General features: G+C 58.2%; 99 protein-coding genes, 1 tRNA gene, 1 rRNA gene, 1 other RNA gene and 1 pseudogene. 75 read left to right on the top strand and 28 right to left on the bottom strand.

All coding sequences use genetic code 11. The features are described 5' to 3' along the window. The first annotated feature begins 11 nt into the window (after positions 1–11). The 13 genes from rrf (at position 12) to ARC85_RS09390 (ending at position 10,629) form a co-directional block, all read left to right on the top strand. A 5S ribosomal RNA gene (rrf, locus tag ARC85_RS09450) occupies positions 12–126 on the top strand. A gap of 116 nt (positions 127–242) precedes the next feature. Next, positions 243–1,793: a 2-isopropylmalate synthase gene (locus ARC85_RS09445; RefSeq protein ID WP_113879807.1), complete on the top strand. Its 1,551-nt coding sequence runs from the start codon at positions 243–245 to the stop codon at positions 1,791–1,793. 30 nt (positions 1,794–1,823) lie between these two features. Next, positions 1,824–2,642, top strand: coding sequence for a hypothetical protein (locus ARC85_RS09440; protein WP_278350333.1), 819 nt, complete (start codon positions 1,824–1,826; stop codon positions 2,640–2,642). After that, the gene (rimI, locus tag ARC85_RS09435; protein ID WP_199452093.1) at positions 2,639–3,121 is read left to right on the top strand and encodes a ribosomal protein S18-alanine N-acetyltransferase; all 483 of its coding nucleotides are present in this window, start codon (positions 2,639–2,641) and stop codon (positions 3,119–3,121) included. Before ARC85_RS09440 ends, rimI begins: the two co-directional genes overlap by 4 nt. A gap of 61 nt (positions 3,122–3,182) precedes the next feature. After that, positions 3,183–4,763, top strand: coding sequence for a peptide chain release factor 3 (gene prfC / locus ARC85_RS09430; protein WP_014420619.1), 1,581 nt, complete (start codon positions 3,183–3,185; stop codon positions 4,761–4,763). Between the two features lie 23 nt (positions 4,764–4,786). Further along, the gene (locus ARC85_RS09425) at positions 4,787–5,578 is read left to right on the top strand and encodes a TatD family hydrolase (RefSeq protein ID WP_153740845.1); all 792 of its coding nucleotides are present in this window, start codon (positions 4,787–4,789) and stop codon (positions 5,576–5,578) included. A gap of 202 nt (positions 5,579–5,780) precedes the next feature. Beyond that, a complete protein-coding gene (gene rplM / locus ARC85_RS09420) occupies positions 5,781–6,209 on the top strand; it encodes a 50S ribosomal protein L13 (RefSeq protein WP_011785931.1) in 429 nt (142 codons plus the stop codon). A gap of 12 nt (positions 6,210–6,221) precedes the next feature. After that, entirely contained in the window at positions 6,222–6,614 is a 393-nt protein-coding gene (gene rpsI / locus ARC85_RS09415; RefSeq protein ID WP_011785930.1) for a 30S ribosomal protein S9, read from the top strand. A gap of 238 nt (positions 6,615–6,852) precedes the next feature. Continuing rightward, positions 6,853–7,446 carry a ubiquinol-cytochrome c reductase iron-sulfur subunit gene (gene petA, locus ARC85_RS09410; protein WP_014420621.1) on the top strand — a complete coding sequence of 198 codons (594 nt, stop codon included), beginning with the start codon at positions 6,853–6,855 and terminating at the stop codon, positions 7,444–7,446. Beyond that, positions 7,446–8,678 carry a cytochrome b gene (locus tag ARC85_RS09405; protein ID WP_014420622.1) on the top strand — a complete coding sequence of 411 codons (1,233 nt, stop codon included), beginning with the start codon at positions 7,446–7,448 and terminating at the stop codon, positions 8,676–8,678. The genes petA and ARC85_RS09405 overlap by 1 nt, the downstream gene beginning before the upstream one ends. After that, positions 8,678–9,433: a cytochrome c1 gene (locus tag ARC85_RS09400; RefSeq protein ID WP_153740846.1), complete on the top strand. Its 756-nt coding sequence runs from the start codon at positions 8,678–8,680 to the stop codon at positions 9,431–9,433. Before ARC85_RS09405 ends, ARC85_RS09400 begins: the two co-directional genes overlap by 1 nt. A gap of 104 nt (positions 9,434–9,537) precedes the next feature. After that, positions 9,538–10,167, top strand: a complete 630-nt coding sequence (locus tag ARC85_RS09395; protein ID WP_011785926.1) for a glutathione S-transferase N-terminal domain-containing protein — start codon at positions 9,538–9,540, stop codon at positions 10,165–10,167. 57 nt (positions 10,168–10,224) lie between these two features. Then, the gene (locus tag ARC85_RS09390) at positions 10,225–10,629 is read left to right on the top strand and encodes a ClpXP protease specificity-enhancing factor (RefSeq protein WP_206769525.1); all 405 of its coding nucleotides are present in this window, start codon (positions 10,225–10,227) and stop codon (positions 10,627–10,629) included. Positions 10,630–10,658: 29 nt separating this feature from the next. Here the strand turns inward: ARC85_RS09390 and ARC85_RS09385 are convergent, their stop codons facing one another. Genes ARC85_RS09385 through ARC85_RS09375 form a run of 3 tightly spaced genes read right to left on the bottom strand, consistent with a single transcriptional unit; the run spans position 10,659 to position 13,490 of the window. Next, positions 10,659–11,249: a D-sedoheptulose-7-phosphate isomerase gene (locus ARC85_RS09385; protein ID WP_011785924.1), complete on the bottom strand. Its 591-nt coding sequence runs from the start codon at positions 11,247–11,249 to the stop codon at positions 10,659–10,661. A gap of 9 nt (positions 11,250–11,258) precedes the next feature. Further along, a complete protein-coding gene (locus ARC85_RS09380; protein WP_286714738.1) occupies positions 11,259–11,630 on the bottom strand; it encodes a YraN family protein in 372 nt (123 codons plus the stop codon). 6 nt (positions 11,631–11,636) lie between these two features. Continuing rightward, positions 11,637–13,490, bottom strand: a complete 1,854-nt coding sequence (locus tag ARC85_RS09375) for a penicillin-binding protein activator (RefSeq protein WP_199452094.1) — start codon at positions 13,488–13,490, stop codon at positions 11,637–11,639. 144 nt (positions 13,491–13,634) lie between these two features. Here ARC85_RS09375 and rsmI point away from each other — a divergent pair, with 144 nt between their 5' ends. The 18 genes and pseudogenes from rsmI (at position 13,635) to lpxC (ending at position 33,296) form a co-directional block, all read left to right on the top strand. Next, positions 13,635–14,498 (top strand): 16S rRNA (cytidine(1402)-2'-O)-methyltransferase, encoded by an 864-nt coding sequence (gene rsmI / locus ARC85_RS09370; protein ID WP_199452095.1) that lies wholly within the window; start codon positions 13,635–13,637, stop codon positions 14,496–14,498. A gap of 38 nt (positions 14,499–14,536) precedes the next feature. Continuing rightward, positions 14,537–14,887: RNase P RNA component class A (gene rnpB / locus ARC85_RS09365), an RNA gene on the top strand. Positions 14,888–15,197: 310 nt separating this feature from the next. Beyond that, entirely contained in the window at positions 15,198–15,650 is a 453-nt protein-coding gene (gene mraZ / locus ARC85_RS09360) for a division/cell wall cluster transcriptional repressor MraZ (RefSeq protein ID WP_022991988.1), read from the top strand. Continuing rightward, positions 15,647–16,606 carry a 16S rRNA (cytosine(1402)-N(4))-methyltransferase RsmH gene (gene rsmH, locus ARC85_RS09355; RefSeq protein WP_183580826.1) on the top strand — a complete coding sequence of 320 codons (960 nt, stop codon included), beginning with the start codon at positions 15,647–15,649 and terminating at the stop codon, positions 16,604–16,606. The genes mraZ and rsmH overlap by 4 nt, the downstream gene beginning before the upstream one ends. Before the next feature lie 26 nt (positions 16,607–16,632). Continuing rightward, the gene (ftsL, locus tag ARC85_RS09350; RefSeq protein ID WP_014420629.1) at positions 16,633–17,037 is read left to right on the top strand and encodes a cell division protein FtsL; all 405 of its coding nucleotides are present in this window, start codon (positions 16,633–16,635) and stop codon (positions 17,035–17,037) included. Positions 17,038–17,067: 30 nt separating this feature from the next. Continuing rightward, complete coding sequence (locus ARC85_RS09345) at positions 17,068–18,810, top strand: peptidoglycan D,D-transpeptidase FtsI family protein (RefSeq protein ID WP_199452096.1); 1,743 nt, start codon at positions 17,068–17,070, stop codon at positions 18,808–18,810. A gap of 3 nt (positions 18,811–18,813) precedes the next feature. After that, positions 18,814–20,298 carry a UDP-N-acetylmuramoyl-L-alanyl-D-glutamate--2,6-diaminopimelate ligase gene (locus ARC85_RS09340; RefSeq protein WP_153740853.1) on the top strand — a complete coding sequence of 495 codons (1,485 nt, stop codon included), beginning with the start codon at positions 18,814–18,816 and terminating at the stop codon, positions 20,296–20,298. Beyond that, positions 20,295–21,692 carry a UDP-N-acetylmuramoyl-tripeptide--D-alanyl-D-alanine ligase gene (locus tag ARC85_RS09335; RefSeq protein WP_153740854.1) on the top strand — a complete coding sequence of 466 codons (1,398 nt, stop codon included), beginning with the start codon at positions 20,295–20,297 and terminating at the stop codon, positions 21,690–21,692. The genes ARC85_RS09340 and ARC85_RS09335 overlap by 4 nt, the downstream gene beginning before the upstream one ends. Then, positions 21,677–22,762: a phospho-N-acetylmuramoyl-pentapeptide-transferase gene (gene mraY, locus ARC85_RS09330; protein ID WP_014420633.1), complete on the top strand. Its 1,086-nt coding sequence runs from the start codon at positions 21,677–21,679 to the stop codon at positions 22,760–22,762. The genes ARC85_RS09335 and mraY overlap by 16 nt, the downstream gene beginning before the upstream one ends. 15 nt (positions 22,763–22,777) lie before the next feature. Further along, the gene (murD, locus tag ARC85_RS09325; RefSeq protein ID WP_153740855.1) at positions 22,778–24,118 is read left to right on the top strand and encodes a UDP-N-acetylmuramoyl-L-alanine--D-glutamate ligase; all 1,341 of its coding nucleotides are present in this window, start codon (positions 22,778–22,780) and stop codon (positions 24,116–24,118) included. Continuing rightward, a complete protein-coding gene (gene ftsW / locus ARC85_RS09320) occupies positions 24,118–25,317 on the top strand; it encodes a putative lipid II flippase FtsW (protein WP_153740856.1) in 1,200 nt (399 codons plus the stop codon). The genes murD and ftsW overlap by 1 nt, the downstream gene beginning before the upstream one ends. Beyond that, positions 25,310–26,401, top strand: coding sequence for an undecaprenyldiphospho-muramoylpentapeptide beta-N-acetylglucosaminyltransferase (murG, locus tag ARC85_RS09315; protein WP_153740857.1), 1,092 nt, complete (start codon positions 25,310–25,312; stop codon positions 26,399–26,401). Before ftsW ends, murG begins: the two co-directional genes overlap by 8 nt. Then, positions 26,394–27,839: a UDP-N-acetylmuramate--L-alanine ligase gene (murC, locus tag ARC85_RS09310; protein ID WP_153740858.1), complete on the top strand. Its 1,446-nt coding sequence runs from the start codon at positions 26,394–26,396 to the stop codon at positions 27,837–27,839. Before murG ends, murC begins: the two co-directional genes overlap by 8 nt. Further along, positions 27,832–28,809 (top strand): D-alanine--D-alanine ligase, encoded by a 978-nt coding sequence (locus tag ARC85_RS09305; protein WP_014420638.1) that lies wholly within the window; start codon positions 27,832–27,834, stop codon positions 28,807–28,809. Before murC ends, ARC85_RS09305 begins: the two co-directional genes overlap by 8 nt. Further along, positions 28,802–29,641 carry a cell division protein FtsQ/DivIB gene (locus ARC85_RS09300; protein ID WP_011785908.1) on the top strand — a complete coding sequence of 280 codons (840 nt, stop codon included), beginning with the start codon at positions 28,802–28,804 and terminating at the stop codon, positions 29,639–29,641. The genes ARC85_RS09305 and ARC85_RS09300 overlap by 8 nt, the downstream gene beginning before the upstream one ends. Positions 29,642–29,677: 36 nt before the next feature. Further along, positions 29,678–30,913, top strand: a complete 1,236-nt coding sequence (gene ftsA, locus ARC85_RS09295) for a cell division protein FtsA (RefSeq protein WP_011785907.1) — start codon at positions 29,678–29,680, stop codon at positions 30,911–30,913. Positions 30,914–31,013: 100 nt separating this feature from the next. Further along, a pseudogene (gene ftsZ / locus ARC85_RS09290) lies at positions 31,014–32,003 on the top strand (cell division protein FtsZ); the annotation flags it as partial. A 378-nt stretch (positions 32,004–32,381) separates the two neighbouring features. Then, positions 32,382–33,296 (top strand): UDP-3-O-acyl-N-acetylglucosamine deacetylase, encoded by a 915-nt coding sequence (gene lpxC / locus ARC85_RS09285; RefSeq protein ID WP_011785905.1) that lies wholly within the window; start codon positions 32,382–32,384, stop codon positions 33,294–33,296. Positions 33,297–33,307: 11 nt separating this feature from the next. On the opposite strand, the gene ARC85_RS09280 is transcribed toward lpxC, so the two are convergent. Beyond that, the gene (locus ARC85_RS09280; RefSeq protein ID WP_286714736.1) at positions 33,308–33,757 is read right to left on the bottom strand and encodes a DUF721 domain-containing protein; all 450 of its coding nucleotides are present in this window, start codon (positions 33,755–33,757) and stop codon (positions 33,308–33,310) included. A gap of 231 nt (positions 33,758–33,988) precedes the next feature. Between ARC85_RS09280 and ARC85_RS09275 the strand changes: the two genes are divergently transcribed. From ARC85_RS09275 to ribA, 6 genes are all read left to right on the top strand, one after another. Continuing rightward, complete coding sequence (locus ARC85_RS09275; RefSeq protein ID WP_487982915.1) at positions 33,989–34,927, top strand: M23 family metallopeptidase; 939 nt, start codon at positions 33,989–33,991, stop codon at positions 34,925–34,927. Between the two features lie 89 nt (positions 34,928–35,016). Continuing rightward, a complete protein-coding gene (gene secA / locus ARC85_RS09270) occupies positions 35,017–37,755 on the top strand; it encodes a preprotein translocase subunit SecA (protein ID WP_286714734.1) in 2,739 nt (912 codons plus the stop codon). A gap of 101 nt (positions 37,756–37,856) precedes the next feature. Next, positions 37,857–39,074 (top strand): bifunctional glutamate N-acetyltransferase/amino-acid acetyltransferase ArgJ, encoded by a 1,218-nt coding sequence (gene argJ, locus ARC85_RS09265; RefSeq protein ID WP_286714733.1) that lies wholly within the window; start codon positions 37,857–37,859, stop codon positions 39,072–39,074. Then, the gene (locus ARC85_RS09260; protein ID WP_113879821.1) at positions 39,055–40,044 is read left to right on the top strand and encodes a Nudix family hydrolase; all 990 of its coding nucleotides are present in this window, start codon (positions 39,055–39,057) and stop codon (positions 40,042–40,044) included. The genes argJ and ARC85_RS09260 overlap by 20 nt, the downstream gene beginning before the upstream one ends. 87 nt (positions 40,045–40,131) lie before the next feature. Then, complete coding sequence (gene moaC / locus ARC85_RS09255) at positions 40,132–40,614, top strand: cyclic pyranopterin monophosphate synthase MoaC (protein ID WP_014420643.1); 483 nt, start codon at positions 40,132–40,134, stop codon at positions 40,612–40,614. A 132-nt stretch (positions 40,615–40,746) separates the two neighbouring features. Beyond that, on the top strand, positions 40,747–41,358 hold the full coding sequence (ribA, locus tag ARC85_RS09250; RefSeq protein WP_014420644.1) for a GTP cyclohydrolase II: 612 nt from the start codon (positions 40,747–40,749) through the stop codon (positions 41,356–41,358). Between the two features lie 43 nt (positions 41,359–41,401). Here ribA and dxs read toward each other — a convergent pair whose 3' ends face one another. From dxs to ARC85_RS09230, 4 genes are all read right to left on the bottom strand, one after another. Further along, positions 41,402–43,333, bottom strand: a complete 1,932-nt coding sequence (gene dxs / locus ARC85_RS09245) for a 1-deoxy-D-xylulose-5-phosphate synthase (RefSeq protein WP_036149266.1) — start codon at positions 43,331–43,333, stop codon at positions 41,402–41,404. Positions 43,334–43,453: 120 nt separating this feature from the next. Next, a complete protein-coding gene (gene ispA, locus ARC85_RS09240) occupies positions 43,454–44,350 on the bottom strand; it encodes a (2E,6E)-farnesyl diphosphate synthase (protein ID WP_113879822.1) in 897 nt (298 codons plus the stop codon). Continuing rightward, on the bottom strand, positions 44,350–44,607 hold the full coding sequence (locus tag ARC85_RS09235; protein ID WP_011785895.1) for an exodeoxyribonuclease VII small subunit: 258 nt from the start codon (positions 44,605–44,607) through the stop codon (positions 44,350–44,352). The genes ispA and ARC85_RS09235 overlap by 1 nt, the downstream gene beginning before the upstream one ends. Before the next feature lie 58 nt (positions 44,608–44,665). Next, positions 44,666–45,439 (bottom strand): NRDE family protein, encoded by a 774-nt coding sequence (locus tag ARC85_RS09230; protein ID WP_022991979.1) that lies wholly within the window; start codon positions 45,437–45,439, stop codon positions 44,666–44,668. A gap of 92 nt (positions 45,440–45,531) precedes the next feature. Between ARC85_RS09230 and ARC85_RS09225 the strand changes: the two genes are divergently transcribed. The 4 genes from ARC85_RS09225 to ARC85_RS09210 are packed head-to-tail and all read left to right on the top strand — an operon-like array spanning position 45,532 to position 48,494. Next, positions 45,532–46,329, top strand: coding sequence for a sulfite exporter TauE/SafE family protein (locus ARC85_RS09225; protein ID WP_011785893.1), 798 nt, complete (start codon positions 45,532–45,534; stop codon positions 46,327–46,329). Positions 46,330–46,339: 10 nt separating this feature from the next. Beyond that, entirely contained in the window at positions 46,340–47,128 is a 789-nt protein-coding gene (gene lgt / locus ARC85_RS09220) for a prolipoprotein diacylglyceryl transferase (protein ID WP_113879823.1), read from the top strand. Beyond that, the gene (locus tag ARC85_RS09215) at positions 47,125–47,964 is read left to right on the top strand and encodes a thymidylate synthase (RefSeq protein ID WP_023008903.1); all 840 of its coding nucleotides are present in this window, start codon (positions 47,125–47,127) and stop codon (positions 47,962–47,964) included. Before lgt ends, ARC85_RS09215 begins: the two co-directional genes overlap by 4 nt. A gap of 14 nt (positions 47,965–47,978) precedes the next feature. Further along, positions 47,979–48,494: a dihydrofolate reductase gene (locus ARC85_RS09210; protein ID WP_014420650.1), complete on the top strand. Its 516-nt coding sequence runs from the start codon at positions 47,979–47,981 to the stop codon at positions 48,492–48,494. Between the two features lie 19 nt (positions 48,495–48,513). Here the strand turns inward: ARC85_RS09210 and ARC85_RS09205 are convergent, their stop codons facing one another. Beyond that, entirely contained in the window at positions 48,514–50,040 is a 1,527-nt protein-coding gene (locus tag ARC85_RS09205) for a DEAD/DEAH box helicase (RefSeq protein WP_022991977.1), read from the bottom strand. Positions 50,041–50,238: 198 nt separating this feature from the next. Here ARC85_RS09205 and ARC85_RS09200 point away from each other — a divergent pair, with 198 nt between their 5' ends. Next, positions 50,239–51,027, top strand: a complete 789-nt coding sequence (locus tag ARC85_RS09200; RefSeq protein WP_113879824.1) for an acyl-CoA thioesterase — start codon at positions 50,239–50,241, stop codon at positions 51,025–51,027. An 18-nt stretch (positions 51,028–51,045) separates the two neighbouring features. Here ARC85_RS09200 and ARC85_RS09195 read toward each other — a convergent pair whose 3' ends face one another. The 3 genes from ARC85_RS09195 to ARC85_RS09185 form a co-directional block, all read right to left on the bottom strand. Beyond that, positions 51,046–51,945, bottom strand: a complete 900-nt coding sequence (locus tag ARC85_RS09195) for a haloalkane dehalogenase (protein ID WP_014420652.1) — start codon at positions 51,943–51,945, stop codon at positions 51,046–51,048. Positions 51,946–52,067: 122 nt separating this feature from the next. Continuing rightward, positions 52,068–52,316 (bottom strand): hypothetical protein, encoded by a 249-nt coding sequence (locus ARC85_RS09190; RefSeq protein WP_011785886.1) that lies wholly within the window; start codon positions 52,314–52,316, stop codon positions 52,068–52,070. 98 nt (positions 52,317–52,414) lie between these two features. Next, positions 52,415–52,765: a hypothetical protein gene (locus tag ARC85_RS09185; RefSeq protein ID WP_014420653.1), complete on the bottom strand. Its 351-nt coding sequence runs from the start codon at positions 52,763–52,765 to the stop codon at positions 52,415–52,417. 130 nt (positions 52,766–52,895) lie between these two features. On the opposite strand from ARC85_RS09185, the gene ARC85_RS09180 reads away from it, so the two are divergent. Continuing rightward, positions 52,896–53,987 carry an AI-2E family transporter gene (locus ARC85_RS09180; protein WP_022991975.1) on the top strand — a complete coding sequence of 364 codons (1,092 nt, stop codon included), beginning with the start codon at positions 52,896–52,898 and terminating at the stop codon, positions 53,985–53,987. 107 nt (positions 53,988–54,094) lie between these two features. Continuing rightward, positions 54,095–54,505: a peptidoglycan-binding domain-containing protein gene (locus ARC85_RS09175; RefSeq protein WP_022991974.1), complete on the top strand. Its 411-nt coding sequence runs from the start codon at positions 54,095–54,097 to the stop codon at positions 54,503–54,505. 68 nt (positions 54,506–54,573) lie between these two features. Here the strand turns inward: ARC85_RS09175 and ilvD are convergent, their stop codons facing one another. Further along, positions 54,574–56,409, bottom strand: coding sequence for a dihydroxy-acid dehydratase (ilvD, locus tag ARC85_RS09170; protein ID WP_023008900.1), 1,836 nt, complete (start codon positions 56,407–56,409; stop codon positions 54,574–54,576). A gap of 153 nt (positions 56,410–56,562) precedes the next feature. On the opposite strand from ilvD, the gene ARC85_RS09165 reads away from it, so the two are divergent. Both ARC85_RS09165 and ARC85_RS09160 read left to right on the top strand, forming a co-directional pair. Next, entirely contained in the window at positions 56,563–57,816 is a 1,254-nt protein-coding gene (locus ARC85_RS09165) for an HDOD domain-containing protein (RefSeq protein ID WP_014420656.1), read from the top strand. Positions 57,817–57,860: 44 nt separating this feature from the next. Further along, positions 57,861–58,442 carry an LON peptidase substrate-binding domain-containing protein gene (locus tag ARC85_RS09160; protein ID WP_014420657.1) on the top strand — a complete coding sequence of 194 codons (582 nt, stop codon included), beginning with the start codon at positions 57,861–57,863 and terminating at the stop codon, positions 58,440–58,442. 3 nt (positions 58,443–58,445) lie between these two features. Here ARC85_RS09160 and ARC85_RS09155 read toward each other — a convergent pair whose 3' ends face one another. From ARC85_RS09155 to ARC85_RS09145, 3 genes are read right to left on the bottom strand one after another with little or no spacing between them, the layout of a single operon-like run. Continuing rightward, entirely contained in the window at positions 58,446–59,897 is a 1,452-nt protein-coding gene (locus ARC85_RS09155) for a bifunctional DedA family/phosphatase PAP2 family protein (protein WP_113879825.1), read from the bottom strand. After that, a complete protein-coding gene (locus tag ARC85_RS09150; RefSeq protein WP_011785878.1) occupies positions 59,894–60,892 on the bottom strand; it encodes a GGDEF domain-containing protein in 999 nt (332 codons plus the stop codon). Before ARC85_RS09150 ends, ARC85_RS09155 begins: the two co-directional genes overlap by 4 nt. Then, positions 60,889–61,911 (bottom strand): GGDEF domain-containing protein, encoded by a 1,023-nt coding sequence (locus ARC85_RS09145; protein ID WP_041656405.1) that lies wholly within the window; start codon positions 61,909–61,911, stop codon positions 60,889–60,891. Before ARC85_RS09145 ends, ARC85_RS09150 begins: the two co-directional genes overlap by 4 nt. Positions 61,912–62,047: 136 nt before the next feature. On the opposite strand from ARC85_RS09145, the gene ARC85_RS09140 reads away from it, so the two are divergent. The 10 genes from ARC85_RS09140 (at position 62,048) to lipB (ending at position 71,096) form a co-directional block, all read left to right on the top strand. Next, positions 62,048–63,304, top strand: coding sequence for a glutamate-5-semialdehyde dehydrogenase (locus tag ARC85_RS09140; RefSeq protein ID WP_011785876.1), 1,257 nt, complete (start codon positions 62,048–62,050; stop codon positions 63,302–63,304). A 4-nt stretch (positions 63,305–63,308) separates the two neighbouring features. Further along, positions 63,309–63,959: a nicotinate-nucleotide adenylyltransferase gene (gene nadD / locus ARC85_RS09135; RefSeq protein ID WP_011785875.1), complete on the top strand. Its 651-nt coding sequence runs from the start codon at positions 63,309–63,311 to the stop codon at positions 63,957–63,959. Positions 63,960–64,052: 93 nt separating this feature from the next. Continuing rightward, positions 64,053–64,403 carry a ribosome silencing factor gene (rsfS, locus tag ARC85_RS09130; RefSeq protein ID WP_011785874.1) on the top strand — a complete coding sequence of 117 codons (351 nt, stop codon included), beginning with the start codon at positions 64,053–64,055 and terminating at the stop codon, positions 64,401–64,403. 2 nt (positions 64,404–64,405) lie between these two features. Next, a complete protein-coding gene (gene rlmH, locus ARC85_RS09125; RefSeq protein WP_113879826.1) occupies positions 64,406–64,876 on the top strand; it encodes a 23S rRNA (pseudouridine(1915)-N(3))-methyltransferase RlmH in 471 nt (156 codons plus the stop codon). An 8-nt stretch (positions 64,877–64,884) separates the two neighbouring features. Further along, positions 64,885–66,783, top strand: a complete 1,899-nt coding sequence (mrdA, locus tag ARC85_RS09120; protein ID WP_023008895.1) for a penicillin-binding protein 2 — start codon at positions 64,885–64,887, stop codon at positions 66,781–66,783. Then, complete coding sequence (gene rodA / locus ARC85_RS09115; RefSeq protein ID WP_113879827.1) at positions 66,783–67,925, top strand: rod shape-determining protein RodA; 1,143 nt, start codon at positions 66,783–66,785, stop codon at positions 67,923–67,925. Before mrdA ends, rodA begins: the two co-directional genes overlap by 1 nt. A gap of 110 nt (positions 67,926–68,035) precedes the next feature. Continuing rightward, the gene (locus tag ARC85_RS09110) at positions 68,036–68,923 is read left to right on the top strand and encodes a septal ring lytic transglycosylase RlpA family protein (RefSeq protein WP_113879828.1); all 888 of its coding nucleotides are present in this window, start codon (positions 68,036–68,038) and stop codon (positions 68,921–68,923) included. 57 nt (positions 68,924–68,980) lie between these two features. Next, entirely contained in the window at positions 68,981–70,144 is a 1,164-nt protein-coding gene (locus tag ARC85_RS09105) for a D-alanyl-D-alanine carboxypeptidase family protein (protein WP_374730291.1), read from the top strand. 32 nt (positions 70,145–70,176) lie between these two features. After that, on the top strand, positions 70,177–70,455 hold the full coding sequence (locus tag ARC85_RS09100) for an HP0495 family protein (protein ID WP_370228928.1): 279 nt from the start codon (positions 70,177–70,179) through the stop codon (positions 70,453–70,455). Positions 70,456–70,457: 2 nt separating this feature from the next. Further along, complete coding sequence (lipB, locus tag ARC85_RS09095; protein WP_113879830.1) at positions 70,458–71,096, top strand: lipoyl(octanoyl) transferase LipB; 639 nt, start codon at positions 70,458–70,460, stop codon at positions 71,094–71,096. Here the strand turns inward: lipB and ARC85_RS09090 are convergent. Then, positions 71,084–72,178: a GGDEF domain-containing protein gene (locus tag ARC85_RS09090; RefSeq protein WP_113879831.1), complete on the bottom strand. Its 1,095-nt coding sequence runs from the start codon at positions 72,176–72,178 to the stop codon at positions 71,084–71,086. The two genes, lipB and ARC85_RS09090, sit on opposite strands and share 13 nt — an antisense overlap. Before the next feature lie 253 nt (positions 72,179–72,431). Between ARC85_RS09090 and ARC85_RS09085 the strand changes: the two genes are divergently transcribed. Further along, on the top strand, positions 72,432–73,838 hold the full coding sequence (locus ARC85_RS09085; RefSeq protein WP_113879832.1) for an ABC1 kinase family protein: 1,407 nt from the start codon (positions 72,432–72,434) through the stop codon (positions 73,836–73,838). On the opposite strand, the gene ARC85_RS09080 is transcribed toward ARC85_RS09085, so the two are convergent. Continuing rightward, on the bottom strand, positions 73,835–74,260 hold the full coding sequence (locus ARC85_RS09080) for a YqaA family protein (RefSeq protein ID WP_014420673.1): 426 nt from the start codon (positions 74,258–74,260) through the stop codon (positions 73,835–73,837). The genes ARC85_RS09085 and ARC85_RS09080 overlap by 4 nt on opposite strands. A gap of 58 nt (positions 74,261–74,318) precedes the next feature. Between ARC85_RS09080 and ARC85_RS09075 the strand changes: the two genes are divergently transcribed. Both ARC85_RS09075 and ARC85_RS09070 read left to right on the top strand, forming a co-directional pair. Beyond that, on the top strand, positions 74,319–76,445 hold the full coding sequence (locus ARC85_RS09075) for a methyl-accepting chemotaxis protein (protein ID WP_113879930.1): 2,127 nt from the start codon (positions 74,319–74,321) through the stop codon (positions 76,443–76,445). A 154-nt stretch (positions 76,446–76,599) separates the two neighbouring features. After that, positions 76,600–76,854: a GrxA family glutaredoxin gene (locus ARC85_RS09070; protein ID WP_011785863.1), complete on the top strand. Its 255-nt coding sequence runs from the start codon at positions 76,600–76,602 to the stop codon at positions 76,852–76,854. A 73-nt stretch (positions 76,855–76,927) separates the two neighbouring features. Here the strand turns inward: ARC85_RS09070 and ARC85_RS09065 are convergent, their stop codons facing one another. Next, complete coding sequence (locus ARC85_RS09065) at positions 76,928–78,190, bottom strand: 6-phosphofructokinase (protein WP_011785862.1); 1,263 nt, start codon at positions 78,188–78,190, stop codon at positions 76,928–76,930. Between the two features lie 144 nt (positions 78,191–78,334). On the opposite strand from ARC85_RS09065, the gene mpl reads away from it, so the two are divergent. The 4 genes from mpl (at position 78,335) to ARC85_RS09045 (ending at position 83,688) form a co-directional block, all read left to right on the top strand. After that, on the top strand, positions 78,335–79,729 hold the full coding sequence (mpl, locus tag ARC85_RS09060) for a UDP-N-acetylmuramate:L-alanyl-gamma-D-glutamyl-meso-diaminopimelate ligase (RefSeq protein WP_113879833.1): 1,395 nt from the start codon (positions 78,335–78,337) through the stop codon (positions 79,727–79,729). After that, on the top strand, positions 79,722–80,345 hold the full coding sequence (locus ARC85_RS09055) for a flavin prenyltransferase UbiX (protein WP_113879834.1): 624 nt from the start codon (positions 79,722–79,724) through the stop codon (positions 80,343–80,345). The genes mpl and ARC85_RS09055 overlap by 8 nt, the downstream gene beginning before the upstream one ends. A gap of 122 nt (positions 80,346–80,467) precedes the next feature. Next, a complete protein-coding gene (locus ARC85_RS09050; RefSeq protein WP_011785859.1) occupies positions 80,468–81,607 on the top strand; it encodes an acyl-CoA dehydrogenase family protein in 1,140 nt (379 codons plus the stop codon). Positions 81,608–81,753: 146 nt separating this feature from the next. Continuing rightward, a complete protein-coding gene (locus tag ARC85_RS09045) occupies positions 81,754–83,688 on the top strand; it encodes a hypothetical protein (RefSeq protein WP_113879931.1) in 1,935 nt (644 codons plus the stop codon). A gap of 149 nt (positions 83,689–83,837) precedes the next feature. Here the strand turns inward: ARC85_RS09045 and ARC85_RS09040 are convergent. After that, positions 83,838–83,924 (bottom strand) — tRNA-Leu (locus ARC85_RS09040). Between the two features lie 273 nt (positions 83,925–84,197). Here ARC85_RS09040 and rnr point away from each other — a divergent pair. The 8 genes from rnr (at position 84,198) to alr (ending at position 92,307) form a co-directional block, all read left to right on the top strand. Further along, positions 84,198–86,645 (top strand): ribonuclease R, encoded by a 2,448-nt coding sequence (gene rnr, locus ARC85_RS09035; protein WP_113879835.1) that lies wholly within the window; start codon positions 84,198–84,200, stop codon positions 86,643–86,645. Between the two features lie 25 nt (positions 86,646–86,670). Then, positions 86,671–87,408 (top strand): 23S rRNA (guanosine(2251)-2'-O)-methyltransferase RlmB, encoded by a 738-nt coding sequence (gene rlmB / locus ARC85_RS09030; RefSeq protein WP_011785850.1) that lies wholly within the window; start codon positions 86,671–86,673, stop codon positions 87,406–87,408. Between the two features lie 245 nt (positions 87,409–87,653). Then, entirely contained in the window at positions 87,654–88,067 is a 414-nt protein-coding gene (gene rpsF, locus ARC85_RS09025) for a 30S ribosomal protein S6 (RefSeq protein ID WP_011785849.1), read from the top strand. Between the two features lie 24 nt (positions 88,068–88,091). Continuing rightward, positions 88,092–88,322 carry a 30S ribosomal protein S18 gene (rpsR, locus tag ARC85_RS09020; RefSeq protein ID WP_011785848.1) on the top strand — a complete coding sequence of 77 codons (231 nt, stop codon included), beginning with the start codon at positions 88,092–88,094 and terminating at the stop codon, positions 88,320–88,322. A gap of 25 nt (positions 88,323–88,347) precedes the next feature. Next, complete coding sequence (locus ARC85_RS09015) at positions 88,348–89,211, top strand: hypothetical protein (RefSeq protein WP_014420682.1); 864 nt, start codon at positions 88,348–88,350, stop codon at positions 89,209–89,211. A 20-nt stretch (positions 89,212–89,231) separates the two neighbouring features. Next, entirely contained in the window at positions 89,232–89,678 is a 447-nt protein-coding gene (gene rplI / locus ARC85_RS09010; protein ID WP_011785846.1) for a 50S ribosomal protein L9, read from the top strand. 149 nt (positions 89,679–89,827) lie between these two features. Beyond that, positions 89,828–91,234 carry a replicative DNA helicase gene (gene dnaB, locus ARC85_RS09005; protein WP_014420683.1) on the top strand — a complete coding sequence of 469 codons (1,407 nt, stop codon included), beginning with the start codon at positions 89,828–89,830 and terminating at the stop codon, positions 91,232–91,234. Next, on the top strand, positions 91,234–92,307 hold the full coding sequence (gene alr / locus ARC85_RS09000) for an alanine racemase (protein WP_022991954.1): 1,074 nt from the start codon (positions 91,234–91,236) through the stop codon (positions 92,305–92,307). Before dnaB ends, alr begins: the two co-directional genes overlap by 1 nt. On the opposite strand, the gene ARC85_RS08995 is transcribed toward alr, so the two are convergent. Then, positions 92,276–92,638 carry a hypothetical protein gene (locus ARC85_RS08995; RefSeq protein ID WP_022991953.1) on the bottom strand — a complete coding sequence of 121 codons (363 nt, stop codon included), beginning with the start codon at positions 92,636–92,638 and terminating at the stop codon, positions 92,276–92,278. The genes alr and ARC85_RS08995 overlap by 32 nt on opposite strands. Positions 92,639–92,807: 169 nt before the next feature. Between ARC85_RS08995 and ARC85_RS08990 the strand changes: the two genes are divergently transcribed. Then, positions 92,808–93,680: an SDR family oxidoreductase gene (locus ARC85_RS08990; protein WP_113879837.1), complete on the top strand. Its 873-nt coding sequence runs from the start codon at positions 92,808–92,810 to the stop codon at positions 93,678–93,680. A 30-nt stretch (positions 93,681–93,710) separates the two neighbouring features. On the opposite strand, the gene fnr is transcribed toward ARC85_RS08990, so the two are convergent. Next, positions 93,711–94,457 carry a fumarate/nitrate reduction transcriptional regulator Fnr gene (gene fnr / locus ARC85_RS08985; RefSeq protein ID WP_011785841.1) on the bottom strand — a complete coding sequence of 249 codons (747 nt, stop codon included), beginning with the start codon at positions 94,455–94,457 and terminating at the stop codon, positions 93,711–93,713. A 267-nt stretch (positions 94,458–94,724) separates the two neighbouring features. After that, positions 94,725–95,648, bottom strand: coding sequence for a ribosome biogenesis GTPase YlqF (ylqF, locus tag ARC85_RS08980; RefSeq protein ID WP_113879838.1), 924 nt, complete (start codon positions 95,646–95,648; stop codon positions 94,725–94,727). 236 nt (positions 95,649–95,884) lie between these two features. On the opposite strand from ylqF, the gene ARC85_RS08975 reads away from it, so the two are divergent. Further along, a complete protein-coding gene (locus ARC85_RS08975) occupies positions 95,885–96,334 on the top strand; it encodes a Spy/CpxP family protein refolding chaperone (RefSeq protein WP_014420689.1) in 450 nt (149 codons plus the stop codon). 62 nt (positions 96,335–96,396) lie between these two features. On the opposite strand, the gene ARC85_RS08970 is transcribed toward ARC85_RS08975, so the two are convergent. The 5 genes from ARC85_RS08970 to ARC85_RS08950 all read right to left on the bottom strand — a co-directional run bounded on the left by ARC85_RS08970 (position 96,397) and on the right by ARC85_RS08950 (position 103,921). Further along, a complete protein-coding gene (locus ARC85_RS08970; protein WP_113879839.1) occupies positions 96,397–98,874 on the bottom strand; it encodes an efflux RND transporter permease subunit in 2,478 nt (825 codons plus the stop codon). 48 nt (positions 98,875–98,922) lie between these two features. Next, positions 98,923–100,143 carry a methyl-accepting chemotaxis protein gene (locus ARC85_RS08965; protein ID WP_014420691.1) on the bottom strand — a complete coding sequence of 407 codons (1,221 nt, stop codon included), beginning with the start codon at positions 100,141–100,143 and terminating at the stop codon, positions 98,923–98,925. 9 nt (positions 100,144–100,152) lie between these two features. Further along, the gene (lipA, locus tag ARC85_RS08960; protein ID WP_011785836.1) at positions 100,153–101,199 is read right to left on the bottom strand and encodes a lipoyl synthase; all 1,047 of its coding nucleotides are present in this window, start codon (positions 101,197–101,199) and stop codon (positions 100,153–100,155) included. A 130-nt stretch (positions 101,200–101,329) separates the two neighbouring features. Continuing rightward, on the bottom strand, positions 101,330–102,607 hold the full coding sequence (locus ARC85_RS08955; RefSeq protein WP_141067997.1) for an O-acetylhomoserine aminocarboxypropyltransferase/cysteine synthase family protein: 1,278 nt from the start codon (positions 102,605–102,607) through the stop codon (positions 101,330–101,332). 117 nt (positions 102,608–102,724) lie between these two features. Continuing rightward, positions 102,725–103,921: a serine hydrolase domain-containing protein gene (locus ARC85_RS08950; RefSeq protein ID WP_181800068.1), complete on the bottom strand. Its 1,197-nt coding sequence runs from the start codon at positions 103,919–103,921 to the stop codon at positions 102,725–102,727. A 117-nt stretch (positions 103,922–104,038) separates the two neighbouring features. On the opposite strand from ARC85_RS08950, the gene ARC85_RS08945 reads away from it, so the two are divergent. Together ARC85_RS08945 and ARC85_RS08940 are read left to right on the top strand one after the other, a co-directional pair. After that, entirely contained in the window at positions 104,039–104,740 is a 702-nt protein-coding gene (locus ARC85_RS08945) for a transporter substrate-binding domain-containing protein (RefSeq protein WP_011785833.1), read from the top strand. Positions 104,741–104,837: 97 nt separating this feature from the next. Next, positions 104,838–105,638: a substrate-binding periplasmic protein gene (locus tag ARC85_RS08940; RefSeq protein WP_286714731.1), complete on the top strand. Its 801-nt coding sequence runs from the start codon at positions 104,838–104,840 to the stop codon at positions 105,636–105,638. The last annotated feature ends 303 nt before the right edge of the window (positions 105,639–105,941 follow it).

Below are 105,941 nucleotides of genomic sequence, written 5' to 3'. Positions count from 1 at the left end.
CAACCGTTTTGCCTGACGACCATAGCGGTCTGGAACCACCTGATCCCATCCCGAACTCAGAAGTGAAACAGACCTGCGCCGATGGTAGTGTGGCGTTGCCCATGTGAGAGTAGGTCATCGTCAGGCGCCTAATGCCTAAAAACCCCCGACAGCGAAGCTGCCGGGGGTTTTTTATTTCTGGTTCCGGAGAAGTGATATACTTCACCGAAAATCAAAGCAACGTTTCTGATGGGAGCCCAGCAATGGCCGCAAGCGAACACCTGGTCATTTTCGATACCACTCTGCGCGATGGCGAGCAAAGCCCGGGCGCCACCATGAACAAGGCGGAAAAACTCCGCATTGCCAAGGCGCTCGAGAAGCTTCGCGTAGACGTTATCGAGGCGGGGTTTGCCATTGCCAGCCAGGGCGACTTTGATGCAGTCAAGGCCATTGCCGAGAACATCAAAGAATCCACTGTCTGCAGTCTGGCTCGTGCTTTGGACAAGGATATCGACAGGGCTGCTGAAGCGATCCGCCCTGCCGAACGCTCCCGTATCCATACCTTTATTGCCACCTCGCCCATCCATATGAAGCATAAACTTCAGATGGAGCCAGATGAGGTGGTCGAGCAAGCCGTGCGCGCTGTCAAGCGGGCGCGTAGCCACGTTGATGACGTCGAGTTCTCCTGTGAAGACGCCGGGCGGTCAGAGCTGGATTTTCTTTGTCGCATCATTGAAGCCGCTATCGATGCCGGCGCCCGTACCATCAACATCCCTGATACCGTGGGCTATGCCATTCCTGAACAGTTTGGTGAGACCATCCATCAGTTACTGAACCGTATCCCGAATGCCGACAAGGCCGTGTTTTCAGTCCATTGCCATAACGACCTGGGCCTTGCGGTAGCCAACTCGCTGGCTGCGGTTGCCCACGGTGCCCGTCAGGTCGAATGTACTATCAATGGTCTGGGCGAACGTGCTGGTAACGCAGCGCTGGAAGAAATTGTCATGGCGGTTCGTACCCGCCAGGATCTCTTCAATATTGATACCCGCATAGATACCCAGCATATCGTCCCGGCATCACGTCTGGTGTCCACCATTACCGGGTTTCCTGTTCAACCCAACAAGGCGATCGTCGGTGCCAATGCCTTTGCCCATGAGTCCGGCATCCATCAGGATGGCGTGCTCAAGCATCGTGAAACCTACGAGATCATGCGGGCACAGGACGTAGGCTGGCATACCAATAGCCTGGTTTTAGGTAAGCATTCCGGCCGCAATGCCTTCCGTACGAGACTGCTGGAACTTGGTATCCAGTTTGAAACCGAAGGGGAGCTAAATGAGGCCTTCACGCGCTTCAAGGCGCTGGCCGACCTCAAGCATGAGATCTTTGATGAGGATCTGCAGGCGATTGCCAGCGATACCAAGCAAAAGGAAGAAGAAGGCCGCTTCGGTCTGGTCTGCATGCAGGTCTGTTCTGAAACCGGCGTTGTGCCCAAGGCGCATCTGACCATGACGGTGGATGGTAAAGAACACACGGTAGAGGCTGAGGGCAGCGGTCCTGTAGACGCAACTTTCAAGGCCATTGAATCTCTGGTGGATTCCGGGTGTAACCTGCAGCTGTATTCGGTCAACAATATTACCAGCGGCACTGATGCTCAGGGGGAAGTCACCGTTCGTCTTGAGCGGGGCGGCCGTATTGTGAACGGCGTTGGATCAGATACCGACATCATTATTGCGTCGGCGAAGGCCTACATTGAGGCTCTGAACCTGATTTCCAGTGGCGGTATTCGCCAACATCCCCAGGTGGCTGATGTTTAAAGCGCCCGAAGGATTGCCATGGAGGGATTCGTGATAGGGAATGAGGCGGAGCGGCAGTTCTATCTGGCGGCGGCAGGCATTCGGATGTGGTATGCCCGCGAGAGTTTGCCTGGCGCGGCGCCAAGCCCCGACTTTGATTTCGGAGTGGATGACGAGCCGCAATTCCAGCCCGCGTCGGAGGTGCCTCAGATTGGGCGCAAATCTGAGCCGCTGTCAGGGGACCAGGGGCGGCAGCGCATTGCTCAGCTCCAGAGCCTGATGGGCAACAAGCCTGAATCCGTGCAGAAGGCGGACAGCGCTGGGCAACAGGCCGCGGACCCAGTGAAAGCTCCACCGGCCACCGAGCCTCGGTCTGAAACTCCAGACATGGAGCCAGAGGCTTCCCTGCCGGCCTCGGAGCCAGTAGAAGTGCAGCAGCGGGAGCCAGTGCACCGGGTGTGTCTGACTGCCTGGAAAGGCTCCCGGTTCATGCTCTTGTGCCATATTGCCGAGGACGCCAGTTTTGCCTTGCAGGAAAATCTGGCTCGTAACATATTGCGAAGCATTGGAGAGACCGGGGTGTCTCAATGCAGTGTAGTGCGCTGGCCCTTGTTCAATAACCTGAAAGTGACGCTCAACAGTGAAAGCGATCTTGTCTCAGTCATAGCCTCTGCTTTTGCTGGCGACGCCCCGACAGAAACGCTAATAACGCTGGGGCTTGGCGACGAAACTCAGGCACGGTTGATCGAGCGTGGCCTGGGGCGGGTGCCGGAGATTGCGTTTTCCGGCACGCTCGCATCACTGGCATCAGACCCCTCCCAGAAGCGGCTGCTCTGGCAATCGATTCGGGTTCTCGTACCTGGCCGATGAAAGCATCACAGCCTTTTTTCGACGTGCACAACCAGGATGTCCGGGTACGCCCTCTGGTCGAGGCAGACCTGGCGGCGGTCATGGAGCTGGAGTGTCAGGGACACTCCCATCCGTGGCCGAAATCGACTTTTCTTGACTGTTTTAAGCCGAATTACAGGCTCTGGGCCGCTGAGCGTGGCGATGAGCTGATTGGCTATGCGGTTGTGGCCTATATGGTCGACGAAGCCCATCTGCTGAATATCTGCGTCAGTCCCCGTGTGCGTGGTCAGGGTGTCGGGCGCTGGCTGCTACGGCATCTGATCGCTGTCGCGGTGTCGGATGGTATGGAACAACTGATTCTGGAAGTGCGGGTTAGCAATGATGCCGCCACCCAGCTCTATCTGAGCGAGGGTTTCTCTGAAATCGGCAGAAGGGCCGGCTATTATCCCGATGGCGCTGCACGGGAAGATGCCCTGGTCATGGCGCTGCGGTTCACCTGAGGACGGTATAGGCCGTATAATGCTCGGCTTTCATCCATCTCGATTCAGGTCACCAGAGTTTATGCCTAACCTTTCCCAGGAAGTGGCCAAGCGCCGCACCTTTGCGATCATCTCGCACCCGGATGCCGGTAAGACCACCATCACAGAGAAGGTGCTGTTGTTCGGCCAGGCCCTGCAGAAGGCGGGAACCGTCAAGGGCAAAAAATCCGGACAGCACGCCAAGTCTGACTGGATGGAGATGGAAAAAGAACGGGGTATTTCCGTCACCACGTCGGTGATGCAATTTCCCTATGGTGGAAAGCTGGTCAACCTGCTGGATACACCGGGGCACGAAGATTTCTCCGAGGATACCTATCGGACACTGACCGCCGTCGACTCCTGTCTGATGGTGATTGACAGTGCCAAAGGGGTTGAGGAGCGCACCATCAAGCTGATGGAGGTGACCCGCCTGCGTGACACCCCGATCCTTACCTTTATGAACAAGCTGGACCGGGATACCAGGGACCCCATCGAGTTGATGGACGAAGTGGAAGACGTACTGAAGATTGCCTGTGCGCCGATTACCTGGCCCATCGGTATGGGCAAGGGGTTCAAGGGTGTTTACCACCTGCTGCGGGATGAAGTGATTCTCTATCAGTCAGGCCAGGGGCATACCATTCAGGAAAAACGTGTAGTCAAAGGTCTGGACAACCCGGAGCTGGATGACGCCATCGGCAATTACGCTTCCGATCTTCGTGATGAGATCGAGCTGGTCAAAGGGGCTTCCCACGAATTTGACCAGGAGGCTTTCCTGGCTGGTGAGCTGACCCCGGTGTTTTTCGGAACAGCGCTTGGCAACTTCGGTGTTGATCACATGCTTGATGGTCTGGTGGATTGGGCGCCGGCCCCTCAGCCCCGGGCCACGGATGTGCGCCAGGTGACCCCGACCGAGGATGGCTTTTCCGGCTTTGTCTTCAAGATTCAGGCAAACATGGATCCACAGCACCGGGACCGTATCGCTTTCCTGAGGATCGTGTCAGGTAGTTACAATCAAGGCATGAAAGCTCGGCACGTCCGTATCGGTAAAGATGTTCGGTTCTCTGATGCGCTCACCTTCATGGCTGGTGACCGTGAACATGCGGAAGAAGCGTTTGCCGGTGACATCATTGGCCTGCATAACCACGGCACCATTCAGTTGGGTGATACCTTTACCGCGGGCGAGGACATGAAGTTTACCGGTATCCCGAACTTCGCCCCAGAGCTGTTCCGGCGCATTCGATTGAAAGATCCGCTGAAAGCCAAGCAATTACAGAAGGGCCTGATCCAGCTTTCCGAGGAGGGTGCAGTTCAGGTCTTCCGTCCGCTGAAGAACAACGATCTGATCGTCGGGGCGGTGGGTGTGCTGCAGTTTGATGTAGTTGTCGCCCGCCTGAAAAGTGAATACAAGGTGGAAGCGGTTTACGAGCCCATCAACGTGGCAACTGCCCGTTGGGTAACCTGTTCCGATGAGCGTAAACTGGACGAATTCCAGCGTAAGAATCAGGACAACGTCGCACTGGATGGCGCAGATCGCCTTGCGTACATCGCGCCGACCATGGTGAACCTGAATCTTGCTCAGGAGCGTTATCCGGATATCCAGTTCCACAAGACCCGGGAGCACTGATTCGGCTCCGGGAGGAGGCCGCCATGCAGTTGGTAGATGCTCATTGCCATTTTGATTTCCCGTTTTTTGACGGGCATCGGGAGGCGGTGTTGGCACAGGCGGCCAGCCTTGGAGTTCGCGCGATCGTGATTCCGGGGGTCCGGCGGCAGGACTGGCAGCGTGTGGCGAGCATGGCAGATGCAGAGAAGGGTCTCTGGTACTGTCTGGGTATTCACCCCTGGTTTATTCAGGAGCACGGCGCTGGCGATCTCGCCGAGCTTGAAAGGTTGCTGTCTTCCGCGCCCCAAGCCAGTGTTGGCCTTGGAGAGTGTGGTCTGGACGCCCTCAAAGGCGATCTGTCTGAGCAGGAACCCTGGTTCGAGGCCCAGATTGATATTGCCCAGCGGCTCGGTCTGGCGCTGGTGATTCACTCCGTCAAGAGCCATGATCTGGTGCACAGTAGTCTGAAACGCGCCGGATGGAACGGGCGGGCATTGCTTCACGGCTTCTCGGGCAGTTATCAGCAGGCGCAAAAGCTGGTTGATCTGGGTTGTTACATTGGCGTGGGCGGCGTGATTACCCACGATCGGGCCCGGAAAACCCGGGATACCATTGCCCGGTTACCGGCGGATGCGCTGGTCCTGGAAACCGATGCGCCGGATATGGCGCCGGCCGGAGTGGCGAAAGGGCAGAACTCACCTGTCCACTTGCCGGAGATTTTCGAGGCCCTGGCGGAACTGCGGAGTGAGCCCCGGGAGTCGCTGGCTGAAATACTGTTGGCCAATACCGCGAAGCTCTACCGGAAAGATCCGCTAACTCTGGTTCCACGCCCATAGGGGATTAACGAAACAGCATAGGTCGGGGTTGGCATTCACCAGGGGTTCGAGTATACTTCGCGCCCTGGCTTTTCAAGGCGATGCCATTATCTCAGCCCCGAATGATGGCAGCGCAACATACAGGTATGAACCTCCTCCGGATGCCTTGCATGTACCGGTGGTGGTTTTTAACGTTTCTTATATAGCGTTCAAGGCGGAATCAATGAAGACTCTGAGTGCGAAACCAGAAACAGTAAAACGTGACTGGTACGTTGTAGACGCAGCCGGCAAGACGCTGGGTCGTCTGTCAACCGAAATCGCCCTTCGTCTGCGGGGCAAGCATAAGCCTGAGTATACCCCTCACGTGGACACTGGCGACTACATCATCGTTATCAATGCCAGCCAGGTGAAGGTTACCGGCAAAAAGGCATCGGCTAAAATGTATTACAGCCATACCGGCTTTCCGGGTGGAATCAAATCCATCAATTTCGAGAAGCTGGTTGACAAGGCTCCCGAGCAAGTCATTCAGAAGGCCGTAAAAGGCATGCTTCCGAAGGGCCCGCTTGGCCGCGCCATGTTCAAGAAGCTGAAAGTGTACGCAGGCGCTGAGCATGCTCATGCCGCCCAGCAGCCCAAAGAACTCGACATCTAACGGAAGGCGAATATGTCTGTAGCACAAAATTACGGTACTGGTCGCCGCAAATCATCCACGGCTCGCGTCTTTATCAAGCCGGGTAGCGGTAACATCTCCATCAACGGTCGCACTATCGAAGATTTCTTCGGTCGTGAAACCCTGCGCATGATTGTTCGTCAGCCGCTGGTGGTTGCCGAATCCGAAGATCGTTTCGATATCGCCATTACCGTAAAGGGTGGCGGCATCAGTGGCCAGGCTGGCGCCATTCGCCACGGCCTGACTCGCGCTCTGATGGACTACGACGAAACTCTGCGTCCGGCACTGCGCAAAGCGGGTTACGTAACCCGTGATGCCCGTAAGGTTGAGCGTAAGAAAGTGGGTCTGCGCAAAGCGCGTAAGCGTCCGCAGTACTCCAAGCGTTAATCGACGTTCAGTCGATTTGGAAAAACCCGGTCTTGTGGCCGGGTTTTTTTATATCTGTACTCCGGAAATATTTTTGATCTGGCGCAGGGATAGGCTCGCCTGCCGACCTTTCCGGCTTGTAAGCGGGGGGTAATTTCATTACCATTTCAGCGCTTATATTTTTGGGTTGTGAAGTCCTTTTCGAAGCGCAGTGCCGGTTTTTCCGCGTCTGTGCCTCGCCTGATGGGAGAAAACCATAATGAGTAATGGCGACGTGAGCCAAGGCCGGCGCCGGTTTCTGATCGGTGCTACGTCCGTGGTAGGTGGTGTCGGCGTCGTCGGTGCAGCCGTTCCTTTCGTAGCGTCCTGGAACCCCAGTGCGAAAGCGGAAGCGGCCGGTGCACCGGTAACCGTCAATATCAGCAAAATCGAACCGGGTCAGCAAATCACCGTTGAGTGGCGAGGTAAGCCTGTTTGGATTATCCGCAGAACGGAAGAAATGCTGGCGAATATCGAGAAGCTCAATGACGCAGTGAAGGACCCGATGTCGGAGGCGCCTCAGCAGCCTTCGTATATCCAGGGGCCCTTGCGCGCGATCAAGCCAGAGTTCGGTGTCTATGTGGGGCTCTGTACCCATCTGGGCTGCGTGCCCTCCTACCGGCCAGAGGTTGCGCCGGCTGATCTGGGTGAAAACTGGCTTGGTGGGTTGTTCTGCCCGTGTCACGGTTCCCGCTATGACATGGCCGGTCGGGTTTATGAGGCTCAACCCGCGCCGCTGAACCTTGAGGTTCCGCCGTACCGGTTTGACGATGATGTGACCATGACCATTGGTCTTGATCCGGAGGCCGCGTGATGCAAAAGCTGATTAACTGGGTAGACGAGCGTCTGCCAATCGTTGAGGCCTGGAACAAGCACCTGGCCAAGTATTACGCGCCGAAGAACTTTAACGTCTGGTATTTCTTCGGTTCACTGGCAATGCTGGTGCTGGTCAACCAGCTAGTGACCGGTATCTGGCTGACTATGAGCTACAACCCGTCTGCCGAGGGGGCGTTTGCCTCGGTGGAATACATCATGCGTGATGTGGAGTGGGGTTGGCTGCTGCGATACCTGCACTCGACCGGCGCATCTGCGTTCTTCGTTGTGGTGTATCTGCACATGTTCCGTGGTCTCATGTACGGTTCCTACCAGAAGCCGCGGGAATTGATCTGGATTTTCGGTATGCTGATCTACCTGGTGCTGATGGCAGAAGCCTTCATGGGCTACCTGCTGCCCTGGGGCCAGATGTCATACTGGGGTGCCCAGGTAATCGTTAACCTGTTTGGTGCGATTCCGGTCATCGGTGAAGATCTGTCTCTGTGGATTCGCGGTGACTATCTGATCTCCGGTATCACGCTGAACCGTTTCTTTGCCCTGCACGTGGTTGCTCTGCCAATCGTTCTGCTGGGTCTGGTTGTTCTTCACATCCTGGCGCTGCACGAAGTGGGTTCTAACAACCCCGACGGCATCGACATCAAGAAGAACAAGGATGAAAACGGTATTCCGAAAGACGGTATTCCGTTCCACCCGTATTACACCGTTCACGATCTGCTGGGCGTGGGTGTGTTTTTCTTCATCTTCTTCATCGTTGTCTTCTTCTTCCCGGAGATGGGCGGTCTGTTCCTGGAAAAGCCGAACTTTGAACCGGCCAACGCCCTGAAGACACCAGCGCACATTGCGCCTGTCTGGTACTTCACGCCGTTTTACGCGATGTTGCGGGCGGTGACGGTAGACTTTATGGGGCTGCCGGCGAAGTTCTGGGGTGTTGTGGTCATGGGTGGTGCGATTGCGATTCTGTTCGTGTTGCCGTGGCTTGACAGAAGTCCTGTCCGCTCAATCCGCTACAAGGGCTGGTTGAGCAAGATTGCCTTGGCAATCTTTGCGGTGAGCTTCGTAATCCTTGGCTACCTTGGACTGGTTCCCGCAACAGAAGGTCGCACGACTGTCGCTCAGATTCTGACAGTGTTGTACTTCCTCTACTTCATTCTGATGCCGTTCTACACGCGCATGGAGAACACCAAGCCAGTTCCAGAGAGGGTGACAGGATAATGAAAAAGCTGATTGTTGGTCTTTTCATCGCACTCCTGCCAGCGCTTGGCCTGGCGGCTGGTGCCGCGGTTCCTCTTGATCATATGGAGCCGGATCATACGGACAAGGCGTCGCTGCAGCGCGGTGCTGCCTTGTTTACCAACTACTGCATGGGGTGTCACTCCATGGAGTATGCTCGCTACAAGCGTGTTTCGGATGATCTGGAGATCCCTGTCGAGCTTTACGAGGAAAACCTGATCTTTACTGGTGCCAAGATCGGTGAGCTCATGAAGAACTCCATGAACAAGGATATGGCGGCCGGCTGGTTCGGTGCGCCGCCACCCGATCTTACGCTGGAAACCCGTCTGCGTGGTGAGTCCTGGGTATATTCATACCTGCGGGGCTTCTACAAGGACGATTCCCGGCCACTGGGCGTAAACAACGTGGTGTTCGATAACGTTGGTATGCCTCACATTCTGGTCGAGATGCAGGGTCTGTGCGCCGTGAAGCCGAACATTGGTGTCGGGGCGTCTGTTGAGCCGTTGAGTGGTAACGTCAATAACGCAGACGCTTGCCCGGATTACGCAACGGAAGGCTCGATGTCCGGTGCGGAGTTTGATCGGGCCATGTGGGATCTGACCAACTTCATGTCCTACATGGGCGACCCGGTCAAGGTGGAGCGCGAGCGTCTCGGTATCTTCGTGCTGATCTTTGTGGCGATCTTCTTTGTCTTCGCGTACCTGCTCAACCGCGAGTACTGGAAAGACGTACACTAAGATTTAGGGTATAATCCCGTGTCCTTGATTCCAGCGAGTCTTTAAGGCTCGCTGGATTTTTGCGTTTTGCATTGTTTCGATTTTTAGAATCGTGAGGTAGCTATATGGGCGTTGTGACCAAGCGGTCATCAATGACTTTTTTCTCGGATCCCGCAAGCCACTACAGTCACCGGGTGCGTATTGTCCTGGCTGAGAAAGGTGTCACTGTTGATATCGTGGATGTGGATCCGGACAACCCGCCGGCGGAACTGGCGGATATGAATCCGTACAACGCCCTGCCAACCCTGGTAGATCGGGACCTGGTTCTGTACGAGCCCAACATCATGATGGAGTATCTGGATGAGCGTTTTCCTCATCCGCCGCTGCTGCCGGTTTACCCCGTTGCCCGGGCTAACAGCCGCCTGATGATTCACCGCATCCAGAAAGACTGGTGCGGACTGGTTGATCAGATCCTGGCGCAGCCGGGGGCCAAGGCCAGCGATGCCGCTCGCAAGGAACTCAAGGAAAGCCTTCTGGCCACGGCACCTTTGTTTGCCGAAATGCCGTTCTTCCTGTCGGAAGAGTTCACCATCGTGGACTGTTGTATTGCGCCGATCCTGTGGCGTTTGCCGGCTCTGGGTATTGAGCTGAATGAAAAGCAGGCCAAGCCTTTGCAGAAGTACATGGAGAGCATCTTTGCCAGAGAAGGCTTCAAGGCAAGCCTTTCAGATCTGGAAGAAGATATTCGCAGCTGATTGTCAGCGCCCGTATTTCAGGGCAGGAGTTAAGCAGTGTCTGACATGACTATCGCCATGACATCCAGTCGTCCCTATCTGGTCCGTGCGTTGAACGAATGGATCCTCGATAACGACTGTACCCCGTATATCGTGGTGGATGCCGGCATTCAGGGTGTTCAGGTGCCTACCGAGCACGTTGCCAACGGCCAGATTGTGCTCAATATCAGCCCCGGCGCCGTGCGCGGGCTGGTGATTGGCAATGGTGCGCTGGAATTCAGTGCTCGTTTCGGTGGTGTGCCGATGCAGGTTTTCATACCGTTGCAAGCGGTTATGGCCATCTATGCCAAGGAGAACGGCGAGGGCATGGTGTTTGGCAGTGAGCCAGGCTCTCCCGATCCGGAGGGTGGAGGTGAGCCCAAGTCGTCACGGCGAGCGGAAGACCGCCCGAATGGCAGGCCAACCCTGAAAGTGGTCAAGTAATAAAAAAGCCGGCGATGCCGGCTTTTTTATTAGCCTCCGAAAAGCTTGTGGTCAATCAGGTCGCAGAAGGCGTTGATGATGACCAGCAGCAAGGGCGTGGCCTCGCTTGGCGGCAAATCGTTAAGTGCGATTTCATGGTCTTCAGGGTGCATCAGGGAGGTGATGTCGGATTTTTCCCTGGCGCTCAGCACCACAATCCTCATTTCCCGGTCGTGGGCCGCCTGGATGGCCTGGATCAGGTTTGCCTTGTGGCCATCATCCACGATCACAAACAGAAGGTCGCCGGGTTTGCCTATGGCTCTGACCTGACGAGAGAAGGTGTCGTTGAATCGATTGTCACGGCAGATAGCGGAATAGGTGGTGGCGTCTGCCCCAAGGTTGATTGCCGGTAGGGCCGGGCGGTCCTGGTCAAAGCGGGACAACAATGCCGTGCAGAAATACTGGGCCAGTACATTGGCGTTGCCATTGGCGCAGGTAATGATCTTGCCATCCTGGAGCAGGGCGTCAACAAATGCCTGCGCTACCTGCTCAATGGCGGGACCAGCGGTGCTTGCCGCCTGCGCTGTGTGCTCCATATGGCTGGCGAACCACTGGTTGATTCTCTGTTCGGTGTCGGTCATGGTTTCTGGTCAGTCTGCCTGAATTGCGTTTTTGATCCATTGTATACGGTACTTGCTGGACTGGCCTGGTGTGATGCCGATAACATCGATCCGGCTGACCCGGTCCCAGAGTCCGTGGCGGTGCAGGTAGAATGAGGCTGCACGCACCAGGCGTTGCTGCTTCACCGCGGACACCGAGCTTATCGGGTCCACCAGCGCACCATCAGCGCGGAAGCGAACTTCAAAGAACACCAGTGCTTCGGCATCCATTCCAATAAGGTCGATCTCGCCGCCACGATTGTGCACGTTCCGCTCAATAATCCGGATGCCTCTGCTTTCCAGATACCGCGCGGCGACACCTTCGTAATGCTGTCCGAGTTTTCTGGAGCCTTCCCTGGTCATCGGTTATCAGTTGTTTGCAGTCGGGGCGGGTTCACCTTCCCGGGGTACGGTCGGAGAAAGCAGTTTGGGTGTTCCCCCCTGGAATTGTGCCCAGCGTTGTTCGCGATGAATGCTGCCGTCAGGATCCATGGTCAGAATGCCGGTTTGTCCTTCAATGGCGGCATCTTCAACCTGGCGTAGAAGTGGCAAGCGCTTGCTCAGTTGCCAGGCGTCGGCGCCCATGGCGAAAAGGCGCCCCAGTTGCCCGGTGGTGCCACTCAGATACTGGCGTGATTCTTCCCGCAGGGGATTCGTCTCGGCCAATACCCAGGGGATGTCCGTAAAGAAAACCCGGTCAATATCTCGGTCCCGGCCCGGATTCGGCGTACCCTCGTACACGATGGAAGGTGAGTATACCGGCAGATCGCCGCCATAATAGAAGGCGAACAGTGGCTTGAACTGGCGGGCAACCGTGGGTGCGGCAACCAGCACGATGCCCTCGGCATCCTGGCGGCGGCGGGGTTCAAATTCCACATTCAGGCCAATTGTTCGCTCCACCTGAATGGCGCGCTGGCGGGAGGCGGTAATGCCCAGCAGGTCAGCTGTCACTGAGCGCAGGTTGTCTTCCGGGAAAAAGCGCTCGACGTCGAGCGCTCGCAACCCGAGCTGGTCCATCCTTGTTTGCAGGGCGGTTTCAACCCGGTCTCCCCATTCACCGTGGGGAATCAGTACGAGAACCTGCTCGATGTTCTCGGCATCGAGCCTGTCGGCGATCTGTCGTGCCTCATCTTCGGCAGATAGCCCGAACTGATAAAGGCCGTCCGGAATGCGGGCATCCGGGCCAAGGTAGTTCAGGCCCAGTGCCGGAACCGGCAGCGTGTTCATGTTAGCGAGCTGGGACAGTGCTTCCTTGTCCAGCGGGCCAACAATCAAATCAATGTCGTTATTGGAGAGTTCCTCGTAGAGCTCGGAAAAAGAGCCGGTGGAGGTGTCGATGACCCGAATATCGGTTTTGCTGCGGTCAGTGGTTTCATCCTGATAATAGGCGGCCAGGAAACCGTCGCGAATCGCTTTGCCGGCGCTGGCGAGGGCACCTTGAAGTGGAACCGCCAATGCCAGTTTCTCCGGCCGGCTTGCTGCCAGTTCAGCCAGCAGGGCGAGATCCATGGGGAGTACCTGTGCTGCGGGGTGTCCCGGCCAGTTATTCTGCCATTGCCGGATCAGACGCCCCTGATCATCCAGGCTGGCCCCTTTGGTGCGTAGGCGCAGAGCGAGCTCAAGCCAGCCTTGAACCTCGAATCCGAGGGCGTTGTCGGAGGCGGATTGCAGGGTTGAGCGATTGATGGGCTTGAGCAATTGCCAAATGCGATTGTGCACCTCCTGCGGGGAAGTGCTGGAGTCGGTCTGGCTGAGCAGGATCAACGTCAGTGCCCCGTCCAAAGGTTGTCCGGCCAGCTCATAGGTCCGGGCCTGGAGCATGGCAGCCCGGGACATTAACTCCGCGGGGTAGGCAAGAAAGCTTTCAGGGGTGCTATCTGTGGCGAGTTGCTCAGCCCATTGGCTGTCCTGTAACTCGCTGGCACTGGCCATGGACAGGAGCGAGCGTTGTCTTGCGATGTCCTCCGGAGCATTTTCCAGAACGGGGGCCTGGAGAATGACTCGGGCATCTTCGTGGCGGCCTTGATCCTGGAATCGGCTGGCCACCCTCAATAGATAGCGTTGGCCAACCACCGGATCACGTTCATCGCTGGCCAGTGACAGTGCCTGTTCCGGGCTTTGTGCCATATGTTCGTCGAGATTGACGGTGGCGCAGCCGCCCAGATAGAACAGAACGAGGGTGATCAGGGCCAGAATTGGGCTGTGACGGAAGCGATTTGTCATGGCGGGCTCGGTACTCTCTGAATCGTTGGGCTTGTGGTGCCGCGTTTTAGCTGGCAAGTTTACCAGCTCCCGGCGCATTTCACATGACGGGACAGTCATGGGCCGGAAATAGCGGCGCCGCGGTTCACTTCAGTGGAGTTTATTATGTCCAGTTCTGTAGCAAGCGTTGTCGGTGGTCGGCTTTCAATTGTTGCCACGCCCATCGGTAATCTGGCCGATCTTTCTGATCGTGTCCGGCAGGTGCTCGCTGCGGCGGATCTGGTCGCCGCTGAGGACACCCGTCACAGCTCACGCCTGTTACAGCACCTGGGCCTGAGCAAGCCTTTGCTGGCGCTACACGATCATAATGAGAGGGATCGCGTCGGCAGAATCCTCTCTGCCCTTGCTGAAGGGCAGCAAGTGGCACTGATTTCCGATGCCGGTACCCCATTGATCTCCGATCCCGGGTACATCCTGGTACGTGAAGCCAGAAAGGCGGGCTTTCCGGTTTCCCCTATCCCCGGTCCATGTGCACTGGTTGCGGCATTGTCGGCGGCAGGTTTACCGACGGATCGTTTTCTTTTCGCAGGTTTTTTGCCGGCTAAACGGGCGGGTAGACGTTCAGCGCTCGTGGAATTGCGTGAACAGACTGCCACTCTGGTGTTCTACGAATCCCCCCATCGAATTCTGGACCTGATGCAGGATCTGGTTGATGAGTTTGGCGAGGGCCGGGAGTGTGTGCTCGGTCGGGAGCTGACCAAAACCTTTGAAACTTTCTACAGTGGGACGGTTAAAGAGGTATTGGCGGAGTTGGAGGCCGACCCGCATGGCAGTCGGGGCGAATTCGTGGTGATGGTCCGGGGTAACGATGTCGTGACCGGTTCGTCGCTCGATCTGGATGCCGATAAGCTGTTAAAGCTGCTTGTTGCAGAGATGCCGGTCAAAAAGGCTGCGAAAATCGTCGCGGAAGTCAGCGGCATCGGAAAAAATGAACTGTATCAGCGAGCGCTGCAGTTAAAGGGTGATTAAGCCTTGCATGCCTGCGCGCACGCGGGTATTGTCAGCGCCGAGCTCGCCAGACAGTCGCCGCCGGTTGATCCGGGGGAGGAAAGTCCGGGCTCCGCAGGGCAAGGTGCCAGGTAACGCCTGGGCGGCGTGAGCCGACGGAAAGTGCAACAGAAAGTATACCGCCTAAGCGCTTTCGGGCGCCGGTAAGGTTGAAATGGTGCGGTAAGAGCGCACCGCGTGGCTGGCAACAGTCCACGGCGATGGTAAACCCCACCTGGAGCAAGACCAAATAGGAATCCAATGGCGTGGCCCGCGCTGGATTCGGGTAGGTTGCTTGAGGCCTGTGGTGACGCAGGCCCTAGATGAATGACTGTCCAAGACAGAACCCGGCTTATCGGCGAGCTCGCCTCTTTTCCCGATTATTCGGATGTGATCCGCATCCTTCTCACAAGTTACCTTTTATAGCCAAAAAATCTTAAACCTGAAGTTGGCTATCTAAAGGTGTCTGCAGGTATTTGTTTTTTATCCTTTTCTTTACGTCTTTTTAACGCTTCGTTCCGTTTCTGCTTTGTAACCTCTTGTCGTTAAAGGAACTTTCCTGTGTGTGGTGCCTGTCGCGGCGCTTGCATTGTTATTTGCGTGTTTCTATAGTGTGCGGGAGTGGGAAAAAGTGGTTTTTGGTGGAATTTTGTGGAAATGAAAACCTCGGACTAGACGTTAATGAGCAATTTTCTTGGCAGTCATGCCATCAATATGGACGCGAAGGGTCGCCTGGCGATCCCGACAAAGGTGCGTGAAGAGCTCGCGCAGCTTTGCGGTGGCCGTATTGTATTGACAGCCAACGCCGATGAGGAGAAATGCTTGTTGCTCTACCCCGAGCCGGAATGGGAAGTGCTGCGCCCGAAAATCGAGGCGCTGCCCAACATGAACAAGGCGGCCAAGCGCCTGCAGCGCCTCATTCTGGGTAACGCTGCCCTTATGGAGCTGGATGGGTCCGGCCGGATTCTGGTGCCGCAGACCCTCAGAAATCACGCCAATCTTGAAAAACGGCTGATGTTGGTCGGGCTTGGCAAGAAGTATGAGCTGTGGAGTGAGGAAAGCTGGAATGCTTACCTTGATGCCTCCGCAGCCGACGAGGAAATGCCGCCGGAAATGGAGGCGCTGTCGCTATGAGCGCACGCCAGGACGATCAGGCCAATGAAGGCTATCAGCATCGCTCGGTACTGCTGGATGCAGCGGTCGACTATTTGGTTACAGATGAAAATGGCCGTTTTGTCGACGCCACGTTTGGCCGGGGCGGTCATAGTCGTCTGATTCTCGGCAAGCTCGGTCAGGATGGTCAGCTCCTGGGCATTGATAAGGATCCGGAGGCTATTGCCGTCGCCAGAGAGCTGGCATCTGGGGATTCCCGGTTTCAGTGGTACCACGGCTCGTTCGCCGAACTGGATCTTGCGCTTGAACGTCAAGGTTGGTCACAGGTTGATGGCGTGTTGATGGATCTTGGGGTGTCTTCGCCACAACTGGATGATGCTTCCCGCGGTTTTTCGTTCATGCGGGACGGTCCATTGGATATGAGAATGAACCCGCAGCAGGAGCCGAGTGCGGCCCAGTGGCTGGCCGAGGCTGATGAGCGGGAAATAGCAGATGTGATCTGGCGATACGGCGAGGAGCGGTTTTCTCGCCGTATCGCTCGTCTTGTCGTGGAGCGGCGTCAGGAGCAGCCGATTGAAACCACGCGGCAGCTGGCGGAGTTGGTTGCGGAGGCCGTGCCGAAGAAAGAGAAGCACAAGCACCCTGCCACCCGTGCTTTTCAGGCTATCCGGATTTTTATAAACCGGGAGCTCGAGGACCTGGAAGCCGGTCTGGCCGCGGCAGTTGATCGCCTGGCTCCCGGTGGGCGCCTGGTGGTGATCAGCTTTCACTCTCTGGAGGATCGTCTGGTCAAGCGCTTTATGCGTGATCTGGCGCGGGGGCCAAAGCTGCCGAAGGGGATACCGGTCACGGCGGAGCAGGAAGAATCCGGGTTCCAGCTGATTGGCAAAGCCAGCAAGGCCAATGAGCAGGAAATTACTGAAAACGTCAGGGCTCGCAGCGCGGTCATGCGAGTGCTTGAACGTAAAGCGAATTAATCGAAAACGCAGGGGAGCGCGACGCCATGGGCGCGGTAGCGATTGAGCAACCAGTAAAAACCAACAGGATAAACAAACAGCGGGTTCGCGAGGGTGTTGCGACAGCCGTTCGTTTGTCCCGTCAGGTGTTTGATGCAACACGGGAAAGCCGGGTTCTGGTGACGCTGGTGTTGGTGGCCGTACTGACGCTGTCGTCCATCGGGGTGGTGGTCAGTGCCCATGAGAACCGCGAGCTGTTCAATACGTTGTCGGGTCTGCAGGAGCAGCGCGATGCCTATCAGCGTGAGTGGAGTCAGTTGCTGCTGGAACAGAGTGCTTTGAGCGCTCACGGGCGGGTCGAGAAACTCGCTGCTGAGCGCTTCAACATGGTGGTGCCCGGGCGGCAGGACATTGTACTCGTGCCTTTGATGTCACCGCTGGCAGCGAACTAAAACCAACAATAACCATCCGGGGTAACTGAAGTGTCCGGTCAGGGAACGCACGCAAACAGCTGGAAGCAGAAGCTGGTGGCAGGCTTGAAAGCCTGGCGCTTCGGCTCTGTGCTGGGCGTTTTCCTGCTGGTTGTGGCCGGCATTGGATGGCGGTTGGTGGATCTTCATGTGGTGGATAATGACTTCCTGCGCAAGCAGGGAGATGTCAGAACTATCCGCGTTGAATCTATCGATGCCCATCGAGGCGTGGTGACGGATCGTCATGGCGAGCCTTTGGCCGTCAGTACGCCAGTTCAGACCGTGTGGGCAAATCCTTCCGAAACCGATCCCGAAGATCCGCAACTGGCGGCGCTTGCCCGAATTCTTGGGTTGTCTGAGGGCGCGCTGCGGGAGCGATTGCGCCAGTATGCTGGCCGCGAATTTATTTACCTGCGACGCAAAGTGCAGCCCTCAATGGCGCGTGAAGCGTTGGCTCTAGGTGTCGGTGGTATCTATGCCCGGCAGGAATATCGTCGTTATTACCCCGCGGGAGAAGTCACCGCTCATGTGGTCGGGTTTACTGATATCGACGAGCATGGCCAGGAAGGTATCGAGTTAGCCTATAACAAATGGTTGACCGGTGAGCCGGGCCAGAAGCGGGTGCTCAAGGATAACCGTGGGCGCGTCATCAAAGATCTGATGCTTATCCGCGATGCCCGGCCCGGGAAAGACCTGGAACTGAGTATTGATCTCCGGCTGCAGTATCTGGCCTATCGGGAGCTCAAGGCGGTGGTCGGTGCTCACAAGGCTCGCGGTGGCACGCTGGTGATGCTGGATGTCGACACCGGTGAGGTGCTGGCCATGGTCAATCAAGGTTCCTACAACCCGAATGACCGGTCACAGCTTGCCGCAGAAAACCTGCGCAACAAGGCGATTACAGATCTGTTCGAGCCCGGCTCAACCATGAAGCCGCTGACGATAGCGGCTGCTCTGGAGTCCGGGGAATACACGGTTAACAGCACCATTGATACTTCCCCGGGCTTTCGGAGATTTGGTCGCTTCACAATTCGGGATCATCGCAATTACGGGGTGCTGGATCTAACGGAGATTATTGTCAAGTCCAGCAACGTCGGGGTGAGCAACATCGCAACGGATCTGGGTGGCGATACTCTGAGAAACCTCTATGCCCGCCTGGGCCTCGGCCAGGCAACCGGTATCGGCTTCCCAGGGGAAGCCGTTGGTGTTTTGCCGGCCCCCCCGAAATGGCGGCCGGTAGAAGAGTCCACCTTGTCTTATGGCTACGGCATGAGCGTTAACGCCTTGCAACTGGCACAGGCGTATATGGTTATTGCCAATGGTGGAATTCGTTACCCTCTCAGCCTGATGAGGCAGGAGCAGAGGCCGCAGGGACAACGTGTACTGTCTGAGCAGGTGACAAGGGCCGTGCGAGACATGCTAAAACAGGCGGTTGCCCGTGGTACTGGCAAGCGTGCCCGGCCCGGGCTGTATGCGGCCGGGGGCAAAACCGGGACCGTTCACCTGGTGGGGGCGAACGGGTACGAAGACAGTCAATATAAGGCCATCTTTGCCGGTATGGCACCGATTGATGACCCCAGAATTGTAACCGTTGTGGCCGTGGATGCGCCGCAGGCCGGAGAATATTACGGCGGAGAAGTTGCCGCGCCGGTATTCGCCCGGGTGATGGGTGACGCGCTGCGACTGCTGAATGTGAAGCCTGAACTGGAAGTCAGTGAAACACGCGTTTCGCAAGTGACCTCCGGGGGGAGAGGGTAAGCCATGTGCATCACATCCATCAGCACCTTGCTTCAGGGCATTATTGAGGTGCCATCGGTCTTCGATGTCACTATCCACGGCCTGAAGACGGATAGCCGGAAAGTGCAGTCCGGTGACGCCTTTATTGCGCTGGCCGGGGCCCGAACGCCCGCAGAGCACTATATGGATCAGGCCATCAGCGCCGGTGCCACGGCCATTCTGCTTGAGTCCGAGCAGGAGCGGCAGTGCCATGAGCGCCACGGCGCATTGATTGTGCCCGTGGTTGGTCTGCGCGCCCGTCTGGGCCGAATTGCCGATCGCTTCTTCGAGCATCCGTCGCGCCATCTGAGAGTGATCGGGGTTACCGGCACCAATGGCAAGACGTCGGTGACCCAATACATCTCCCAGTTGTTACGGGAAACCGGCACGCCCTGCGGGCTGCTGGGTACCCTGGGTTATGGCATGCCGGGCAGTATCGAGTCGGCCACGCATACCACGCCGGATGTGGTCCAGGTGAACCGGGTATTGAACCGCATACGCAATGAGGGTGGTCGGGCTGCGGTAATGGAAGTGTCGTCGCACGCTCTGGATCAGGGGCGGGTTGATAACCTGACCATGACCGGTGCGGTGTTCACCAACCTCACGCGTGATCATCTGGATTACCACGGTTCCATGGAGGCCTATGGTGAGGCCAAGGCCAGGCTGTTCCTGCGGGAAGAACTGCACTTCTCAGTGATCAATTTTGACGATCCGTTTGGCCGGCAGCTTTACGGTCAGCTTGAGGGCCAGTGTGACCGTGTTCGTTACAGTCTGCATGAAGCCCAGACGGAACTCTGGTTGAAGGAATTTACGCCCACGGCCTCAGGGTTCCGCGCCAGGGTCGATGGGCAATGGGGTGAGTTTGATCTTGCTGTCCCCCTGTTAGGGAGTTTCAACGCCAGCAATGTTCTGGCGGCCCTGGCTACCGTACTGACGCTTGGCGTACCCGTTGAGCGGGCGGTGTCCATTGTCAGGGAGCTGTCACCGCCCCCTGGGCGTCTTGAACGATTCACCGGCTCAACCGGCAAACATGTGGTGGTGGACTATGCTCACACCCCCGATGCCCTGGCCAATGCGCTTGAAGCATTGCGGCCCCACATCCGGGGCAGGCTGATCTGTGTGTTCGGTTGCGGTGGCGACCGGGACCCCGGCAAGCGGCCGGAAATGGCGAAAGAAGCGGAAAAGCGGGCGGATTACGTCATCGTAACCGACGACAACCCTCGTACCGAGCAGCCTGAACGGATTGTCAGCGACATTTCTGCTGGTTTCACTCAGGCTGGTCGCTGGCAGGTGATTCACGACCGCGCTCAGGCAATTGCCGAGGCAGTGGGCATGGCCAATGAGGATGATCTGGTGCTGATTGCAGGTAAAGGTCATGAAGCCTATCAGGAGATCCGGGGCCAGAAGTTGCCGTTCAGCGACGCCGAGCAGGTACGCCATCTATTGAACCTGAATGGAGGTGTGGCATGATGCGCGCCTTTTCGCTGGCGGAAGCTCGCGAGTGGCTTCAGGCCACCCTGGCAGGGGCGCGCACTGATGCGGGTGAACTCTGGTTTGATGGCGTCTCCACCGATACCCGATTGGTTGGAGATGGGCAGCTGTTTGTTGCTCTGCGCGGTGAGCGGTTTGATGGTCATGAATTCCTTGGCCAGGCCCTGACACAGGGCGCCGTCGCCGCGGTAGTGGATACCGAGGTCACCGACGTTGCCATTCCGCAACTGGTCGTTAGCGATACGGTTCAGGCCTTGGCCGATCTGGCCAGCGCCAATCGCAGCGGAAGCGCGGCCCGGCTGGTGGCGATTACCGGCAGCAGTGGCAAAACCACGGTTCGTGAAATGACCGGGGCCATTCTCGCCGGCATGGGGCCGACCTTGGTGACTGAAGGCAATCTCAATAATCACATTGGTGTTCCGCTGACCCTGTTTCGGCTGACGCCGGATCACCAGTTCGGCGCCATTGAGCTGGGGGCCAGTGGTCTTGGCGAAATTGCCCACACGGTGTCAATTACCCGACCGCAGGTTGCGATTCTGACCAATGCAGGCCAGGCGCACCTGGAGGGTTTTGGCAGTTACCAGAATATTGTTCTGGCCAAAGGCGAGATTATTGATGGCGTGCCGGCAGATGGAGCCGTCGTGCTGAACCGGGACGATCCTGCCTTCGATCAATGGCATGCCCGTGCGGGCCAACGGCGGGTGCTGGGGGTTTCCCGGATGGGGCACCCGGGCGCGGATTACCGCGCGGAGGCGATCATGGCCACTGATCAGGGGTTTGAATTCCTGGTGTTGGGGCCAGACAACTGGCGCTGTCATCTGGTGCTGGGGTTGCCCGGTGAACACAACATTACCAATGCTCTGCTGGCTCTCGCGGCCTGCAGGGAACTTGGAGCGACAGATCAGCAGGTTCAGTCCGGGCTCATGCAGGTAGAAGCCGTGAAGGGGCGTCTCCAGGTGCTCAAGCCGGCCCCGGATCTGACCCTGATTGACGACAGTTACAACGCCAATCCGGCGTCTATGAAAGCGGCGCTGGACGTTCTGGCGTCGTACCCGGCGCCCCGGCTGGCGGTGCTCGGCGCCATGGCAGAGCTGGGCGATGAGGCGAACGAGCTGCACCGGCAGGTGGGTGAACATGCCCGTGCCCGTGGAATTGAGAAGGTTATGGTGGTGGGAGCCGGAGGTAACGGCTACGGCACCGGATTTGGTGACGAGACAGAGTTTTTCCCGAGTCATGAGCAGGCGGTGGACGCCATTGTGGCGGGCCGGAGTGGTGCTATGACGGTCCTGGTGAAAGGTTCTCGTAGTTCCGCCATGGATCGCGTGGTGGAGGGAATTCAGAAAAAGGTGAAGAACCCATGCTGCTCTGGCTGACAGAGATACTATCGCAATACTTTTCGTCGCTGACGGTGTTTCAGTACCTGACACTGCGGGCGATCCTGGGCATTCTTACGGCGCTGCTGATCTCGCTGGTGATCGGTCCGGTGATGATTCGCAAGCTGAGTCAGTATCAGATCGGCCAGGCCGTACGTGATGACGGCCCCCAGACTCACCTGAGCAAAGCCGGTACGCCGACGATGGGCGGCGCCCTGATCCTCGTGGCCATCGCCATTTCCACTCTGTTGTGGGCGGATCTGACCAATCGTTATGTCTGGGTGGTGTTGCTGGTTACCCTGCTGTTCGGTGCCATTGGCTGGGTGGATGACTACCGTAAGGTTGTGGAGCGCAATCCCCGGGGCCTGCCGGCACGCTGGAAATACTTCTGGCAGTCGGTGATCGGGGCCACGGCCGCGATCGTGCTCTATGTCACTGCTTCACTGCCCCAGGAAACCTCGCTTTATCTGCCGTTCCTGAAAAATGTCTCGCTGACCCTCGGGCCGGTGTTGTTCATTCTGCTGACCTACTTCGTGATTGTTGGTAGCAGCAACGCGGTAAATCTGACAGACGGCCTGGATGGTCTGGCTATCATGCCAACCGTCATGGTGGCGGGGGCTCTGGCCATCTTTGCTTACCTCTCGGGCCATGCGCAGTTCGCCAATTACCTGCTGATTCCGCATCTGCCCGGAACCGGTGAGCTGATCATTTTCTGCGGAGCCCTGGTGGGTGCAGGGCTCGGGTTCCTGTGGTTCAACACTTACCCGGCGCAGGTATTCATGGGCGATGTCGGTGCCCTTGCCCTGGGAGCCGCCCTGGGCACAGTGGCTGTCATCGTCCGGCAGGAAATTGTGTTGTTCATCATGGGCGGCGTGTTCGTGATGGAAACCATTTCTGTGATTCTGCAGGTGGCCTCATTCCGGCTCACGGGTCGGCGGATCTTCCGGATGGCGCCGCTGCACCATCATTTTGAATTGAAAGGCTGGCCCGAGCCACGAGTCATTGTCCGGTTCTGGGTTATTACTGTTGTTCTCGTTCTGATTGGCCTGGCCAGTCTGAAAATCCGATAGGAAATTGCTACGGCTATGAGTGTCATTGTTTCGGATCGTCGCACGTTAATCGTAGGGCTCGGTAAGACCGGGCTTTCCTGCGTGCGTTACCTGTCCGGGCAGGGGCGTGAGATTGCTGTGGCTGATAGTCGCCTTCAGCCACCAGGCCTGGATGAGCTGAAGGCCGGTTGGCCAGACGTCCCGATTTACCTGGGCGAGTTTGATGAGGAGCTGTTTGCCGGTTTCAATGAGCTGATAGTCAGCCCGGGAATCAGTATTGCAGAGCCGGCGATTGCCGGTGCGGCGGCCAGGGGCGCCCGGATTCGCGGCGACATCGATTTATTCGCCGATGCGGCCGACGCGCCGATTATTGCCATCACCGGCTCTAACGGCAAAACCACGGTAACAACCCTGGTAGGGGAAATGGCACGAGCTGCGGGCCGCAATGTGCAGGTGGGCGGTAATATCGGTACGCCCGCGCTGGATTTGCTGGACCAGGGTGCGGATCTCTATGTGCTGGAGCTGTCGAGTTTTCAGCTGGAGACCACCGAAGAACTCGGGGCTCTGGCGGCCACTGTCCTGAATGTCAGCGATGATCACATGGACCGGTACCCGGACAAGATGGCGTATTTCCAGGCCAAACAACGGATCTACCGTGGCTGCAAAAATGCCATCGTGAACCTCGACGATGCCCTGAGCACGCCCATGGCTCGGGATACCCTGAGGTTTCTGTGTTTTGGCTTTAACCGGGTGAATCCGGAGACCTTCAGTACCCGGGATGATGACCAGGGCACCTGGATTACCTGGGGCCTGGATAACCTTTTGCTGGCCAGTGAACTCCAGTTGATGGGCAGGCATAACATCAGCAACGTGATGGCCGCCCTGGCGCTGGGGCACGCGGCTGGCCTGGCCATGGAGCCGATGCTGGAGGTGGCCCGCAGCTTCCGGGGGCTGCCCCATCGCTGTGAATTCGTCCGCAACCTGAATGGGGTGGATTACATCAATGATTCCAAAGGTACCAATGTTGGTGCCACGGTAGCCGCCATTGAAAGCCTGGTGCCGGATTCAGGCAAGGTGATCCTGATTGCAGGCGGAGATGGCAAAGGCGCGGATTTTCAGCCGCTCGCAGAGCCGGTGGCCGCATGCTGTCGGGCCTTGGTGCTGATTGGACGCGATGCCGGCAAGATATCCGAGGCGGTAGGCGTGTCAGTGCCGCAGTATCGCGCAACGTCACTGCAAGAGGCGGTCAGCCTTGCCCGCCAGGCGGCGGAGCCGGGCGATCGGGTGCTGTTGTCTCCAGCCTGTGCCAGCTTTGACATGTTCCGGGATTACAACGATCGCGGCGAACAGTTCCGCGCTTTGGTGGAGGGGCTGTGATGCAGGCAGGCGTCAGCGTTCCTCATTATCAGGGTGTGGCGGGTGAGTTGCAGCCGCTGCCGGTGCTGATTATTACCTCCGTGGCCTTGCTGGTGACCGGTGTGGTGATGATTTCATCTGCGTCGATGGACATGGCAGCGGCCACGTTGGGCAACAGTTACCACTACGTTATTCGCCAGATTCTGTTCGCAGGGCTTGGCTGCGCCACTGCCCTTGTAGCTGTTAACGTGCCGGTATCCTGGTGGGAACGCAGTGGCTGGTTGTTGCTGGGCATTGGACTTCTGGTGTTGGTGTTGGTGCTTACTCCTCTCGGCCGCACCGTCAATGGTTCTACCCGATGGATTCCCATGGGGCTGTTCAATGTGCAGGTGTCTGAAGTCGCCAAACTCTGCCTCATCGCCTACCTGGCGGGTTACGTGGTTCGTCGGCGGGAAGAGCTGCTTCATACCTGGCCAGGTTTTCTGAAACCGCTCGGGGTTCTGGGTGTGGCGTCGGTGTTGCTGGTCATCCAGCCGGACTTCGGCGCAACGGTTGTTCTGGTGACGGCGGCTGCGGGCATGATTTTTCTCAGCGGCGTAAGGCTAAGCCGTTTTATGCCATTGATTGGCGTACTGGCGGCACTGGGTACGGTTCTGGTGGTGACCCAACCGTATCGACTGAAGCGGGTGGTCAGCTATCTCGACCCCTGGAAAGACCAGTTCGACAGCGGTTATCAGCTCACTCAGTCACTGATTGCCTTTGGTCGAGGCGAGTGGGTGGGTGTTGGACTGGGCAACTCGGTACAGAAACTGTTCTTCCTGCCTGAGGCCCATACGGACTTTATCTACGCGATCATTGCCGAGGAATTCGGTTTGCTTGGAGCGCTGGTGGTGCTCGGCCTGTTTGCGGCGCTGGTGGTCAGTGGCCTGGTGATTGCCCGGCGTGCGGAGAAAGCCGGCATGGCGTTCGGCGCCTGTTTCAGCTACGGCATCACGCTGCTGATCGGATTGCAGGCGGGCATCAACATGGCGGTGAGTACTGGGCTCCTGCCAACCAAAGGCTTGACCTTGCCGCTGGTCAGTTATGGCGGCTCCAGCCTGATGGTTACCTGCATTGGTATCGCGGTTATCGCCCGGGTAGAACTGGAGCGGCAGGATCGGGCCAGGGTGGCATCGGAAATAAAGAGCAGCGGGCGCAAAGGAGGAGCAGTGTATGACTGATTCACCTCGCCGTCGCTTCCTGATGATGGCTGGTGGCACCGGCGGCCATGTGTTTCCTGCGTTGGCCACAGCCCGCGCGTTGCAGCAACGGGGGCACGAGGTGCACTGGCTCGGCGCCAGCGGCGGCATGGAAGAACGTCTGATTGGAGACACCGATATTCCGCTGTCGCTCATTCACATCTCCGGCCTGCGCGGTAAAGGCAAGCTGGCGCTGCTGCTGGCACCGTTCCGGTTGATGCGCGCCCTGGGCGAAGCCTACACCCATTTGCGCCGAATCCGCCCCGACTGCGTGGTAGGCATGGGCGGATTTGTCACGGGGCCGGGTGGTATTGCCGCCTGGCTGATGCGCAAGCCGCTGGTCATTCATGAACAGAACGCCATCGCTGGAATGACTAACCGTTGGCTCACACGTTTTGCCGAAACGGTGCTTGAGGCGTTTCCTGACAGTTTCGGCGACCAGACGGTTACCCGCTGTACTGGCAATCCGGTGCGGGGCGAAGTGGCGTCGATGGACGCCCCCGAACAACGATTGGCGGGCCGAAGTGGCAGGCTACGGGTGTTGGTTGTTGGTGGAAGCCTGGGAGCCCAGGTGTTCAATCAGCAACTGCCCCGGGCCCTGGCGCTGATGGCGGAGGCTGATCGCCCGGATGTTCGGCATCAGTGCGGTGAGAAGAATCTTGAGGTGGCCAGGGCGGCCTACGACGAAGCCGGAGTCAGTGCCAGCATTGAGCCCTTTATCCGCGATATGGCAGAGGCCTACGGCTGGGCTGATCTGGTGATCTGCCGTGCCGGTGCGCTGACGGTGTCTGAGCTCTGTGCGGCGGGAATTGGCGCGGTGCTGGTGCCATTCCCCCACGCAGTCGATGACCACCAGACCCGTAACGGCCAGCACATGGTGAAAGCCGGGGCGGCCATTCTGGTTCCTCAGCCAAAGCTGAACCCGGAGGTGCTGGCGGAAACCCTGAAAGATCTGGCAACAGATCGGAAACGAATTCTGACCATGGCGAAGGCCGCCCGCTCGCTGGCCCGCCCTGATGCAACGGAGAGAGTCGTGAATTACTGTCTGGAGGCCGCCAATGGCTGATGCAACCAATCCGCCACTGGTCTATCAGGTGCCGGAAATGCGCCGGATCCGCCGCATCCATTTTGTCGGGATCGGTGGTGCCGGGATGAGCGGTATCGCCGAAGTCCTGAAGAACCAGGGCTATGACGTATCTGGCTCTGATATCCGGGACAGTGCTGTTACTGCGCGCCTGCGGGCAATGGATGTCGATGTGTACATCGGTCATCGCGCCGAAAACACCGATCAGGCCGACGTGGTGGTAGTGTCTTCGGCCGTTGCCGGCGACAACCCGGAAGTCGTCTCTGCCCGTGAACGGCGGGTACCAATTGTACCCCGGGCCGAGATGCTGGCAGAGATCATGCGCTATCGCCATGGTATCGCTGTGGCCGGTACTCACGGCAAAACCACAACCACCAGCCTGATTGCCTCCGTGTTGGGCGAGGCCGGACTGGACCCCACCTTTGTGATCGGTGGCAAACTCAACAGCGCCGGAACCAATGCCCAATTGGGTGGTTCCCGTTACCTGGTGGCCGAGGCCGACGAAAGCGATGCGTCGTTCCTGCATCTGACACCGGTTATTTCTGTGGTCACCAACATTGAAGCTGACCACATGGACACCTACGGTGGGGATGTCGAAAAGCTCAAGCAGACCTTTGTGGACTTCCTGCACAACCTGCCGTTTTACGGTGTTGCGGTGATGTGTGTGGATGACGACTACGTTCAGGAAATCATTCCGCGCATTTCCCGGGCCATTATCACTTATGGCATCGACAATCCTGATGCTGATTACCGGGCGGAGAACATTACCTCTGATGGTCTGAAGACCCGATTCCTGGTTCGTCGCCCTGGTGGTCGGCCGGATCTCCAGGTGGAGCTGAAAATGCCGGGTCGTCACAACGTTCTGAACGCCCTGGCAACGATTGCCGTGGCGACCGACGAGGGGGTGGACGACCAGGCCATCTGCCGCGGGCTGGCTGGATTTGCCGGTGTTGGCCGTCGGTTCCAGGTGTATGGCGAGTACCAGACACCGAAAGCAGCAGCGACGCTGGTGGACGACTACGGCCACCACCCCACCGAGGTGGAGGCCGTCATCCGGGCTGCCCGCGAAGCCTGGCCCGAGCGCCGGATCGTGATGCTGTATCAGCCACACCGGTACACCCGGACCCGGGACCTATATGAGGATTTCGTGCGGGTATTGTCCGAAGTGGATGGACTGTTGCTGATGGATGTGTATTCCGCGGGTGAGCCGGCTATTCCGGGAGCAGACGGGCGGGCTTTGTGCCGGAGCATCCGGCAGCGGGGCAAGGTAGAACCCGTGTTCGTTGAAGATAACCGTGAAATCGAGAGTCTGCTGGCCAATGTCCTGCAGGATGGTGATCTGTTGATCACCCAGGGGGCCGGCGATATCGGTGGCGTAGCAGCAAGGCTGGCAGCAGCAGGAGTCAAGGCAAGTGAGTGATCTGACCCACAACGACATTCAGCCGTATCAGGCACCCCCCGAACTGGTTCGGGCACTGGGGCGCGTGGCTGTGTTCATGGGGGGCGATTCCGCCGAGCGGGAAGTATCCCTGAAAAGTGGCAAAGCCGTGCTGGCAGCGCTGCAATCGGCGGGTATTGATGCAGTTGGCCGGGACATTCGCGGCTGTCTGCTGCGGACCGTGGACGAACCCGATTTCGATCGGGTGTTCATTGCCCTTCATGGCCGTGGTGGCGAAGACGGGACCCTTCAGGCGATCCTTGGGCAGGCAGGCATTCCCTATACCGGCAGTGAAGTGCTGGCATCGGCACTGGCCATGGACAAATTGCGCACCAAGTATGTGTTCGAAGGTTGTGGGCTGCCTACGCCGGCATTTCGTGCCATGACCTCCGTGAGCGAGGCCGAGGACATTGTGACGGCACTGGGGGCGCCCCTGAGTGTGAAACCGGCCCACGAAGGTTCGAGTATCGGTATCCGTAAAGTGAGCAGCGCGGCAGAGCTGGCTGAAGCCTATGAGGCGGCAGCCCGGCTGGATGATCTGGTGCTGGTAGAGCAGTGGATCGAAGGGCCGGAGTTTACCGTCAGCCTGCTACAGGACAAAGCGTTACCGGCGATTGGCCTGAGCACCGATCACGCCTTTTACGACTATGACGCCAAGTACCTGGCGGACGATACCCGGTACCGTATTCCCTGTGGTCTGGCGCCGGATGACGAATTGAGATTGCAGCATCTGGCCCTGGATGCCTTCCGGGTGCTGGGCTGTCGCACCTGGGGACGGGTCGACATCATGCAGGACCGGACCGGTGAGTTCTGGTTGCTTGAGGTGAACACGGTTCCCGGTATGACGGACCACAGCCTGGTGCCGATGGCTGCAAAGGCGGCCGGCATCAGTTTTGAAGAACTGGTGGTGCGAATTCTCAGGGATACGCTGGCGGAGGGCATCGATGCTTGAGACGTTGCTGATCCGGAGCCGGGCGGTACCGCCCGAACCGCCACGCCGCCGGGGGGCAACCTCTGTCGGGCCTGAGCGGGACCGGTTTGGTGTGTTGAAAGCTGTGCTGTCGGCCGTACCCTGGTTGCAGGTCGGCCTGGGCGCAACGGTGGTACTTCTGGCCGCCATGGTGCCCTGGGCAACGGACCGGATGCTGACCGCCATGGATCAGCAGATCCTGGCGGTGGATGTGCGGGGCGAATTTGTTGGCGACAGCCAGACGGCTATTGAGCGAGCGGCCGGCGCCTGGATTGGCAAAAGCTATTTCGCCACCGATCTGGCTGACATCAAGGCTGAACTGGAACGGCGCCCCTGGGTGGCGTCGGCAGCGATAAAGCGAGTCTGGCCAGGCCGTCTTGAAATCGATATTCGGGAAAAGAAGCCATTGGCCTACTGGACCGATGGTCGACTGGTGAGCCGTTCAGGCGAACTGTTCTCGCCGCCGAATCCGGAGGTGGCCGGAAAGCTGCCTCGTCTGGCTGGGCCGGATGAGCGGGTCAGGGACGTGATCGGTATGGCCCGGACCATGAGCGAGCAGTTGGTGGGATATGGCCTGGGTTTTGCCGGACTGGCGCTGGAGCAACGTGGCGCCTGGACCCTGACTCTCAGCAATGGCATCGAAGTGGTGCTGGGGCGAGATCAGGTAGAACAACGGTTTGAACGCTTTATCACCGTTTATGAGAACCGTCTGGCCTCGCGGGTTGATGAGGTCAGCCGGATAGATGTCCGCTACTCGAACGGGGTAGCGGTGCAGTGGAAGACGGACGTGGCTCAGGCTGCTCCGAAATCCTGATAACGATTACTACGAACCTGGGGTTTGGTGAAACACATGTCATCGGTTGAAACGGAAAACATGATTGTCGGCCTGGATATTGGAACCTCCAAGGTGGTGGCGATAGTCGGCAAGCGCAAGATGGATGGAACCATCGAAGTAGTCGGTATCGGTTCACACCCGTCCCGGGGGCTCAAGCGCGGTGTAGTGGTGAACATTGAAACCACGGTACAGGCCATTCAGCGCGCAGTCGAAGAGGCTGAACTGATGGCGGGGTGTCGCATTCATTCGGTGTACGCCGGTATTGCTGGCAGCCACATCAAGAGCCTGAATTCCCACGGCATCGTGGCGATCCGAGACCGGGAAGTCACCCAGGCGGATATTGACCGGGTGATTGACGCTGCCCAGGCGGTGGCGATTCCGGCGGACCAGAAAATCCTGCACATCCTGCCTCAGGAGTTCGTCATCGATAACCAGGAAGGTATCAAGGAACCGATGGGGATGTCAGGTGTGCGGCTCGAGGCCAAGGTGCACCTGGTGACCTGTGCCGTGAATGCAGCCCAGAACATCGAGAAGTGTGTCAAGCGCTGTGGGCTGGAAGTGGACGACATCATTCTGGAACAACTGGCTTCCAGCCACGCCATCCTGACCGAGGATGAAAAAGAATTGGGCGTCTGTGTGGTGGATATCGGTGGTGGTACAACCGACATTGCCGTGTTCACGGGCGGGGCAATTCGCCATACCGCAGTCATCCCGATCGCCGGTGACCAGGTGACCAACGACATTGCCATGGCGTTGCGCACGCCCACCCAGAATGCCGAGGAAATCAAGATCAAGTACGCCTGCGCCCTGACCCAACTGGCGGGTGCGGAAGAAACCATCAAGGTTCCCAGCGTGGGAGACCGGGCTCCGCGGGATCTTTCGCGTCAGGCTCTGGCGGAGGTCGTTGAGCCCCGCTATGAGGAGCTGTTCACGCTGGTGCAGTCTGAGTTACGCCGGTCCGGGTTCGAGGATCTGATCCCGGCAGGCATCGTGATTACAGGCGGCTCGTCCACCATGGAAGGGGTGGTGGAGCTGGCTGAAGAAATCTTCCACATGCCGGTAAGACTGGCCTGTCCGCAGGCGGTTTCCGGTATGACGGAAGTGGTCAACAACCCGATATACGCCACTGGCGTCGGGTTGTTGATCCATGGCTTCCGGCAAATGGATCTTGGCCGGGCGCCGGTGCTCAAGGGGGAGGAGGCTCCCTCGCTGGTTGAGCGCATGAAAGCCTGGTTCACCGGTCATTTCTGACGGTGTTCCGGTTGCAGTACACGAAGGTCTCTCGAAAAAAACACAACGATTGAAGCAACCGGCCTGGAAAGGCCGGACACAGCACGAAGGAGTAGGGGAAATGTTTGAACTCGTTGATAATGTTCAGCAGAACGCAGTTATTAAGGTCGTCGGTGTTGGCGGTGGCGGTGGCAACGCCGTTCGCCACATGCTCAACAGCGACGTGGAAGGCGTTGAATTTATCTGCGCCAACACAGATGCCCAGGCCCTGAAGGACCTGGACGCACGCCAGATCATCCAGCTGGGTGGCAACATCACCAAAGGCCTGGGTGCCGGCGCCAATCCGGAAGTCGGCCGCCAGTCTGCACTGGAAGACCGCGACCGTATTGCCGAAGCTCTGAGCGGCTCCGATATGGTGTTCATCACCGCCGGCATGGGTGGCGGTACCGGCACCGGAGCAGCCCCTGTGGTTGCTGAAGTTGCCCGTGAGCTGGGTATCCTGACGGTTGCGGTGGTTACCAAGCCGTTCCAGTTTGAAGGCGGCAAGCGCATGAGCGTGGCTGAAGCCGGCCTGAAGGAACTGGAAGAGAGCGTTGACTCCCTGATTACCATTCCCAATGAAAAGCTGCTGGCAGTCATGGGCAAGAAAACCAGCCTGCTGGATGCCTTTGCTTCCGCCAATGATGTGTTACTGGGTGCGGTTCAGGGCATTGCCGACCTGATTACCCGCAACGGTATGATCAACGTCGACTTTGCCGACGTGAAAACGGTTATGTCCGAGATGGGCATGGCGATGATGGGTACCGGTCGCGCCACCGGCGAGAATCGTGCCCGTGAAGCCGCAGAAGCCGCGGTTCGCAGCCCGCTGCTCGAAGACATCAACCTGCAGGGTGCCAAGGGTATTCTGGTCAATATCACCGCTGGTATGGACCTGAATCTGGGCGAGTTCTCCGAAGTGGGCGACATTGTGCGCGAATTCGCGTCGGATTCTGCCACTGTGGTTGTCGGCACCGTGATCGATCCGGAAATGACTGACGAGCTCAAGGTCACCGTTGTGGCGACAGGCCTGGGTGGCGAGCGCGAGAAGCCGACCAAGGTGGTGGACAACACCCGTACCCTCGATGGCAAGACCGATTACAACCAGCTGGATCGTCCGGCCGTGTTGCGTCGTCGTGCAGTTGCCCAGGGTAATGTGGCGTTGGATCAGAGCAAAGAAAGCGAAGAGCAGGGCGTGGACTATCTCGATATTCCCGCATTCCTTCGCCGGCAGGCTGATTGATAATCTGTCTCAATCGTGGCACGGCTGGCTTTACTGTGAAACAGAAGGCATAAGCTTTCGCCTAAGTTGAGCTGATAAACCATAGCTCATGGCTATTGCAAGATTTAAGTAAAGTCATGTTGGTTAAATGGTACTCAGTCTTGAATTCTGATATTCTCCGGGCAGTTTTTTGCTCAGAATATCGACTTTTTGTGACGGAATAATGAACCGATGATCAGACAACGGACACTCAAAAACACCATCCGCGCGACCGGTGTTGGCCTGCATTCCGGGGAAAAGGTTTACCTGACCCTGAAGCCAGCACCCGTCGATACGGGGATCATCTTCCGCCGCACGGACCTTGACCCGATGGTCGAAATCCGTGCCTGTGCGGAGAATGTGGGTGAGACCATGCTGTCCACGACGCTGGTAAAAGACGGTGTCCGTGTGGCGACAGTAGAGCATCTGCTCTCTGCCATGGCTGGTCTCGGCATCGACAACTGTTTTGTCGAACTCAGTGCTGCAGAAGTGCCGATCATGGATGGCTCCGCCGGGCCGTTTGTGTTCCTGCTTCAGTCTGCCGGTATCTCCGAGCAGGAAGCGGCAAAACGCTTTATCCGCATCAAGCGCGAAGTCACCGTGGAAGAGGGCGACAAGAAAGCCACCTTCCTGCCTTTCGAAGGCTTCAAGGTGAGCTTCGGGATTGATTTCGACCACCCGGTCTTCAAGGGCCGTGCCCAGACAGCGACTGTGGACTTTTCCAGCACCTCCTTCGTGAAGGAAGTGTCCCGCGCCAGAACCTTCGGGTTCATGCGTGATATCGAAAAGCTGCGGGCGATGAACCTGGCACTGGGTGGCAGTGTGGATAACGCGATTGTGGTGGACGACTACAAGATCCTGAATGAGGACGGTCTTCGCTACGATGACGAGTTCGTCAAGCACAAGGTACTGGATGCCATCGGCGACCTTTACCTGTTGGGCAACAGCCTGATTGGTGAGTTCCGTGGTATCAAATCAGGTCACGACCTGAACAACAAGCTGCTGCGCAAGCTCAGGGCAGAAGAAGACGCATGGGAAGTAGTGACCTTCGATGATGAAGCCACTGCACCTATCTCTTACATGAAACCTGTGCTGGCGGCGGGTTAAGGCGGGAAGCCTTAATCCCGGACGTGGCTGGCGAGTTTTTCGAGAACCTCGCGTAGAGCTTTATCCTTCGTGTGCCCGGCTTCCTCTCGGAGGAGCCGGGCATTTTCTTTGCTGAGCGGCTCTTTTACCGGTTTGCGTCGGCTGGCGAATCTGGGTGGGCTGACCTTGATTCTGACCTTCCAGACGTAGCGGAACAGTTCATTCTCCCTCAGTGCCGACATGATCTCGTGCTGGCGGAAGCGCAGTCGCGTGGCTTTGCTTGCATTATCAGTAGACAGCACCAGTTCCCCCTCCCGACAGCTGACGAATCGGGTACCCTCGGACAGTTCTGCGGGAATGGCCGCGAGTACCAGTTGTTCGGCCTGCAGGTGCAGTTCGGCTTTGGACATCAGCTCTTTGAGCGTATTGTTGCCAGCCGACCCTTTGCCAAAGATCATTTTTTGATCATTTTTTTCCGTCATGGTCGCTTTTTTCTCGACGAGCCTGTTTACGATTGGTTACACTTCGGCACGCTTTGTGCGTAGCGCCATTGTTACTCTCGTTTTACATTGTCACGAGTGAGAGAGTCTACCGGGCGCTGCGATTATTCAGTACGTAGTTGTTGCCAAGGATAGCAGACCCGCTCGGAATATTTCCGGGTCGCAGCACTACAGGGATACGGTTGCGGCTCAACAATGAAACCGAAAGACGATATGAACGTAATTTTCGTAGGCAAACGTCACGGTCAGTCCAGGGCAATACCGTTGAATGGGCCGCTGTTGTTTGGCCTGGTCTTTCTGGTGTTGGCCACGCTGGCGGCAGCCGGATGGGCTGGCTATCAGGTGGCGATCAGTCAGTTTGAAGCTCGGCAACCCACCGAGTCTGAGCTTGTGGCGGGCTGGAAAGAAAGGCTGCAAGATCAGAAGGACGAAGTCGCCCGGGTTCGTGAGAACGTGCAGCAGCAGATTGATGCGCTGACCCTTCGGCTGGGCCAGATTCAGGGTCGTCTGCTGCGCCTGGATGCGCTCGGCCAGCGATTCGTGGAAACCGGCATGGTCGCCAGCGATGAATTCAATTTTGACAAGCCGGCAGCGGTTGGTGGCCCCGAAGAAGATGCGCTACCCGGGGATTCCTACACGGCTCCCGAGCTGACGGACATGATCAATCAGCTGGAACAGCAGATCAACGATCGTGAAAAGCAACTGCGCCTGCTCGATAAAGTCGCTTCCCGCAAAAAGCTGGAAGATGAGCTCTATGTGCAGGGGCGGCCGATCACCTGGGGCTGGCTCTCGTCCAAATACGGATACCGCTCGGATCCTTTTACCGGAAAACGTACCTGGCATGCCGGTGTTGATCTGGCAGGCAAGGAAGGCAGCGACATTATTGCCGTGGCGGCTGGTGTTGTAACCTGGGCCGACGAGCGCTATGGCTACGGAAATCTGGTTGAAATCGACCATGGCGACGGCCTGGTTACCCGTTATGCCCACGCCAAGACCATCAAGGTTAAAGTTGGGGATGTGGTGCAGAAAAGCCAGGTTGTTGCATTGATGGGCAGCACCGGTCGTTCCACCGGCCCCCACGTGCATTTTGAAGTTATCCGCAATGGTAAATCCGAAAATCCGGTGAAATACATCCAGCGTGCAAGCCGCTGATTCCATTCCCGTGAACCCCGCCTTTTGTCCTGTCGCCAAATAAGGTTAGAATGCCGGCTTCCTCCGTTTAACTGAAGAAGCAGTGGTCTATGTTCACAAAGCTTGCAACCAAGATGTTCGGCAGTAAGAACGCCAGAGAAATCAAGAGGATGCGCAAAGTTGTCGCGCGCATCAATGAACTTGAAGAACAGTTTGGCGCGTTGTCTGACACCGAGTTGCAAGGCAAGACTGCTGAGTTCCGGCGCAGGCTTGATGAAGGCGAAGCGCTGGACAGCCTGCTGCCGGAAGTCTTTGCCACGGTGCGGGAGGCCAGCCGCCGGGTGATGGGCATGCGCCACTACGATGTTCAGCTCATCGGCGGCATGACCCTGCACGAGGGCCGAATCGCCGAAATGAAGACCGGTGAAGGTAAAACCCTGGTGGCAACCGCCGCAGTCTACCTGAATGCGCTTCCCGGTAAAGGCGTGCACGTGGTGACGGTGAACGATTACCTGGCCCGGCGTGATGCCGAGTGGATGGGCAAGCTGTACCGCTTCCTCGGCATGCAGGTGGGAGTGGTGGCGTCTGGCCAGCCACAGGAAGAAAAGCGGGCTGCTTACCAGGCCGATATCACCTACGGTACCAATAACGAGTTCGGTTTCGACTATCTGCGCGATAACATGGCCTTCAGTATTGAAGACAAGGTTCAGCGCGGTCTTAACTTCGCCATTGTCGACGAAGTGGATTCCATCCTGATCGACGAGGCCCGTACACCGCTCATTATTTCCGGTGCCGCTGAGGATTCTTCCAAGCTGTATCAGGCCGTCAATGCACTGGTGCCGAGTCTTGAGAAAGGCGAAGTCAGCGAGGAAGGCGAATCCTCCGGTGACTTCACCATTGACGAGAAATCCCGCCAGGTTGAACTGACCGAAGCCGGTCACGAGAAGGTCGAAGATCTGCTGCTTGGCCAGGGCCTGCTGAAAGAGGGCGAAAGCCTGTATTCGGCTGCCAACCTGAGCCTGCTGCACCATGTACACTCGGCGCTCCGTGCCCATCACCTGTTCCAGAAAGACGTGGATTACATTGTCCAGGGCGGTCAGGTGGTGATCGTAGACGAACACACTGGCCGGACCATGCCCGGTCGCCGGTGGAGCGAAGGTCTGCATCAGGCGATTGAAGCAAAGGAAGGGCTCAAGATTCAGGCCGAAAGCCAGACGCTGGCGTCGACTACCTTCCAGAACTATTTCCGTCTCTATGACAAGCTGGCCGGTATGACCGGTACCGCCGATACCGAAGCCTTCGAGTTCCGCCAGATCTACGGCCTGGACGTGGTGGTGATTCCGCCGAACAAGCCGATCCAGCGGATTGATTACAACGACCTGGTGTACCTGACCCAGGAAGAGAAATTCCACGCCATTATCGATGAAATCAAGGATGTGACCGCAGAAGGGCGGCCTATTCTGGTGGGTACGGCGTCCATCGAAGCCTCTGAGCTTCTGTCCATGCTGCTGAAGAAGGCGCGGATTGACCACAAGATCCTGAACGCAAAACAGCACGAATCCGAAGCCCTGATTATTGCCCAGGCCGGGCGGCCGGGTGCGGTTACCATTGCCACCAACATGGCGGGTCGGGGTACCGATATTGTCCTCGGTGGTAACTGGGAATATGAAGTCGCAGCCCTGGATAATCCCTCGGAAGAGGAAGTGGCTCGCATGAAGGCGGAGTGGACTGAGCGCCACAACCAGGTACTGGACGCCGGTGGCCTGCACATTATCGGTACCGAGCGCCACGAATCCCGCCGGATTGATAACCAGCTCCGTGGTCGTGCCGGTCGCCAAGGCGATCCGGGTTCCTCCCGATTCTTCCTGTCGCTGGAAGACAACCTGATGCGGATCTTTGCACCGGAGCGCGTGAAGAATCTGATGCAGGCCATGGGCATGAAGAAAGGTGAAGCCATCGAGCACCGGATGGTCACCAATGCCATTGAAAAGTCGCAGCGCAAGGTCGAAGGCCGCAACTTCGATATGCGTAAAACGCTGCTTGAATACGACGATGTGGCCAACGATCAGCGTACGGTCATCTACGAGCAGCGCAACGAGGTGATGGCGTCCAATGACATTTCCGAGATGATCGATACCATCCGCGAAGACGTGGTGGATTCGGTGGTCAGTGAGTTTATTCCGCCGCAAAGCATGCCCGAGCAGTGGGATGTGCAGGGGCTGGAGGCTCAGCTGCAGTCCGAGATGGCGATTGAACTGCCCATCCAGCAGTGGCTGAAGGACGACAACAAGCTGTATGAAGATAATCTTCGCCAGAAGATTCTTGATGCCATTGTGGCTGAGTACAAGGCCAAGGAAGAAGTGGCCGGTGCCGAGGCCATGCGCAAGTTCGAGAAGCAGGTGTTCCTGCAGGTGCTCGATACCCTGTGGAAGGAGCACTTGTCCAACATGGATCACCTGCGCCGGGGTATCCATCTGCGTGGCTACGCTCAGAAGAACCCGAAGCAGGAATACAAGCGCGAGGCGTTTAACCTGTTCGAAACCATGCTCGATACCATGAAGCGTGACGTTACCCGGGTGCTGTGCCACGTGCGGGTTCAGAGCCAGGAAGAAATGGCGGAAATCGAACGTCGACGCAAGGAAGAGCTGGAGCGGGAAATGGCGCGCGCCAAACTCCGCCACGAGCAGGCCAGTGCAGCCCAGGCGGAAGGGGAGGGTGACGGTGGCCAGCAGGGCCAACAGGCCACCCCGGAGACCTTTGTCCGCCAGGAGCGCAAGGTCGGCCGTAACGAGCCCTGCCCCTGCGGGTCTGGCAAAAAGTACAAGCAGTGCTGCGGAAAGGTGAGCTGATCAGCCACCGAGTAGCCGGAAACCAGAACCCGCAATTCGCCAGTACGCTGGCGCTTGCGGGTTCTGTCGTTTGAAGATCAGGAAAAATCAAGGAGACAGGCATGGCGGTAGGTCCCGGAACCTTACCCGATTTCTTCCCGGTGGCGGGAATCAAGCTGGGCATTGCCAGTGCGGGGATCAAGAGGCCCGGCAGAAAAGACATAGTGGTGTTTGAGCTGGCGCCGGAAACCCGCGTAGCGGGTATTTTTACCCGCAACCAGTTCTGTGCGGCTCCAGTGGTGCTCAGCCGCCGCCACCTGTCCCAGGATGCTCCGCGCTATCTGCTGATCAATACCGGCAATGCCAACGCCGGTACCGGCGAACGGGGCCTGGCGGACGCCGCGGCCTGCTGCGAGGCGCTGGCAAAAGAGGCGGGCATTTCTGCCAGCCAGGTATTGCCGTTCTCTACCGGGGTGATTGGAGAGCCGTTGCCGGTTGCCAAGATCGTCAGTGCGCTGCCTGCGGCTCTGGCCGAAACCCGGGAAGACCGCTGGGCAGAGGCGGCATCCGGCATCATGACCACCGATACCCGCCCTAAAGGCGCTTCGCGGCAGCTGGATCTGGATGGCCACCGGGTAACCATTTCCGGAATCAGCAAGGGCGCGGGTATGATTCGCCCCAACATGGCCACCATGCTCGGCTTTATCGCCACCGATGCCCGTCTGACGCCGGAGGTTTTGCAAACGCTGGCTTTTGAGCTTGGCGAGAAGTCTTTTAACCGCATTACCATTGATGGCGACACCTCCACCAATGATGCCTGCATGCTGATGGCCAGCGGCCAGTATGGCGGGCCTGAAATTACCGCCGATAGCCCGCTGCTGCCGGTATTGCGAGCGGCTCTGCAGGAGGTGTACCTGGAACTGGCCCACGCCATTGTCCGGGATGGCGAGGGCGCCACCAAATTTGTGACCATCGATGTCAGTGGCGCAGCCAACCAGCAAGAAGCGCTGGATGTGGCCTATACCGTTGCGCACTCCCCGCTGGTGAAAACCGCTCTGTTCGCGTCAGACCCGAACTGGGGGCGTATCCTGGCGGCCGTTGGTCGTGCCGGTGTGGAGAATCTGGACCTCAATGCCCTTGAAATTTACCTGGGCGATGTCTGCCTGGTGCGCAACGGTGGCCGTGCCGACGACTACTCCGAGGCTCGGGGCCAGGCGGTGATGGATCAGGAAGAGATCACCATTGCTATTGACCTGAAGCGGGGCAATGTCCGGGAAACGGTCTGGACCTGTGATTTTTCCCATGATTACGTGACCATCAATGCCGAATACCGTACCTGAGTCTGTCGAGGGTCTTTCGGCTAACCGTAAGACTGTTCATGTAGCGGTGGGCGTGATCGTTCGCGATGGTCGTGTCCTGATTGCAAGGCGCCCGGACACAGCCCATCAGGGCGGTTTGCTGGAGTTTCCGGGTGGTAAGGTCGAGCCCGGAGAAACCGTCCAGCAGGCATTGTGTCGGGAAATCGCCGAAGAGACCGGGCTGGTTCTGACTGAGGACAGCCTGGAGCCGGTGATTGGCATACGTCACGACTACGGCGACAAGTGTGTGTTTCTTGATGTCTGGTCAAGCCACTCGGCTCAGGGCGAGCCAGAGGGTAAAGAAGGTCAGCCGGTCAGCTGGCTGGCTCCTGAGGCGCTCAAGGACGAAGAGTTTCCTGCCGCTAACCGGCCCATCATCAGAGCGCTGCGATTGCCCCATCGGCTGGCGGTTACCGGAACAATTGAGGATGCGCCGGCAGGCCTGGCCAGACTCGGTGCCGCTCTCGACCGGGGGCAGCCGGATTCACTGGTGGTGCTTCGCGCTCCGACCCTCTCCGGGGCTGCGTACCTTGAGCTGGCCGCAGCGGCTCTGGGCGGGTGCCGGGAAAGGGGCGTCGGGTTGATTCTGCATGGGGCGGCAGACCTGTGTCGGGCCGTTCCAGATGTCCAGGGCGTTCACCTGCCCTGGCGCGAGGCGCAGAAGCATTCAGAGCGCCCTGTCAGCGACGATTACTGGTTGGGTGTGTCTTGCCATAGTGCTGAGCAATTGCGCCATGCAGAGCGCCTGGGGGCGGATTACGTGGTCCTGGGTAATGTGCTGGAGACGCCCAGCCATCCGGGGCAGCCCGGAATCGGGTGGGCTGCTTTTCAGGCGTTGGCGGCAACGGCAAATGTGCCGGTTTACGGTATCGGAGGTCTCGGACCTGAGCACCAGTTCCGGGCCCGCGCGCTTGGTGGCCAGGGCGTGGCTGGTATCGGTTTCTGGTGGTAGCCATCTGTGGCCCGGGGCGATTACGGATTCCAACCAGGCCCGGGCCATGCCAAAGTAACCTCTTCAACAGATCAATCGGAGTTTTCTGTGACAAAACTGACCCATCTGGATGACAAGGGTGAAGCCCGAATGGTGGATGTCACCGACAAAGCGGTGACGGAACGCGAGGCCAGCGCCGAGGCCTGTGTCCGGATGGCTCCGGAAACCCTGAGAATGATCCTGGAAGGTGAGCACCCCAAGGGGGATGTGCTGGCGACGGCCAGGATAGCAGGCATCATGGCTGCGAAACGAACCCACGACCTGATTCCCCTGTGCCATGCGCTTAACCTGACCTCCGTGAAAGTCGAACTGAGGGCTGGCGATGATGGCGCCTCCGTGGCGATCGAGACCCGGTGCAAACTGGCCGGTCAGACCGGTGTTGAAATGGAAGCGCTGACGGCCGCGAGTGTGGCCGCCCTGACCATTTACGATATGTGTAAGGCGGTCGACAAAGGTATGGTGATCGATAATCTGCGTCTGCTGGAAAAGAAAGGCGGCCGCTCCGGCCACTGGCAGGCCCGGGAGCAATGATCTGAAGCCTGGCGGCGACCGTAACCTTTCGGGTACTGCATAATCCGGAGGGGAACTGTGTCGACACTACGCCAGGCAAGCAGCCGCATGATAGAATGCCCGCCCAATTTGTCCGAACCACGAGGAAACACAGTGGCTGTTCGTTACATTGAAACCTGCCGTTTGCCCACCCCCTTTGGTGTGTTTGATATGCACGGCTTTGAGGAGCCGGACACCGGGAAGGAGCATGTGGCGCTGACGTTGGGGGACATTGATAGCGCAGAACCACTGCTGGCACGAACCCACTCAGAGTGTCTGACGGGCGATGCCCTGTACAGCATGCGTTGTGACTGTGGTTATCAGCTGGAAGAAGCGTTGCGCAGTATCGCCCGGGAGGGTCGGGGTATTCTGATGTACTTGCGTCAGGAAGGCCGCGGTATCGGATTGCTGAACAAGATCCGGGCCTACCGTCTGCAGGACCAGGGCGCCGACACCGTGGAAGCGAATGAGCGTCTGGGCTTTGGCGCAGATCTCCGGGATTACAGCATGTGCAAGGACATGCTTGAGCACCTGGGCATCAAAAGCCTGCGATTGATGACCAACAATCCGCGCAAGGTGAAGGCGCTGGAATCCTACGGCATCAACATTGCCGAGCGCGTGCCTCTGCATGTGGGCCGCAATCCGCACAACGAGCACTACCTGAATACAAAGCAGAGCAAACTGGGCCACTGGCTGGAAACCCACCAGGATGACGACCCGGTCTGATCGACCTCTGGCGGATCAGTTGTGATCCGCCTTCGTTCCCGAGTTATTTAGCCGCCACCACTGTCGGGTATCCGAGCTGCTCCATTCGCGTGGCAATGCTGCGAAGAATGCCTTCGGCATCCAGCCCACAGTCCCGCAGTAATTCCTTATGCTGACCGTGTTCAACGAACGCGTCCGGCAGTCCCAGTTGTAATACCGGCATGGAAACCTGGCGGGCATTCAGGAATTCCGTCACCGCGCTGCCGGCGCCACCGGCAATAACGTTTTCTTCCAGGGTGACCAGCAGGTCGTGGGTTTCCGCCAGTTCCAGTACCAGGGCCTCATCCAGAGGCTTGACGAAGCGCATGTCGGCGACCGTGGCGCCCAAGGCTTCTGCTGCCTCCAGTCCCGGCGCCAACAGAGTGCCGAAATTAAGGATGGCAATACCGCTACCGTCGCGTACGCGCCGGCCCTTGCCGATGGGCAGTGGGGTGAGTTGCTGCTGGATTTCGGCCCCAGGTCCGGTTCCCCGGGGGTAGCGAACGGCAGCCGGGCCGCTGTATTCAAGGCCGGTGTGCAGTAGCTGTCGGGTTTCGTTTTCGTCCGACGGCGTCATCACCAGCATGTTGGGAATGCAGCGTAGATAGCTGATGTCGAAGGCGCCAGCGTGGGTGGGGCCGTCTTCGCCGACCAGGCCCGCACGATCAATGGCAAACAGGACGTCCAGGTTCTGGATGGCGACATCGTGTACCAACTGGTCATAGGCTCGCTGCAGAAATGTTGAGTAAATGGCCACGACCGGCTTGGCACCATCGCAAGCCAGACCCGCCGCCAGGGTGACCGCATGCTGCTCGGCAATGGCGACATCAAAATAGCGATCCGGGAAACGCTCTGAAAAGGCCAGCAGGTCTGAACCCTCGCACATGGCGGGAGTAATTCCGGCTACCCGGCTGTCCTGTTCGGCGGCATCGCATAGCCACTGCCCGAAGACGTTGGCGTATTTCGGGCTGGCCGGTTTCGGCTTCACCGGTTCCGGCTTGCTGGCGGGCACCGGTTCAATCTTGTTGATGGCATGGTAGCCAATCGGGTCCGCTTCGGCAGGGGCAAAACCTTTGCCTTTGGTTGTGACCACGTGCAGGAACTGCGGGCCTTCCAGCTCACGGATGTTCTCCAGGGTTTCCACCAGCAAGGGCAGGTCGTGGCCGTCGATGGGGCCAATATAGTTGAACCCCAGCTCCTCAAACAGCGTGCCGGGCGCAATCATACCCTTGAAATGTTCTTCGGTTTTCTTTGCCAGGGCCATCAGGTGAGGAGTGCCTTTGAGCACCTTCTTGCTGCTGTCGCGCACCTGATTGTAGGTACGGCTGGAGAGCAGCTTGGCGAAATAGTTGGAAAGCCCGCCGACGTTGCGTGAAATCGACATGTCGTTGTCGTTCAGCACCACCAGCATGTCGGCATGAAGGTGTCCGGCATGATTCAGGGCTTCAAAGGCCATACCCGCAGTCATGGCACCATCCCCGATAACGGCAATGCTCTTGCGGCCGGTGTTCTGCATCCGGGCGGCGATTGCCATGCCCAGTGCCGCGCTGATGGATGTGCTCGAATGACCTACGCCGAAGGTGTCGTACTCGCTCTCTGCCCGTTTCGGGAAGCCGGCCAGGCCCCCTTTACGGCGAATGCTGCCCATTTGTTCCTTGCGACCGGTCAGAATCTTGTGGGGATAGGCCTGGTGGCCGACGTCCCATACCAGCCGGTCTTCGGGGGTATTGAAAACGTAGTGCAGGGCCACCGTCAGTTCGAGCACGCCAAGGCCAGCGCCGAAATGACCACCGGTCTGGCCCACTGACCACAGCAAGAACGCTCGCAATTCCCTGGCCAGCCGGGGCAAGTCCTCAGCTGGCAGTTCACGCAGCTGGGATGGCACGTCTATCCGGTCGAGCAACGGCGTATTGGGTCGCTGCGACGGGATTTCCCTGAAAATGTATGTGTCCTGCATCAGCTCGGGTCTTTATCGGAATGTGGGTTCTATGGCTGGCATTATAAGGGAACAGGCGGCCCGGTTTCATACATCCCGGGCCAGTTGTTACAAAATGGTGATGCTTGGCCTTGAAATGGTTCAGTGGCTGCGTGCCACTACGTAGTCAGCCATGGCCCTCAGGGTGTCGGCTTCCGAGTCGAAGCTCTCCAGTGCGCTAAGAGCTTCATCAAGGAGTCGGGCCAGGTGCTGGCGAGCTCCCTCGATACCCAGTAATGCCGGATACGTGGGTTTTGCCCTGGCGGCATCAGAGCCCTGGCGTTTTCCGATGACCTCGGTGTCGCCCTCAATATCTAGAAGATCGTCCTGCACCTGAAACGCGAGCCCCAGTGCGCTGGCGTAATCCGTCAGGTTGCTCAACTGGCACTCGGTCACGGTTTCAGAGGTTAGTGCGCCCAGGCGAACACTGGCTTCGATCAGGGCGCCGGTTTTGTGCCGGTGCATGGCTTCCAGTTGCGCCACGCTCAGCTGTCGCCCAACGGATTCCAGATCAATGGCCTGACCGCCAACCATGCCTTGATGACCGCTGGCCCGGGCCAGCTCCGAGATCATGGTCACGCGTTGTCGATCTGACAACGCCGGCGCATCGGATAGCAACGCAAACGCCAGTGTTTGCAGTGCATCCCCGGCCAGAATGGCCGAAGCTTCGTCAAAGGCAATGTGAGCGGTCGGTCGGCCCCTGCGGAGATCGTCATCGTCCATGGCCGGTAAGTCATCGTGGACCAGGGAATAGGCGTGAATCAGTTCCAGGGCGCAGGCTGGCGCCAGGGCCGTGCTTTCGTCGCTGCCCATGGCTCGGGCGGCAGCCATGCACAGAGCCGGGCGCACTCGTTTGCCGCCGCCCAGAACGCTGTAACGCATGGTTTCCTGGAGCCGTTCTGAGGTGGCGTTGCGGGCAAGGCAGCGGTCCAGCTCCCGATCAACCTGGTGGCGGCACTGGTCCAGATAGGCCTCCGCCTGGCGGATGCGATGGTCCATCACTGCTCGTCGTCTGCTGAGAAAGGCCGGGTTTCCAGTGTGCCGTCACTGTTCTGCACCAGCTGCTCGACCCGCTGTTCGGCGGATTTCAGGGCACTCTGGCACTCCCGTGTCAGCTTGACGCCGCGCTCGAAAGCCGCCAGTGATTGTTCCAGGGACAGTTCGCCCTGTTCCAGGTCACGAACCAGTTGTTCCAGTTCGTTCAGGGATTTCTCAAAGTCGGCTATGGAAGCGCTGCTGGTGTTCTCGCCGGCCATGGGGCGACCTCCGGTCGGGTGTTTCGGAAATTGCGCGGATTATAACAGAGTCGGTTTGCTATCGCTGCCAGCTGAATTGCCGTTTTTCCAGGGGCTGGGCATTGGGTCCCCAGGATTGTTCTGTCACCCTGGCTTCGCCCTGTGCGTCCAGTGTGACGATGGTAGTGGCCCGTGTGCCGTAGTCACTGCCGACAATGAACGGTGACGATAGAAATCGTTCGGTCTCAATGCCTACGCCAGTATCGGGAAGCATGGCGTCGGGCGCCGGGCTGGTGTCCTGAAGCAAAGGCAGGAGTTGGTTGTGCAAGTCCTCGGTACGGTGGCTCGCAGCTTCAACCACGGTGGCAAAGGCCTTTCTCAGGCGCAGCAGTTTCGGCCAGGGTGTCTGTAAAAGATGATTGCTAAGACCAAAGCTGCCTCGGAAGAGTTGGCGCCCCGGGTGCGCGTCGCGGTTGCTGTAATACCAGCCGCCGCGTTCTGTCAGAGACACCAGGTTAAATCCGGCGTACCGATCGGGTTCGCTGTTCAGAGCAGCGCCCAATACGCTGGCGGGTTCAGCCAGGGCACGAACGGGCAGCTCGCCGCGGCTGGAGCGACCGGTTTCCGGGCTACCCTCCCGCACATTGGTGACAGCGGCAACCTGACCGTTCGCGCTGATGGCCAGCCAGGTGCCGCCAGAAGCCAGGTCTCTCCCGGCCAGCAGATGCTGACCGCTGTCGGCCTGCCACCAGTCCATGGCGGCCGTGGGACGGCGGAAGAATTCATCCCGGTTGGCAGCAACCACCAGGGGAAAGCGGGGGTTCTGGCCGATGGCAAAAGCAATTAGGCACATGGGTGAACGGAATTCCTTGGATGCGTGGGCTGAAGTTGCTGGCATTCCTGCGTATCATACCAGCCTGATCTGAGCCGGGGTGGTCTGTAACCATGAGCATGATAGGCATCATCGTACTGTATCTTTTATTGGGTGCACTGGCGGGCACCATGGCCGGTCTGTTTGGCATTGGTGGCGGTCTGGTGATTGTGCCGGTACTGATCTTCAGTTTCGGGCTGCAGGGGATCAGCCCGGAGATTGCAGCCCATCTTGCTGTGGGGACGTCTCTGGCCACCATTGTCTTTACCTCCATCAGTTCCATACGTACCCACCACCAGCATGGCGCAGTACGCTGGGATCTGTTTCGCCCCATGACTTTTGGTATTGTGGTTGGTGCTGTGCTTGGTGCCTGGACAGCTGCGATGCTGAGTGGCCCGGTGCTGGAAACCATTATCGGGGTGTTCGTCATTCTGGTGGCACTGAAGATGATTCTTGAGGTCAATCCGAAGCCGGGGCGGGATGTTCCGGGCACCACAGGGCTCGGGGCAGCCGGCGGTATCATTGGCTGGGCATCGGCCATCTTCGGTATTGGTGGTGGCACTCTGACCGTACCCTATTTGAGCTGGTGCAACGTCAAAATGCAGCAGGCGGTGGCGACTTCGGCTGCTTGCGGCTTCCCGATTGCAATTGCGGGCGCCCTGGCCAATGTCTGGACCGGCTGGCAGGATCCCGATCTGCCCGAGCTGAGTCTTGGTTTTATCTACCTGCCGGCGTTGGTGGGTGTGGTTGCCACCAGTGTGTTCTTTGCACGAATCGGCGCCGGGCTGGCCCATCGTCTGGATGGGCGTCTGCTCAAGCGCATCTTTGCCATTATGCTGGTTCTGGTTGGTTTACGGTTTCTTCTGAGCTGAGAGAGCATTCATGCTGCAACATCCACAGTTTGACCCGGTGGCGATCGCCCTTGGGCCGTTGAAAATTCACTGGTATGGCCTGACCTATCTGGTCGGGTTTGCCGCCGGCTGGTGGCTGGGCCGTCTTCGGTCCCGCAAGCCCTGGTCGCCACTGCAGGAAGAGCAGGTGGGTGATCTGCTGTTCTATATGGCCCTGGGTGTGATCCTCGGTGGCCGCTTTGGCTATGTAGTGTTTTACAACTTCGATACCTTTATAGCGGACCCGCTCTGGTTGCTCCGGGTCTGGGAAGGCGGTATGTCTTTCCATGGCGGGTTGCTGGGGGTAATGCTGGCCATGTGGTGGTATGGCCGAAAAACCGGAGCCGGGTTCTGGAAAATTGCCGATTTTGTCGCGCCCTTGGTCCCGGTTGGGCTGGGTGCCGGGCGAATCGGAAATTTCATAAACGGCGAACTCTGGGGAAAACCGACAGACGTAGCCTGGGGCATGGTCTTTCCGCAGGCGCCAGACAGCCTTGCCAGGCACCCGTCGCAGTTATATCAGTTCGCGCTGGAAGGCGTACTCCTGTTCGTGATTCTCTGGTGGTTCTCCTCAAGGCCCCGCCCGAAAATGGCAGTGTCCGGCCTGTTTCTGGTGTGCTATGGCATCTTCCGTTTCCTGGTGGAGTTCGTTCGCCAGCCAGATCCACAGTTGGGTTACCTGGCCTTTGACTGGTTGACGATGGGGCAGGTGCTCTCTGCACCGATGATTGCCGCCGGCGCCGCCCTGATGTTCCTTGCTTATCGGAGAAACGTCCAATGAAAGCCTATCTCGATCTGATGCAGGATGTTGTCGATAACGGATTCGACAAAGGTGATCGCACCGGCGTGGGCACCCGCTCGGTGTTCGGCCGCCAGATGCGTTTCAATCTGCAGGACGGTTTCCCGCTGGTGACGACCAAGAAGGTCCACCTGCGCAGCATCATTTATGAACTCTTGTGGTTCCTCAAGGGCTCCACCGACAACACCTGGCTGACGGAACGCAAAGTCAGCATCTGGAATGAGTGGGCACTGGAAAACGGCGATCTCGGTCCGATCTACGGCAAGCAGTGGCGCAGCTGGCAATGCCACGACGGCCGCGTGATTGACCAGATCAGCGAGGTGATCGAGCAGATTCGCACCAAGCCCAACTCCCGGCGCCTGATCGTCTCCGCCTGGAATCCGGCCGAGCTGCCGGACGAGTCCATCAGTCCGCAGGATAACGTGCGGGAGGGGCGCATGGCCCTGGCGCCTTGCCACTGTCTGTTTCAGTTCTATGTCGCCGACGGCAAGCTGTCTTGCCAGCTCTATCAGCGCAGCGCCGACCTGTTCCTGGGCGTGCCCTTCAATATTGCGTCCTATGCCTTGCTGACCCATATGATTGCGCAGCAGTGTGATCTGGGGGTGGGCGAGTTCGTGCACACGTTTGGTGATTGCCACTTGTACCGGAATCATCTGACGGACGACATCGTATTTGAACAGCTCCGGCGTGAACCCCGCGCGCTGCCGAAGCTGGTCATCAAACGTAAACCGGAATCCATCTTTGGCTACGAGCTGGAAGATTTCGAGTTCGAAGGTTACGACCCGTACCCCGTGATCAAAGCCCCTATAGCGATTTGAGCAAGGAACCCGTTATGCGCAAGGCCCTTATCGTAGCCATGGCCCGAAACCGGGTGATCGGCCGGAATAACAAGCTGCCCTGGTATCTGCCAGGTGATCTGCGCTACTTCAAGCAGGCCACCATGGGCAAGCCCATTATCATGGGTAGAAAGACCTGGGACTCCATCGGCCGGCCTTTGCCCGGGCGGATGAACGTGGTGATTTCCAGAAATCCGGAATGGCAGGCGCCAGCCGGAACCGTTGCCGCAGCGTCGCTGAACGAAGCGTTGGTGAAAGCCGAAGCCCAGGCGGAGTTGGAAGGTGGTGATGAAGTGATGATTATTGGCGGAGGCCAGATCTATGCCGAAGCGCTGCCAATGGTTGACCGGATATACATCACCCAGGTGCACGCAGAGGTGGACGGAGATGCCTTCTTTCCGGAAGTGAACTGGGACGAGTGGGAAGAGATCGGGCGCGAAGATTTTTCTGCGTCTGACAACAATCCTTACGACTACAGCTTTGTCGTATACCAGCGTAGCCGGTCAGAATGACCGGCTAGCCAATCAGGCCTCAGCGCGGCGCGCGCTTGGGGCCTTTTCCTGCAGGTTTGCCGCCCTTGCCGGCGGGCTTGCCACCTTTCGGCCCGCTCTTGCGGAAGCCGGGTTTGCCATCCTTGCTGAACTTCTTGCCAGGGCCGCCTTTGCGGAAACCGCCTTTGCCTGGTGGCGGGCCTTTACGGTCCCGGCGGGGCGCGGCGGAAATCTCCGGCAGTGCTTCCGGCTGTTCCAGCGGCAGAGAGTCTGGCTGGGAAGCTTCCAGCAGGCAAGCCATGGCGCCGGCGATGGCGGCCATGTCCATATCGTTACGCTCGGCGATCTCATCCAGCAGGGCGATGGCCTTGGCAGCGCGAGGATCGTCGGTGAAGCCCAGCAGTTGCGCCTCAAACTGCTCTACCCGCATTTTCTGCAGGGCGGCAGGTGACGGCAACTGGTAAGGTTCCATCGGGGAGTTGGTGGCCCGCTCCAGAGTGCGCAGCCAGCTGCGCTCACGCGGAGTCACCAGCAGGATAGCCTTGCCGGTACGGCCGGCACGGCCAGTACGGCCAACCCGGTGGATGTACGCCTCGGTGTCGTAGGGCACGTCGTAGTTGATAACGTGAGTAATCCGGGGCACGTCCAGACCACGGGCGGCGACGTCGGTGGCAATGATGATGTCTTTCTTGCCACGCTTGAGGTCTTCAACGGTCTGTTCGCGTTGGCGTTGGTTCAGGTCGCCGCTCAGGGGCGCCACAGCGTGGCCGCGTGCGGACAGTTTTTCTGCCAGCATGGTGGTTTCGGCCTTGGTGCGCACGAAAATGATCGAGGCGTCAAAAGGCTCCACTTCCAGAATGCGGGTCAGCGCATCCAGCTTGCGCTCGGCGTAGACCGGCAGCACAAACTGAGCGATGCGTTCAACCGTGCGGGTTTCGCTCTCGATTCTTACTTCGGTAGCGTTTTTCAGGTAAGTCTGCGCCACTTTCTTGATCTGTGGCGGCATGGTGGCCGAGAAGAGCGCGCGCTGGCAGGTGTCCGGCGTCTTCGCCAGGATGGCTTCCACGTCATCAATGAAGCCCATGCGCAGCATTTCGTCGGCTTCGTCCAGTACCAGTGCCTTCAGGCCGTCCAGCTTCAGGGTGCCCTTGCGCAGATGGTCGAGCATGCGGCCAGGTGTGCCCACAATAACCTGGGCGCCACGCTTGAGGCCGCGAATCTGTGGTGAGAAATCCTGGCCACCGTAAATTGGCAGAACATGAAAATTGCGGAACTTGCTGGCGTAGGTGGTGAACGCTTCCGCGACCTGAATCGCCAGCTCCCGGGTAGGGGCCAGCACCAGAATCTGTGGCTCGGCCACGTTAGCATCAATCCGGCTCAGCAATGGCAGGGCGAAGGCTGCGGTCTTGCCGGTGCCTGTCTGGGCGACGCCCAACAGGTGGTTGCCGGCCAGCAGAGCAGGGATGGATTGCGCCTGGATGGGCGACGGGGTTTCATAGCCAACGGCGGAGACGGCTTCCAGTACTGCTGGATCCAGCCCCAGTTCGGCAAAAGACAATTCTGACATGAATGTACTCGGTATTCGGAGGGTATCGCACTGCAAAGGCAATGCATGATTTTGGCGCATTATAGTCTGTTTGGGGTGGTTTTTATACGACTATTGCCAGGCAATCGATAGGTAGTTGCCGGGGCCGGCCTATTGTCAGGCTTCGACAAGTGGTGCAGTCTTACCGGTTTGCAGGCTAATGAACAGGATCTAAAACAAATGACGTTCGATGACCTTCTCGGTGATGTCCGGAATAACTGCGAAGTGGTGATACCGTCAGACTGGGGCCAGGGACGTGCCACGTTCGGCGGCCTGGTCGCGGCCCTGGTGTTTGAGGTGATGGCATCAAAAGTGGCGGATGATCGCGCCATGCGGGCTCTTCAGGTGTCTTTTGTCGGCCCCGTAGAGCCGGATGTGCCGGCCCGTGTTGAGGCCGAAGTCCTGCGTGAAGGCAAGGCAGTATCCCAGGTCCAGGGACGGATCCTTCAGAATGGCGAGCCCCGCCTTGTCTGTCTGGCCAGTTTCGGGGGAGACCGTGAGTCTGCTGTCCGAGTGGCGCCGACATCGGCGCCGGAAGCGGTGCCGGTAGAGCAATGTCAGTCACTTCCGTATATCCCGAAAGTGACGCCGGAGTTTACCCGTCATGTCGAAATGCGCTGGGCGTTTGGCCATATGCCATTCTCCGGTAAGGGCGGGCGCGAAATGGGGGGCTGGATGAAGTTCCGGGAAGCCCCGGAGACTATGACCGACGCCCACATTGTTGCTCTGGTAGATGCCTGGCCACCGGCGCTGTTGCCGCATCTCAAGGGGCCGGCGCCAGCCAGTTCCCTGAGCTGGGCGCTGGAGATTGTCCATCCCCGGCCTGCCATGAAGCCGGATGACTGGCTGCTGTACCGGGCAACCATCGACCAGGCTGGCGCCGGATATGGTCACACTCATGCTGGTATCTGGACTCCGGCCGGTGAACTGGTGGCCCTGAGCCGGCAAACGGTTACAGTCTTCGGCTGAGTGAGGCGGGCCTGGCTATCAGGCCGCCATCTCGGCTTTGAGCGCGTCCAGAATGACCCGGGCAAACTGTCGGGGGGAATCTTCCTGCAGGAAATGTCCGCCGTTGAGGGTGATATGGGGCTGGCCGAAGGCTCCGGGGATTCGCCGCTGCATATAACGGTCGCCACCCCGGGTAATCGGGTCGCCGCTGCTGAAGCAGGTGATAAAGGGTTTGCGCCATTTTTCCAGCACGCGCCAGGCTTCCCGGTTGGCGGCGCTGGCCGGGTCGTTGGGTGAGGTTGGCACCAGTGCCGGGAACGCCCGGGCACCGGCTTTGTAATCCGGTGTCGGGAAGGGCGCCTCGTAGGCGGCTATTTCGGCCGGGCTTAGTGACCGTTCGGTACCAAGCTGGACAATCCGGCCTATCGGAAACCAGGGGCTATGGCTGGCAAACGCCTTCCAGAGTCTGAAGACGGCCGGTACCCGGGTGTCCCCCGTTGGCAGCATGCCGTTGCCGACAATGATCCGGCTGAACCGACGATGATGCTCTGCCGCCAGCCTTAATCCCAGCAGTGAGCCCCAGTTCTGACACACCAGCGTGACGTTGGTCAGGTCCAGTGTTTCAAGCCAGTGGGTCAGCCAGCGCATGTGGCTGTCATAACTGTAGTCGCTGACATCGGCGGGTTTGTCTGACTTGCCAAAACCAATCAGATCGGGCGCCAGCACCCGATGGCCCGCTTCGGCGACAAGCGGAATCATGTGCCGGTAGAGATAGGACCAGGATGGCTCCCCGTGAAGCATCACCACTGGGTCTGCGTGGGCGGGCCCTTCGTCTACATAGTGCATCCGAAGACCTGGCTCAACATCCAGATAGTGTGCTGAAAAGGGGTAATCCGGGAGGCCTGCGAAGCGGGCTTCGTCGGTTCTCAGAATACGCATGCCATCGACTGTCCTGACTGAGTGGTTGCGTGATTATCGGTACGACAATCGTCGAAGGTCAGGATAAATCAGATGGGAATTTTGTGTGTTTGAGTTGCGTAACAGAGCGTTGCCAGTTTGAATCAGGATGCGATGTCAAACAGGCGTTCTGGGTTTTCCACCTGGGCCAGAGCCTCGTCGCAGCAGTTCACCGCGCCGCAATCGTCCGCGGAGCACAGGCCGATGGTGTTGCACTCAATGGCCTGATGGGCGTCGCCCTGGTTACGGAAAATTCTGGCGCGGGAGAGAATGGAATGGCAATGCCCGCACAACAGGGTGGGCACGGCGCTCCCCTGGGCCAGGATGGCAGTGTAATGGTTGTTGTCTGTCATAGTTATCCTCCTGATCAGATCACAGTAAGGGCGAAGTGTGACATTTCAAAGTCAGTCCGGGCCTGGGCCCTGCACTTCGGCTTCCGCAGTTGTACGTATCAGGCGTCAGGATCGACCAACGGCCGGCGGTTGGAGCGCTTGTCCTCCCAGTCGAGTTGCTTGGGGTCGTACCAGCCAAGTCCGTCCAGAACCCGTTGGCGAGTGTATTCAGACAGCGTGGGCCAGAGCTCCTGGAAATCCTCCAGGCCGCGATCCCGCAATCGTTGCTGCTTGCCACTCAGGCGGCTGATGGTTCTGGGCAGGTGCAGGGCCTCGCCCAACTGGCCGGGCACGAGTACCTCCTGGCCCATCACCTTGCGACGATGGGTTCGGGCTGCCAGCACTTTCTGCAGTTCCAGTGCGGCCTCCAGCGCGCTCTCCACGGTAAAGTTGTCTGCTTCCAACCACATAACCTGTATTGTTGGCTGATTGATAACCAACCACTATAACGCGAACCCCACTACACTGGCCACGCTATCGTGGTAGTCTGCTTTCCCTATCAGCCCCGATGGGCATGTTCTGGACAGGAATTGTTTAACTATGTACGCAAAACTTGAAACACGGACTTTTCTGGCGATGCTGCTCGGTGTGTCGCTTGCGTTCATTCTGTTGATGAAGCCGTTCTTTGGCCCGATCTTCTGGGCGGTGGCCATTGCGCTGATTTTCCATCCGGTGCAGCAGTTGCTGGTACGCAGACTTGGCGACCGGCCGACACTAAACGCCCTGATTACACTGTTCGTGTGTATGGTGATCGTGGTGATTCCAGTGCTGGTACTGGGCGCGGCGCTGATCGCGGAAGGTATGGGGATCTACCAGAAGATCCAGGCCGGAGAGATCCGGCCGGGGGAATACATTGATCAGGTTAACCAGTCGTTTCCTGCCATCCAGGCCTTTCTGGCCCAGTTTGACATCAATTTTGCGGATCTGAGGGACCGCGCCGTTAATGCCTTTCTGGGGGGGAGTCAATTTCTGGCCAAGCAGGCCCTGGGCATCGGGCAGAACACCTTTCAGTTCTTTCTGGGGCTGGCTCTGATGGTTTACCTGGCCTTTTTCCTGATCCGTGATGGCCAGAAACTGATAGAGCTGATGATTCGCGCCTTGCCGCTGGGTGATGAGCGTGAGCGCCTGTTGTTTGCCAAATTCGCGGAAGTCACCCGTGCCACGGTCAAGGGTAACCTGCTGATCGCCATCATTCAGGGTGCGCTTGGTGGCATAATCTTCTGGATACTTGGCATTACCGGAGCCTTGCTGTGGGGGGTGGTCATGGCCATCGTCTCATTGCTGCCAGCCGTCGGGGCTGCGATTGTCTGGGTGCCGGCGGCCATCTATCTGGCTGCCGTGGGGGACATTGTGCCGGCCATCATTCTGACCGCCTATGGGGTGGTCGTGATTGGTCTGGCGGATAACCTGCTCCGGCCTGTGCTGGTAGGGCGGGACACCAAAATGCCGGACTATCTCGTGCTTTTGTCCACCCTGGGCGGCATTGTTATGTTCGGCATCAATGGTTTTGTCATGGGTCCGCTGGTGGCGGCGCTTTTCATGGCGTTCTGGGGCATTTTTATCCGTGAATTTGGCCAGTATCACTATGCCGATCCGGCAAATCCCGAGAATGGTCCGGCCCGCGAAGATTAAATTATGTTATGGTCTAGGAAGCGCTGATACGTAGAGGAAGGCGCCACACTATAAAAACAGAACAGCAGATGTCACAGAGATATCCAGGAGTAGATCAGGTGAGAACCATGAAAACAGTCACCCGTCACATCGGCAGGACGGCGCTGGCGGTCGGAACGGTCGCCCTGCTGGGTCTGGCACCCGTTGCCCAGGCCAATGAAGTGGTCGCGCTCAAGCACGCGCTTTATGGCGCCGGTTACGACATCACCAATGTCAGCCCGAGCATGGATGACAAGACCAGGGCGGAACTGACCCGCTTCCAGAAAGACAACGGCCTTGAGGCAACCGGTATTCTGAACGAGGAAACCGAGCGTGCTCTGGGGCTGATCACCGTGCAGCAGGCGGCCGCTGATGCGGGCCAGTCTGCGCCGGCGGCAACTGCGCAGGCGGCACCGGCAGAACCGGCTCCAGCTGAGACCGAGTCTTCTGCCGAAGACACCATCGAAGAAGACGAAGATGGTGGCTGGTCGCTCTGGTAAACGCCAGTCCCCGGATAAAAAAAAAGCCCGCAAGGCAAACACTTTGCGGGCTTTTTTGTGGTCCAGATTCAGTCCAGCTTGCTCAAATCCCGAACCGCACCTTTATCGGCACTGGTGGCCAGCAGTGCGTAGGCTTTGAGGGCGGCGGATACCTTCCGGTCCCTCGGTAACTCCGGTTTCCAGCCCCTGGCGTCGCGTGCTTCCCGTCGCTGTGCCAGTTCTTCCTTACTGACCTGAACATTGATAGATCGGTTGGGGATGTCGATCAGAATGGTATCGCCATCCTCAATCAGACCAATCGCGCCACCGGCAGCAGCTTCCGGCGAAGCATGGCCGATGGAGAGCCCTGAAGTTCCGCCGGAGAACCGGCCATCGGTCAGCAGTGCACAGTCCTTGCCCAGCCCCTTGGATTTCAGGTAGCTGGTCGGGTAGAGCATTTCCTGCATTCCTGGACCGCCTTTGGGCCCTTCGTACCGAATGATCACCACATCACCGGCCTTGACCTCGTCACCCAGAATGCCGGCCACGGCGGAATCCTGGCTTTCGAAGACCCGGGCCTTGCCCTCGAAGACGTAGATGCTTTCATCAACGCCCGCGGTTTTCACCACGCAGCCATCCTGGGCGATATTGCCATACAGTACCGCCAGACCGCCTTCTGAAGAATAAGCGTGTTCCACGGAGCGGATGCAGCCGTCTTCACGGTCGCCATCGAGGCTTGGCCAGCGGGTGCTCTGGCTGAAGGCTGTCTGAGTCGGAATACCGGCGGGGCCGGCTTTGTAGAATTCGATCACTTCGGGTGTTGGCGAGCGCATGATGTCCCAGGTTTCCAGGGCTTCACGCATGGTTTTGCTGTGAGCCGTGGGCAGGTCGACGTTGATCAGGCCGCCGCGCTCCAGTTCACCCAGAATGCCCATGATGCCGCCGGCGCGGTGCACGTCTTCCATGTGGTACTTGGGGGAGTTGGGAGCAACCTTACACAGCTGCGGAACCTTGCGGGACAAGCGATCGATATCGGCCATGGAGAATTCAACACCGCCCTCCTGGGCCGCAGCCAACAGGTGCAGGATGGTGTTGGTGGAGCCGCCCATGGCAATGTCCATGGTCATGGCGTTCTCGAATGCTTCCACGGAGGCGATGCTGCGCGGCAGAACGCTGGCATCGTTCTGCTCGTAATAGCGTTTGGCATTCTCCACAATCTGGCGACCGGCTTTCAGGAACAGCTGTTCCCGGTCGGCATGGGTGGCCAGCATGGAGCCATTGCCGGGCAGGGCCAGGCCGATGGCTTCGGTCAGACAGTTCATGGAATTGGCGGTGAACATGCCGGAGCAGGAACCGCACGTGGGGCAGGCGCTGCGTTCGTATTCCTCGACCATCTCATCGGTCGCCGTTGGATCGGCGGCGATGACCATGGCATCCACCAGGTCGAGCTTGTGTTCAGAAAGCTTGGTTTTTCCGGCTTCCATCGGGCCGCCGGAAACAAAAATGGTGGGAATGTTCAGGCGCATGGCGGCCATTAGCATGCCCGGGGTAATCTTGTCGCAATTGGAGATGCACACCAGCGCATCGGCGCAGTGGGCGTTGACCATGTATTCCACCGAGTCGGCGATGATTTCCCGCGACGGCAGGGAGTAAAGCATGCCATCGTGCCCCATGGCGATACCATCATCTACAGCAATGGTGTTGAACTCTTTGGCAACACCGCCGGCCGCTTCGATCTCGCGGCAAACCAGCTGGCCCAGGTCTTTCAGGTGAACGTGCCCGGGCACAAACTGGGTAAAGGAGTTGGCAACGGCGATGATGGGTTTGCCGAAGTCCTCGTTCTTCATGCCGGTGGCACGCCAGAGGGCGCGGGCACCGGCCATATTGCGGCCGGCGGTAGAAGTGTGGGAACGATACTGGGGCATGGTAGGCGGTTCTCTCCCTAGGTTATCGGATAAAGTGAAAGACCAGAGGATAACAGATTCGACGCCGCTCGCATGGCTGTTTTCCCGAGTGGTGATTACAATACGTAACATGTGATGCCCGTTTATTATCCAGCAGTTCAGGGGAGTCTGCCTATGGGCGGCCAGGAAAGCCTGCCATTACGTCGTCTTAAAAGTTTTCAGCCTTTGGGCCGTCTGACTGACGATCAGCTTGTGTTGTTGGCCAGCCGGGCTGAGCGCAGAACCCACGGACCAGGGCAGAGGGTCATGGAACGGGGCGTTCGGGATGGTCTGGATTATTTTCTGATTTCCGGCGCTGTGGAGCTGCAATCGGTTGATGGTCGTAAGTCGACCATTGAGGCTGAGACCGACAAAGCTCTCAATCCAGTAGCCCGTCTGCAGCCCCGGATGTATGACGTTACTGCGGTCAAACCCTGCGAGTTTCTGGTGATCGAGCAGGAAGTGCTGAACCAGATGCTGAGGGCGGCGCCCATTTCCCAGGTGGAAATGGACTCGTCCGATCACGACGAAGATCAGAGCGAAGAGCACCATCTGTTGATGGAGTTCTACTCTGAGCTGCGGTCCAATCAGGTCCAGCTGCCGAGTGTGCCGGATGTGGCCTGGAAAGTCCGGCGGGTGGTGGACCGGGAGGACTCGTCGGCCACCGAGGTCGCTTCTGCGGTGTCGGCAGACCCGGCCATGGCGGCCAAGCTGGTACGTTCCTGCAACAGTCCGCTCTATCGCGGTTTCAGCGATGTCCGCAATGTGCGTGAGGCCGTGGTTCGTCTGGGCATGCGAACCACCCGGCAATTAGTGACGGTGTTCGCCATGCGCGAGGTGTTCAAGACCCGTCGGGCGCCATTGCAGAAAGAAATGGAGCAGCTATGGCGCCATTCCCGGGAGGTGGCCGCGCTGTGCTGGGTGCTGGCGGACCACGCCACACGCATTGATCCTGAGGAAGCCTTACTGGCGGGGTTGCTGCATGATATCGGGGTGGTTCCTGTACTGGTGCAGGCCGAGCACCACGTCAATCTGTTCGCCGATGACAGAAACCTGCACCATGCCATCGACGAACTCCGCGCCGATGTCGGGTGCGCGGTACTTGAGAACTGGGCGTTCCCGAAAGCCTTCGTGGAGGCGGTGCGCCATGCGGAAGACTGGCATCATGAGTGCCGGGAAACTGCGCCCCAACTGGTTGACGTGGTGATTGTTGCCCAACTGCATTCGATGATTGGCTCCAGCCAGAATGAGGGGCTTCCAGCCTTTGATCAGGTGCCGGCATGGCGCCGGCTGGGGGAGCTGGAACTGAATGCTTCCAGAAGTCTGCAACTGCTGAGTGAGGCCCGGGAACGGGTGGATGAAGTGCAGAAGCTTCTTTCGATTCGATAGACCAAGCCGCAGCAGGAGCCTGGCCAGTAGTGACTGAAAAACTTATGAACGTACCGCTGTTTCCATTGAATTCAATCATACTCCCCGGGGGGCGAATCCCCCTGCAGCTGTTCGAGCCCCGTTATATCGACATGCTCACCCGTTGCCTGAAGGAAGATCGCGGCTTTGTGGTGGTTTTGTTGCGGGAAGGTGCCGAGACCGAAGCCCGGGCCTCGTTCTACGACATGGGTACCTACGTCCGGATCATCGACTTCCAGCAACTGGATAACGGTTTGCTGGGTATCACCGTTGAGGGAGATTGCAAGGTTTCCGTCGTCCGTAGCTGGCAGCAGGAGGATGGCCTCAATGTCGGCGATGTGGAGTGCCTGATTGCCGAGGCCGAGAGCGATGTGCCGGAACGCTACCATGAGTTGCCCTCGGTTTTGCGGGCACTGTTCCGGCATCCGGTGGTCAAGGATCTGGAAATGGATGTGGATTATGACGATGCCCGCCATATTGGCTGGAGGCTGACCGAATTGCTGCCGCTGGATAAGCAGGAAAAACAGCGGCTGGCGGAATTACAGGATCCGCTTGAACGGCTTGACCGACTGCAACAGTTGCTGGAAGCGCTGGAACAGGGCGGCTGACGGTTATAGCTGAGGGGCGTAACTCACCACGGCAGTTTCCCAGTTACCCATCATGTACATGGCCACGAAAGCCAGCCAGCCGATTCCGGCGGCCCAGGTCAAGCTGTCCGGGCTCAGCGCCACCCTGTCATATCGGCTGTAACTGGCCCGTGTCGCACCGGTGATCGCGAGCCCCAGAAACAGGCCTCCAAGCACATCCGTGAACCAGTGCACGCCGAGATACAGTCGGCTCAGGGCTACCGGCAGCAAGGGTAGTGACAGAAACAGGTAATGTTGCCAGCGCTGGTGTTTGCGGTTTTCGCCCGCGACGAAGCTGGCTGCCAGGGTAACCAGCACGGTCATACCGGCCGTATGCCCACTGGGGTAAGCGCCGGAGCTTGGTGCCGAGAGCACCTGATCTGGCCGGCTGATGCCGATACCTGCTTTCAGCAGCCAAACGCTGATCCCGGTGATGGCTGCTGCAGTGGCAATATGAATGGCGGCTGCGTAGTAGCCCCGGAACGCCAGCAACAGAACGGCAAACACGGCGGCAGCGAACAGGACCGGGGGATCTCCCAGCAAGGTGAACGCTACCATCGGGAGATCCAGCAGGGGTTGGCGCAGAGCGCCGAACCATTGCAGCACTTGCTGGTTCATAAAGGCCAGCTCACCACTGACTCCGACCAACTGTGCCAGCCCAAGAAACAATGCGAGCGAGGTGGCCGTCATTAGCAGTGAGGGCAGAGGAAATTCCCCCTGCTGAGCCGGCCGCTCGCTGCTGTACAGACGCCAGAACCGGTGTGTTGCGTCGTATTGACTCATCCGGGATTCCAGCCATTGATAGAGCCAGCTCCCTTCACCAACGCCGAGCCGAATCCGCAAAACAATCAGATAGACAACCACCAGCGCCGCACCACTGATCGCAAGTACCAGATAGAAATGGGGTGGGGGTTTGATCTCGCTGCCCATAGCCGAGCCTACGAAAAATCCCGGCAGGATATACACCAGGGCCCAGCCCGTGGCTGATAGCAGATTGAAGGTGAGAAAGCGCTGCCAGGACATGGTCAGCGCACCGGCAATCAGGGGAATGACCGGGCGTATCGGCCCAACGAAACGGCCAATGACCACGCTTTTTCCTCCGTGGGCGCGAAAAAAGCTCTCTCCGCGGGCAATGAGCCCCGGGTATCGACTGAATGGCCAGACGGTATTCAGACGCCCCTTGAACAGGCGGCCGATGGCGAAGCTGATCGCATCCCCCGCCACGGCGCCAAGGCCGGCCCACAGCAGGGCGTCGGACAGGGGCAGGCCGCTCTTGCCGGCGAGCGCGGCAAATGCGAACAGTAAAGCCACTCCGGGCACGATGATGCCGGCCACCGCCAGCGATTCTATCAGCGCGGTCAGGAACAGGGCGGCAATCAGCCAGCCCGGATTGGCGGCGACCCAGGAAGTAACGTCGGTGAGCCAGGTCGCGGTCATGCCTTGACGGGCTCTCCCGGGCTGAACCAGGCAGAATCCGCACCCCGCTTCCGGGCTTCGAGCATGGCGGTGACTGCGCGGTCACGCAATGAATGGGTGCTGGTGTCGCCGTTGCCCCGGGTGGTGCAGCCGAGGCTGACCGAGATCTTGCCAACCTGGGCCCAGTCATGTTCGCTGAGGGTTCTGCGAATGCGCTCTGCGATGACCCGGACCCCTTCCTCCGGCGTAAACGGCAGGATCAGGAAAAACTCCGAGCCGTTGATGCTGTAGAGCGAATCCCCGGCCCGGATGATTTCAAACAGGGTACCTGTAACGTCGCGTAGCAGCGTTTGCAGGCCGGCTTTGCCGTGCAGGTCGCGAATTTCGTCGGCATGGTCGATGTTCAGGCTGACGACCGACAATGGGTGGCCGGTGGCAATGGCACGACTGATTTCCTTCTGCAGTGTCTCATCCAGAAAACGGGCGTTATGGGCTCCGGTGGCGGGGTCGGTAATGGCAAGATCCTGGGCCGATTGCGCCATATGGTCGTAGTGCCAGATATACAGGGCGGTCACTGCCAGCAGTGCTATAAGGCCGGCTGTCGTCATCAGGGCAGTGTCTATGGATGTCGACAGCCAGGTGACAGCCAGCACCGGCACCAGCAGCATCGCTGAGAGCATTAGTCCATGCCGCAGGGGCAAAATCAGCAGGTTCAGCGAAAGCAAAGGCATGGCCCAGTGGCTGATGCCCGGGGCATCCATTGTCAGTACCGCTGCAACCAGACCACTGTTAAGGCCGGCGAGAATGACCAGGTGGCCGGGCGCGGAGAGCTGCTGGCGACGGCATAGCCAGGTATAGACCAGGCCGGCAACCAGTAAGGCGGTCATGGCCAGGGCCAGATAGAACAGCTGGTAAAAGCCGTAACGCAGGTTCTGCAGTGCCAGCGCGGCGGTGAACAGCGCCGCCAGGCCGTAGCCAAAGGCGTGGGTCCAGGTTCGGAGTCGGGTCTCGGTCATTGCGTTGCCTCCCTGCCGGAAGGTTCAGTCAGTCCGCTGGCCTCTGGGGGTACCGGGTTGCTGTAGGTCTGGGTCCGGTTACCGCCCTGCTGTTGGGCGCGCCGCAGGGCGTTGGCAACGCTCTGTTGCAGGCTGTCGGCATCGTCGCCGATATTGAGCCCGGCCACGCCGGTACTGACCGTAAGCTTAAGGCCGTGCGAATCCATCAGCGTGCACAGGCCGCGGCGAACCTGTTCTGCAGTGCGGGCTGCCTCGGCAGTATTGGCGCCGGGGAGAATCACCAGAAACTGAAGGTCGGCCACCCGGTAATAGGTATCGAAATCTCGAAGCTGAGAGTGCAGGTAGCGGCCGATGCGTGGCAGAATCGCGCGAATGTCTTCGTCCGGATCGACGTCGCTCAGGTGAGTATCCAGCCCGATCATCATCACCGACATGTTGGTGCCTTCCCGCTCGCTGCGCTGTATTTCCTTGTGCAGGTCAGCTGACAGGTATTCCCGGCTGGCTGCCTGGGTAAGCTCATCGGTACGGCGCAGGGGCGCAAGCTGCCGGGATTTGTACTCGCGCATGAACACCAGAATTGCACCCAGGAGCGTGGTCAGTACCAGTGCCGTCATCATCTGGTGCCGGTCCGGGAGGGCTATCGCCCACTGGGTTCCGGCTAGCACCAGGAAAATGAAGATGACAGTAACAATGGCTGCCAGGTAGACCGGCGCCATGGCGAACAGTACCAGCGGCAGGGCATAGAGCCAGTGGCTGAGTGGCCAGGGGCCCAGCCAGATGGCCGATGCCAGAGCCAGAACGAGGGCTGTCAGAAAGAATGCCCGTAATTGTGGCCAGGGGGCGTTTTGATGTGCTTTGCCCTGATGGGTGCCCGCCAGGCAAAGACCAGCCGCAGCTGCAGCTGCCACGGCCGCCAGCAGTTCCCCCATGAACAGACAGAACCCGGTGGTCAGGCCAAAGGCAATAAACCCGCTGCGGGAAAACTTGCCGGGAAGAAATTTTTCGGCGGTTTGGGGCATTGAGTCTGTCCTTTGCTGGCGCATCCATTTGAACCTGTGCAGCGCTATAATAGTCGTTTGGGGTGCGGACTTGAAACGGGAAAGGTAAAGTAACCCTCCCGTTTTGGAATCAGCTTGCAGAATTAAGGGTAAATCAATGGATGTAGCAGCCTACATGACGGAACTCGGCCAGCAGGCCAGGGCCGCTTCCCGGGAAGTCGCCCGGTCCTCCACTGCCGTGCGGAATCAGGCACTTCTGGCCACCGCCGCCGCCCTGGACGCCGCCAGATCCGAGCTTGCCACGGCTAACAGCAAGGATCTGGAGCGTGGCCGGGAAAACGGACTCGACAGTGCCATGCTGGATCGCCTGGAGCTTACCTCTCAGCGCATCGATGCCATGATTGAGGGTTTGCGCCAGGTGGCTGCGCTCCCGGACCCTGTGGGTGTGATTACCGATATGACCTATCGCCCGTCGGGTATTCAGGTAGGCAAGATGCGGGTGCCACTGGGGGTAATCGGTATCATTTACGAGTCGCGGCCCAATGTCACGGTCGAGGCTGCCAGTCTGTGTCTGAAATCCGGCAATGCGACCATTCTGCGCGGCGGCTCCGAGGCGATCCACTCCAACCAGGCCATTGCCCGTTGTCTCAAACAGGGTCTGAGCGAGGCGGGGTTGCCGGAAACTGCAGTCCAGGTGGTCAGCACTACCGACAGGGCCGCTGTGGGTGAGCTGATTACCATGCCTCAGTTCGTGGACGTGATTGTTCCTCGCGGCGGTAAGGGCCTGATCGAGCGTATCAGTCGGGACGCCCGTGTGCCGGTAATCAAGCATCTGGATGGTGTGTGTCATGTTTACATCGACAGCCATGCCGACCCGGAGAAGGCGCTGAAGGTAGCGGTTAATGCCAAAACCCAGCGTTACGGGACCTGCAATACCATGGAAACCCTGCTGGTTGATGACGAGGTGGCGGAGGACTTGTTGCCGCTGCTGGCGGAACAGTTCCGAAGCAAAACCGTGGAGTTGCGGGGGTGCCGGCGCACCTGTGCCATTCTCGGAGATATTGTCGAAGCCACCGAGGAAGACTGGCACGCGGAATACCTTGCCCCCATTCTGGCGGTGAAGGTGGTTGATGGACTGGATGGTGCCATTGAGCATATCAATCGCTACAGCTCCCAGCACACCGACAGCATTATCACCGAAAACTACACCCGTGCCCGTCGGTTCCTGACGGAGGTGGATTCCAGTTCTGTCATGGTCAATGCCTCAACCCGATTTGCCGATGGCTTCGAGTATGGCCTGGGCGCTGAGATTGGTATTTCCACCGATAAGATCCATGCCCGTGGGCCGGTCGGTCTTGAAGGGCTTACCTCACAGAAGTACGTGGTGTTCGGTGACGGCCATATCCGGACCTGACACCATGCATGTGATCTACGGCGGCACCTTTGACCCGATTCACCACGGTCACCTCCGGCTGGCACTGGAAGTGTCCGAGGCGCTGGAGGTGAGCCGGGTACATCTGGTGCCCAGCCATATCCCTCCGCATCGGGGTAGCACCGGAGCCAGTTCAGCGCAGCGTCTGGAGATGATCCGGCAGGCCATCGCCGGCGAACCCGCGCTGGCGCTGGACGAGCAGGAGGTGCACCGGGGCGGAGCCTCATACACCGCCGATACATTGCGCCAGCTTCGGGCCGAGCTGGGGCCGGATTGTCCTCTGGTGATGGTGGTTGGTACCGACGCTTTCTCATCGTTTGACCGCTGGCGCGAGTGGCAGGAGATCCCCGGGCTTGCCCATATCGTGGTGGTGCGCCGCCCCGGCTCGGAACTGCCGGTGGGCAGCGAGGCAGCGCAGCTGGTAGCAGAGCGCTGTGTGGGTTCAGCTTCGGAGCTGCATTCGCGGCCGGCGGGCCTGGTACTGGAGCTGGCGCCGCCATTGCTGGACATTTCCGCCACTGGTATTCGACGGCGTATCGCGGCGGGTCGGTCGCCACGCTACCTCACACCGGATGATGTCTGCCAGAGTATCCGCGCCTGGGGGCTCTACGGTGCCCGGCCCGTTGAGGGCCAATAGGAGTTATTCACAGGCGTCTTTGATGCTACAATCGCGTCTGAATATCATTGATCGGGTGGCCATACCGGCCAGTACCCGTACTACAGGGTAATTATGCAGGCTGAACAACTGAAAGATCTGGTCGTTAACGCACTGGAAAATATCAAGGCTCAGGACATTAGTGTGATTGATGTTCGCGACCGCACCAGCGTGACCGATTTTATGGTTCTGGCATCCGGTACCTCCAACCGACATGTAAAATCCCTCGCGGATTCGGTGGTGATCGAGGCCAAAGAGCAGGGTGTACGTGCATCCAACGTTGAAGGTGAAGGCGGCAGTGACTGGATCCTGGTTGATCTGGGTGACGTGGTTGTTCACGTGATGATGCCTGCTACCCGGGAGTTCTACGATCTGGAGCGCTTCTGGCGTGATGCTCCGGATCTCGGTGCTGCGGGCAGCGAGTAGTCATGCGCCTGCGTCTGATCTGTGTGGGGCAGAAAATGCCCGACTGGGTCACTGCGGGGTACAACGACTACGCTCGCCGGATGCCGCCCGAGCTGCCCCTTGAACTGACAGAAATCCCCATGGCCCACCGGGGCAAAAATCCCGACATCTCCCGACTGATGCAGCGGGAAAGCGACGCTATCCTGTCTGCAGCAGGCACCCGTGACCGCGTGGTGGCTCTGGAGGTGGGTGGGCGCCCCTGGTCAACGGAAAAACTCGCCTCACAGCTGGAAAACTGGCAACAGGACGGCCGGGATGTCGCTTTTCTGGTCGGCGGCCCCGACGGCTTGGCGGATGCCTGTCGACAGCGGGCGGATCAGCAATGGTCACTGTCGCCTCTTACCTTGCCCCACCCTCTGGTGAGAATCCTCTTGGCTGAGCAACTCTACCGGGCCTGGACCATCACCCGTAACCACCCTTACCACCGGGCCTAGGAACAGACATGGTCTGGGGCGAACTGAAAAATACCGCAGCGGAGCGCCGGCTGTTCCAGCGCCGGGCCATGGTGATGCTGGTATTCGTCCTGGTGCTGATGACCGGGTTGCTGGCGCGGATGTACCAGTTACAGATCGTTGAGCACGAGATATATACCACACTGTCTGACAAAAACCGGGTTCAGGTACAGTCGGTACCGCCACCCCGAGGTCTGGTGTACGACCGGAATAACGTTCTGCTGGCGGAGAATCGCCCGGTATTCAGCCTGACGGTGGTGCCGGAGCGCGTTGGCGACATGGATGCAACCCTGGCGCGCCTGAGCGACATCCTGAGTATTGCCGATGAAGATCTGGAACGATTCCAGCGCCGACTGCGGGAGCCGCGACGTCCGTTCCAGGCGATCCCCTTGAGTTACGATCTCGACGAAGCCGAAATTGCCCGCATGGCAGTGCACCGGCATCAGTTTCCCGGGGTGGAAGTTGAGGCCGAACTGGTTCGCTACTATCCCCATAGCGAGCTGACCGCCCATGCCCTGGGGTTTGTCGGCCGTATCAATCGCGACGAACTCCAGCGTATCGATCCGGTCAATTACGCGGGGACCAACTACATCGGCAAATCCGGCATTGAGCGTTTCTACGAGGAGGCGCTTCACGGTCAGGTGGGCTACCAGCATGTAGAAACCAACGCCCGTGGCCGGATCTTGCGGGTGCTTGAGCGAGTAAATCCTGTTCCGGGCGAAGACCTCCAGCTCCATCTTGATTTGCGGCTCCAGCGTCGGGCGCATGAGCTGATGGAGGGCAGGCGAGGTGCGATCATTGCTATCGAACCCAAGACCGGCGGGATTCTGGCGCTTGCCAGTGTGCCCGGTTTTGATGCCAATAAATTTGTGACCGGTATCAGTGTCAATGATTATCGCGAATTGAGTCAGAGTATCGATAAGCCATTGTTTAACAGGGCGCTCCGTGGCCAGTACCCCCCTGCGTCGACCATCAAGCCCATGATGGCTGTTGCAGCGCTGGACAGCGGCGCAACGGATAAAGACCGTAGAATCTGGGACCCGGGATACTTCCAGCTCCGTGAGGGCGGGAGGCGTTTTCGGAACTGGAATCGCTCTGGTGATGGCTGGGTGGATCTGAAGTACTCGATGGCGAGATCCAATGATGTTTACTTTTACGCAGTGGGCGTTGATATGGGGGTGGATGTCATGTCTTCCTATCTGGCCCGGTTCGGCTTTGGTGAGGATGCCACCCTGGATGTGTCCGGTGCTTTGACCGGGTTGTTGCCGACCGCAGACTGGAAAAGGGCCGTGAGAAATGAACCCTGGTATCCCGGAGACTCAGTCAACATGAGCATTGGGCAGGGTTTTTTGCTGGCAACGCCCATGCAACTGGCAACGGCTACAGCATTGATTGCCAATCGCGGAGCCTGGGTTGAGCCCAGGTTGCTTAAGGATGTTCACGGCGACAGTCCAGTGGAGGAATTTCTGCCGGAGCAGACGCATGAACAGCTTGAACTGAAGGATCCTGACGATTGGGAATATGTCGTCGATACCATGGAAGAAGTGATGCATGGTGCCCGGGGGACGGGTCGAAGCGCTGGTCGAGGCGCAAGCTACCGAATGGCTGGAAAAACGGGCACGGCCCAGGTATTCAGTCTTGGTCAGGATGAGGAGTACGACGAAGAGCAGATAAGGGAACGGCTTCGGGACCACGCGCTGTTTGTCGGGTTTGCGCCAGCGGATGACCCCAAGATCGCAGTGGCGGTTATCGTTGAAAATGGTGGCAGTGGCAGCGGCGCCGCGGCTCCGGTTGCCCGCGCCTTGTTTGATGCCTGGCTGGAGGAGTTTCCGGCGGAGCAGGCAGAACCTGTGATCAGCGATTCCAGCGCGGCCGGGGGAGACAACTGATGGCCGGCAGCAAATTGTGGAGCAGTCAGACTAGCAGCGATCTGGGGCGCAACCGCAGTATCTGGTCAGCGTTGCATCTGGACCCGATTCTCCTGGGGCTTCTGTTGTTGCTCGTCGGTGGCGGCCTTTTTGTGCTTTACAGTGGTGCTGACCGGAATATTGATGTGGTCAAGGCACAGGGTATTCGCCTGGGCGTTGCCTTTGTGGTGATGTTCGTATTCGCTCAGTTGGATCCGGCGGTCTTTCGCCGATGGGCGCCCTGGCTCTACGGCTTGGGACTGATCGGGCTGGTCGCCGTGTTGTTGGTGGGTGTTGGCGCCAAAGGGGCGCAACGCTGGCTGGCGTTGCCTGGCCTGCCCCGGTTTCAGCCTTCCGAGTTCATGAAGCTGGTGGTGCCGATGATGGCAGCCTGGTATCTGTCTCGTTATTACCTGCCACCGACCTTCCCCAGGGTGATGACGGGGCTGGTGATCGTTCTGCTGCCGATGTTCCTGATCATCCAGCAACCGGATCTCGGTACCTCCTTGCTGGTCGGCATGGCCGGCATTTTCGTGGTGTTTTTTGCCGGTATCAGCTGGAAGTTGATTGCCGCGTTCCTCGCCATGGTCTCGGTTTCTGCCCCGCTGATGTGGTTCTTCGTCATGCGGGAATATCAGAAGCAGCGGGTATTGACGCTGTTGGACCCTCAAAGTGATCCGCTCGGAGCCGGCTGGAACATTATCCAGTCGAAAACCGCGATCGGTTCCGGCGGTATGGAGGGCAAGGGCTGGTTGCAGGGTACCCAGTCACACCTGGAGTTTTTGCCGGAAAGCCACACCGACTTTATTGTCGCGGTGCTGGCAGAGGAGTTCGGTTTTATCGGTATGTTGCTGCTGTTGACGGTGTACTTCCTGATTATCCTGCGTTGTCTCTATATCTCGGTTACCGCCCAGGACTCCTTTAGCCGGTTGGTGGCCGGAGCGCTGACGATGACGTTCTTTATCTATATCTTCGTCAACATTGGAATGGTGAGCGGCCTGTTGCCAGTGGTCGGTGTGCCTTTGCCGTTGATCAGCTATGGCGGCACCTCAAGTGTCACTTTGATGGCGGCGTTCGGCGTGCTGATGTCGATTCACACCCATCGCCGGATGATCACCGCCTGAACCAGTAATGATGGCTGCCCGGTAATGGTGTATACACAAGGGAACCCGTTACAATGTTGCTGGTCAGTAATGGCGGTATCAATACACAGGTTTTGGGGTAGTGAACAGACATGGTCAAGGTCTCTGACAAACGGATTCCCGCACTGGCTTTAGCTGCCTTGCTGGCCGGCTGTGCCAGCAGTCCTGAAGTTGACCACTCGTCACGCTACACCATTAAGCAGGATCGGGCTCCTTCGGGCAGCTTTGACGCCAGTGGCCTGGCCGATGCCACACCCCGTTATGAGCAGCCACGGACGGCTGGCAACAAGTCGCCCTATACGGTCTGGGGCAAGCGCTATCATGTGATGGACAGTAACGACGGCTACGTGCAGCGCGGCACCGCGAGCTGGTATGGCGAGAAGTTTCACGGCCACAAGACCTCCAACGGTGAAGTGTTCGACATGTATGCCATGTCGGCGGCACACAAATCCCTTCGGATTCCGGGTTACGCGCGAGTGACCAATCTCGACAACGGCCGCTCGGTGATTGTCCGTGTGAACGATCGCGGCCCCTTCCACGGGGATCGGCTGATCGATCTGTCCTATGCCGCGGCCAAGAAGCTCGGCTATCAATCCCGTGGTACCGCCAGGGTTGAAGTGGCCGCTATTACGGTGCGTCCGGACGGCGCCATGTTTCTGGCTGGCAAGCCGTTTGATGCCGCTGGCCAGGCTCCGGTGGTTGCCTCACAGGCTTCCAGAACAACAGAGCTGGCCGCCGGTGAGGGGCTGTTTGTCCAGCTCGGCGCATTCAGTCAGCGGGATCCGGCTGAGGCCATGCGCGAGCGTCTGCTGGGAGTGCTGGATAATCCTGTGAGAGTCCGGGAGATCACCACTGATAATGGCCGGTTCCATCGGGTTCAGGTGGGGCCATTCAAGAGCGAGGGCGACGCGCGCTACGCTCAGAACCTTCTGGAATCCAGAGGGTTCCGGCAGTCCATTGTACTGACCGATTCGCACTGAACCGACTGAGTTCAGAACCAACATAAGACAAGCATCTGACGACGAATGAAACTATCCATGGCTTTCAAGACTGTAACTCGAACACTGTTTCTGGTTTTTTCCCTGTTGCTGATGAGCGGGCAGGCCTCGGCGCAGGCGGTACTGATCCCGTCTCCGCCGCAGATTGCCGGTAGCTCCTGGGTATTGATGGATCCGCTCAGTGGTCGTGTGATCATGGAGCACAATAGCAATGAGCGTTTGCCACCGGCGAGTCTGACCAAAATGATGACGGCCTATATTGTCGAGCGCGAGCTGGATGAAGGCCGTATCTCCATGTCGGATATGGTACCTATCAGTGTCAAGGCCTGGCGCACAGAGGGGTCCAGAACCTTCGTGCAGGAGGGCACCTCGGTGTCCGTTGAGGATCTGCTCAAGGGTGTGATTATCCAGTCTGGCAACGATGCGTCTGTGGCGTTGGCCGAGTTTGTGGCCGGCAGTGAAGGGGCTTTCGTGGACATCATGAACCAGCAGGCGCAACTGCTGGGCATGAAAGATACCCACTTCGAAAACGCCACCGGCCTGCCCTCCGCAGACCATTTCTCAACCGCCTACGATCTTGCGGTCCTGGCACGGCATATTATCCAGGACTACCCGGAAAACTACCCGCTGTATGCGCAGAAGCACTTCACCTACAACAATATTCGTCAGCCCAACCGAAACAGCCTGCTATGGCGGGATGACAGCGTTGATGGTTTGAAAACCGGGCACACGGAAGAGGCCGGTTATTGTCTGGTGGCATCGGCCAAGCGGGGTGAGACCCGGCTGATTGCTACGGTTATGGGAACCAGCAGCTCTGAGGCCCGGGCCCAGGAAGTGCAGAAAATGCTCAACTACGGCTTCCGCTACTTTGAAACCGAGCGGCTGTTCCGTGCCGGTCAGGAGCTGATGGCGTCCAGAGTGTGGGGCGGTCAGGCGGATGAGGTGTCGGTAGGCATGCCGGAGGATATCTATGTCACCATTCCCCGTGGCTCCCGCGAGCAACTGGAATCTGTGGTCGACCTTGATTCCGTGATAAAAGCGCCCATTAAGGTGGGAGATGAGCTGGGCCGTGTTCGTGTGGTTCTGGATGGTGAAACCCTGGTGGATGAGCCGGTGCTGGCACTTACCGAAGTGCCTGAAGGCGGTTTGTTCAAGCGCATCTGGGACGCCATCAAGCTGTTTTTTGTTCAACTGTTTAACTGAGGTTGAGGCGCTGTTTGCCTTAGCCGGGAGTAATGTGCGGCATGACTGAGCCGAAAGCACCAAAAATCGAGTTTCCCTGTGACTATGTCATCAAGGTGATTGGCAATGCCGCGCCCGATTTCACCGAATTTGTGGTGGAGGTCGTTGAGCAGCATGCCCCGGGACTGTCTGAAGCGGACATCTCGGTGAACGACAGCAGCAAAGGCCGGTTTTCTTCGGTTCAGCTGAAAATTGTGGCGACCGGTGAAGATCAGCTCAAAGCACTCTTTGAAGAGCTTAAGGCCAGTGGCCGCGTTCACATGGTGCTGTAACGGTGGCTGACCTCATCGTACGGTCACTGGGGCAACAGCCCTACATGGAAACCTGGGAAGCGATGAAATCGTTCACCGCCAACCGGGACGAGGCCACCGTGGATGAGCTCTGGTGCCTGGAGCATCCCAGGGTGTTTACCCAGGGGCAGGCGGGCAAAGCCGAGCATATCCTTCTGCCAGGAGACATTCCGGTAATTCAGGTGGATCGTGGTGGTCAGGTGACCTACCACGGCCCCGGGCAGTTGGTGATCTACCTGCTGATTGATCTGACCCGGCGTAAACTCGGGGTGCGTAACCTGGTCAGTGCCATTGAGCAGGCGATTGTCAGTACCCTGGCCCAAGGCGGCATCGAAGCAGCACCGCGGTCAGATGCGCCGGGTGTCTATGTGAATGGCGCCAAGATTGCGTCCTTGGGTTTGAGGGTCCGCCGGGGCTGCTCCTTCCATGGCCTGGCTTTGAATGTGAACATGGACATGGAACCCTTCTCCCGAATCAACCCTTGTGGCTACGCGGGTATGTCCATGTGCCAAGTCAGTGATTTTGAGGCCGGAGCCTCGGTCTATGACCTGGAACGCCGGCTGGTGAGCGAGCTGGTCGAAGGCCTGGGCCATTGTCAGGTGGAGCAACGTCAGGGCTGGTGAAGCGCCTCAGTAGCCTGACACACGCGATTTCTCCCCAGCGTCTTGGCCTGATACAGCGCCTCATCGGCCCGTTGCAGCAGGCGATCGATCGACTCCGACCCCTGTATACAGGCCACGCCGATGCTGATGGTGGCGGTCACTCGCGTGCCCGCGCAGTCAATGGCCTGGCTCGCCACAGCTGAGCGGATTCGCTCTGCCGTAGCGGCGGCTTCGGTCAGGGCGGTTTCGGGGAGTAGTACCAGAAACTCTTCTCCGCCCCAGCGGGCGATGGTGTCCACCTTGCGGCTCTGGCCGGTCACGGTGCGGGCAACCAACACGATCATGTCGTCGCCCGCCTGGTGACCGTAGCTGTCGTTTACATTCTTGAACAGGTCGATATCCATCAGCAGAACCGAGAAGCTGCGACCGTTACGCAGGTAGCGCTGATACTCTGTTTCCAGTTGTTCCAAACCTTCGCGGCGATTGGCCAGGCTGGTGAGTGCGTCGTGCTTGGCGGCGTACTCGAATTCTGCGGCCAGCCGGATCAAGCCTAGCTTGCTCCGCCGCCGGCTCTGGTCGAGGATGTAGCAAGTGGCCATTTCGAAAGCCAGCACGATGATCATGGAAAGCCGGAAGCTGGTACTGTAGGGCGAGTCAAAAACCATATCCCCCAACGGGCTGAACAGGAATAATACGGCCAGCCATCCGCCCACACAGGCCAGTATGCCTACTCTGGCTTCACTTATGTAGAAGATTATGGGGGGATAGGCGAACAGCCAGATGATGGCCGAGCCGTCTTCAACCGCCTGGATGGCCAGGTAGGTAAACAGAGCGATAATCAGGGTAATGAATGTCCGGCGCTGGAGGGTTTTGTGGCCCAGGCTCAGAAAAACGATCGCATTAATGGCCAGAAGGGCTGCGAAGGCCAGCAGTAGCCGTGAAGTCAACGGGTCGCCGTGGCCGGATGAGCGCCAGGCAAAAAACACAAGCAGCGGCACTGCCGCACAGGTGAGGCCGTTGATCAGGGCCGGTACCGGTATCTCGCCTTTAACGCGAAACTGCGACAGCTCGGCGTCTGGCGTTCTTGAAGCGGGCTGATTCATGTGTGGGTGGTGTTGTTGTAGTTGATAAATATCACAGAAACCCTGTCAACCAATACTAGACCGCTTTGTGATCTGTGACTGTGTCAAAACGTAACCGATGTCACGAACTCTTTTAAATTGGTCGAAGTTTATACACATTGGCTGCAGGGGCAGCGCCGGCGCGACGACTGGGTTAGGTAGTCGCGCGCCCAGATCCGTATAATGGTCAGATGTATTGCAGGCATTCACATTTCCTGACAGAAACAGGTCTTTCATGTCTTCCAGCCGACCCGGAAAATCCGTCTCCCGTATCAAGACCGGCAGTTTTGAGCGCAGGTTGTCGCTGACCAGAGCCGGACTGTTCGCAGGCACGCGCATGGCGTCCCATATGGCGACTAACTGGTTCAGCAACAAGGAAACCCGGGAGCAGCGGCATCGGGCAATGCTCTCCAGTCAGGCCCGGTTTCTGGTGGACGAGCTTGGCCGGCTCAAGGGCAGTGTGGTCAAGATCGGCCAGGTCATGGCGCTGTACGGCGAGCATTTTCTCCCCGAAGAAGTCACTGAGGCGCTGCACACTCTGGAAGACCAGACCACCTCTCTGGAGTGGCCGGCCATTGAGCGGGTTCTCAAAGCCGAACTGGGGGAGAGCCGGCTTTCTGAACTCGATATTGACCCGGAGCCTATAGGAGCCGCCTCACTTGGCCAGGTACATCGTGCGGTGCGCCGTAGCGACGGGTTGGAGCTTGTGCTTAAAGTGCAATACCCCGGTGTTGCCGATGCCGTCGACAGTGATCTGAACGCTGTGGCTCATCTGCTGAAAGTGGCGCGGCTGGTCAGCTTCGGCCCTGAATTCAACGACTGGCTGGAAGAAGTCCGGGAAATGATGCATCGGGAGGTGGATTACCGGCTGGAGGCCCGTACCACCGAAAAGTTCCGCCAGATGCTTAGCCATGATCCACGCTTTGTGGTGCCAAGAGTGCTGGCAGAATTTTCAACGGATCATGTTATTGCCTCGACCTATGAGCACGGCCATTCGGTCAGTTCAGTGGCGGTTCGTGAATTGCCACTGGAGCGACGCAGTGCCCTGGGCCAGGCAGCCCTGGAATTATTTTTCCGGGAACTATTCGAATGGGGAGAGATCCAGACCGACCCGAATTTCGGCAACTACCGGATCCGTATTGCGGGCGAACAGGGTGGTGATTCGGAAACTGACCGGATTGTCCTGCTGGATTTTGGCGCCGTGCAGAGTTACTCGTCTGACTTTCTGAAGCCGGTCATCCAGATGATCAGGGCTTCCTATGAGGAAGATCTGGAGCAAGTTGTTGAGGGCGGAATCAAGCTCAGATTCATGAGCCGGGACTGGCCGGCGGAGGTGCTGGACAAGTTTGGCAAGGTCTGTATGTCAGTACTGGAACCCCTGGCGAAGGATCGCAGTCAGTGGCCGGATTATGCCGTCAACAGCCATGGCCAGTACCGCTGGAAACAGAGCGATTTGCCCTCGAGAGTGGCCAAGCAGGCCGCCAGGTCTGCCATCAGCCGCTATTTTCGTGTACCCCCCAAGGAATTCGTGTTCCTCAATCGAAAACTAATCGGGGTTTACACCTTCATTGCGGTGTTGCACTCCGAGTTCAACGGCGAGGACTTGTTGAGAAAATACCTCTATGGGAGCGGTGCTGCCTAGCCAGACGCGGTCAGCACCACCCAGATGACGAAGGCATAGCGCAGTCCCTTACCAATCCCCACCAGAACAATAAAATTCAGCCAGGGGACTCGCATAATGCCGCCCACCAGAGTCAGTGCATCGCCGCCAATGGGCAACCAGCCCAGCAGGAGCGACCACTGACCATATCGATTGAACCGGTTTCGTGCCTTGTGTAGTTGAAGTTCACTGACGGGAAACCAGCGTTTGTGCTTAAAGCGATCCACTTGCCGGCCGATAAGCCCATTAACCACTGACCCCAGAGTATTTCCCATGGTTGCCCAGAACCACAACCAGAACAGGGGATAATTCTGGCTGACCAGGGTGCCGAGCAGTATTTCCGAATACGCGGGCAGCAGCGTTGCCGCGGCAAAAGATGTCAGGAACAGGGTCAGGTAGGCCAAAAACGCCTCCATGCTCTAGGATGTTGGTTAAGCCTCACAGAAAAAGGTTTCGATGTACATGAAACAACTCTCTCTGCGCGTAAAACTCTACGCCCTGGTGATTGCACTGCTGCTAACCATGGGTGTGAGTATTGTTATCACCGCCCAGCTCTCCCTCGGTTCCATGGAGGAACGGCTGACCCGGGAAACCCGGGGCACGGTGCAACGTATTGTAATGGATCAGCTTAGTGCGACCGCAGGGAAATACGGTGAGCTGGTGACCGGGGTATTCGAAACCGCCTACCAGACGCCTGAAGTGGTTCGCAGCCTGATTACCCGAAATATCGAAGCGGACAGCTCCGGAAGGATCAGTCGGCGCGACCTTCAGGAAAACATTGGGGCTGTGCTCGAGGAGCAGAAGCATCTGAGTTCGATTTACGCCCAGTTTGAGCCGGATGGTTACGACGGCCAGGACATTTACTTTACCGGCGGGGTGGAAGAACACAGCAGTGATGAGGGTACCCTTGAGATCTACTACTATCGGGACCCGGCTGGCAATGTGGTGTTCAGCAGAACCGAAGACCCTGCCACCAAATACCTGGACAACCGCAATGAGTTCGGGATCCGTGAAGCCGAATGGTACCTGTGTTCCCGCGATTCTCTAAAGCCCTGCCTGATGGAGCCCTATGAGTATGAGATTGAAGAGGGCTACTCCGAGCTGATGACCAGCCTGGTGGTGCCGGTGATCAGTGACGGCGAGTTTGCCGGGGTGGTCGGTTCCGACATCAACCTGTCGACGCTGCAGTCGACCATTGCCGGTGTCAGCGAGGAACTCTTTGACGGCCAGTCACGGGTCACATTATTGAGCGAGAAAGGCCTGATTGCTGCTTCCAGTCATTATCAGGAGCATCTGGGCCGGCCACTGCGGGAAGCACTGCCGGATCTGGCTGGCGAGTTTACGGCGTTGCACCGCAACGGTGGCAGCTTCGACAACGGTGAGATTCTCGCCGTGTCGTATCCCGTCAAGGTCTCGTTACCGGGCGCTGAATGGTCGCTGTTGATTGAATTGCCGCGCGATATCGCCCTGGCCAGTGTGAATCAAATAACGGCGTTGCTGTCAGACGAAGTAACCAGCACGGCCACCCGCCAAACCGTGGTGGGCATTGTGGTGGTCGTGCTTGCGATTGCCGTATTGGTGTTGCTGGTGCGTTCGGTTACCCGGCCGCTGGACGAAATCCGGAAGCGCATGCGCAATCTGGCCAGTGCCGAGGGCGATCTTACCCGTGAACTGGATATTGACACTCATGCCGAGCTGATTGACCTTGCTGGCGGCTTTAATGCCTTCCTGGCCCGCCTGAGGGAAATGATCAACGACCTCAAAGATGTGAATGCCCAGGTGCGGGGGCAGGCTTCGGATGTGGGCGCCATTGCACGGGATACCGATGAACAGACAGCCCGCCAGCATCAGGATATCGACAGTGTGGTGACCGCCATGAATGAAATGTCGGCGGCGGCGGGGGAAGTGGCCGGCTTTGCTGGCGAGGCAGCGGATAATGCCCGGGCTGCGCGGGATGGCATTAAATTTACCCAGGATACTCTGGGTACGGCGTTGCGGGGCGTGGATGCACTGGCCGGCGATATGGATCAGGCCAGCTCGGCTATTGGTCACGTGGCCCAGCGCAGTGAGGAAATCAACCGGATTCTGGAAGTAATCCGTGGCATTGCCGAGCAGACCAATCTGCTGGCACTGAATGCCGCTATCGAGGCTGCACGGGCCGGAGAGCAGGGGCGTGGCTTTGCGGTGGTAGCCGATGAAGTGCGCACGCTGGCGTCCCGAACCCGCGAATCCACGGACGAGATCAGTGGCATGATTGAGCGCCTGAAAGGCGACGTGGACGGTGCGGTAACGGTCATTGGAACCGGAGTGGAGCGAGCCACCAGCGCGGTAGAGGGTACCCGGGAAGCCAGTCACTCGCTGGCCACAGTGGTTGAGCGTATCGCCACGATTGTTGAGCATGTCACCCAGGTGGCCACCGCCGCTGAGGAGCAGAGTTCGGTGAGCGAGGAAATTAACCGGAACCTGACCCACATCGGCGACGCAGCCAACGATCTGCGGGAGTTGGCGCAGCGGGTCCGCCAGAGTGGCGATGCGCTCGATGGCCAGGTTCAGGTGCTGGATCGCGAACTGGGCCGCCTGAAAACCTGAGGCTGGCCCTTCCACGGGCGATATCGGTATCGTCAGCTACTATCACGATCATGGCGAGGATCAATTTTCAATTGGTGCTCGCCATGCCATTATTGCGACATTATAAATGCGCTGAGTGCCAGCCACTCGCAACCCTTTGAGTCAGGAGGTATGTATGGAGCAGGTCACGATTTATGGCCGTTCAAGTTGTGGTTTTTGCGTTCGGGCAAGGGACCTGTGTGAATCCAGAAACATCCCCTACGTGTGGGTGGACATGATCGAAAAAGGCATGAGCAAACAGGACATTGCCGACCGTATCGGCCATCCGGTCTACACGGTGCCCCAGATTCTGGTGGGTTCCGAGTATGTGGGTGGTTTCGACGATTTCTCAGCGTATGTGCGCCGCCATGAGGCGCAAACGGCCAGTTAGGTCGCAGCCGTTTGTAGCGTAAAAAAAGCCCGGCAATTTTGGCCGGGCTTTTTTGTAGGGCTGCAGGGCAGGATCAGAGTTCGAACTCGGTCCTCAGTTTCTTCTCCACCAGCTGGTTCTTCAGCTTGGCAACCCTGGGCAGACCGTCGTCAAACGGCGGGAAGCTTTCGCCGGCGATCAGCGGCTGCAGGTAATCCCGGCAATCCTGAGTGATGCCAAAGCCGTTGTCTGTGATGTAATGGATCGGCATTTTCTTTTCCTGGTTGGCGACCTCGCTGAGGTTGGCCTCGCCGATTGACCAGCGATAAGGCTTGGCCTGATCCCGCACGATGGTGGGCATCAGAGCCTGTTTGCCTGCCAGGGCCATTTCCACCGCAGCCTTGCCAACCGCGTAGGCCTGCTCCACATCAGTGGCCGAGGCAATGTGCCTGGCTGCACGCTGCAGATAGTCTGCCACTGCCCAGTGGTATTTGTGGCCCAGGGCCTGTTTCACCATATTGGCCAGGGCCGGGGCAACACCACCAAGCTGGGTGTGGCCGAAGGCATCCTTGGCGCCGGCATCGGCAACGAAGCGGCCGTCTTCGTATTGGGCGCCTTCAGACGCCACCACCACGCAGTAACCGTAATCCCTCACGCACTGATCCACTCGCTCCAGGAATTTCTCCCGGTTGAAGGGAATTTCCGGGAACAGGATGACGTGAGGCGGCTCGCCTTCGCTCTGTCCGGCCAGTCCGCCAGCGGCAGCAATCCAGCCGGCGTGGCGACCCATCACTTCCAGAATGAAGACCTTGGTGGAGGTTTCACACATGGATTTGATATCCAGGCTGGCTTCGAGGGTGGATGTGGCAATGTACTTGGCCACGGAACCAAATCCGGGACAGCAGTCGGTGAAGGGAAGGTCGTTGTCGACCGTTTTGGGCACGCCAATGCAGGTGATCGGGTAACCCATACGATCGGCCAGTTGGGAGACCTTATAGGCGGTATCCTGGGAATCGCCGCCGCCGTTGTAGAAGAAGTAACCGATGTCGTGGGCCCGGAACACTTCAATCAGGCGCTCGTATTCGCGCTGGTTCTCGGAAATGTTCTTGAGCTTGTAGCGGCAGGAACCAAAAGCCCCGCCTGGCGTGTGGATGAGGGCCTGGATGGCGTCGTCAGATTCCAGACTGGTATCAATCAGCTCTTCTTTCAAAGCACCGATGATGCCGTTGCGGCCGGCATAGACCTTGCCGATCTGGTCCGGATGTTTGCGTGCGGTCTGGATAACACCGCAAGCACTGGCATTGATAACGGCGGTGACCCCGCCAGACTGGGCATAAAATGCGTTCTTGATAGCCATCTCGGGCTGAAGCCTCCTGCTGGTTCAACGATGGCGCAGATGATACGCCAAACACCGCGGTTTTTCATGAGCATATGCCGGCTCTTGACCGCGCAGAAAGTATGGTAGAGGCTTGGCAGGTTTCAAACCGGAGGCACAACCTTAATGCATATACATATTCTGGGCATTTGCGGCACGTTCATGGGCAGTCTGGCGGTGATCGCCCGGGAGCTGGGGCATAAGGTGACCGGTTCGGACCAGGGCGTTTACCCTCCCATGAGTACTCAGCTGGAGGCCCAGGGCATTGCGTTGACAGAAGGTTACCGGCCAGAGAACCTGGAGCCGAATCCGGATCTGGTGCTGATCGGGAATGCCATGTCCCGGGGTAACCCGGAAGTGGAAGCAGTGCTCAACCGGCGCATTGATTATATGTCTGGCCCCGAATGGCTCGCCCGGGAGGTCCTGCGCCACCGGTGGGTGATGGCCGTAGCCGGTACCCATGGCAAAACCACCACAACGGCCATGCTGCTGTGGATTCTCGACCAGGCCGGCTTTGATGCCGGTTACCTGATAGGCGGTGTGCCCCAGGACTTTCCGGTGTCTGCCCGACTGGGCAGCAGTGATTTCTTTGTGATCGAGGCGGATGAGTACGACAGCGCGTTCTTTGATAAGCGCTCCAAGTTTATCCACTACCGCCCGAATACCCTGATTCTGAATAACCTGGAATACGACCACGCCGACATTTTCGAAAACGTGGAAGCCATCGAGCGTCAGTTTCATAACCTTGTGCGTACCGTACCGTCTCAGGGCCTGATCATTCGACCTGCTCTGGACAGCCACCTGGATAATGCTCTGGAGATGGGGAGCTGGAGCCCGGTGCAGGATACGGCCATCGGCAGCGAGATCAGCCGCACGGCGGACTGGCGGGCTGAGCTTCTGGCTGAGGATGGCAGCCGCTTCATGGTCATCCACCATGAGCAGCCGGTTGCGACGCTGAAATGGGGGCTGACCGGTTTGCACAATGTGCGTAATGCCCTGTCGGCGATTGCCGCTGCCCGTCATGTGGGCGTTACGCCTGACCATGCGGTGGCGGCGTTGTGCCGGTTCTCTGGAGTGAAGCGCAGAATGGAGCTGGTGGGCGAAATCGGCGGTGTGCGCGTATACGACGACTTTGCCCATCATCCAACCGCGATTGCGTCTACCCTGGAGGGATTGCGCAATCGGGTGGGAGATGAGCCCATCCTGGCCATTATCGAACCCCGCTCCAATACCATGAAGCAGGGTGTGCACAAGCAGACGCTGATCCCGAGTGCCGCACTGGCGGATCGGGTGCTTTGGGGTAATCTCAGTGATATGGACTGGTTGCCGGAACTGGTGGGGAGCTGGCAGGCGGAACATGGTGAGCTGGATCATCACAGGGTGGAGGCGTCGGTGGAGGAACTGATTGAGAAGGCGCTGGAGGGACTGCCAGAGACTTGTCATATCGTGATCATGAGTAATGGCGGTTTTGGCGGCATTCATCGGAAACTGGTGGCGGAACTGGAGAAGCGTCGTGGCTGAACAATCACCGGTTGTTAATCTGGCGTTTACCGGCGCGTCCGGAGCCCAGTACGGGCTTCGTCTGTTGCAGTGCCTGGTAGCCAACGGTTGCCGTGTGAACATGATGATCAGTAAGGCGGCCCAGGTGGTGATCGCGACTGAAACCGATTTTCGGCTGCCGGGTTCCACGCCTGCCATGGCAGAGGCCTTGTCGGACTTCGCCGGTGCGCAGCCCGGTCAGGTACAGGTCTTTGGCCGGGAGGAGTGGTTTTCTCCACCGGCTTCCGGTTCCGGCGAGAAGGCGCCGCTGGTAATTTGCCCCTGCAGCACCGGCACGCTCTCGGCACTGGCGACCGGCGCCAGCAACAATCTGATCGAGCGCGCCGGCGACGTGGCCCTGAAAGAGCGCCGCAAGCTGATTCTGGTGTTGCGTGAGGCGCCCTATTCTGAGGTGCACCTGGAAAACATGCTCAGGCTTACCCGCATGGGTGCGGTAATGATGCCGGCGAGCCCCGGGTTCTATCACAACCCGCAGTCGGTGGATGATCTGGTCGATTTTATGGTGGCCCGGATTCTCGACCATCTGGATCTTCCGCAAACCCTGGTACCTCGCTGGGGCGAAAAGAAAGCCGACTGATCCGTTCCGGGGCGATGGTTTTGGCCAAAGCGATTGATGGTTTTCACCATTGAGCGAAACCCCGCCCCGCCACAGACTTGCTGAACACAATGATAAACCAACCCGTTTACCGAGGTTCAGCAATGATTCCACGTACTCTTTTCGACGCCGATCTTGAAGGCTTCCGCGATTCCGTTCGCAAGTTTCTGGAGCAGGAAGCGGCTCCGTATCATGACCAATGGGAAAAAGATGGTCAGGTCAGCCGCGAGCTCTGGCAGAAAGCAGGTGAGCTGGGCTTCCTGTGCCCGATGCTGCCGGAAGAGTACGGCGGTGTGGGGGCCGATTTCCGTTACTCCGCAGTGATTATGGAAGAGATCTCCCGGGCCGGATTGTCTGGCATTGGCTGGGGGCTGCACTCCGATATCGTGGCGCCTTATATCCTGAACTACGGCTCAGAAGAGCAGAAACAGAAGTATCTGCCGAAAATGGCTTCAGGTGAAATGATTACTGCCATCGCCATGACTGAACCGGGCGCGGGTTCCGACCTGCAAGGCGTAAAAACCACGGCGATTCGCCAGGGTGACCACTACATTCTGAATGGCTCGAAAACCTTTATCACCAACGGCCAGTTGGCGGATCTGGTGATTGTCGTTGCCAAGACCGACCCCAAAGAAGGTGCCAAGGGTACCAGCTTGTTGCTGGTCGAAACCGCCTGGGAGGGCTTTGAAAAAGGCCAGAACCTGAACAAGGTGGGGATGAAAGCCCAGGACACCTCCGAGCTGTTCTTCCAGGATGTGAAAGTACCGGCAGACAACCTGCTGGGCAGCATGGAAGGGCAGGGCTTCTTCCAGTTGATGCAGGAGTTGCCGGCCGAGCGTCTGCAGGTGGCCCTGACCGCCGTAGCCGCCGCCGAGGCGGCCTGGCAGTGGACCCTGGATTACGTGAAAGAACGCAAAGCCTTCGGTAAACCCGTCATCGCTTTCCAGAACACCCGCTTCAAGCTGGCTGAACTGAAGGCCGAAATCACGGCCGCCCGTGTGTTCACTGACCGTTGCCTGGAGCTGCACCTCGACAAGAAACTGGATATCCCGACGGCGGCCATGCTCAAGCAGCACACTACCGACCTTCAATGCAAGGTGATGGACGAATGCGTTCAGCTGCACGGTGGCTACGGCTACATGTGGGAGTATCCGATTGCCCGGGCGTGGGCCGATTCGCGCGTGCAGCGGATCTACGCCGGCACCAACGAAATCATGAAAGAAATCGTGGCGCGGTCGTTCTGACGAATTGTCCCGATTTGCAGGCCCCGGCACATTCCGGGGCCTGCTCGTTACCAAACTTTACAATTTGCCAAGCCTGTCAAGGTCTCCCTGCGGCACATCTCCTAAAGTAGCGGCACAACCTCTAACAAGGATAAATGGTTGCCGCGATGAAACGTCTGATCAGTGTTACCGTTCCTCTGCTGTCACTTGCGATCGCCGGCTGTGGTGATGAATCCGATGACCTGCCGGTTGATGGCCGGGAGTTCGATGGTGTTACCTACAGTGAGCGAGCGCCCTACCAGGGGCGGGTAATCGACGGTTACCTCAACAATGCCCGGGTCTGGCTGGATCTTGACGACAATGGTCAGTACACCGCAGGGCCGGTGGAGATTGAGCTGGACAGCGGTAATACCCACATACTCGAGGACGGCGAGCCAACCGTGATGAGCGGTCCCGGCGGGCGGTTTTCCATGGACGTTTCCGCACTGGATGTTCCGCCATCGATCGGCGCAAACCTGGACCCCAGGGATTATCCGCTTTATGCCCTCGCGATTCCCGGCCAGACCCTGGAGGAGCGTAGCTACGGCGATGAGGCGGTCAGCCGGGCGTTTTTGATGTCAGCCAGCCCCGGAGTAACCAATATTACCCCCCTGACTACGCTGGCCCGTTTCCGGAGCCTGGCCGGCCAGTGGAATGCTGAAAATCCGATTCCGGATAACCGGTTCGCTGATCTGGACGGTATCAACCTGTGGAAGGACTATATTCTTGCCAATGATGACCGGGCTCACGCCTATGCCCGGGCGTTGGCGCGGTTCATGGCCAGCCAGATTCCTGATGGCTACAACGATTACCTGGCAGGGAATGGCAGTGACGGCAGCGAAGCCAGCCTGTTACCGCGTGACGGGGTGTACCTGCTTGGTTATTCGGTGGTGCAGAACGTTGATGAGGTTATTGCCATTGTCGATGCTGCTGCGTCCGGTGGCAACTACGGCAATGTGGATACCGATACGCTGGTACTGCCGGATGTTGATGTTGAAGTAAGCAATCCCAGGCTTCTGGTGAGTCAGCGGATTTCGGCACGGCCAACCCGATCAGACGTACTGCCTACCAATACCTCTGATCTCGGAGCCTCGGCTGAGCTGTCTTTTGAATACAGTGAAGGTGGCAGGCTGCTGGCTGTATCCAGTCGGGGCTGCATGGGTATTTCATTGCCAGAGATGGCCCGTTTGTTTCAGGCCGATGGCTATATGACCAATCTGAAGACTCAGTGGCTGCCATCTTCCTCCCTTTCGCCCCAAAGTGCCGTCTGGTACGACGAGGAGGGCGTGCACGAGCGTCTGGAGTTTGCGTGGGAGAATGGCACGGCCAGTCTCGATACTGTCACTACGTGTCACGAGCAGACGCTCGGGGTAACGCCAGGGGGAACCGAACTGGATGGTATCAGTGACATCAGCTGGGTTTGGGATGAGCAGACCGGGACTCTGCTGGAATCCGTGCCCGGCAGAGCTGATGATCGCGTGCTGACATTAGAGGAGGCCAATTCGCCAGCGGACATTCTGGATGGCGAGCAGTCGCCACGGGATCTGGTCAGTGGGTATCGGCTGACCGCGGGCGGTGGCCTGGAAGCAGCCGTTGGTTTTGCTGGTGGTGGAGCCTCCTGCGCGCCCCAGGGTGTTGCGCCTAACGATACCGAGCGCAACGGCCAGTATGCGACCCGGCTGTTTCCCTTCTCATTTACCAGTGACGTTGCCGCTTCCGATCTTTTCGGGGCTGGTGCCTATGAATACGATATTGATGAGCGTAATGGCGTCTCTTTTGCCCGCTTGCTCCGGTTCCCGTTCCTGGATCGGGCGACCGCAAATAGGCCAGAAGTGGATTCTGCGAACGGGGCGTTCCAGTGGCAGCTGTTTTACGACGCACTGAACAGCGAAGAGCTGGATATGCAGCGTCCGAACCTGCTCAAGACGGCGTATCTGGTCGATTTCGTCGCCACATCCGATTGCGGTGACGGTCCTCTCGACCGGCCGGGCCGGGCGTATTCCACAGTGGAGTACGAGTACCAGAGCCTCTCGGACTATCTGTTGGACAGGCTGTCGGAGTAAGGCGGTTTGCGGAAAGGGCGATGGATGTTCTGTCTGTCGTCCTTCCAGACAGCACAAAATGCTCGGCGTAAATACGGCGAGTTCGACGTCAGATGCTGCTGATTTTTTCGGGATTTTTAATTTCTTAGGCCATTTTCTGGGGAAGAAAATGGTGCCGAGGAGAGGACTTGAACCTCCACGGGGTTGCCCCCACTAGCACCTGAAGCTAGCGTGTCTACCAATTTCACCACCTCGGCAGGTGATTTGCAGATTCGCGTATAGTTTATTGAAAACCTAGCGTTTCTGCCAGTGGTGAGGAGTTGCCCCTCAACCGATGGCGCGTACTTTAATGATTCGTTCAGGTGCTGTCAAACATTTTTTTCAAAAAAGTTTCGGCGGCAGAGTCTGACGATTTCAGGGTATTTGTGCCTATATTGGCGCCCTTGTTAGGCAGCATTCCCATCCCAACGTTATACTGCATCAAACATGAATGATGCCGCACGGTTTGCGGTGAGACAGAAAGGATCCGAATGGTTTCCAGGAAGAACAAACAAAGTGACCCTCATGCCCAGCGTGAGGCCCAGAAATATGACAACCCCATCCAGAGTCGGGAGTACATTCTCCAACATCTGAAAGAGCGGGGCGCGCCGGCCACGCACGAGACCCTGTGTCAGGAGCTCGGGCAGACGTCTGCGGAAGGAATTGAAGCGTTGCGCCGTCGTCTGATTGCGATGTGCCGTGATGGACAGTTGATCTGTAACCGCCGTGATGCGTTCCTGCCGATCGAGGAAGCGGATCTGGTCACCGGGCGTGTGGTTGGACATCGTGATGGTTTCGGGTTTCTGATCCCCGATGATGGTGGCTCCGACCTGTTTCTGACCGCCCGGCAGATGCGCCAGGTGTTCCACGGTGACCGGGTGGCCGCCCGGGTGGATCAGGTGGATGATCGCGGGCGCCGGGAAGGCAAGATTGTGGAAGTGCTGGAGCATCGCACCTCCCAGATTGTCGGTCGCTTCTTTAAAGAAAGCGGCATCGCTTTTGTGGTGCCGGAGAACGCCCGGATCAATCATGAGATACTGGTTCCTGATGAGCAGGCGGGTAAGGCAGTTCACGGCCAGTATGTGGTGGTGGAAATTATTCGTCAGCCGACGATTCGAACCCAGCCTACCGGCCAGGTCATTGAAATTCTGGGCGAGCACATGGCGCCGGGAATGGAAATTGATGTTGCCATTCGTTCCTACGAAATTCCCCATAGCTGGCCGCCCGCCGTAGGTGAGCAGGCTGCCTCGATTCCGGCGGAAGTGGCAGAAAAAGACAAGGCAAACCGGGTGGATATCCGCAACATGCGCCTGGTGACCATCGACGACGAGAGCGCTCGTGACTTCGATGATGCCATTTACTGCGAGCCTCGCCCCCGTGGCGGCTATCGGTTGGTGGTGGCCATCGCTGATGTGTCTCATTATGTCCGCCCGGGGTCGCCACTGGATGAAGAGGCCATTCAGCGCGGTAACTCGGTGTATTTCCCGGACCATGTGGTGCCCATGTTGCCGGAGAAACTCTCCAATGGCCTGTGTTCCCTGAACCCGGATGTCGACCGCCTGTGCATGGTGGCCGACATGACCATCAGTGCCGCCGGTAACATCAGCGGCTACACCTTCTATCAGGCCGTAATGCGCAGCCATGCCCGGCTGACCTACAACAAGGTCAGTGCCATGCTGGAGCATCCGGATACGGAGCAGGGCTACAAACTCAGCGCCCACTATGCGGATCTGCTGCCGCATCTGCACAACCTGTATGACCTCTACAAGTTGTTGCGAAAGGCTCGCACCGAGCGTGGGGCCATTGATTTCGAGACCACGGAAACCAAGATTGTTTTCGATGCCCAGCGCAAGATTGAGGAAATTGTTCCGGTGCACCGGAACGATGCCCACAAGATTGTGGAAGAGTGCATGCTGTGCGCCAATGTGGCGACGGCCCGCTTCCTCAAGAAGCACCAGATTCCGGCGCTTTACCGGGTGCACGACGGGCCTTCGGAAGAGCGTCTGAGCAATCTGCGCCTGTTCCTGGGTGAGCTGGGATTGCAGCTGGGCGGCGGCGACAAGCCGTCATCGGCAGATTACCAGGCCTTGCTGGGTCAGGTGGCCGACCGCCCGGATGCCAATGTCATCCAGATGGTGATGCTGCGCTCTCTGAGCCAGGCGGTGTACAGTCCTGAGGAAGCCGGGCATTTTGGTCTTGGCTTCGCCAGTTATACCCACTTCACGTCGCCAATTCGACGTTACCCGGACCTGATTGTGCATCGGGCCATCAAGTCCCGGATCCATAATCCCGAGGCGACCAAAGATCTGGTGTCTCCGAAAGTGCACGATCCCGAATTGGCAGAGTATCCCTACGATTACGCCCGCATGGAGCAGCTGGGTGAGCATTGCTCCATGACCGAACGCCGGGCCGACGATGCTACACGGGATGTCATGGCCTGGCTCAAGTGCGAGTTCCTGCGCGATCACGTGGGCGAGGAGTACGATGGCATTATCGGCGCGGTGGTGCCGTTTGGCTTCTTTGTTGAGTTGTCCGATATCTACATCGAAGGTCTGGTACACGTGTCCACGCTCAGTGGTGACTACTTCCATCACGATGCCGTCAAGCATCGTCTGATTGGTGAGCGCACGGCCGTCAGCTTCCGTCTGGGTGACGAAGTGCGAGTCCGCGTGGTGCGTGTCGATCTGGAAGACCGCAAAATCGATCTTGAGCTGGTAAGTACCCCCAGGCGCCGGAAGGCAGACCGCGATGCGCTGGAAGTGTCCAAGCGCGAGCCGCGGGGCAAAGGCAAGGGTGGTCGCTCCGGTAAAGGGCAAAAATCCGGTAAGCCGGCCAGCGCCAAGGAAAAGCTGGCCGCAGAGGCTGCCCGGGAGGCCCGGTCCAAATCGGCCAAAGGTAAACCGTCAGGCTCGGGCCGTAAGCGCAAGAGTCGCAAATAACACGTTACGCAGGAATTGATTGTCAGTGTCTCAGGAATATGTATTCGGCTGGCATGCCGTAGATGCCGTGTTGAAAAGAGAGCCGGAGCGGTTGCAAAGGGTCTGGATTCAGACCGGTCGTCAGGATAAGCGGGTGAAGTCGGTTACCGATGCCCTTGACGGTCTGGGGGTGCCCTGGAAAGTGGTGCACCGGAAAGAGTTGGATGAGCGGGTGTCCGGTGTCCACCAGGGTGTTGTTGCTGCCGTTGCGGAAAGCCGGGAGTGGACCGAGGATGATCTTCTTGCCCAGTTGGCCGCCAGCGACAAGCCGCCATTCCTGCTGGTGCTGGATGGCGTGACGGATCCCCATAATCTGGGTGCGTGCATGCGCACCGCCGATGCGGCGGGAGTGCAGGCCGTGATTGTGCCCAAGGATAAATCTGCCTCGTTGACGCCGGTTGCCCGAAAGGTCGCCTGTGGGGCGGCAGAAACGGTACCGTTTGTCCGGGTGACCAATCTCGCCCGTTTCCTTAGGGAGTTGAAGGACCAGGGCGTGTGGTTGATTGGTACGGCAGGTGAGGCGGATGCCACCTTGTATCAGGCTGATTTCAAGGGGCCGGTTGCTCTGGTAATGGGCGCCGAAGGTAAAGGCATGCGCCGTCTGACCCGTGAACATTGTGACCAGTTGATCAACATTCCGATGCTCGGCCACGTCGACAGTCTGAATGTGTCGGTGGCGACCGGTGTCTGTCTGTACGAGGCACTGCGCCAGCGCCTCGGTTAAACCTTGCACAAACAGGCCTGCGGGCCTAGAATACGTCACCCCTTTTTCAAGGGGTGGCTTTTTATTGTCTGTTGTATGGCAATGGTTAGCTTCGCTTTTGATCAAGCCTTTCTTGTAAAGCCTTATTGATAAAGCAAAAAAGAAACCGGCAGCACTTGCTGTCACCTCCTTGCTTTCACGCTCCGGCCACAACCACTGGTATGGCCACCGGGAGAAGGAAGCTGTTTAAACCGTAGGGAGAACTCATGCGTCACTACGAAATCGTTTTCATGGTACATCCGGATCAGAGCGAGCAGGTGCCCGCGATGATCGAGCGTTATACCAGCGTCATCACTGAAGATGGCGGCAAGGTACATCGCCTGGAAGATTGGGGCCGTCGTCACCTGGCTTACCCGATCAACAAGATCCACAAGGCTCACTACGTGCTGATGAACATCGAGTGTTCACAGGCAGCGATGGACGAGCTGACTCACAACTTCCGGTTCAACGACGCCATCATCCGTGACCTGATTCTGCGTCGCGACGAGGCCGTTACCGACCTGTCTCCGATGAAAGCCGCTGAGTCCCGTGAGGACCGTCGTTCCGGCGGAGACGATCGTCCACGTCGTTCAGCTGACTCTGAAGAGCGTCAGAGCGCATCCCAGGACGAAGAAGAGTAATTAACCGGAGTTAGGAGTTACGTTATGGCTCGTTTTTTCAGACGTCGTAAGTTCTGCCGCTTCACGGCAGAAGGTGTTAAAGAGATCGATTACAAGGATCTGGACACCCTGAAAGGCTACATCACTGAAACCGGCAAAATCGTGCCCAGCCGCATCACCGGCACCAAAGCACGTTATCAGCGTCAGCTGGCTACCGCTATCAAGCGTGCCCGCTACCTGGCACTGCTGCCGTATACGGACGGTCACGACCACTAAGTTTTAACGGACAGGACCCGGGACCATGCGTGCACTGGCACAGTATGTAATGCGCGGTCCCCTGCAGGCTGGCGGGGTTGCAGCGGTTACCACCGCAGTACCCTTACTGTTCTGGATTGGCGCAGCGGTAACTGGCCTGGTCGTTCTTCGGCTGGGCATTCGCCAGGGGCTCAATATTGGCCTCTGGGCTTTGATTCCGGCGATCGGGTGGGCCGTTTACGGCCAGGATCCCACGGCGCTGGCGGTGCTGCTGCAGGTGATGCTGATGGCATCCATTATCCGGACGACGTTGTCCTGGGAAAGAGCGCTGTTGTCCGGTGCCTTTCTGGCGATACTGACCGGGCTGATGTTGCCTGTGATGTATCCGGCGCTGCTGAACGATCTGGTTCAGGCTGGTGTCGAGGTTTACGAGCAGTACAACACTGAAATGGCCCGTGCGCTGGGTGGTGAACTGGAACAGGTTATCCGGGACACCATGAACGCCAGCATGGCCGGTACCTACTTTGCCACCGCCATCGGTATGACGATGCTGGCAAGGTCGTGGCAGGCGGGGTTGTATAACCCCGGTGGATTCCGCAAGGAATTCCATGGCCTCAGGTTATCGCCGGCGGTAGCCGTGGTGTGCGCCATCACCATGGTGGTCGGCCCGATTCTTGGGCTGAATGCCATACTGCTGGCCTGGGCTGCGGGCACCCCGCTGGTTCTGGCCGGGTTGGCTCTGGTGCACGGTGTGTTTGCTCGAAAGCAGTGGAGCGGAAACTGGCTGGCAATGTTTTACGTTGCTCTGGTTCTGCTGGGTCCCAATCTGTTGATGCTGTTAGTGGTTCTGGCTTTTGTGGATAGCTGGCTGGATATCCGGGGGCGTATACCCGCCGGTCCGGCTGAATAAAGCACGAAGAGGTTAACGAGATGGAAGTTATTCTGCTCGAGAAAGTCGCAAACCTTGGCTCCCTGGGTGACAAGGTAAAGGTTAAGGCCGGTTACGGTCGTAATTTCCTGCTGCCGTACGGCAAGGCCGTTCCTGCTACGGAAGCAAACGTAAAGGCGTTTGAAGAGCGTCGCGCTGAGCTGGAAAAAGCTGCTGCTGAGAAGCTGGCTGCTGCCCAGGCCCGTGCCGAAGCTCTGGAAGGCGCTTCCTTCACCATCACCTCCAAGGCCGGTGAAGAAGGCAAGCTGTTCGGTTCTATCGGTGTTCGTGACATTGCCGATGCAGTGTCTACCGGTGGTACTGAAGTCGAGAAGAGCGAAGTTCGTCTGCCGGAAGGCCCGATCCGGGTGACTGGCGAGTACGACATCGAACTGCAGCTGCACACAGACGTTGAAGTGACCATCAAGCTGGCGGTTGTTGCCGAGTAATCGGTAGCCCAGTGACAGGTCGATTCAACCAGCACTGAAGCCGCAGGTTTCTGTGCTGAAAAACGGGCCCGAGCCGGAGACGGTTTCGGGCCCGTTGCTTTCTGGTATTCTTGTCATCTCGTTTGTTCATTTCCCTGATGTCGGTGTCTATGGCCAATCCCACTCTGAAACCTGCTTCTATTGATCCGGAAACCAGTCGCATCAAGGTCCCGCCGCATTCGGTCGAGGCTGAACAGGCGGTGCTCGGCGGCCTGATGCTGGACAACCGTCGGTTTGACGAGATCGCCGAAATTATTTCAGCGGCTGATTTTTACCGGCAGGACCATCGCCTGATTTTCGGCGCCGTGGAGCGCCTGGCCAGCGAGAGTGAGCCGCTGGATGTGGTTACCCTGGCCGAGTTTCTGGAACGGGCCGGCGATATTGAGGATGCTGGTGGTCTGTCTTATCTGGCGGAACTCGCCGAGAAAACACCCGGCGCCGCCAATATCAGAGCCTACGCTGACATTGTTCGCGAACGCTCCATTCTGCGGCAGCTGGTGGAGGTGTCCGGCAAGATCTCCGATTCGGCCTTCAACCCGCAGGGGCGAAAAAGTAACGATATTCTGGACGAAGCAGAACGCAGTGTGTTCCAGATCGCCGAGGCACGTACTAAAGAAGGTTCCGGTCCCAAGGCCATCAACCCCATTCTGGCGACCACACTCAGCCGAATTGAAGAGCTGTTTGAATCCGGCGAGCAGACGACCGGTTTGACCACTGGTTTCCGGGACCTGGACGACCAGACCTCCGGTATGCAGCCGGCCGACTTGATCATTGTGGCGGGGCGGCCCTCTATGGGTAAGACCACCTTTGCCATGAACATTGTTGAGAACGCCCTGATCAGCACCGGCACCCCGATACTGGTGTTCAGTATGGAGATGCCCGCAGATGCGCTGGCCATGCGTATGCTGTCGTCGCTTGGTCGCATTGATCAGACCAAAGTGAGGGGCGGCAAGCTGGAAGAGGATGACTGGCCCCGGCTTACCTCTGCCGTCAGTCTGTTGAAGGATAAGCCGCTTTATATCGATGACACTCCGGGGCTGAGCCCGACAGAAATGCGCTCCAGGGCCCGTCGGGTGGCGCGGGAGAACGGCGGCAAGATTGGCCTGATCATGGTCGACTACCTGCAGTTGATGCGGGTGCCGGGTAACACTGAAGGCCGGACTGCGGAGATTTCTGAAATCTCACGCTCACTCAAGGGTATTGCCAAAGAACTGGGCTGCCCGGTTGTGGCGCTGTCCCAGTTGAACCGGAGTCTGGAGCAGCGCCCCAACAAACGCCCGGTCAACTCGGACCTGCGGGAATCCGGTGCGATCGAGCAGGATGCCGATGTGATCATGTTCGTATACCGGGATGAGGTCTACAACGAGGATACGCCGGATAAGGGCATTGCCGAGATCATTATTGGTAAGCAGCGGAATGGCCCGATCGGTACCATCCGTCTCGCGTTCATCGGTAAATACACCAAATTCGAAGACCTGGCGCACGGCGATTACAGCGATTACGGTGGGGATTATTAATGCCACGCCCCACCGTTGCCCGCATTGATCTTGACGCCCTGAAACACAATTTCCGCCGGGCCCGGGAACTGGCCGGAACCGCCTATGCCATGGCGGTGGTCAAAGCCGATGGCTATGGCCATGGCATTCGCTCGGTTGCTGATGCTCTGGCCCCGGAGACCAGCCGGTTTGCGGTGGCCTGTATCGAGGAAGCCATAGCCATTCGCGGTGCCGGCCATCGACACAGCGTGGTGCTGCTGCAGGGCACCCATCAAAAGGATGATCTGGCCGAATGTGAGCGGTCGGGTTTTGAACCGGTGCTCCACTGTCAGCAACAGTTATCGTGGCTCGGTGTGGGGCGTTCTCCCAGATTCTGGATCAAGGTCAATACTGGCATGAACCGTCTGGGCTTCCGGCCCGAAGAGCTGCCGGAGGTGATGGCCGGGCTTGAGGAAGCGGGCCTGAAGCATCTTGCGATTGGTTTTGTCACTCATTTTGCCTGTGCCGATGATTCGGACAGCGAAATGACCGGGCTCCAGACCCGGATTTTTGAGCGGGCAGTAGCCCCCTGGCCGGATTTGATGCGTAGCGTTGGCAATTCTGCGGCTCACTTTCGCCCGAATCAGCCGCTGTACGAGTGGAGCCGCCCGGGGATCATGCTCTACGGGGCGTCACCCATGGAGGGCAAAACCGGTGCGGAGCTGGGGCTTTGCCCTGCGATGACCTTGCAGGCGCCTCTGATTACCACACGCGTGGTTCGTGCCGGGGAGTCGGTAGGGTATGGCGCTTCCTGGACGGCCAGTCAGGATACCCGGATGGGCATGGTGGCCATTGGTTATGCCGATGGCTACCCGCGTCACGCGGGTACCGGAACGCCAGCCGCTGTGCGCGGCCAGCGAATCCGTTTGTTGGGGCGGGTCTCCATGGACATGCTGGCGGTAGACCTGAGTGCTGTCCCTGAAGCCCGCGAGGGCGACCTGGTGGAGCTCTGGGGCAAAACCGTGAGTGTCGACGAGGTGGCCGGTTACGCCGGTACCATTGGCTATGAGTTGCTCACCGGCGTTACGTCGCGGGTGCCTCGGGTTCATGAATGATTTCTTCGATGAAATCGAGAATCGCCGCCAGGCTGCGGTCGTCCAGTTTCTTGAGGACTTTGTGAATCACCATTTTGCTGCCCTTGAGCATGCTACTGATGCCCATTTTGGCCATTCCCATCATCATGCTGCCGGCATTCAGGCGGCGTAGTGGCTCAAGGAAAAAGAAATCCAGCCCGGATTCGGTCAGTTCAACGATGAGCTCATACAGCTGGTCGATGGCCTGCTTGTCGGCTTTGCCGCGGCCTTTGAGCTCACTGACGGTATAAAGAGCCCGGGTTCTTAGTTCATCGGGGATAGGGGCCACTATATGGCTCTGTTGTTTCAGCATTGGGATTCCCGTTGTTGTATGCTTGTCGATCCGGGAGCGTTCACCGGCTCCCCGTAAGGCTGACGTTTCAGGCTGCATGATACTGCAGTAAAGTAGTGTTCCGAGCCATTGGCCCGAGTGTTTCCTGACATCCGTCACATCAGTGATATTCCGGAGGCGTTGTTTCCACGTGCATGTACTTGTTGTTCACGACTATGGCCCGCTTGGCAAGGTGCTGTTGGAGCGCCTGCGGGAAACGCATCTGCGGATCAGTCCTTTGCTGGTCAGTGATCCTGCCAATGTCGACCTGCATGCCCTGGATAACTGGATTCCTGAAGACACCGCGCTGATTATCAATGCGTTGTGGCTCGCGGATCCGGAAAAGGCGGAGAAAAACCGGGAGGCGACTCACGAAGCGGCGTTTTCATTGCCGTTGGCGCTGGCCGAGCATGCCCGTGAGCGCAAAATGGCTTTACTGCAGCTTTCTTCATGTTATGTGTTTGATGGCCGTAAACAGGGTGCCTACATAGCGTCGAATCCAGGGCAGCCTGTTAACGAGCTGGGTCGCTGGCAATGGGAATGTGAGCAGGCCCTGAGAACGCAGCTCCCGCGGCATATTATTCTGCGTACCGGCTGGAGCCTGGCCCGATTTATCGGCAAGGTTCAGCGAAGTACGGCGCAAGGTGGCCTGTCTTTGCCCGGCCGGTGTCAGGGGCAGCCGGTGGCGGTGAAAGATCTGGCGAGGGTGATCGTGGCGGTGGCGCTCCAGATCGATTGTGGTGCTGAAGTCTGGGGTACCTACCAGTATGCCGGGGCAGAAGAGATCAATCTGTATGAACTGGGGTTGGCGATCGCCGGCATGCCTGGCATTCCTGAAGGAATCAAGGTGGTGGACGAGGTGCCCGACTGGGGCCACATCGAACCGGTAAACACCACTATGGTCTGTACCAAGATCCGCAATACCTTCGGCATAAAACAGATGCCGTGGCGCACTTGGTTGTCTGAAGAGGTGGCGATGTTGAAGGAATCGAACAGCGCTGAGCGGGTTCCGGCAAATTCCTGAACCCGCTCAGGGTGTGTGACTGGTTAGTGCTTACTGGCCCTGACGGGCGAAATCCCGCGTTACCATTTGCAGCGCTTCCACATCCAGCAGTTCCACTTCCCGCCCGCGAGCGCGGATGATGCCCTGATTCTGGAAGCGGGTGAAAACCCGGCTCACGGTTTCAACTGCCAGGCCCAGGAAGTTGGCAATGTCGTTCCTGGCCATGGGCAGGCTGAAATTGGTAGCCGACATACGACGACGCCGGAAGCGGCTGGACAGCGACAGCAAAAGCGCCGCAATGCGCTCTTCGGCGGTATTCTTGCTGAGCAGCATGGCCAGTTGATGGCTGTTCTGGATTTCCTGGCTCATCAGGTGATACATGTGGTGCTGCAGTTCCGGCAGCTTGCCGGTGAGTTCCTCAAGCCTGTCGACCGGGAATTCACATACGCTGGTACGTTCCAGTGCTTTGGCCGTGCAGGCATAGTTCTCGCTGCTCATGCTGTCCAGCCCCACCAGTTCACCAGGCATGAAGAAACCGGTTACCTGTTCTTCACCGCCTTCGGTAATAATGGATGTTTTGATGGAGCCGCTCTTGACCGCAAAGCAGGAGCGAACCGGGGTACTCTGATCGAAAATATGCTCGCCGCGGTTATAGATTTTCCCCTGCTGGACAATGTCCTCAAGGCGATCAAGATCGTTCTCTTCAATGGCCAGAGGTAGACACAGGTTGCTGAGGCTGCACTGGTGACAGGAGGCCTTGAGAGGGGATACTTGGTGAAGTCGAATTGCCTGGGCCATAGTTGACGAACCATCCGGGTTGATCCATTCAAAACCGCACCGAAGCGTGTGCGGTGCGTCCTCAGCCCCAACAGGTATGGCTTTTGCCTGCGTTCGGGGCGGACACCCTGGGCAATCCGGATACCAGGGCATGCGGCGGATTCCCATGGGTGCCAATGCTGAAACATCTGGTTTCAGTCACCTTGATTTAAATCAAGTATAGCAAAAAAGGCTAGTCTTATGCCCAAACTTTAGTCTTTACGGGTTTGGCTTTTACGCCACCTCCGGCTAGCGTTTCTTCTTCTTGCGCTGCTCGTCCTTTCTGGCTTTCTCTTCCGCCTCGGCCTGTTCCCGGGCTCGGGCTTCAACCAGTTCCTGTTCCACCATATCCGGCGTTTCCAGCGAGATCCGGCCCAGTGTCCCGGCTCGGAGTTCGTTCAGCAGCACTTCGGAAACCTTGTGCAGATCCGGTACCCCGCCGCGGCCCAGGAAACGGCGTTTTACGGCGATGGCATCCATCAGTGCCAGCCCATCCACGGGTGTTTCGTCCAGCCCGTAGCGGTTGACGACGAGCTCCGGGTAGTGGGCAATCAGATAATCCGCCTCGAACAGCGCAACATCCTCGAAATCCAGTACAGCACTGCGGATTGCGCCGGTTACTGCCAGGCGATAGCCGCATTGCACCGGCGACAGCTTGGGCCAGAGGAAGCCAGGGGTATCGTAGAGCAGAACGTTATCCGGCAGTTTGATGGCCTGTTGTGTCCGGGTAACCGCCGGCTCGTTGCCAGTCTTGGCGGCGGGCCGGCCAGCCAGGGTATTGATCAGTGTGGATTTGCCGACGTTCGGGATGCCCAGGATCATCACCCTCAAGGCGCTTTTCTGTCGATCATGCCCGGGCGTCATCTCTTCCGCCAGCTTGAGGATGCCCAGGGCTTCCTGGCGTTGATTGTGTGTGAGCGTGACCGCACGTACACCCCGTTCCCGCTCCAGCCAGGCCAGCCACTGCTCGGTGATGACCGGGTCGGCCAGGTCTCGCTTGTTAAGCACCTTGATCAGCGGGGTATCGCCACGCAGCGAAGGCACCAGCGGATTCTCACTACTGAAGGGAATCCGGGCGTCCACCACCTCGATGATGAGGTCCATCTGGGGCATGACTTTCTTGATCTCCTTTCGGGCCTTGTGCATATGCCCGGGAAACCAGTTAATGGCCATGGTGTTTACTCCGCTGATTGATTGAGGGCGCCATTATGCAGGGGAATGACTAAATTTTCACATTCATCAAATCCCGCCAGTGCCGCGCCCTCAGAGCGAATCAAACTGAGAACCTGTACAAATTGAAGGGATATCGGGGTGAAATGAAGTAGGTGAATGCTTTAGGGTGTCACTTCAAATGATTAAAGCCAATCCGTGGTGGCTCCCGACAGGCCGCCTCAATGATGGAGAACAGTATGAAGCTCGCAAAATTCATCGGTTCCGCACTTGTCGCCCTGACTATCTCAGCGCCGGCGATCGCACAGCAGTCGCCGGGTGGTCAGCCGGATCAGGTGGCCCAGCTCGCGCAGATGGTGGGGCTGTCTGAAGAACAGCAAACCGAGATTCGCGGCATCATCGACGACATGCAGGGCGAGATCGGCGAACTGCGCCAGGATGCCCGCTCGCTGCAGGAAGACCTGCAAGAGCAGATCAAGCCGGATTACGACGAGTCTGCCATTCGTGACAATGCCGCCAAACTCGGTGATGTGACCGGTGAAATTGCAGCGCTTTCTGCCCTGATGCAGGCGAAGGTGGATGCGGTGTTCACCCAGGAGCAGCGTGATGAGCTGGATCGCCGCATGAAACAGATGCAGCAGCAGATGCAACAACAGCGTCAGATGATGCAGCCTCAGGGCCAGCAGTAATTTGCTGAGTCGGTGTATTTGAGAGAAACCCCGCCGGAGCCTGGCCCCGGCGGGGTTTTTTGTTATGGGGTATTAAACGGTCGAACCAGAATGATCAGCCTGGGCAGCAAGGTGAGCGCACCCAGCAAGGCCATGAACATGGCAAAACCGGTGAACAGGCCAAAATAAATGGTGGGAATGAAGTTCGACAGCACCAGTATGGAGAAACCGGCAATGATGGTCAGCGAGGTGTAGAACATGGCCTGGCCGATACTGCGGTGACAGCGATGCATGGTGGCCAGGTAGTCGCCGTCTTTGGCGAACTCGGTTTTGAAGCGATGGATGTAGTGGATGGTGTCATCTACCGCAATCCCGACGGTGATGGCCGCCACGGTAATGGTCATCATATCCAGTGGAATGCCCAGCCAGCCCATCAGCCCCAGTACTGAGCCTGCGGCAATCAGGTTGGGTGCCATACCCACCAGCGCCAGCTTCACGGAACGGAACAGGATCAGAAACATGACCAGGATAGCGCCAAACACCACGCCGATGGTTTTGATCTGGGAATCGAACAGGCTCTGAAGCATGTTGTTGTACATCACTGTCATGCCTGAGAGCAGTATGCGATCCCGGTCGTAACCGAGTTCGGTGCTCAGGTGGTGGCGAATGTCATCCAGCAGCTCCTGTCGACGCAGGTCTGGCATGGTTTCGAGTATGCGGATACTGAATCGCGCCTTGTCCTGCTCCTCAGAAATATAAGGGGTCAGCAGAATATCCTGTAGATCGTCCGGTACGGCGGCGGGCACAAAGGCCAGCTCCAGGGCGTCCAGGGGCTCACCTCCGTTAACCTGGGCCAGCAGTTCGAGTGTGGTCTGTATGGACAGGACTTTGCCGGTCTCCGGCAGGCTGTGCAGGTAATCATGCACCTCGCCCAGCTGGCGCATTTTCTGATAGGTGTACCAGGTATCCCGGTATTCCTCGTCACCGCAGTCTTCCACAAACGGGTCGCAGTCACTGGCGAAAGGATCCGTGTTGGCGTTTTCCGGGGCGGGTTGATCGGTGATGACCACATCCAGCGGCGTGGTGCCCCCCAGCCGGTCGTCTATGGTAACCATACCCTGATGGATTTCGGTGGAGGACTTGAAGTAGTCGATAAAGCTGTTCTCCACCGTCAGCCGGTTCAGGCCAATCACGCAGAGCACGGCAATGACCCCGGAACTGACCAGAACCGTCCCGCTGAAGCGCTCGGTGAAGCGGGCGAAGGCATCGGTGAAGGGCACCTTGTCTGAGCTCACGCGCTGGTCGATTGGGGGTGGCAGCAGGCTCAACAGGGCCGGGAAGATCAAGAAGGTAATGAGAAAAGCCACGGTCAGCCCCAGGGTCATCATCCAGCCAAAATCGATGACTGGCCGGATGCCGCTGAAGGTGAGGGAGCCGAAGGCAACAATGGTGGTGATCGCCATATAGAAGCACGGTCGGATCATGGTCATCAGGGTGTTGCGCAGGGTGGTATTCGGTGCAGCTTCGGGCTCGTCATGCTGGAATTCCCGGTAGCGCACGATCAGGTGGATGGTGAGCGACAGGGTCATGATCAGTAACAGCGAAATGAAGTTGGACGAAATCACCGTCACCGGCCATTGGGCCCAGCCCAGAAATCCGACCATCAGCCAGACGGTGAAACCGCAGCACAACAGCGGCACCACGACCCAACGCCATTGCCGGAAAATAATCGCCAGGGTGAGCAGCAGGAAAGCCAATACCCCGAAGCCAAAGGTGGAGAGATCGTTTTCGATAAACCGTATCATGTCGGCGACAATCATGGGCACGCCGCCCAGGTGGATGCTGGCGTGGTCGCGGTATTGCTCCAGTATGGCGCGAACCTGATTGATGGTGGCATCACGCTCTTCACCCAGTTGCTCGGTGTAGCGGATAAATTCGTCGCTTGTCTCCTCAAGCTGCGTCCGCTCGGCCTCGCTGGCCTCGCCCCGATTCACCTTTTCCCGGAGTTCGTTGCGCTGGTTGAGTAAGTCAAAATAGCGGTCCGGGGTTGGCAGGTTGACCTGGATGGCCGTGGTCTTGCCGTCCTCGCTGATGAGCAGGTTGGGGTACATGGGGTTGTCCAGCAACGCCTGTCGGCCGGTCGCCGGAGCCACATCGTGTTCATCCAGCGTTTTGATCTCGCTGTCGACGGTGTCCAGGGTAAGGTCCGGACTGTGCAGAAGCGGTACATTCAGAATGCTGTTGGTGGAACCGACGGCCTCAAGAGCCTGCAAGTCGTCGCGAAGAGCCCTTAACCGCGCCAGACCTTCGGTGGTAAACAGGGGCTCGTTGGAGGTGTAGGTGACCACCAGGAAATCGTCAGAGGTGGTGAAGGTCTGGTTTACCTGTCGGTACTGCTCCAGCGAACGATCGTTTTCCAGCACCAGGGATTCTGCCGAGGCATCCAGCCGGAACTGATCAAAACGCAGCGCGGTCACTGCCAGCAGCAGGGCAAACAGGGCCAGGACAATCCAGGGGTGGGGCAGGATAAAACGGTCGTAGAAGGCGCCAAGGCGATTCATGGGTTACAACTCTGCAGTCAAAAACGAGTGCAGAGTGTGCCACAAACCTCAGCGAACTGTGACCTTTGCCGAGGCTTCTTCCAGTGAACGGATCAGTTGCTCCAGACGTTGCGTCATATCCGCGCTTTCCGAGAGCTGGACAACCATGTTCCGGGTAGTCTCCCGGATGTCCTGAACATTGGTCAGAACCTGATCGGTATCGGCGGTCTGTTCGGCAGACATATCCGCGATTTCCTGATTGGTCCGGTCGATACGACCGACCACCTCGTTAATGGCTTCCAGGGCCTGGCGCCCCTTTTCGGATTCTTCCACGCATCGCTCGGCGTCGTCTGAGCTCCCCGTCATCTGTTCGACAGCGGTATTCATGGAGGCCAACAGGCGATCCAGGGTGGTCTGGATCTGGTCGGTAGAGTCCTGAACCCGGCGCGCCAGGTTACGGACTTCTTCGGCAACCACCGCAAAGCCCCGGCCCTGTTCGCCCGCGCGGGCGGCTTCTATGGCGGCATTGAGGGCCAGCAGGTTGGTTTGCTCGGCAATGCCCTTGATTTCGGTAATGGTCTGGCCAATCTCATGGCTGTTTTCGGCCAGTGACTGTACGCTGCCAGCAGACTGGCGAACCACACTCGCCAGCCTGCGAATGCTGTCGGCGCTCTGGCTGACCCGTTGGCTGCCATTTACCGCAGTTTCCCGGGCTTCTGTTGACAGGGTTTTGGCAATGCCTGCCTGTTCGGCAATGCCGACAAAGCTTTGCAGCATGGCCTCAACGGATTCGGCTGAGCGGTTGGCGCCTTCCTGTTGCCGCGTGAGGCTGTCCCTGCGTGCGGCGGCCCGCTGGGTGAGAGATTCGACCTCCTGGTGCAGGTGCTCGGTGGCCGTTTTCATACTGCGAACGACATCAGATGTACGATCCTGCATCGCATTGAAGGCAGCGGCCATTTCGCCAATTTCATCCCGGGAGTCGACGTCGGCCCGACGGCTCAGGTCGCCGCTGGTCTGCACCGCAACCATGGTGTTCTTGAGCCGGTTAACATGGCGTTCGATAAAGGAAATCAGCAGCTGGGAACCGGCCATCTCCAGCGCCATGAGCACCGCCACGATCAGTGCAAAGCCCGGCGCGGTGTCTGCAAAAACCTGGCTGAAGCTGGATTCGGTCTGGCCTGCAATCACCTGCATGGCATAGAGCACCAGCAGACACAGCACCGCAAACACGAGAATATTCAGCAACCAGAATTTGTACTTCAGCCGGATATTTCGCAACAGGGTCAGCATTGGCAGCTCTCAGTCAACGGCCTTGACCGGAATCTGCATCGCCTTGTCGGGCACGGGAACCTCCGGCACGCTCAGGCCCAGATTGTTCTTGTCGAATACCCGGTCGGCCCGGTAGCTGGAGCGAACCATGGGGCCGGACGGCACTTCCATGAAACCTTTTTCCAGACCAATGTCGCGGTAACGGTTGAATTCTTCCGGGGTGACGTAGCGCTCCACCGGCAGGTGGTTCGGCGTGGGGCGCAGGTACTGACCCAGGGTGAGAATATCCACACCAATGGCGCGCAGATCATCCATGGTTTCAAGGATTTCCTCTTCGGTTTCACCCAGACCCAGCATCAGGCTGGTTTTGGTGAGCACATCTGGCCGATGTTTCTTGGCGTGGGCCAGTACGCTCAGGGTTTTTTCGTAACCGGCACGGGGGTCTCGCACACGACTGGTCAGGCGCTTGACGGTTTCCACGTTCTGGGCGAAAACGTCCAGTCCGGAATCCACCACTTTTTCCACGTCGCTCATTACTGCATCAAAGTCCGGGGTCAGGGCTTCTACCGCCACCTCCGGGGTACGCTGTTTGATGGCCGAGACACAGGCCGCGTAGTGCGCGGCGCCGCCGTCGGGCAAGTCGTCACGATCTACCGACGTCAGCACGATGTAGCGCAGGCCCATCAGTTCCACAGACTTGGCGGTGTTTTCAGGCTCTTCCGGGTCAAGCCAGCCTTTCGGGTTGCCGGTGTCGACTGCGCAGAATTTGCAGGCCCGGGTGCACACAGAGCCCATCACCATGATGGTGGCAGTGCCGTTGGTCCAGCATTCGCCAATGTTGGGGCAATGTGATTCCTGGCAGACGGTGCTCAGCCGGTGCTCGGTTACGTTCCGGCGCACGGCATCGTAGCGCTCGCCACCCGGCATGCGCGCCCTCAGCCATTTCGGCTTGCGCTCCAGAGATTTGCCTTCCGTGTTTGATGATGAACGCTTGACGCCGTCCTTGATGGCGGAGAAGCCGTGTTCGTTACGGAATTTGGAACCACTGGTAATGCGGGGCTTTGCGCTTTCGCTCATTGGCCAGGAACTCTCGGATAAGGGTGTGGTGAACCTTTAAGAGTAATCGGCAGGCAGGGCAGTTACAAGGCAGGTAGGGGCAATCACGGGGTTACCGGGCACGACTTTGGTCGTACCCGGTTGAGGGAAATCAAGCCTGGGATTTTTCCAGGGCCTGAGTGATATCGGCGATGATATCGTCGGCATCTTCAATGCCGATCGACAGCCGTACAAGGTCTTCGCTGACCCCCGCACTTTTCAGCTCGTCAGCATTGAGCTGGCGGTGGGTAGTGGTGGCCGGATGGCAAGCCAGGGACTTGGCGTCGCCAATGTTCACCAGTCGCAGGATCAGATCCAGGGCATCGATGAATTTGGCGCCGGCTTCGCGGCCGCCTTTAATACCGAAGCTGAGAATACCGGAGGCCTTGCCGCCACAGATCTTGTCGCAGGTCGCCTTATAGGGGCTGTTCGGCAGGCCGGCGTAGTTGACCCATTCCACGGCGGGATGATCCTGCAGGAACTGGGCAACCTTCTGGGCGTTGTCGCAGTGGCGTTCCATGCGCAGGGCCAGGGTTTCCAGCCCCTGCATGATCAGGAACGAATTAAACGGCGACAGGGCGGAGCCGGTGTTGCGAAGCGGTACCACCCGACAGCGGCCGATAAAAGCGGCTTCGCCCAGGGCTTCGGTGTAAACCACGCCATGGTAGGAGGGGTCGGGCTGGTTCATCATCGGGAACTTGTCGGCGCTGGCCTTCCAGTCGAACTTGCCGGAGTCCACCACAACACCCGCCACCGTGGTGCCGTGGCCGCCGATGTACTTGGTCAGCGAGTGAATCACGATATCCGCGCCATGCTCGAACGGGCGGCACAGAAACGGCGTGGCGACAGTGTTATCGACAATCAGCGGAATGCCGTGCTTGTGGGCAATCTCGGCCCACTTCTGGATATCCACCACATTACCGGCCGGGTTGCCGATAGATTCACAGAACAGCGCCCGGGTCTGGTCGTCGATGGCGTTCTCTACCGCCGCGAAATCATCGTGGGGCACCATCTTGCATTCGATGCCCTGGTTGGGCAGCGAGTGGGCAAACAGGTTGTAGGTGCCGCCGTACAGCTGGCTGGTGCTGACAATGTTGTTGCCCACCTTGCAGATGGTTTGCAGGGCATAGGTAATGGCCGCCATGCCGGACGCTACTGCCAGTGCGCCAATACCACCTTCCAGCGCTGCCATACGCTCTTCCAGAACCGCGTTGGTGGGGTTCATGATGCGGGTATAGATGTTGCCCTGTACCTTCAGGTCAAACAGGTCGGCACCATGCTGGGTGTCGTCGAAGGTGTAAGACGTGGTCTGGTAAATGGGCGTGGTGGCGGCCTTGGTGGTCGGGTCGCTCTTGAAGCCGGCGTGCAACGCGAGAGTAGCTGGTTTCATCACAACATTCCTTGCTGGTGGATTGTTCGTTATTGGTTTAAGGAGCCGAGTATGCCACAGGCATTCGGGCTTCGGCACAGTTCCGGCGGTTATACCGATATAAGGCAGAGGGCGGAGTCAGTCCAGGGCGCCGTATACCAGAGCTCTGAGCTCTTGTCGGATGGGATAGGACGAAGACGGCATCAGCTGGGTCATGAAAATCACCACCAGATCTTCCACCGGGTCGATAAAGAAGCTGGTGCTGGCCAGGCCGCCCCAGCCGAATTCCCCCGGCGAACCAATCGTGGCGGATTTGGCGATATCGGTTTTGACCGAGAACCCTAATCCGAAGCCGCTGCCGGCATAAGGTGTTTCAGTGAAGCCGCCAATAGACAGGGCAGGGAGATCCTGGCCGTCCGGCAGGTGGTTCAGGCGCATAAACTCCAGGGTTTTGCGGCCGATGATGCGCTGGCCCTGATATTCGCCACCCTGGCACAGGGCCTGGGCGAAGCGGAAATAATCATCTATGGTGGAGACCAGCCCGCCGCCACCCGACAGGAATTTTGGTTCCTTCAGATAGCGCGACCGCTCCGGATCATCCTGGAGTTTCATGGTATTACCGGATTGGTACAGATAGCAGGCGGCAAAGCGTTCCCTCTGGTCCGGTCGCACATGAAATCCGGTATCGGTCATGCCCAGGGGGCCAAAGATGTGCTCCTGAAAGTAGCTGTCCAGAGACTGGCCGGAGAGCAGCTCAACCAGGTAGCCCAGGACATCGGTAGACACAGAATAGTTCCACGCGGTACCGGGAGAGAACTCCAGCGGTAACTCGGCCAGCCGGTCGACCAGCTTGTCCAGAGTCAGAATGGTGCTGCCATCCAGTTTCAGCTTGCGGTAGGCGGCATCCACCTCGGTTCGCTCGGTGAAGCCATAGGTCAGCCCGGAGGTGTGGGTCATCAGATCCCGGATGGTCATGACTGAGGCCGCGGGTTCGGTCTCGAAATCCGGATAACGGCCTCCCTTGTAGACGCGTAGATTGCGCCAGCCTGGAATGTATTTGTGGACCGGGTCGTTAAGCAGGAACTTGCCCTGCTCGTACAACTGCATCATGGCAATACTGGTGACGGGTTTGGTCATGGAGTACACGCGGAACAGGGTGTCCCGGTTCATCGGTAAGTTTCTCTCCACATCCCGCAGGCCCTGGGCGTGACACCACAGAATCTCGCCATGCCGGGCTACCAGGGTAACCATTCCAGGAAGCTTCCCCGGCTGAAGGTAATGAGTGTCAAAGAAAGAAGCGATTGGCTCGAATTTTCCGGTATTCCGTTTTGGCATAGTCACTTTGCACAGGTATTGAAGAGGTTAGTTCGATCAGCGTGTTGCCGGCAGACAGGGCATTTCTGTACTACCCTGAAACCACCGTTCGATTTGCACGGGCAGGGAGCAGCTCACATGGGCAGGATACCGCACTGGCTTGCGCCGGTTTTAATCTACTTTCTCACTATACCTTCATTATCGGGTGCCGTAACTGATAAGACCGTCTATCCCGTTGGTGTTTTTGAGGGGATCCCGCGGGAAATTGGCGTTGAGAACGGCTCGCTGGTTGGCCGCTTTGCCGACATTTACCGCTGCGTCTTTGATCGCGTGGAAGGAAACTTCCAGTTTATCGAGATGCCGCTGGCGAGAATTCTCTTTCAGTTGGAGAAGGGAGAATTAGCGATTGGGTTACCTCTTGTGCAAACGGCAGACCGCGACCAATATGCCGATTTTGGTGGCAGGCTGTTCCAGACCGAGTACGTGTATCTGTTTTTGGAGCAATATCCGCCTTTGCGCCAGGTGTCCGGCCTGCGTTATGCCTTTGTGCGTCGGTTCATAGGCAACCAGTTTCTTCAGGGAGACAACGCCAGTGCGGTCATGGTGGCTGAATGGAAGCAGGCCGTTGATATGGTGAAGCTTGGCCGCGCTGATATCGTGGTTTTACCGGCGGTTCTTATCGACCATTTGATGGCGGGGTATGAAAAGCCGTTCTACGTGCGAACCGCGGCGTGGGTAGATCTTTCGTTGTATGTGTCTCATCGCTTCGGTGCGGGGCGATTGACACCGGAATTCCGCAAAGCTGTTCGTGATTGCGAATCCTATGATGACCGCGAGTAATGGCTGACCCTGATTCTATCCTTTTTTGTGGAGCAATCGTTCAAAAAGAAGTACTGTATTCGGTAGCGGCATAAACTGTTTACCGGTGGCCTATCCCTTGATATCAGACTCTCTGTACCGTTTTCTCTTCTATGTTCTGCTGTTGATTCCTGGTGCAGTGAAGTCAGACACGTTCCCACTGGCTCCCCTCATCGTCATGGCGCCCGACATACCCGGGATGTCGGAGCCAGGAGAAAGTGGCCGAGATGTAGAATTGGTGAATGCTGCGCTTGAGGCCTGCGGCTGGGAAGCCGAATTTGTCTACCAGCCCTTCGGTCGCCACATCCGCACTTTTCGCGACCTGAGTGCCGCCGATGCCGTTATGACCGTCCCGCTATCTTTGGACATACCGGGCTTCTCCACGTCTGCCTATATCTGGTACCACAACGGCGCTTTCTATAACGCGTCGGTGGTTGGCCCCATAACGTCAATTGATGATCTGGCAGGGTTAAGAGCGGTTACGTTTCAGAATGGCATCGACATACTCAGACTATCTGATCGCGTGGATGAGTTTGAGCTGTTGCTGGAGGTGACTGACCAGACGATCCACGCCCGGATGCAGTTAATGGGCCGCGTTGATGTCATTCTTGCCGACGGTCTTGTGGTGGCTACTCTGGACAGGCGGATCCGTTCAGACCGTCGTTTTGGGGGGAGTTGGCCAAAAGAGCTGGACGATTTTGTATTCTATCCGGTTTTTAATCCGACTCCTTACAAAATGGTTTTCCGAAGTGAGGAGCTTGCCACTCAGTTTGACGAATGCTTTGATCGCCTCAGTGCGAAAGGCCGGATAGTTGAAATCAACAGCAAACACATTGATCAGTATCAGGAGCTGCTGCTGCACCGTTATTTGGGGTTCTAGTCAGTTCGCATCGCGGTGTCGTTGAGAATGCTCTATTGCGGAGCCTGGTACTTCTGCATTGGAAGCAGGCGTGTCGTCCAAAGGGATTTGTTTCTTTCTCGTTGCTCTTAAAAGGGGACGCTCACCAGGTTCTTTTGCCCGCTGATACTGACAGTCCCCGACTAACCGTCTCTGATGGCGGCTATCTGATTCTGAACTGGTCTTTATGTTCAGAGCGGAAGCATCCTCAATAGCTTCTCCATCCGGCATTCACTGACCGTGATTGACAGTGTGTTTCGGGGTGCAATAGCGCCGGCAAAGTTG

Source organism: Marinobacter sp. tcs-11 (assembly GCF_002049515.1).
GTDB lineage: Bacteria > Pseudomonadota > Gammaproteobacteria > Pseudomonadales > Oleiphilaceae > Marinobacter > Marinobacter nauticus.
This window is presented reverse-complemented; position numbering and strand designations above follow the sequence as displayed.

What these genes read in the sequence shown, in the direction of transcription:
- ARC85_RS09050 (WP_011785859.1), top strand. Translation starts at nt 80,468, where the DNA reads ATGATTCCACGTACTCTTTTCGACGCCGATCTTGAAGGCTTCCGCGAT.
- ylqF (WP_113879838.1), bottom strand. Translation starts at nt 95,648, where the DNA reads ATGGCCATTAACTGGTTTCCCGGGCATATGCACAAGGCCCGAAAGGAG.
- ARC85_RS09405 (WP_014420622.1), top strand. Translation starts at nt 7,446, where the DNA reads ATGCAAAAGCTGATTAACTGGGTAGACGAGCGTCTGCCAATCGTTGAG.
- mraY (WP_014420633.1), top strand. Translation starts at nt 21,677, where the DNA reads ATGCTGCTCTGGCTGACAGAGATACTATCGCAATACTTTTCGTCGCTG.
- ARC85_RS09155 (WP_113879825.1), bottom strand. Translation starts at nt 59,897, where the DNA reads ATGACCGCGACCTGGCTCACCGACGTTACTTCCTGGGTCGCCGCCAAT.
- ARC85_RS09065 (WP_011785862.1), bottom strand. Translation starts at nt 78,190, where the DNA reads ATGGCTATCAAGAACGCATTTTATGCCCAGTCTGGCGGGGTCACCGCC.
- ARC85_RS09340 (WP_153740853.1), top strand. Translation starts at nt 18,814, where the DNA reads ATGTGCATCACATCCATCAGCACCTTGCTTCAGGGCATTATTGAGGTG.
- ARC85_RS09425 (WP_153740845.1), top strand. Translation starts at nt 4,787, where the DNA reads ATGCAGTTGGTAGATGCTCATTGCCATTTTGATTTCCCGTTTTTTGAC.
- ARC85_RS09335 (WP_153740854.1), top strand. Translation starts at nt 20,295, where the DNA reads ATGATGCGCGCCTTTTCGCTGGCGGAAGCTCGCGAGTGGCTTCAGGCC.
- rsmH (WP_183580826.1), top strand. Translation starts at nt 15,647, where the DNA reads ATGAGCGCACGCCAGGACGATCAGGCCAATGAAGGCTATCAGCATCGC.
- ARC85_RS09200 (WP_113879824.1), top strand. Translation starts at nt 50,239, where the DNA reads ATGACGTTCGATGACCTTCTCGGTGATGTCCGGAATAACTGCGAAGTG.
- prfC (WP_014420619.1), top strand. Translation starts at nt 3,183, where the DNA reads ATGCCTAACCTTTCCCAGGAAGTGGCCAAGCGCCGCACCTTTGCGATC.
- ARC85_RS09400 (WP_153740846.1), top strand. Translation starts at nt 8,678, where the DNA reads ATGAAAAAGCTGATTGTTGGTCTTTTCATCGCACTCCTGCCAGCGCTT.
- ARC85_RS09075 (WP_113879930.1), top strand. Translation starts at nt 74,319, where the DNA reads ATGAAACAACTCTCTCTGCGCGTAAAACTCTACGCCCTGGTGATTGCA.
- dxs (WP_036149266.1), bottom strand. Translation starts at nt 43,333, where the DNA reads ATGCAGGACACATACATTTTCAGGGAAATCCCGTCGCAGCGACCCAAT.
- ilvD (WP_023008900.1), bottom strand. Translation starts at nt 56,409, where the DNA reads ATGCCCCAGTATCGTTCCCACACTTCTACCGCCGGCCGCAATATGGCC.
- ARC85_RS09280 (WP_286714736.1), bottom strand. Translation starts at nt 33,757, where the DNA reads ATGACGGAAAAAAATGATCAAAAAATGATCTTTGGCAAAGGGTCGGCT.
- ARC85_RS09100 (WP_370228928.1), top strand. Translation starts at nt 70,177, where the DNA reads ATGTGCGGCATGACTGAGCCGAAAGCACCAAAAATCGAGTTTCCCTGT.
- lipA (WP_011785836.1), bottom strand. Translation starts at nt 101,199, where the DNA reads ATGAGCGAAAGCGCAAAGCCCCGCATTACCAGTGGTTCCAAATTCCGT.
- ARC85_RS09015 (WP_014420682.1), top strand. Translation starts at nt 88,348, where the DNA reads ATGCGTGCACTGGCACAGTATGTAATGCGCGGTCCCCTGCAGGCTGGC.
- ARC85_RS09225 (WP_011785893.1), top strand. Translation starts at nt 45,532, where the DNA reads ATGAGCATGATAGGCATCATCGTACTGTATCTTTTATTGGGTGCACTG.
- ARC85_RS09380 (WP_286714738.1), bottom strand. Translation starts at nt 11,630, where the DNA reads ATGACCAGGGAAGGCTCCAGAAAACTCGGACAGCATTACGAAGGTGTC.
- ARC85_RS09070 (WP_011785863.1), top strand. Translation starts at nt 76,600, where the DNA reads ATGGAGCAGGTCACGATTTATGGCCGTTCAAGTTGTGGTTTTTGCGTT.
- fnr (WP_011785841.1), bottom strand. Translation starts at nt 94,457, where the DNA reads ATGGCCCAGGCAATTCGACTTCACCAAGTATCCCCTCTCAAGGCCTCC.
- ARC85_RS09185 (WP_014420653.1), bottom strand. Translation starts at nt 52,765, where the DNA reads ATGTGGTTGGAAGCAGACAACTTTACCGTGGAGAGCGCGCTGGAGGCC.
- ftsL (WP_014420629.1), top strand. Translation starts at nt 16,633, where the DNA reads ATGGGCGCGGTAGCGATTGAGCAACCAGTAAAAACCAACAGGATAAAC.
- ARC85_RS09085 (WP_113879832.1), top strand. Translation starts at nt 72,432, where the DNA reads ATGTCTTCCAGCCGACCCGGAAAATCCGTCTCCCGTATCAAGACCGGC.
- ARC85_RS08970 (WP_113879839.1), bottom strand. Translation starts at nt 98,874, where the DNA reads ATGAATCGCCTTGGCGCCTTCTACGACCGTTTTATCCTGCCCCACCCC.
- ARC85_RS09105 (WP_374730291.1), top strand. Translation starts at nt 68,981, where the DNA reads ATGGCTTTCAAGACTGTAACTCGAACACTGTTTCTGGTTTTTTCCCTG.
- ARC85_RS09150 (WP_011785878.1), bottom strand. Translation starts at nt 60,892, where the DNA reads ATGACCGAGACCCGACTCCGAACCTGGACCCACGCCTTTGGCTACGGC.
- mraZ (WP_022991988.1), top strand. Translation starts at nt 15,198, where the DNA reads ATGAGCAATTTTCTTGGCAGTCATGCCATCAATATGGACGCGAAGGGT.
- rplM (WP_011785931.1), top strand. Translation starts at nt 5,781, where the DNA reads ATGAAGACTCTGAGTGCGAAACCAGAAACAGTAAAACGTGACTGGTAC.
- ftsW (WP_153740856.1), top strand. Translation starts at nt 24,118, where the DNA reads ATGCAGGCAGGCGTCAGCGTTCCTCATTATCAGGGTGTGGCGGGTGAG.
- rpsF (WP_011785849.1), top strand. Translation starts at nt 87,654, where the DNA reads ATGCGTCACTACGAAATCGTTTTCATGGTACATCCGGATCAGAGCGAG.
- argJ (WP_286714733.1), top strand. Translation starts at nt 37,857, where the DNA reads ATGGCGGTAGGTCCCGGAACCTTACCCGATTTCTTCCCGGTGGCGGGA.
- ARC85_RS08975 (WP_014420689.1), top strand. Translation starts at nt 95,885, where the DNA reads ATGAAGCTCGCAAAATTCATCGGTTCCGCACTTGTCGCCCTGACTATC.
- rsmI (WP_199452095.1), top strand. Translation starts at nt 13,635, where the DNA reads ATGTCCAGTTCTGTAGCAAGCGTTGTCGGTGGTCGGCTTTCAATTGTT.
- ftsA (WP_011785907.1), top strand. Translation starts at nt 29,678, where the DNA reads ATGTCATCGGTTGAAACGGAAAACATGATTGTCGGCCTGGATATTGGA.
- ARC85_RS09145 (WP_041656405.1), bottom strand. Translation starts at nt 61,911, where the DNA reads ATGCCCCAAACCGCCGAAAAATTTCTTCCCGGCAAGTTTTCCCGCAGC.
- rpsR (WP_011785848.1), top strand. Translation starts at nt 88,092, where the DNA reads ATGGCTCGTTTTTTCAGACGTCGTAAGTTCTGCCGCTTCACGGCAGAA.
- ARC85_RS09205 (WP_022991977.1), bottom strand. Translation starts at nt 50,040, where the DNA reads ATGTCAGAATTGTCTTTTGCCGAACTGGGGCTGGATCCAGCAGTACTG.
- ARC85_RS08955 (WP_141067997.1), bottom strand. Translation starts at nt 102,607, where the DNA reads ATGAAACCAGCTACTCTCGCGTTGCACGCCGGCTTCAAGAGCGACCCG.
- ARC85_RS09210 (WP_014420650.1), top strand. Translation starts at nt 47,979, where the DNA reads ATGCGCAAGGCCCTTATCGTAGCCATGGCCCGAAACCGGGTGATCGGC.
- ARC85_RS09140 (WP_011785876.1), top strand. Translation starts at nt 62,048, where the DNA reads ATGGATGTAGCAGCCTACATGACGGAACTCGGCCAGCAGGCCAGGGCC.
- ARC85_RS09275 (WP_487982915.1), top strand. Translation starts at nt 33,989, where the DNA reads ATGAACGTAATTTTCGTAGGCAAACGTCACGGTCAGTCCAGGGCAATA.
- murC (WP_153740858.1), top strand. Translation starts at nt 26,394, where the DNA reads ATGGCTGATGCAACCAATCCGCCACTGGTCTATCAGGTGCCGGAAATG.
- alr (WP_022991954.1), top strand. Translation starts at nt 91,234, where the DNA reads ATGCCACGCCCCACCGTTGCCCGCATTGATCTTGACGCCCTGAAACAC.
- rlmH (WP_113879826.1), top strand. Translation starts at nt 64,406, where the DNA reads ATGCGCCTGCGTCTGATCTGTGTGGGGCAGAAAATGCCCGACTGGGTC.
- ARC85_RS09445 (WP_113879807.1), top strand. Translation starts at nt 243, where the DNA reads ATGGCCGCAAGCGAACACCTGGTCATTTTCGATACCACTCTGCGCGAT.
- ARC85_RS09045 (WP_113879931.1), top strand. Translation starts at nt 81,754, where the DNA reads ATGAAACGTCTGATCAGTGTTACCGTTCCTCTGCTGTCACTTGCGATC.
- ARC85_RS09195 (WP_014420652.1), bottom strand. Translation starts at nt 51,945, where the DNA reads ATGCGTATTCTGAGAACCGACGAAGCCCGCTTCGCAGGCCTCCCGGAT.
- ARC85_RS09190 (WP_011785886.1), bottom strand. Translation starts at nt 52,316, where the DNA reads ATGACAGACAACAACCATTACACTGCCATCCTGGCCCAGGGGAGCGCC.
- mpl (WP_113879833.1), top strand. Translation starts at nt 78,335, where the DNA reads ATGCATATACATATTCTGGGCATTTGCGGCACGTTCATGGGCAGTCTG.
- rimI (WP_199452093.1), top strand. Translation starts at nt 2,639, where the DNA reads ATGAAAGCATCACAGCCTTTTTTCGACGTGCACAACCAGGATGTCCGG.
- ARC85_RS09395 (WP_011785926.1), top strand. Translation starts at nt 9,538, where the DNA reads ATGGGCGTTGTGACCAAGCGGTCATCAATGACTTTTTTCTCGGATCCC.
- petA (WP_014420621.1), top strand. Translation starts at nt 6,853, where the DNA reads ATGAGTAATGGCGACGTGAGCCAAGGCCGGCGCCGGTTTCTGATCGGT.
- ARC85_RS09390 (WP_206769525.1), top strand. Translation starts at nt 10,225, where the DNA reads ATGACATCCAGTCGTCCCTATCTGGTCCGTGCGTTGAACGAATGGATC.
- ARC85_RS09160 (WP_014420657.1), top strand. Translation starts at nt 57,861, where the DNA reads ATGAACGTACCGCTGTTTCCATTGAATTCAATCATACTCCCCGGGGGG.
- ARC85_RS09215 (WP_023008903.1), top strand. Translation starts at nt 47,125, where the DNA reads ATGAAAGCCTATCTCGATCTGATGCAGGATGTTGTCGATAACGGATTC.
- ARC85_RS09375 (WP_199452094.1), bottom strand. Translation starts at nt 13,490, where the DNA reads ATGACAAATCGCTTCCGTCACAGCCCAATTCTGGCCCTGATCACCCTC.
- ARC85_RS08950 (WP_181800068.1), bottom strand. Translation starts at nt 103,921, where the DNA reads ATGCCAAAACGGAATACCGGAAAATTCGAGCCAATCGCTTCTTTCTTT.
- secA (WP_286714734.1), top strand. Translation starts at nt 35,017, where the DNA reads ATGTTCACAAAGCTTGCAACCAAGATGTTCGGCAGTAAGAACGCCAGA.
- rodA (WP_113879827.1), top strand. Translation starts at nt 66,783, where the DNA reads ATGGCCGGCAGCAAATTGTGGAGCAGTCAGACTAGCAGCGATCTGGGG.
- ARC85_RS09090 (WP_113879831.1), bottom strand. Translation starts at nt 72,178, where the DNA reads ATGAATCAGCCCGCTTCAAGAACGCCAGACGCCGAGCTGTCGCAGTTT.
- ARC85_RS09110 (WP_113879828.1), top strand. Translation starts at nt 68,036, where the DNA reads ATGGTCAAGGTCTCTGACAAACGGATTCCCGCACTGGCTTTAGCTGCC.
- ispA (WP_113879822.1), bottom strand. Translation starts at nt 44,350, where the DNA reads ATGGACCATCGCATCCGCCAGGCGGAGGCCTATCTGGACCAGTGCCGC.
- rnr (WP_113879835.1), top strand. Translation starts at nt 84,198, where the DNA reads ATGGTTTCCAGGAAGAACAAACAAAGTGACCCTCATGCCCAGCGTGAG.
- rplI (WP_011785846.1), top strand. Translation starts at nt 89,232, where the DNA reads ATGGAAGTTATTCTGCTCGAGAAAGTCGCAAACCTTGGCTCCCTGGGT.
- nadD (WP_011785875.1), top strand. Translation starts at nt 63,309, where the DNA reads ATGCATGTGATCTACGGCGGCACCTTTGACCCGATTCACCACGGTCAC.
- ARC85_RS08965 (WP_014420691.1), bottom strand. Translation starts at nt 100,143, where the DNA reads ATGCTGACCCTGTTGCGAAATATCCGGCTGAAGTACAAATTCTGGTTG.
- ARC85_RS09300 (WP_011785908.1), top strand. Translation starts at nt 28,802, where the DNA reads ATGCTTGAGACGTTGCTGATCCGGAGCCGGGCGGTACCGCCCGAACCG.
- ARC85_RS09385 (WP_011785924.1), bottom strand. Translation starts at nt 11,249, where the DNA reads ATGACCGACACCGAACAGAGAATCAACCAGTGGTTCGCCAGCCATATG.
- ARC85_RS09175 (WP_022991974.1), top strand. Translation starts at nt 54,095, where the DNA reads ATGAAAACAGTCACCCGTCACATCGGCAGGACGGCGCTGGCGGTCGGA.
- murD (WP_153740855.1), top strand. Translation starts at nt 22,778, where the DNA reads ATGAGTGTCATTGTTTCGGATCGTCGCACGTTAATCGTAGGGCTCGGT.
- lpxC (WP_011785905.1), top strand. Translation starts at nt 32,382, where the DNA reads ATGATCAGACAACGGACACTCAAAAACACCATCCGCGCGACCGGTGTT.
- ARC85_RS09235 (WP_011785895.1), bottom strand. Translation starts at nt 44,607, where the DNA reads ATGGCCGGCGAGAACACCAGCAGCGCTTCCATAGCCGACTTTGAGAAA.
- ARC85_RS08995 (WP_022991953.1), bottom strand. Translation starts at nt 92,638, where the DNA reads ATGCTGAAACAACAGAGCCATATAGTGGCCCCTATCCCCGATGAACTA.
- mrdA (WP_023008895.1), top strand. Translation starts at nt 64,885, where the DNA reads ATGGTCTGGGGCGAACTGAAAAATACCGCAGCGGAGCGCCGGCTGTTC.
- lgt (WP_113879823.1), top strand. Translation starts at nt 46,340, where the DNA reads ATGCTGCAACATCCACAGTTTGACCCGGTGGCGATCGCCCTTGGGCCG.
- ARC85_RS09260 (WP_113879821.1), top strand. Translation starts at nt 39,055, where the DNA reads ATGCCGAATACCGTACCTGAGTCTGTCGAGGGTCTTTCGGCTAACCGT.
- ARC85_RS09180 (WP_022991975.1), top strand. Translation starts at nt 52,896, where the DNA reads ATGTACGCAAAACTTGAAACACGGACTTTTCTGGCGATGCTGCTCGGT.
- ARC85_RS09230 (WP_022991979.1), bottom strand. Translation starts at nt 45,439, where the DNA reads ATGTGCCTAATTGCTTTTGCCATCGGCCAGAACCCCCGCTTTCCCCTG.
- dnaB (WP_014420683.1), top strand. Translation starts at nt 89,828, where the DNA reads ATGGCCAATCCCACTCTGAAACCTGCTTCTATTGATCCGGAAACCAGT.
- ARC85_RS08945 (WP_011785833.1), top strand. Translation starts at nt 104,039, where the DNA reads ATGGGCAGGATACCGCACTGGCTTGCGCCGGTTTTAATCTACTTTCTC.
- murG (WP_153740857.1), top strand. Translation starts at nt 25,310, where the DNA reads ATGACTGATTCACCTCGCCGTCGCTTCCTGATGATGGCTGGTGGCACC.
- ARC85_RS09165 (WP_014420656.1), top strand. Translation starts at nt 56,563, where the DNA reads ATGGGCGGCCAGGAAAGCCTGCCATTACGTCGTCTTAAAAGTTTTCAG.
- rsfS (WP_011785874.1), top strand. Translation starts at nt 64,053, where the DNA reads ATGCAGGCTGAACAACTGAAAGATCTGGTCGTTAACGCACTGGAAAAT.
- rpsI (WP_011785930.1), top strand. Translation starts at nt 6,222, where the DNA reads ATGTCTGTAGCACAAAATTACGGTACTGGTCGCCGCAAATCATCCACG.